The organism is Mycobacteroides saopaulense (genome assembly GCF_001456355.1).
Classification (GTDB): domain Bacteria; phylum Actinomycetota; class Actinomycetes; order Mycobacteriales; family Mycobacteriaceae; genus Mycobacterium; species Mycobacterium saopaulense.
The window spans coordinates 4,316,510-4,427,300 of the sequence record NZ_CP010271.1; the positions used below are offsets into that span (position 1 = coordinate 4,316,510).

At 64.0% G+C, this 110,791-nt stretch carries 117 protein-coding genes and 1 riboswitch (2 of these 118 cut by a window edge); of the genes, 45 read left to right on the forward strand and 72 right to left on the reverse strand.

The features are described from left to right. Positions 1-349 carry the 5' portion of a TIGR04338 family metallohydrolase gene (locus MYCSP_RS21455; RefSeq protein ID WP_083017499.1) on the reverse strand. It extends 158 nt beyond the left edge of the window, so the window shows 349 of its 507 coding nt (coding positions 1-349); the start codon lies at positions 347-349; its stop codon lies off the left edge, out of view. Continuing rightward, positions 346-1,098, reverse strand: a complete 753-nt coding sequence (locus tag MYCSP_RS21460; RefSeq protein WP_070912030.1) for a DUF2786 domain-containing protein — start codon at positions 1,096-1,098, stop codon at positions 346-348. The genes MYCSP_RS21455 and MYCSP_RS21460 overlap by 4 nt, the downstream gene beginning before the upstream one ends. Before the next feature lie 138 nt (positions 1,099-1,236). Between MYCSP_RS21460 and MYCSP_RS21465 the strand changes: the two genes are divergently transcribed. Beyond that, complete coding sequence (locus tag MYCSP_RS21465; protein ID WP_234809187.1) at positions 1,237-2,493, forward strand: oxygenase MpaB family protein; 1,257 nt, start codon at positions 1,237-1,239, stop codon at positions 2,491-2,493. Positions 2,494-2,586: 93 nt separating this feature from the next. Here MYCSP_RS21465 and MYCSP_RS21470 read toward each other — a convergent pair whose 3' ends face one another. Continuing rightward, positions 2,587-3,405, reverse strand: coding sequence for an alpha/beta hydrolase (locus MYCSP_RS21470; RefSeq protein ID WP_070911778.1), 819 nt, complete (start codon positions 3,403-3,405; stop codon positions 2,587-2,589). Positions 3,406-3,515: 110 nt separating this feature from the next. Here MYCSP_RS21470 and MYCSP_RS21475 point away from each other — a divergent pair, with 110 nt between their 5' ends. After that, positions 3,516-5,201: a DUF3556 domain-containing protein gene (locus tag MYCSP_RS21475; RefSeq protein ID WP_088415069.1), complete on the forward strand. Its 1,686-nt coding sequence runs from the start codon at positions 3,516-3,518 to the stop codon at positions 5,199-5,201. Positions 5,202-5,234: 33 nt separating this feature from the next. Then, complete coding sequence (locus MYCSP_RS21480; RefSeq protein WP_083017504.1) at positions 5,235-6,200, forward strand: sigma-70 family RNA polymerase sigma factor; 966 nt, start codon at positions 5,235-5,237, stop codon at positions 6,198-6,200. Here MYCSP_RS21480 and MYCSP_RS21485 read toward each other — a convergent pair. From MYCSP_RS21485 to MYCSP_RS21505, 5 genes are all read right to left on the reverse strand, one after another. After that, complete coding sequence (locus tag MYCSP_RS21485; protein ID WP_083017506.1) at positions 6,197-7,681, reverse strand: M1 family metallopeptidase; 1,485 nt, start codon at positions 7,679-7,681, stop codon at positions 6,197-6,199. The two genes, MYCSP_RS21480 and MYCSP_RS21485, sit on opposite strands and share 4 nt — an antisense overlap. 74 nt (positions 7,682-7,755) lie before the next feature. Further along, positions 7,756-8,157: a VOC family protein gene (locus MYCSP_RS21490; RefSeq protein ID WP_083017611.1), complete on the reverse strand. Its 402-nt coding sequence runs from the start codon at positions 8,155-8,157 to the stop codon at positions 7,756-7,758. 70 nt (positions 8,158-8,227) lie between these two features. Continuing rightward, on the reverse strand, positions 8,228-8,914 hold the full coding sequence (locus MYCSP_RS21495; RefSeq protein ID WP_157886206.1) for a DUF3137 domain-containing protein: 687 nt from the start codon (positions 8,912-8,914) through the stop codon (positions 8,228-8,230). 65 nt (positions 8,915-8,979) lie between these two features. Next, positions 8,980-9,591: a LemA family protein gene (locus MYCSP_RS21500; protein WP_083017510.1), complete on the reverse strand. Its 612-nt coding sequence runs from the start codon at positions 9,589-9,591 to the stop codon at positions 8,980-8,982. A 9-nt stretch (positions 9,592-9,600) separates the two neighbouring features. Next, the gene (locus MYCSP_RS21505; protein WP_407661717.1) at positions 9,601-10,266 is read right to left on the reverse strand and encodes a hypothetical protein; all 666 of its coding nucleotides are present in this window, start codon (positions 10,264-10,266) and stop codon (positions 9,601-9,603) included. Between the two features lie 73 nt (positions 10,267-10,339). On the opposite strand from MYCSP_RS21505, the gene MYCSP_RS21510 reads away from it, so the two are divergent. From MYCSP_RS21510 to MYCSP_RS21525, 4 genes are all read left to right on the forward strand, one after another. Beyond that, a complete protein-coding gene (locus MYCSP_RS21510) occupies positions 10,340-11,947 on the forward strand; it encodes a long-chain-fatty-acid--CoA ligase (RefSeq protein WP_268873097.1) in 1,608 nt (535 codons plus the stop codon). 173 nt (positions 11,948-12,120) lie between these two features. Next, positions 12,121-13,245, forward strand: a complete 1,125-nt coding sequence (locus MYCSP_RS21515) for an NDMA-dependent alcohol dehydrogenase (protein ID WP_083017516.1) — start codon at positions 12,121-12,123, stop codon at positions 13,243-13,245. 74 nt (positions 13,246-13,319) lie between these two features. Continuing rightward, positions 13,320-14,066 (forward strand): pirin family protein, encoded by a 747-nt coding sequence (locus tag MYCSP_RS21520; protein WP_070911770.1) that lies wholly within the window; start codon positions 13,320-13,322, stop codon positions 14,064-14,066. A gap of 123 nt (positions 14,067-14,189) precedes the next feature. Continuing rightward, positions 14,190-15,296: a phosphodiester glycosidase family protein gene (locus tag MYCSP_RS21525; RefSeq protein ID WP_088415073.1), complete on the forward strand. Its 1,107-nt coding sequence runs from the start codon at positions 14,190-14,192 to the stop codon at positions 15,294-15,296. Between the two features lie 4 nt (positions 15,297-15,300). Here the strand turns inward: MYCSP_RS21525 and MYCSP_RS21530 are convergent, their stop codons facing one another. The 8 genes from MYCSP_RS21530 to MYCSP_RS21565 all read right to left on the reverse strand — a co-directional run bounded on the left by MYCSP_RS21530 (position 15,301) and on the right by MYCSP_RS21565 (position 25,162). After that, entirely contained in the window at positions 15,301-16,554 is a 1,254-nt protein-coding gene (locus tag MYCSP_RS21530) for an MlaD family protein (RefSeq protein ID WP_070911768.1), read from the reverse strand. Beyond that, the gene (locus MYCSP_RS21535; protein ID WP_070911767.1) at positions 16,551-17,759 is read right to left on the reverse strand and encodes an MlaD family protein; all 1,209 of its coding nucleotides are present in this window, start codon (positions 17,757-17,759) and stop codon (positions 16,551-16,553) included. Before MYCSP_RS21535 ends, MYCSP_RS21530 begins: the two co-directional genes overlap by 4 nt. Then, positions 17,756-18,877: an MCE family protein gene (locus MYCSP_RS21540; RefSeq protein ID WP_083017520.1), complete on the reverse strand. Its 1,122-nt coding sequence runs from the start codon at positions 18,875-18,877 to the stop codon at positions 17,756-17,758. The genes MYCSP_RS21535 and MYCSP_RS21540 overlap by 4 nt, the downstream gene beginning before the upstream one ends. Then, positions 18,874-19,932, reverse strand: a complete 1,059-nt coding sequence (locus MYCSP_RS21545) for an MlaD family protein (protein ID WP_070911765.1) — start codon at positions 19,930-19,932, stop codon at positions 18,874-18,876. The genes MYCSP_RS21540 and MYCSP_RS21545 overlap by 4 nt, the downstream gene beginning before the upstream one ends. Continuing rightward, positions 19,925-20,980: an MCE family protein gene (locus MYCSP_RS21550; protein WP_070911764.1), complete on the reverse strand. Its 1,056-nt coding sequence runs from the start codon at positions 20,978-20,980 to the stop codon at positions 19,925-19,927. The genes MYCSP_RS21545 and MYCSP_RS21550 overlap by 8 nt, the downstream gene beginning before the upstream one ends. After that, positions 20,977-22,512: an MlaD family protein gene (locus tag MYCSP_RS21555; RefSeq protein WP_083017612.1), complete on the reverse strand. Its 1,536-nt coding sequence runs from the start codon at positions 22,510-22,512 to the stop codon at positions 20,977-20,979. The genes MYCSP_RS21550 and MYCSP_RS21555 overlap by 4 nt, the downstream gene beginning before the upstream one ends. Positions 22,513-22,751: 239 nt before the next feature. Further along, complete coding sequence (fadD5, locus tag MYCSP_RS21560; protein WP_083017524.1) at positions 22,752-24,344, reverse strand: fatty-acid--CoA ligase FadD5; 1,593 nt, start codon at positions 24,342-24,344, stop codon at positions 22,752-22,754. Positions 24,345-24,355: 11 nt separating this feature from the next. Next, a complete protein-coding gene (locus MYCSP_RS21565; RefSeq protein ID WP_088415075.1) occupies positions 24,356-25,162 on the reverse strand; it encodes an enoyl-CoA hydratase in 807 nt (268 codons plus the stop codon). 104 nt (positions 25,163-25,266) lie between these two features. Here MYCSP_RS21565 and MYCSP_RS21570 point away from each other — a divergent pair, with 104 nt between their 5' ends. Further along, complete coding sequence (locus tag MYCSP_RS21570) at positions 25,267-25,944, forward strand: GntR family transcriptional regulator (RefSeq protein ID WP_070911761.1); 678 nt, start codon at positions 25,267-25,269, stop codon at positions 25,942-25,944. Here MYCSP_RS21570 and MYCSP_RS21575 read toward each other — a convergent pair. Genes MYCSP_RS21575 through MYCSP_RS21585 form a run of 3 tightly spaced genes read right to left on the reverse strand, consistent with a single transcriptional unit; the run spans position 25,912 to position 28,037 of the window. Further along, positions 25,912-26,415, reverse strand: coding sequence for an SRPBCC family protein (locus MYCSP_RS21575; protein WP_070911760.1), 504 nt, complete (start codon positions 26,413-26,415; stop codon positions 25,912-25,914). The two genes, MYCSP_RS21570 and MYCSP_RS21575, sit on opposite strands and share 33 nt — an antisense overlap. Before the next feature lie 4 nt (positions 26,416-26,419). Continuing rightward, positions 26,420-27,337, reverse strand: a complete 918-nt coding sequence (locus MYCSP_RS21580; protein ID WP_088415077.1) for an alpha/beta fold hydrolase — start codon at positions 27,335-27,337, stop codon at positions 26,420-26,422. A 13-nt stretch (positions 27,338-27,350) separates the two neighbouring features. Next, a complete protein-coding gene (locus MYCSP_RS21585; protein ID WP_088415079.1) occupies positions 27,351-28,037 on the reverse strand; it encodes a TetR/AcrR family transcriptional regulator in 687 nt (228 codons plus the stop codon). Between the two features lie 151 nt (positions 28,038-28,188). Between MYCSP_RS21585 and MYCSP_RS21590 the strand changes: the two genes are divergently transcribed. Continuing rightward, positions 28,189-29,355 carry a low temperature requirement protein A gene (locus tag MYCSP_RS21590; protein ID WP_083017530.1) on the forward strand — a complete coding sequence of 389 codons (1,167 nt, stop codon included), beginning with the start codon at positions 28,189-28,191 and terminating at the stop codon, positions 29,353-29,355. Here the strand turns inward: MYCSP_RS21590 and MYCSP_RS21595 are convergent. From MYCSP_RS21595 to MYCSP_RS21660, 14 genes are all read right to left on the reverse strand, one after another. Continuing rightward, on the reverse strand, positions 29,352-29,735 hold the full coding sequence (locus tag MYCSP_RS21595) for a hypothetical protein (protein ID WP_083017532.1): 384 nt from the start codon (positions 29,733-29,735) through the stop codon (positions 29,352-29,354). The genes MYCSP_RS21590 and MYCSP_RS21595 overlap by 4 nt on opposite strands. 86 nt (positions 29,736-29,821) lie before the next feature. Continuing rightward, a complete protein-coding gene (locus tag MYCSP_RS21600; RefSeq protein WP_070911756.1) occupies positions 29,822-31,267 on the reverse strand; it encodes an NAD(P)(+) transhydrogenase (Re/Si-specific) subunit beta in 1,446 nt (481 codons plus the stop codon). Beyond that, a complete protein-coding gene (locus MYCSP_RS21605) occupies positions 31,264-31,581 on the reverse strand; it encodes an NAD(P) transhydrogenase subunit alpha (RefSeq protein WP_030097415.1) in 318 nt (105 codons plus the stop codon). The genes MYCSP_RS21600 and MYCSP_RS21605 overlap by 4 nt, the downstream gene beginning before the upstream one ends. A gap of 2 nt (positions 31,582-31,583) precedes the next feature. Further along, positions 31,584-32,681: a Re/Si-specific NAD(P)(+) transhydrogenase subunit alpha gene (locus tag MYCSP_RS21610; RefSeq protein ID WP_070911755.1), complete on the reverse strand. Its 1,098-nt coding sequence runs from the start codon at positions 32,679-32,681 to the stop codon at positions 31,584-31,586. A 99-nt stretch (positions 32,682-32,780) separates the two neighbouring features. Beyond that, entirely contained in the window at positions 32,781-33,806 is a 1,026-nt protein-coding gene (locus tag MYCSP_RS21615) for a glutathione S-transferase family protein (RefSeq protein WP_088415081.1), read from the reverse strand. Positions 33,807-33,847: 41 nt separating this feature from the next. Further along, complete coding sequence (locus MYCSP_RS21620) at positions 33,848-34,534, reverse strand: hypothetical protein (RefSeq protein ID WP_083017535.1); 687 nt, start codon at positions 34,532-34,534, stop codon at positions 33,848-33,850. Next, complete coding sequence (locus MYCSP_RS21625; RefSeq protein WP_088415083.1) at positions 34,531-36,105, reverse strand: hypothetical protein; 1,575 nt, start codon at positions 36,103-36,105, stop codon at positions 34,531-34,533. Before MYCSP_RS21625 ends, MYCSP_RS21620 begins: the two co-directional genes overlap by 4 nt. An 11-nt stretch (positions 36,106-36,116) precedes the next feature. Next, on the reverse strand, positions 36,117-36,413 hold the full coding sequence (locus MYCSP_RS21630) for a hypothetical protein (protein ID WP_083017539.1): 297 nt from the start codon (positions 36,411-36,413) through the stop codon (positions 36,117-36,119). A 78-nt stretch (positions 36,414-36,491) separates the two neighbouring features. Beyond that, the gene (locus MYCSP_RS21635) at positions 36,492-37,418 is read right to left on the reverse strand and encodes a class I SAM-dependent methyltransferase (RefSeq protein WP_088415085.1); all 927 of its coding nucleotides are present in this window, start codon (positions 37,416-37,418) and stop codon (positions 36,492-36,494) included. A gap of 12 nt (positions 37,419-37,430) precedes the next feature. Then, positions 37,431-38,357 (reverse strand): class I SAM-dependent methyltransferase, encoded by a 927-nt coding sequence (locus MYCSP_RS21640; protein WP_088415087.1) that lies wholly within the window; start codon positions 38,355-38,357, stop codon positions 37,431-37,433. A gap of 9 nt (positions 38,358-38,366) precedes the next feature. Continuing rightward, the gene (locus tag MYCSP_RS21645; RefSeq protein WP_088415089.1) at positions 38,367-39,266 is read right to left on the reverse strand and encodes an SAM-dependent methyltransferase; all 900 of its coding nucleotides are present in this window, start codon (positions 39,264-39,266) and stop codon (positions 38,367-38,369) included. 2 nt (positions 39,267-39,268) lie between these two features. Next, a complete protein-coding gene (locus MYCSP_RS21650) occupies positions 39,269-40,201 on the reverse strand; it encodes a class I SAM-dependent methyltransferase (protein ID WP_088415091.1) in 933 nt (310 codons plus the stop codon). 147 nt (positions 40,202-40,348) lie between these two features. Further along, positions 40,349-41,107: a crotonase/enoyl-CoA hydratase family protein gene (locus tag MYCSP_RS21655; RefSeq protein WP_083017550.1), complete on the reverse strand. Its 759-nt coding sequence runs from the start codon at positions 41,105-41,107 to the stop codon at positions 40,349-40,351. A 45-nt stretch (positions 41,108-41,152) separates the two neighbouring features. Beyond that, the gene (locus MYCSP_RS21660; RefSeq protein WP_083017552.1) at positions 41,153-42,244 is read right to left on the reverse strand and encodes a phosphotransferase family protein; all 1,092 of its coding nucleotides are present in this window, start codon (positions 42,242-42,244) and stop codon (positions 41,153-41,155) included. Between the two features lie 103 nt (positions 42,245-42,347). On the opposite strand from MYCSP_RS21660, the gene MYCSP_RS21665 reads away from it, so the two are divergent. Beyond that, positions 42,348-43,628: a nucleoside permease gene (locus MYCSP_RS21665; RefSeq protein ID WP_083017554.1), complete on the forward strand. Its 1,281-nt coding sequence runs from the start codon at positions 42,348-42,350 to the stop codon at positions 43,626-43,628. Beyond that, the gene (locus MYCSP_RS21670; protein WP_088415093.1) at positions 43,625-44,464 is read left to right on the forward strand and encodes a tyrosine-protein phosphatase; all 840 of its coding nucleotides are present in this window, start codon (positions 43,625-43,627) and stop codon (positions 44,462-44,464) included. The genes MYCSP_RS21665 and MYCSP_RS21670 overlap by 4 nt, the downstream gene beginning before the upstream one ends. A 15-nt stretch (positions 44,465-44,479) precedes the next feature. Here MYCSP_RS21670 and MYCSP_RS21675 read toward each other — a convergent pair whose 3' ends face one another. The 16 genes from MYCSP_RS21675 to MYCSP_RS21750 form a co-directional block, all read right to left on the reverse strand. After that, a complete protein-coding gene (locus MYCSP_RS21675; RefSeq protein WP_083017558.1) occupies positions 44,480-44,959 on the reverse strand; it encodes a DUF456 domain-containing protein in 480 nt (159 codons plus the stop codon). Positions 44,960-44,970: 11 nt separating this feature from the next. Next, entirely contained in the window at positions 44,971-45,696 is a 726-nt protein-coding gene (locus MYCSP_RS21680) for a hypothetical protein (RefSeq protein ID WP_088415095.1), read from the reverse strand. Positions 45,697-45,741: 45 nt separating this feature from the next. Then, on the reverse strand, positions 45,742-47,100 hold the full coding sequence (locus MYCSP_RS21685) for an MlaD family protein (RefSeq protein WP_083017562.1): 1,359 nt from the start codon (positions 47,098-47,100) through the stop codon (positions 45,742-45,744). Continuing rightward, a complete protein-coding gene (locus MYCSP_RS21690; protein ID WP_083017564.1) occupies positions 47,097-48,284 on the reverse strand; it encodes an MlaD family protein in 1,188 nt (395 codons plus the stop codon). The genes MYCSP_RS21685 and MYCSP_RS21690 overlap by 4 nt, the downstream gene beginning before the upstream one ends. After that, the gene (locus tag MYCSP_RS21695) at positions 48,284-49,423 is read right to left on the reverse strand and encodes an MCE family protein (RefSeq protein WP_083017566.1); all 1,140 of its coding nucleotides are present in this window, start codon (positions 49,421-49,423) and stop codon (positions 48,284-48,286) included. Before MYCSP_RS21695 ends, MYCSP_RS21690 begins: the two co-directional genes overlap by 1 nt. Further along, a complete protein-coding gene (locus tag MYCSP_RS21700; protein WP_083017568.1) occupies positions 49,420-50,445 on the reverse strand; it encodes an MCE family protein in 1,026 nt (341 codons plus the stop codon). Before MYCSP_RS21700 ends, MYCSP_RS21695 begins: the two co-directional genes overlap by 4 nt. Next, positions 50,442-51,494 (reverse strand): MCE family protein, encoded by a 1,053-nt coding sequence (locus MYCSP_RS21705; RefSeq protein WP_070911737.1) that lies wholly within the window; start codon positions 51,492-51,494, stop codon positions 50,442-50,444. The genes MYCSP_RS21700 and MYCSP_RS21705 overlap by 4 nt, the downstream gene beginning before the upstream one ends. Further along, complete coding sequence (locus MYCSP_RS21710) at positions 51,491-53,014, reverse strand: MlaD family protein (RefSeq protein WP_083017570.1); 1,524 nt, start codon at positions 53,012-53,014, stop codon at positions 51,491-51,493. Before MYCSP_RS21710 ends, MYCSP_RS21705 begins: the two co-directional genes overlap by 4 nt. Position 53,015: 1 nt before the next feature. Next, positions 53,016-53,876 carry an MlaE family ABC transporter permease gene (locus MYCSP_RS21715; RefSeq protein WP_070911735.1) on the reverse strand — a complete coding sequence of 287 codons (861 nt, stop codon included), beginning with the start codon at positions 53,874-53,876 and terminating at the stop codon, positions 53,016-53,018. A 10-nt stretch (positions 53,877-53,886) separates the two neighbouring features. Then, a complete protein-coding gene (locus MYCSP_RS21720) occupies positions 53,887-54,753 on the reverse strand; it encodes an MlaE family ABC transporter permease (protein WP_070911734.1) in 867 nt (288 codons plus the stop codon). 363 nt (positions 54,754-55,116) lie between these two features. Then, positions 55,117-55,566: a MaoC family dehydratase gene (locus MYCSP_RS21725; RefSeq protein ID WP_070911733.1), complete on the reverse strand. Its 450-nt coding sequence runs from the start codon at positions 55,564-55,566 to the stop codon at positions 55,117-55,119. Then, a complete protein-coding gene (locus tag MYCSP_RS21730; protein ID WP_083017572.1) occupies positions 55,563-56,525 on the reverse strand; it encodes an NADPH:quinone oxidoreductase family protein in 963 nt (320 codons plus the stop codon). The genes MYCSP_RS21725 and MYCSP_RS21730 overlap by 4 nt, the downstream gene beginning before the upstream one ends. Then, complete coding sequence (locus MYCSP_RS21735) at positions 56,522-57,388, reverse strand: SDR family oxidoreductase (protein ID WP_083017574.1); 867 nt, start codon at positions 57,386-57,388, stop codon at positions 56,522-56,524. Before MYCSP_RS21735 ends, MYCSP_RS21730 begins: the two co-directional genes overlap by 4 nt. A gap of 63 nt (positions 57,389-57,451) precedes the next feature. Further along, the gene (locus tag MYCSP_RS21740; RefSeq protein ID WP_083017576.1) at positions 57,452-58,870 is read right to left on the reverse strand and encodes an aldehyde dehydrogenase family protein; all 1,419 of its coding nucleotides are present in this window, start codon (positions 58,868-58,870) and stop codon (positions 57,452-57,454) included. A 156-nt stretch (positions 58,871-59,026) separates the two neighbouring features. Continuing rightward, positions 59,027-59,977: an SAM-dependent methyltransferase gene (locus tag MYCSP_RS21745; protein WP_088415099.1), complete on the reverse strand. Its 951-nt coding sequence runs from the start codon at positions 59,975-59,977 to the stop codon at positions 59,027-59,029. Continuing rightward, positions 59,974-60,891 (reverse strand): class I SAM-dependent methyltransferase, encoded by a 918-nt coding sequence (locus tag MYCSP_RS21750; RefSeq protein WP_083017580.1) that lies wholly within the window; start codon positions 60,889-60,891, stop codon positions 59,974-59,976. The genes MYCSP_RS21745 and MYCSP_RS21750 overlap by 4 nt, the downstream gene beginning before the upstream one ends. Before the next feature lie 371 nt (positions 60,892-61,262). Here MYCSP_RS21750 and MYCSP_RS21755 point away from each other — a divergent pair, with 371 nt between their 5' ends. After that, positions 61,263-62,522: a KasA/KasB family beta-ketoacyl-ACP synthase gene (locus MYCSP_RS21755; RefSeq protein WP_070911727.1), complete on the forward strand. Its 1,260-nt coding sequence runs from the start codon at positions 61,263-61,265 to the stop codon at positions 62,520-62,522. 91 nt (positions 62,523-62,613) lie between these two features. Here MYCSP_RS21755 and MYCSP_RS21760 read toward each other — a convergent pair whose 3' ends face one another. Further along, complete coding sequence (locus MYCSP_RS21760) at positions 62,614-63,795, reverse strand: acyl-CoA dehydrogenase family protein (RefSeq protein ID WP_088415101.1); 1,182 nt, start codon at positions 63,793-63,795, stop codon at positions 62,614-62,616. 136 nt (positions 63,796-63,931) lie between these two features. Here MYCSP_RS21760 and MYCSP_RS21765 point away from each other — a divergent pair, with 136 nt between their 5' ends. Genes MYCSP_RS21765 through MYCSP_RS21780 form a run of 4 tightly spaced genes read left to right on the forward strand, consistent with a single transcriptional unit; the run spans position 63,932 to position 66,923 of the window. Further along, positions 63,932-64,309: a DUF427 domain-containing protein gene (locus MYCSP_RS21765; protein ID WP_088415103.1), complete on the forward strand. Its 378-nt coding sequence runs from the start codon at positions 63,932-63,934 to the stop codon at positions 64,307-64,309. A gap of 46 nt (positions 64,310-64,355) precedes the next feature. After that, positions 64,356-65,000 carry a class I SAM-dependent methyltransferase gene (locus tag MYCSP_RS21770; RefSeq protein ID WP_088415105.1) on the forward strand — a complete coding sequence of 215 codons (645 nt, stop codon included), beginning with the start codon at positions 64,356-64,358 and terminating at the stop codon, positions 64,998-65,000. 7 nt (positions 65,001-65,007) lie between these two features. Then, on the forward strand, positions 65,008-65,724 hold the full coding sequence (locus tag MYCSP_RS21775) for an alpha/beta fold hydrolase (RefSeq protein WP_162266394.1): 717 nt from the start codon (positions 65,008-65,010) through the stop codon (positions 65,722-65,724). An 11-nt stretch (positions 65,725-65,735) separates the two neighbouring features. Further along, positions 65,736-66,923: an MFS transporter gene (locus MYCSP_RS21780; protein ID WP_088415109.1), complete on the forward strand. Its 1,188-nt coding sequence runs from the start codon at positions 65,736-65,738 to the stop codon at positions 66,921-66,923. On the opposite strand, the gene MYCSP_RS21785 is transcribed toward MYCSP_RS21780, so the two are convergent. After that, entirely contained in the window at positions 66,914-68,335 is a 1,422-nt protein-coding gene (locus MYCSP_RS21785) for a short-chain fatty acyl-CoA regulator family protein (protein ID WP_088415111.1), read from the reverse strand. The genes MYCSP_RS21780 and MYCSP_RS21785 overlap by 10 nt on opposite strands. 118 nt (positions 68,336-68,453) lie before the next feature. On the opposite strand from MYCSP_RS21785, the gene prpD reads away from it, so the two are divergent. Genes prpD through MYCSP_RS21800 form a run of 3 tightly spaced genes read left to right on the forward strand, consistent with a single transcriptional unit; the run spans position 68,454 to position 72,018 of the window. Further along, positions 68,454-69,980, forward strand: coding sequence for a 2-methylcitrate dehydratase PrpD (prpD, locus tag MYCSP_RS21790; RefSeq protein WP_088415703.1), 1,527 nt, complete (start codon positions 68,454-68,456; stop codon positions 69,978-69,980). Beyond that, positions 69,977-70,894 (forward strand): methylisocitrate lyase, encoded by a 918-nt coding sequence (gene prpB / locus MYCSP_RS21795; protein ID WP_088415113.1) that lies wholly within the window; start codon positions 69,977-69,979, stop codon positions 70,892-70,894. The genes prpD and prpB overlap by 4 nt, the downstream gene beginning before the upstream one ends. Continuing rightward, a complete protein-coding gene (locus tag MYCSP_RS21800) occupies positions 70,891-72,018 on the forward strand; it encodes a bifunctional 2-methylcitrate synthase/citrate synthase (RefSeq protein ID WP_070911719.1) in 1,128 nt (375 codons plus the stop codon). Before prpB ends, MYCSP_RS21800 begins: the two co-directional genes overlap by 4 nt. Before the next feature lie 66 nt (positions 72,019-72,084). On the opposite strand, the gene MYCSP_RS21805 is transcribed toward MYCSP_RS21800, so the two are convergent. From MYCSP_RS21805 to metE, 3 genes are all read right to left on the reverse strand, one after another. Further along, complete coding sequence (locus MYCSP_RS21805) at positions 72,085-72,615, reverse strand: GNAT family N-acetyltransferase (RefSeq protein ID WP_083017595.1); 531 nt, start codon at positions 72,613-72,615, stop codon at positions 72,085-72,087. A gap of 62 nt (positions 72,616-72,677) precedes the next feature. Next, positions 72,678-73,577 carry a mycobacterial-type methylenetetrahydrofolate reductase gene (locus MYCSP_RS21810; protein WP_162266278.1) on the reverse strand — a complete coding sequence of 300 codons (900 nt, stop codon included), beginning with the start codon at positions 73,575-73,577 and terminating at the stop codon, positions 72,678-72,680. Positions 73,578-73,687: 110 nt separating this feature from the next. Beyond that, positions 73,688-75,958 (reverse strand): 5-methyltetrahydropteroyltriglutamate--homocysteine S-methyltransferase, encoded by a 2,271-nt coding sequence (gene metE, locus MYCSP_RS21815; RefSeq protein ID WP_083017599.1) that lies wholly within the window; start codon positions 75,956-75,958, stop codon positions 73,688-73,690. 135 nt (positions 75,959-76,093) lie between these two features. Further along, a riboswitch (cobalamin riboswitch) is annotated at positions 76,094-76,320 on the reverse strand. A 96-nt stretch (positions 76,321-76,416) separates the two neighbouring features. Here metE and MYCSP_RS21820 point away from each other — a divergent pair. Both MYCSP_RS21820 and MYCSP_RS21825 read left to right on the forward strand, forming a co-directional pair. Next, positions 76,417-76,836 carry a PaaI family thioesterase gene (locus tag MYCSP_RS21820; protein ID WP_083017601.1) on the forward strand — a complete coding sequence of 140 codons (420 nt, stop codon included), beginning with the start codon at positions 76,417-76,419 and terminating at the stop codon, positions 76,834-76,836. Continuing rightward, positions 76,826-77,416: a TetR/AcrR family transcriptional regulator gene (locus MYCSP_RS21825; RefSeq protein WP_083017603.1), complete on the forward strand. Its 591-nt coding sequence runs from the start codon at positions 76,826-76,828 to the stop codon at positions 77,414-77,416. Before MYCSP_RS21820 ends, MYCSP_RS21825 begins: the two co-directional genes overlap by 11 nt. On the opposite strand, the gene fadD8 is transcribed toward MYCSP_RS21825, so the two are convergent. Continuing rightward, positions 77,413-79,002, reverse strand: coding sequence for a fatty-acid--CoA ligase FadD8 (gene fadD8 / locus MYCSP_RS21830; protein WP_083017605.1), 1,590 nt, complete (start codon positions 79,000-79,002; stop codon positions 77,413-77,415). The genes MYCSP_RS21825 and fadD8 overlap by 4 nt on opposite strands. Before the next feature lie 151 nt (positions 79,003-79,153). Between fadD8 and MYCSP_RS23440 the strand changes: the two genes are divergently transcribed. Then, on the forward strand, positions 79,154-79,486 hold the full coding sequence (locus tag MYCSP_RS23440) for a hypothetical protein (RefSeq protein ID WP_220096199.1): 333 nt from the start codon (positions 79,154-79,156) through the stop codon (positions 79,484-79,486). On the opposite strand, the gene MYCSP_RS21840 is transcribed toward MYCSP_RS23440, so the two are convergent. Next, complete coding sequence (locus tag MYCSP_RS21840; protein ID WP_088415117.1) at positions 79,483-80,610, reverse strand: LLM class flavin-dependent oxidoreductase; 1,128 nt, start codon at positions 80,608-80,610, stop codon at positions 79,483-79,485. The two genes, MYCSP_RS23440 and MYCSP_RS21840, sit on opposite strands and share 4 nt — an antisense overlap. A 51-nt stretch (positions 80,611-80,661) precedes the next feature. Between MYCSP_RS21840 and MYCSP_RS21845 the strand changes: the two genes are divergently transcribed. Together MYCSP_RS21845 and MYCSP_RS21850 are read left to right on the forward strand one after the other, a co-directional pair. Continuing rightward, positions 80,662-81,327 carry a VOC family protein gene (locus tag MYCSP_RS21845; protein WP_083019491.1) on the forward strand — a complete coding sequence of 222 codons (666 nt, stop codon included), beginning with the start codon at positions 80,662-80,664 and terminating at the stop codon, positions 81,325-81,327. Positions 81,328-81,336: 9 nt separating this feature from the next. Further along, the gene (locus MYCSP_RS21850; RefSeq protein ID WP_083019493.1) at positions 81,337-82,221 is read left to right on the forward strand and encodes an AIM24 family protein; all 885 of its coding nucleotides are present in this window, start codon (positions 81,337-81,339) and stop codon (positions 82,219-82,221) included. 7 nt (positions 82,222-82,228) lie between these two features. Here the strand turns inward: MYCSP_RS21850 and MYCSP_RS21855 are convergent, their stop codons facing one another. Further along, the gene (locus MYCSP_RS21855; RefSeq protein WP_083019495.1) at positions 82,229-83,086 is read right to left on the reverse strand and encodes a helix-turn-helix domain-containing protein; all 858 of its coding nucleotides are present in this window, start codon (positions 83,084-83,086) and stop codon (positions 82,229-82,231) included. Between the two features lie 92 nt (positions 83,087-83,178). Here MYCSP_RS21855 and MYCSP_RS21860 point away from each other — a divergent pair, with 92 nt between their 5' ends. Together MYCSP_RS21860 and MYCSP_RS21865 are read left to right on the forward strand one after the other, a co-directional pair. After that, on the forward strand, positions 83,179-83,970 hold the full coding sequence (locus MYCSP_RS21860; protein WP_083019497.1) for an SDR family oxidoreductase: 792 nt from the start codon (positions 83,179-83,181) through the stop codon (positions 83,968-83,970). Between the two features lie 12 nt (positions 83,971-83,982). Then, positions 83,983-85,056, forward strand: coding sequence for an NAD(P)H-dependent amine dehydrogenase family protein (locus MYCSP_RS21865; RefSeq protein ID WP_088415119.1), 1,074 nt, complete (start codon positions 83,983-83,985; stop codon positions 85,054-85,056). 91 nt (positions 85,057-85,147) lie between these two features. On the opposite strand, the gene MYCSP_RS21870 is transcribed toward MYCSP_RS21865, so the two are convergent. Then, positions 85,148-85,729 carry a TetR/AcrR family transcriptional regulator gene (locus tag MYCSP_RS21870; protein ID WP_083019501.1) on the reverse strand — a complete coding sequence of 194 codons (582 nt, stop codon included), beginning with the start codon at positions 85,727-85,729 and terminating at the stop codon, positions 85,148-85,150. 123 nt (positions 85,730-85,852) lie between these two features. Here MYCSP_RS21870 and MYCSP_RS21875 point away from each other — a divergent pair, with 123 nt between their 5' ends. The 6 genes from MYCSP_RS21875 to MYCSP_RS21900 all read left to right on the forward strand — a co-directional run bounded on the left by MYCSP_RS21875 (position 85,853) and on the right by MYCSP_RS21900 (position 90,239). Continuing rightward, entirely contained in the window at positions 85,853-87,106 is a 1,254-nt protein-coding gene (locus MYCSP_RS21875) for an NADH:flavin oxidoreductase/NADH oxidase family protein (RefSeq protein WP_083019503.1), read from the forward strand. Continuing rightward, on the forward strand, positions 87,103-87,519 hold the full coding sequence (locus MYCSP_RS21880; RefSeq protein ID WP_070911704.1) for a nitroreductase family deazaflavin-dependent oxidoreductase: 417 nt from the start codon (positions 87,103-87,105) through the stop codon (positions 87,517-87,519). Before MYCSP_RS21875 ends, MYCSP_RS21880 begins: the two co-directional genes overlap by 4 nt. A gap of 18 nt (positions 87,520-87,537) precedes the next feature. Then, positions 87,538-87,966 (forward strand): tautomerase family protein, encoded by a 429-nt coding sequence (locus MYCSP_RS21885; RefSeq protein ID WP_088415123.1) that lies wholly within the window; start codon positions 87,538-87,540, stop codon positions 87,964-87,966. A 61-nt stretch (positions 87,967-88,027) separates the two neighbouring features. Further along, entirely contained in the window at positions 88,028-88,957 is a 930-nt protein-coding gene (locus MYCSP_RS21890; protein ID WP_088415705.1) for an oxygenase MpaB family protein, read from the forward strand. Then, positions 88,954-89,538, forward strand: coding sequence for a TetR/AcrR family transcriptional regulator (locus MYCSP_RS21895; RefSeq protein WP_070911702.1), 585 nt, complete (start codon positions 88,954-88,956; stop codon positions 89,536-89,538). The genes MYCSP_RS21890 and MYCSP_RS21895 overlap by 4 nt, the downstream gene beginning before the upstream one ends. 80 nt (positions 89,539-89,618) lie before the next feature. Beyond that, positions 89,619-90,239, forward strand: coding sequence for a TetR/AcrR family transcriptional regulator (locus MYCSP_RS21900; RefSeq protein WP_083019508.1), 621 nt, complete (start codon positions 89,619-89,621; stop codon positions 90,237-90,239). On the opposite strand, the gene MYCSP_RS21905 is transcribed toward MYCSP_RS21900, so the two are convergent. Further along, positions 90,229-90,783, reverse strand: coding sequence for an SRPBCC family protein (locus tag MYCSP_RS21905; RefSeq protein ID WP_083019510.1), 555 nt, complete (start codon positions 90,781-90,783; stop codon positions 90,229-90,231). The two genes, MYCSP_RS21900 and MYCSP_RS21905, sit on opposite strands and share 11 nt — an antisense overlap. Before the next feature lie 237 nt (positions 90,784-91,020). On the opposite strand from MYCSP_RS21905, the gene MYCSP_RS21910 reads away from it, so the two are divergent. Next, positions 91,021-91,323: a YiaA/YiaB family inner membrane protein gene (locus MYCSP_RS21910; RefSeq protein WP_088415127.1), complete on the forward strand. Its 303-nt coding sequence runs from the start codon at positions 91,021-91,023 to the stop codon at positions 91,321-91,323. Here MYCSP_RS21910 and MYCSP_RS21915 read toward each other — a convergent pair. Together MYCSP_RS21915 and MYCSP_RS21920 are read right to left on the reverse strand one after the other, a co-directional pair. Further along, complete coding sequence (locus tag MYCSP_RS21915; RefSeq protein ID WP_083019512.1) at positions 91,320-92,222, reverse strand: hydroxymethylglutaryl-CoA lyase; 903 nt, start codon at positions 92,220-92,222, stop codon at positions 91,320-91,322. The two genes, MYCSP_RS21910 and MYCSP_RS21915, sit on opposite strands and share 4 nt — an antisense overlap. After that, positions 92,219-93,418 carry a CaiB/BaiF CoA transferase family protein gene (locus MYCSP_RS21920; RefSeq protein WP_070912023.1) on the reverse strand — a complete coding sequence of 400 codons (1,200 nt, stop codon included), beginning with the start codon at positions 93,416-93,418 and terminating at the stop codon, positions 92,219-92,221. The genes MYCSP_RS21915 and MYCSP_RS21920 overlap by 4 nt, the downstream gene beginning before the upstream one ends. Before the next feature lie 123 nt (positions 93,419-93,541). Here MYCSP_RS21920 and MYCSP_RS21925 point away from each other — a divergent pair, with 123 nt between their 5' ends. From MYCSP_RS21925 to MYCSP_RS21945, 5 genes are all read left to right on the forward strand, one after another. Then, positions 93,542-94,096, forward strand: a complete 555-nt coding sequence (locus MYCSP_RS21925; protein WP_162266395.1) for an RNA polymerase sigma factor — start codon at positions 93,542-93,544, stop codon at positions 94,094-94,096. Continuing rightward, a complete protein-coding gene (locus MYCSP_RS21930) occupies positions 94,093-94,782 on the forward strand; it encodes a Rieske (2Fe-2S) protein (RefSeq protein WP_088415131.1) in 690 nt (229 codons plus the stop codon). The genes MYCSP_RS21925 and MYCSP_RS21930 overlap by 4 nt, the downstream gene beginning before the upstream one ends. A gap of 217 nt (positions 94,783-94,999) precedes the next feature. Beyond that, positions 95,000-95,314 carry a cupredoxin domain-containing protein gene (locus MYCSP_RS23665; protein WP_083019586.1) on the forward strand — a complete coding sequence of 105 codons (315 nt, stop codon included), beginning with the start codon at positions 95,000-95,002 and terminating at the stop codon, positions 95,312-95,314. Continuing rightward, positions 95,311-96,243: a metallophosphoesterase family protein gene (locus tag MYCSP_RS21940; RefSeq protein WP_088415133.1), complete on the forward strand. Its 933-nt coding sequence runs from the start codon at positions 95,311-95,313 to the stop codon at positions 96,241-96,243. The genes MYCSP_RS23665 and MYCSP_RS21940 overlap by 4 nt, the downstream gene beginning before the upstream one ends. Next, positions 96,240-96,653 (forward strand): hypothetical protein, encoded by a 414-nt coding sequence (locus MYCSP_RS21945; RefSeq protein WP_088415135.1) that lies wholly within the window; start codon positions 96,240-96,242, stop codon positions 96,651-96,653. The genes MYCSP_RS21940 and MYCSP_RS21945 overlap by 4 nt, the downstream gene beginning before the upstream one ends. On the opposite strand, the gene MYCSP_RS21950 is transcribed toward MYCSP_RS21945, so the two are convergent. Then, positions 96,654-97,427, reverse strand: coding sequence for an SDR family oxidoreductase (locus MYCSP_RS21950; protein ID WP_088415137.1), 774 nt, complete (start codon positions 97,425-97,427; stop codon positions 96,654-96,656). Positions 97,428-97,577: 150 nt separating this feature from the next. Here MYCSP_RS21950 and MYCSP_RS21955 point away from each other — a divergent pair, with 150 nt between their 5' ends. Both MYCSP_RS21955 and MYCSP_RS21960 read left to right on the forward strand, forming a co-directional pair. Beyond that, positions 97,578-98,582, forward strand: a complete 1,005-nt coding sequence (locus MYCSP_RS21955; RefSeq protein WP_083019538.1) for a LysR family transcriptional regulator — start codon at positions 97,578-97,580, stop codon at positions 98,580-98,582. Further along, positions 98,572-99,204, forward strand: coding sequence for a phosphoribosyltransferase (locus MYCSP_RS21960; RefSeq protein WP_083019540.1), 633 nt, complete (start codon positions 98,572-98,574; stop codon positions 99,202-99,204). The genes MYCSP_RS21955 and MYCSP_RS21960 overlap by 11 nt, the downstream gene beginning before the upstream one ends. A gap of 26 nt (positions 99,205-99,230) precedes the next feature. On the opposite strand, the gene MYCSP_RS21965 is transcribed toward MYCSP_RS21960, so the two are convergent. Beyond that, positions 99,231-100,268: an endonuclease/exonuclease/phosphatase family protein gene (locus MYCSP_RS21965; RefSeq protein WP_070911694.1), complete on the reverse strand. Its 1,038-nt coding sequence runs from the start codon at positions 100,266-100,268 to the stop codon at positions 99,231-99,233. Between the two features lie 167 nt (positions 100,269-100,435). Between MYCSP_RS21965 and MYCSP_RS21970 the strand changes: the two genes are divergently transcribed. Next, on the forward strand, positions 100,436-101,095 hold the full coding sequence (locus MYCSP_RS21970; protein ID WP_088415141.1) for a DedA family protein: 660 nt from the start codon (positions 100,436-100,438) through the stop codon (positions 101,093-101,095). Here MYCSP_RS21970 and MYCSP_RS21975 read toward each other — a convergent pair. Next, positions 101,092-101,712: a CGNR zinc finger domain-containing protein gene (locus tag MYCSP_RS21975; RefSeq protein ID WP_070911692.1), complete on the reverse strand. Its 621-nt coding sequence runs from the start codon at positions 101,710-101,712 to the stop codon at positions 101,092-101,094. The genes MYCSP_RS21970 and MYCSP_RS21975 overlap by 4 nt on opposite strands. A 135-nt stretch (positions 101,713-101,847) precedes the next feature. Between MYCSP_RS21975 and MYCSP_RS21980 the strand changes: the two genes are divergently transcribed. Both MYCSP_RS21980 and MYCSP_RS21985 read left to right on the forward strand, forming a co-directional pair. Further along, positions 101,848-102,150: a hypothetical protein gene (locus MYCSP_RS21980; protein ID WP_070911691.1), complete on the forward strand. Its 303-nt coding sequence runs from the start codon at positions 101,848-101,850 to the stop codon at positions 102,148-102,150. A gap of 219 nt (positions 102,151-102,369) precedes the next feature. Further along, positions 102,370-102,654 (forward strand): hypothetical protein, encoded by a 285-nt coding sequence (locus MYCSP_RS21985; RefSeq protein WP_088415143.1) that lies wholly within the window; start codon positions 102,370-102,372, stop codon positions 102,652-102,654. A 64-nt stretch (positions 102,655-102,718) separates the two neighbouring features. Here MYCSP_RS21985 and MYCSP_RS21990 read toward each other — a convergent pair whose 3' ends face one another. Continuing rightward, a complete protein-coding gene (locus tag MYCSP_RS21990; RefSeq protein ID WP_083019588.1) occupies positions 102,719-103,507 on the reverse strand; it encodes an SDR family NAD(P)-dependent oxidoreductase in 789 nt (262 codons plus the stop codon). Between the two features lie 64 nt (positions 103,508-103,571). Between MYCSP_RS21990 and MYCSP_RS21995 the strand changes: the two genes are divergently transcribed. Further along, entirely contained in the window at positions 103,572-104,042 is a 471-nt protein-coding gene (locus MYCSP_RS21995) for a GNAT family N-acetyltransferase (protein ID WP_083019548.1), read from the forward strand. A gap of 27 nt (positions 104,043-104,069) precedes the next feature. Here MYCSP_RS21995 and MYCSP_RS22000 read toward each other — a convergent pair whose 3' ends face one another. Further along, positions 104,070-104,783 carry a DUF1326 domain-containing protein gene (locus MYCSP_RS22000; RefSeq protein WP_083019590.1) on the reverse strand — a complete coding sequence of 238 codons (714 nt, stop codon included), beginning with the start codon at positions 104,781-104,783 and terminating at the stop codon, positions 104,070-104,072. A 144-nt stretch (positions 104,784-104,927) separates the two neighbouring features. Here MYCSP_RS22000 and MYCSP_RS22005 point away from each other — a divergent pair, with 144 nt between their 5' ends. After that, on the forward strand, positions 104,928-105,821 hold the full coding sequence (locus tag MYCSP_RS22005; protein ID WP_083019550.1) for an amidohydrolase family protein: 894 nt from the start codon (positions 104,928-104,930) through the stop codon (positions 105,819-105,821). Here the strand turns inward: MYCSP_RS22005 and MYCSP_RS22010 are convergent. The 6 genes in view from MYCSP_RS22010 to MYCSP_RS22035 are tightly spaced (at most 23 nt apart) and all read right to left on the reverse strand, a layout consistent with a single transcriptional unit that may run on beyond the window. Beyond that, positions 105,818-107,452, reverse strand: a complete 1,635-nt coding sequence (locus tag MYCSP_RS22010; protein ID WP_162266397.1) for an AMP-binding protein — start codon at positions 107,450-107,452, stop codon at positions 105,818-105,820. The genes MYCSP_RS22005 and MYCSP_RS22010 overlap by 4 nt on opposite strands. A 23-nt stretch (positions 107,453-107,475) precedes the next feature. Continuing rightward, positions 107,476-107,781 (reverse strand): acyl carrier protein, encoded by a 306-nt coding sequence (locus MYCSP_RS22015; protein ID WP_088415147.1) that lies wholly within the window; start codon positions 107,779-107,781, stop codon positions 107,476-107,478. Then, entirely contained in the window at positions 107,778-108,473 is a 696-nt protein-coding gene (locus tag MYCSP_RS22020; RefSeq protein ID WP_088415149.1) for an ABC transporter ATP-binding protein, read from the reverse strand. The genes MYCSP_RS22015 and MYCSP_RS22020 overlap by 4 nt, the downstream gene beginning before the upstream one ends. After that, entirely contained in the window at positions 108,470-109,576 is a 1,107-nt protein-coding gene (locus MYCSP_RS22025; RefSeq protein ID WP_083019557.1) for an ABC transporter permease, read from the reverse strand. The genes MYCSP_RS22020 and MYCSP_RS22025 overlap by 4 nt, the downstream gene beginning before the upstream one ends. Continuing rightward, entirely contained in the window at positions 109,573-110,763 is a 1,191-nt protein-coding gene (locus tag MYCSP_RS22030) for a cysteine desulfurase family protein (RefSeq protein WP_083019559.1), read from the reverse strand. The genes MYCSP_RS22025 and MYCSP_RS22030 overlap by 4 nt, the downstream gene beginning before the upstream one ends. Further along, on the reverse strand, positions 110,738-110,791 hold the 3' portion of the coding sequence (locus MYCSP_RS22035; protein WP_088415151.1) for an iron-sulfur cluster assembly scaffold protein. The gene runs 348 nt beyond the window's last position; only the last 54 of its 402 coding nucleotides appear in the window; its start codon lies beyond the right edge, outside the window; it ends in the stop codon at positions 110,738-110,740. Before MYCSP_RS22035 ends, MYCSP_RS22030 begins: the two co-directional genes overlap by 26 nt.

The following is a 110,791-nucleotide window of genomic DNA, read 5'->3' on the forward strand; positions in this document are numbered from 1 at the left end:
CCAGTTCGCGCATGGCCCAGGCACTCCCGTTACGGTCATCGGGAACGGCGATGGTGGCCCGGTCTCCGTCGCACTCGTAATGCGCCGCCGTCGCGCCGCGCCGGGCACGCACCGTGACGGGTCCGGCCGGCCATCTGTTGTCGACGAGGGCCAGCACCTCGTCGACATAGCGCTGCACCGATTCGACCGAAGCGAAGCGGGCCTCAGGAGGGAGCGTCAGCCTGGCGCCGAAGAAGTCGATATCGCGTTGGCTGTGACTGGCGGCCCGTTCGAAGATGGTCCGCACAAACTCCTCGGCCGCGTACACCTTGGCGCGCTGAGCATCACGGGGGCGCGGCTGATCGCTCAGTTTCTATCCAATGCTGTTCGCGCGCCCGCTAGTTCAGGACTGGCGCCGAGCCTGGCCCGCCGGCCCGCGCGATCACCCGCACGCCGGGCATGCGAGGAGTAACCCGCCTGCGCGCTCACCGCGCGCCATCGCCCGCGCGCTGTCGAGGTGCCCTTGTAGAAGTCGCGTAGCTCGATTTCCTTGTCACGTAGCACCAGTTCGGTTCCCGTGCCGCGCTTCTCGGTCTTGACGGCCTCGGCACGTGCCTCTTGACGGGCATCGGTCAGCCGCTGCCCCACCCGCGTGCCGAACGCCAGCTGGAAGTTGAGGCGGGCCGTGATGGTCGGAGTGGGACGGTGCGCCCCGGAGCTGATGTAGGCGTCCGACGCCCTGACCATCTGGACCACCAGGCTGGCGTAGAGCGCGTGGACCGCGTCGATATCCTCCGCGAAACCGTAGGCGTACACATAGGTCGAGTTGGAGGCGACGTCGCAGGTGACGTCGTTGGCGCCGGCGATCAAGGCGAACAAGTTGACGTAGGTCCGCAGCCCCCGCGTACCCGCCTCGCCGATGGTGATCGTGCGCTGGGTGGGCCGCGCCTGGGCATCTCGTTTAGCCGAGTGTGCCCGAGCCACCGCGAGGTCGATGGAGGTAGCGGTGGCCAACCGCTGCGCCGCCGCCATGAAAGCCTCTGCTTCGTGGGCGTTGTCGGTGCCCTCAGCCTGACGGAGCAGGGCGGCGATCCGCGAGAGCTGCTTGTCCTCTGTCACGAAGGCCAGATTAGGCGAGGACTGGGACATGCCGCCGGGCCAAGCCTCGCCTACGCTTCTGACAACACTAGTTGTCAATTAGGTCACGCTGTGTTTCGATAGCCCGGTATGAGACATGCGCAGAACGGTGGAGGCCGCGTGACCGTGCTAGAGAATGCTGCGCTACCTGCGGCGTACGCCGAGAATCTGGAAAACCCGGCACCGGTGCACACCGGCGTGCGAAACGCCCTGCGCCGCTGGGTCGGCTTCGATCTGAGCCCCTCCGACGAGGTGATCCGGCAGTACGGGGCCGGCCTGTGGATAACCGATCCGGTCGCCGAGAAATTCGTCGAAGAGGTCTACTACGGCGACATCGGCCCGGAGCGCGGCCGGGAACTACTCGATCGCGCCCTCAGCGAGGGAATCGACACCGTCGACGCCCCGGAATCGATGCGGGCATTGTTCGCCGAGTTCGACACGCTGCCGCCCTGGGCCGACCCTCAACTCATCGAGTCCGGAGCTGCCGTGTGGAGACGATGGGGCTACGACATGGGCTCCATCGCCAACGCGGGCACCATGGACACCTATACCGAAGGCTGGCTGGCAACCCCGCTCTCACTCGCGGGTGGTTACGCGGGCCAAGGCGCGATGCACCGCCACCTCGAGACCAGCCGGTGGTGGCTCGAGTGCGCGCGGCCCGGCGCCGCCCTGGACCGGTATTCGGTGGCCCGGCAGATCACCATGAAGATCCGCGTCATGCACGTCTCGGTACGCCGCGGGGTCCGCAAACACCCGGAGTGGCGCCGCGAGCAATGGGGCGAGCCCATCAGCCAGTCGGAGATGCTGTTGACACTCATCGCCGGCAGCGTGGCGCCCGGACTCGGACTGTGGGCGGTCGGATATCTCACCACCCGATCGGAAATGGTTGCGGCCCTGCATTTTTGCCGATACCTGGGCTACCTGCTCGGGGTGCGGTGCGATGACATCTACCCCGAGACGGTCGCCGACGCGGTGCGGATCCTGTACCACTTCGACGCCACCCGCGCCTATGACGGCGGGAAGGCCTCACGTGAGCTCGTGGAGTCGTTCGTCCCGTCGTTTACACCTAATCCCGGCTCGTCACCCGCCAATCGGCTCCGGGGACTGTTCCATCTGCAACTACAGGCAGGTTTCACGCGACTGTTCATGCTGCCGTGGAACCGCAAGCTCTACCGGATTCCCAACGGCTGGCTCGGCACCGCGGCGCTCGTCGCCCGGGCGCCGTTCGTGGCCGCGATAGAACTTGCTCGCCATGCCGTTCCGGCGGTGGACCGCCGTTGGCAGCGGGGCAAGATGCGGCGCTGGGAACACTGGATCGACTGGCAATCCGGTGCGCACACCCACGAATTCCGCGACCTCTCGGCCATGCGCCGCTAGCAGGCTCGCCCCTCGCCTCGCCGACACGCCGTCTTCCGGCGAACACGTGCGATACGAATCCACCGCCACGCGGCGTGTCGGCGTCAGGAAGCGTCAGAGGCGAGCGTCGATCCAGCCCACAACCTCGTCGAGCACGAGTTCCTTCTCGAACTCGTTGAAGATCTCGTGGTAGAGGCCTTCCCAGATCTTCAGCGTGGCATCGGGCGCCGATTCGGACAGCCACACGCTTCCTTCGGGGGCCGTCAGGCGATCGTCGCTGCCGTGCATCGTCAGCACCGGACGGTTCAGCCCGGCCGCCCGCTGCCGCATCGTCTTGCCCACACCCAGCAGCGCCCGGCCGATGCCCGCAGGCACCCGGCCGTGATGCACCAGCGGGTCGGCGTTGTACGCGGCGATGATCGCCGGATCATGCGAGATCGCGTTGACATCGAGCTTCTGTACCGGCAGCCCGGGCGCCAGCCGCCCCACCACCGGAGCCACCAACGTCAGCACGTACGGCAGCCCCACCTGCGCGGCGATCGCCGGGCCGGACAGCACCATCAGGTCGTAGCGATCCTGGTGGTCCACACCGTAGGCGAACACGATCCCGCCGCCCATGCTGTGGCCCAGCACAATGCGCTTCAGGTCGGGATGCTCGCGCGCCGCGATGTCCACCAGCGTGCCGAAGTCATCGGTGTACTCCGAGATGTCCCGCAGGTAGACGCGCTTGCCTCCCGACCGTCCGTGGCCGCGGTGATCCAGGGCGTACACCAGGTATCCGGCGTCATTGAATCGCTGGGCCACATGGTCGTACCGGCGGGCGTGTTCACCGAATCCGTGCGAGAGCACCACCACCGCGCGTGGTGTGCCCTGCGGCGTCCAGGTGTCGTAGACGATCCGCACGTTGTCGGCGCCGTCGAAGGCGCGTTGCACCCGGCTCGATGCTCTGCGCTGACGCTCATCGCTAGATCCACTCACCCCGGAAACTCTACGGAACCGCCGAACCGGCCATCATCAACTAGAACACGTTCTAGTGTGTGCGCATGGGATTCCTCAAGCCCACGCTGCCCGTCGTCGATATCGCCGAATGGAGCAAGGGCACCCGCGCCGAGAAGATCCGACCGATGGCACGCCATTGGGCAGAGGTGGGCTTCGGGACCCCGGTGGCCTTGCACCTGTTCTATGTGCTGAAAATCGGTCTCTACATCCTGGGCGGCTGGTTGTTCGCCATGGTGACGACCGAAGGAATCGACCGATGGGCTGATTTTTCCCTGCCCATCGTCTTCCAGAAGGTGGTGCTCTACACCATGCTGTTCGAGGTCGTCGGCCTCGGCTGCGGATTCGGCCCGCTCAACAACCGGTTCTTCCCGCCGTTGGGCTCGATCTTGTACTGGTTGCGGCCCAAGACGATTCGGCTACCACCGTGGCCCCGCATCCCACTCACCAAAGGCTCCGCGCGCACCCCCGTCGATATCGCGCTCTACGCGGCGTTCCTGGGCATGCTCCTGTTCGCCCTGTTGTCCAGGCCCGCCGCCACCGGGCTGCTGCCCACCTGGCAGATCGCGACGATCCTCGGCCTGCTGGCCATCGCCGGCCTACGTGACAAGGTGATCTTCCTGGCGGCCCGTGGCGAGGTCTACGGCGCCCTGACGGTGACCTTCCTGTTCACCGGGGCCGACATGATCGTGGCCGCCAAGCTCATCTTCATGGTCATCTGGATCGGAGCGGCGACGTCAAAGCTCAACCGCCACTTCCCTTTTGTCATCTCGACGATGATGTCCAACAATCCCCTCATCCGTGCCAGGCGACTCAAGCGCGCGTTCTTCGAGAACTTCCCGGACGATCTGCGGCCCGGACGTCTGTCCCGTCTCGTCGCGCACGTGAGCACCGCCGTCGAGATGCTGGTGCCCATCGCGCTGTTCTTCAGCCACGGCGGCTGGGTCACCACCGTCGCGGCCATCGTCATGGTGTGCTTCCACCTGGGCATCCTCACCGCAATCCCGATGGGCGTGCCGCTGGAATGGAACGTCTTCATGATCTTCGGGGTGCTGTCGCTGTTCGTCGCGCACGCGCATGTCGGACCGGGCGATATCGAGCACCCGGTTCCCGTGCTGCTGTTGTTCGCCCTCAGCGCGGGTGTCGTGGCGACCGGAAACCTGGTGCCACGCAAGATCTCCTTCCTGCCCGGCATGCGCTACTACGCGGGCAACTGGGACACCACGCTGTGGTGCATCAAACCGTCGGCCAACGAGAAGATCGACAAGGGCATCGTCGCCATCGCGAGCATGCCGCAGGCACAGATGGAGCGCTACTACGGCAGTAAAGACGCAGCGCAGGTCTATATGTACATCGGCTACGCCTTCCGGGCCATGAACACCCACGGGCGCGCCATGTTCACCCTCGCGCACCGGGCCATGGCCGGCCAGGACGAGAGTGCGTACGTCATCACCGACGGTGAACGCATCTGCAGCACCGCCATCGGCTGGAACTTCGGTGACGGGCACATGCACAGTGAGCAGTTGATCGCCGCGATGCAGGAACGCTGCCGGTTCGAACCGGGCGAGGTGCGCATCGTGCTGCTGGACGCCCAACCCATCCATCGGCAGACCCAGCAGTACCGGCTTGTCGACGCCGCCACCGGCGAGTTCGAAACCGGCTACGTGCGCGTGGCCGATATGGTCAACCGCCAGCCCTGGGATGACGAGCTGCCCGTGCACGTCAACCGCTGACATATGTCACCGGTCAGGACTATTCTCGCGGCCGTGACGGCACAAGCCATCGATGACGAATTTCTCATTCACACCGAACAATATCGGCGTGAGATTCTGGCTCACTGCTATCGGATGACGGGGTCCATCCACGATGCCGAGGACCTGGTGCAGGAGACCTACCTGCGCGGATGGAAGGCGTACGAGCGCTTCGAGGGCAAGTCGTCGGTACGCACCTGGCTGTACCGGATCGCCACCAACACCTGCCTGACGGCGCTAGAGGGCAAGCAGCGACGGCCGCTACCGACCGGCCTCGGAGCCCCCAGCTCCGACCCCCTCGACGAGTTGGATGAGCGGACCGAGATCCCCTGGCTGGAACCGCTACCCGACGACGCCACCGACCCCGCCAGCATCGTGGGCGCACGCGAGTCGGTGCGCTTGGCGTTCATCGCGGCGTTGCAACATCTACCCGCCAAGCAGCGTGCCGTGTTGGTGCTGCGTGAGGTGCTGCAGTGGAAGGCGCAGGAGGTTGCCGAGGCGATCGGCTCCACCACCGCCGCGGTGAACAGCCTGTTGCAGCGGGCGCGTGCGCAGCTGCAGGAGGTGTCGCCGCAAGAGGAAACGCTGCTGGAGCCCGAGGACCCGATGCTGCGCGAGCAATTGCGCCAGTACATCAGCGCATTCGAACGCTACGACGTCGACGCCATCGCGAAAATGTTTACCACCGAGGCAATTTGGGAGATGCCGCCGTTCATCGGGTGGTACCAGGGCGGGCCGAACATCGCCGCGCTCATCAAGGAACAATGCCCCGCCGAGCATGCCGGCGATATGCGCCTGCTGGAGACATCCGCCAACGGGCAGCCCGCCATCGGCCTCTACATGCGCGAGGGCGACGGGGTGCACCGCCCGTTCCAGATGCACGTGCTGGATGTCACCGCCACGGGCGTGGCACACGTGGTGTGTTTCTTCGACATCTCACTGTTCGAGAAGTTCGGTCTTCCTTCAGAATTGGCCGATTAGCGCTGAGCGAGGCTCCCCGGGAACAGGTACTGGTCTGCGGGCCGGGTCACGCTGTGGAACCAGGCGGTGAAGAAACCGGACAGATCCTTACCGGTGACCCTCTGCACGTACGCCTCGAACTGCGGCCAGGTCGCGTTACCCCATTTGTGTGCGGCGGGCCATGATCGCAGGATTTCCAGGAACGCCTTGTCCCCGATGGTACGGCGCAGCGCGTGCAGCGCCAGCGGCCCCTTGCCGTACACGCCCAGCGGGTTGAACACCTCGTCCGCATCGCATTCCGCTCCGCCCGGGCACATGTCGTAGAGCAGGTTCCCCCACACCTTGTCTTCGTCCCAGATCTTCTCCACGGTGTCGCGGTAGCGCTGATCGATCGACTTGCCCTCCTTCTCTTCCGCCCACATCCACGGCAGATAGGAAGCAAAGCACTCGTTGAGGCAGATATCGCGCCACTGTTCGACGGAGACCAGATCGCCGTACCACTCGTGGGTGTTCTCGTGCACGACCGTCGAGAGACGGCCCGGCTCCTCGGTATCGCGGCTGAACGTGTAGTACGGGCGCGTCTGTGTTTCCAGGGCGCTGAACGCGATGTCCTCGCGGATCGGGTCGGCGAAGATGCCGCCCGCGGCGACATGGGGGTACTTGCCCAGCTTGGATTCCAGGAACGCGAGTATCTCCGGCAGGCGCGCCTCGGAATCACCCGATCCGGAGTCGGGCGCAAACGCGCTCAGCACCGGAGTACCGCTGGGTAGCGTCGAGCGGAACACCGAGAAGTGGTCCACTGCAAACGGAACCAGGTACATGGCAACGGGATTCGGCTCGTTCCAGATGGTGGTGGTCCAGCCACCCGACTCGGTGGACTTGCCTTCACGACCGCCGCCCACGGCGGTCCACGAGGACGGCACCGTCGCGGTGAGCTTGAACGGCGCCTTGTTCACCGGGGTGTTGTTCGACGGGTACCAGTTCTCTGCCCCGTCGGGCTCCCCGCCCTTGGCATAGCCACCGCTGGTGCTGCGAACCCAGCCGGGCAGTGCACCCAGACCGCGATCCTGCGCCTCCTGTTGTTCGTTGAACGCATAGGTGACGGTCGTGGTGAAGGACGTCCCGCTGCGAATGCCCTTCTCCGGGGTGACGGTCATTTCGTGCTCACCGCTGAACGCGGCGGCGGCCGGTCGGCCGTCCACCGACGCCGTCACGGTCCCCAGATCCGAGAAGTCCAGATTGAAGCTCGATAGATTCTGCGTGGCAGCGGCGCGGATCACCATCGTGCCGTTCACGTCGGTGGTCTCCGGGTCCAGGCGCAGCGTCAGGTCATATTGAGTGACGCGGTAGCCGCCGTTGCCGTCCTGCGGGAAGTAACTGTCGATGCCGTTGGGCGATCCGGGCGTGAACGTGTCGGTCGCGTATGCCGGAGCAGCGGCCACGCCACCGCCGACTACGAGCACGGCAACGGCAGCGGGGATCCCGAAAATCCTGTGTGTCATGTGAACCTTACGTAGAGCGAGTCGGTCTGACTCCACACAGAGACTCTACGTAAGGCATCACCGATAGTGCGTAGCTACTGCAGGTGTGCCGGATCCATCCAGCTGACCTCCCACACGTGGCCGTCCAGGTCACGGAATGACCGCCCGTACATGAAGCCGAGTTCCTGGGCGGGCATCCAATCCACCCCGCCCGCAGCCAGCGCGGCATCGGTCAGCTCGTCGACACCTTCGCGACTGTCCGCCGAAACACACAGCAGCACTTCGCGATTCTTCGACGTGTCGGTGATGTCGTCGGCGATAAAGCCGCGGAATCTGTCCTCCTCCAGCATCATCACCCAAGCTTGATCGTTGATCGCCATACAGATGGTGTTCTCGTCGCAGAACTGGTCGTTGAACGAGAAGCCCAGATGATCGAAGAACTTGCGGCTTGCCGCGGCATTGGCGATGGGAAGGTTGACGAACAGCATGCGGGACATCAGGTCTCCTCGGGACGGGACGGCGGTATTTCCACCGTTCATCTGTATCGACAATCCCGCGTCGGAAAACTCATCGGTGTCCCCACACGAAGGCAGGCACGGCGGCCAAAGTGTCCGACAGGAATCGGAGCCGATCCGCGATCAGATCCGGTCCCAGATCCTCGAACTGCCACGTCCATAGCCACGCTCCGTCGAACCGTAGCGGCAGTTCGGCATACCGCGGATCCCTCAGCATGCGCTCCATGTTCTGGGGGTTCAGCACGTCGTAGGCCAATCGAACATCCTGTGCCACAACCCGAAAACGACGGTTGAAGTCTTCCGATTCGAAGGTGATATCGCTGAGGGCTCTGGTCAGCATGTTCTCGGGGCAGATCTGTAACCATGGCAGCGGTGCGGGCATCGCAAGAGCCACCACCGCCGTCCTCTTGACCTCGTTCTCCCCCTCCGCGGCGAACCGTTCGGCCTTGGAATACGCCTCGAACGCAATGAAGGGCTCGCCCTCGTGCTGGCCGCGCACCACGTTGCAGGCACCGGGGAACGGTACGGCAATGACGGTGTTCGTATACCCGACCTGGCGCAGCACACTGTCGTCGTCGGGGACGAAGAGCCAACCCTGGCCTGCCGCATGCGCGGCCAGAGGAGAACTGGCCAAGTTCTTCCTGCGCAAGAGCCTGTGAACGAGCAGGCCCAGCCCCAACAGCGGCCATACGACGGCGAATGCGGCACCGGCGTAGGCGCCAATGTCTCCCCAGCTCATCGCTGCTCCCATGAGTACTCCGCAACGCCACGGAGAACGTCGAGCAGGCCCAGCAGCGTGCTCATCTACTGATGCGGCGGCGGGTTCAGACGATCGAAGGCTCCGCGGATGTTCGGCACCTGACGCGCCGCCGGGTCGTCCAACTCGAAGTATTCGGCATCGGTGAATCCGAACCACTTCGCGACGATGTTCGACGGCACCGTCTGCACCTTGGTGTTGAGGGCGCGTACGTTCCCGTTGTAGAAGCGACGGCCGGCCGCGATGCGGTCTTCGGTATTGGCGAGCTCACCCTGCAGCGCCACGAAGTTCTGAATCGACCGCAGCTGTGGGTAGCTCTCGGCGATGGCGAAGAACCGCCCCAACGCTCCGGAAAGCTGCTGCTCGGCCTGAGCTTGCGCCGCGACGCCGCGATGCGTGGCGGCCGCGTCGCGAGCAAGGTTGCGCGCGGCGGTCACCTGCTGCAACGTGTCCCGTTCGAACTGCGCTGCCGCACTGGCTGTTTCGATCAGATTGGGAATGAGGTCATGACGGCGCTGCAGTTCGACGTCGATCTGCTTCCACGCCTCCTGGACCAGATTGCGGATTCTGACGAACCCGTTGTACGTGGTCAGGAGCCAGAGTCCGATTATCAACGCGAAGAACACCGCGACGATGATCACGATCAGAAGTGGGGTCATTTCCTTCTCCTAGTGTTGTTCCCACGCATACGCCGGGATCGGTTCGACGGTATCGATCAGGTATTGCACCTCACTGGCGATCCGCTGCTCGTCGAGCTTGCCGCGACGCCAGGTCAGCAGTCTCCCGTTCTCGAATCGCAAGGGCTGCGAATACCTTTGGTCGGCCAACATCCGTTCCATGGTCCGCGGGTTGAGCACGTCGTAGGCAAACCGCTCCGGATGCGCCTTGACGTTGAACCGCTTGTTGAACTCGTCGGATTCGAACTCCAGGTCCGTAAACCCCACGGCACGAGCAAGTCCCGCGAGCACACCCTCGGGCTTGATCTCCAGCCGATACGGCGACGGCGGCGTGACGATGCAGGTCACCATGTAGTAATAGGTCTCGGTGGTTCGATCGTCACCTGAACCGGTGGTCACCTTGTAGAAGTACTCAAAGGACACGAACTCGTGCCCGTCGATGGTTCCGTTGAAAGCGTCCCGGGTGGTGCGACTATGCCCCTGTCCGAAGGGCTCGTCATGGGACAACGCCAGCAGGCTCTGATCATCGGCGGTGTACGTCCAACCGTGCGCCTGGGCCCAAGCGGTCAAGGTGGCGATTCTCTTCTTGCGCATCCGGGATGAGAGAAACCACACCCCCGCAAAGACCAGCACGAAGAGAGCAATACCCGCCACCATCAGCAGACTCTCAGACACAATTCCCCCCTTGCCACCCGTTGCCCCTGGGTACATCGTACCGGGACACTGGAGATTGCCTGTTAGCTCGACGAAATCCGCACCCCGACAGTTCCGAAAACGGCAGGATCGACGTATGCAATTCACCCAGTGGCTGCACCGTGCCCTACAGCAGGACCCGAACCGTCCCATCACGATCCATCAAGGGCGCGAACACAGTGTCGAGCAATTCGCCGACCGCGTGGCCCGGTTGGCCGCCGCGCTGCGCGCCCTCGGGGTTCAGCCGGGCGACCGGGTGGGCATGCTGTCCCTGAACTCCGATCGCTACGTCGAATATCTGACTGCGGTCCCCTGGTTGGGTGCCGTGTTGAACGCGGTGAACATTCGCTGGAGCCTTGCCGAGATCGGCTACTCCTTGCGCGAGTCCGGCACTCGCGTGCTGCTCGTCGACGACACGTTCAAGGCCGCTCCCGCACCCCTGCGTGCGGCGTGCGCATGCCTGGACACCGTCATCTACTGCGGTGACGGCCTGACACCCGAGGACATGATCGGGTACGAGGACTTGCTCGCCGCACACGAGCCGGCGCAGGACACCCGAACCGGCGGCGACAGTCTGCTCGGTGTCTTCTACACCGGCGGCACCACCGGAAATCCCAAGGGTGTCATGCTGTCCCACAACAACGTGCTGGCCTCCGCGATGGGGTCGCTGTCCACCGGGAACTTTCTGACGCGCGGTGGCCGACTGCTGCACTCGGCACCCATGTTCCACATGGCCGACTTCACGTCGGTGCTTGCGGGCAATCTGTCGAACGTCACGCACGTGATCCTGCCGTCGTTCACACCACAAGGAGTGCTGGACGCCATCGTCGAACACGATGTGCAAGACATGTTGTTGGTGCCCACCATGATTCAAATGCTGGTCGATCATCCGAGCGCTGCCCAGCTGGATCTCAGCGGGATTCGCGGCATCACCTACGGCGCGTCGGTCATCTCCGAGGCAGTATTGCAGCGCGCCAAGCGTGTGTTCCCCAATGCCCGATTCACCCAGGCCTACGGCATGACCGAGGTGTCTCCCGTGGCGACGCTGCTGCTTCCCGACGATCACGACGACCCGGCGCTGCTGCGTTCGGCGGGGCGGGCGGCCCCACATTGTGAGGTCCTGATCGTCGACCCGGAGGACAACGAGGTGCCACGGGGCGAGATCGGCGAGGTGATCGTCAAGGGCGACAACGTCATGCTCGGCTATTGGGAGCTGGCCGGCGAGTCGGCCGCCGCCGTCAGGAACGGGTGGATGCACACCGGCGATGCCGGGCGGATGGATGCTCGCGGATACGTCTACATCGTTGATCGCATCAAGGACATGGTGGTAACCGGCGGCGAGAACGTCTACTCCGCCGAGGTGGAGAACGCACTGGCCAAACACCCTGCGGTGGCGGCCTGCGCGGTGATCGGAGTCCCCGACGAGCGGTGGGGTGAACGCGTGCACGCCGTCATCGTCAAGCAGGCGCAATCCGAGTGCTGCGACGACGACCTGAAGGAGCACTGCCGCGAGCACATCGCCAACTACAAGGTGCCGCGCAGTTTCGAGTTCGTCGACGAACTCCCGCTGTCCGGCGCGGGAAAGATCCTCAAGCGCGTGCTGCGTGAGAAGTACTGGGAGACTCGAGACGCCGGGGTGTCCTAGCCGGGGAGGTGCCCATCGACAAGACCTTATAACTGTGCATAGATCGTCGTCAGAGGCACTGTTGGCCTCCTGACCACGCACTTTTAGAACGCGTTTCACTTTTTGCTTCGAGCCGCTATCCTCGTGCACGAGAGTGATCTGTTTCACGTGTATCTGGAAGGACTAGCCAGTCAATGAAGACAAAAGGCGCGCTGATTCGCGAGCTCAACAAGCCGATCGTCGTCGAAGAGATCACCTTCGGTGATCCGGCCGAGGGTGAAGTCCAGGTTCAGCTGCACGCCGCGGGCATGTGCCACTCCGACTACCACGTGCTGACCGGCGCCACCCCGATGGAGCTGCCGGTGCTGCCCGGTCACGAGGGTGCGGGCGTCGTCACCAAGGTCGGCAAGGGCGTCACCTCCGTCCAGGAGGGTGACCACGTCATCTTCGCGTTCATCCCCGCCTGCGGTAAGTGCCCGCCGTGTATGCGCGGCTACCGGTCGCTGTGCGACCGTGGCGCAATCCTACTGGGCGGCAAGGCCATTTCCGATGGCACCAACCGCATCCACGCGGGAGACACACCCGTCTCCGCGATGAACCTGCTCGGCACCTTCTCCCCCTACGCGGTGGTCCACGAGGACTCCGTCGTCAAGATCGACGACGACGTGCCCTTTGAGTCCGCCGCGCTGCTCGGCTGCGCCGTGCCCACCGGGTTCGGCTCGTCCACCAACATCGCCGAGGTCAAGCCCGGCGAGGACGTGATCATCGTCGGTATCGGCGGTATCGGCATGAGCGCTCTGCAAGGTGCGGTGGTCTCCGGCGCCCGGCGCGTCATCGCGATCGACCCCGTGCCGTGGAAGCGCGAGCAGGCCCTCAAGTTCGGCGCCACTCACGCGTTCCCGACGATGGCCGAGGCCCTCCTGCCCATCATGGACCTGACCTGGGGCATCATGGCGCAGAAGACCATCATCACCGTCGGCGAGATGCGCGGTGAGATGATCGAAGAGGCCATGTTGCTGACCGCCAAGACCGGAACCTGCGTGGTGACCGGCATGGGCGCCATGGTCGACGTGGATGTCAAGTTCAACCTGTTCCTCTTCACGATGTTGCAGAAGACCTTGAAGGGCAACATCTTCGGCGGAGGTACCACCCACACCGAGACCCCTCGCCTGGTCGGCCTGTACAAGCAAGGCCTGCTCAAGATCGACGAGATGATCACCACCACCTACAGCCTGGAACAGATCAACGACGGCTATCAGGACATGCTCGACGGCAAGAACATCCGCGGCGTCATCAAGTACACCGAAGCCGACTGGTAAGCCGAACCTTTCGCCGAAAGTAACGCCACGCAGACGATTCCCCGGGATTCACTGCGTGGCGTTACTGTCGATACATGGCTATCGACATCCGGCGCGCGAGTGATCGGCTCGCGACCAAGATCTCGTGGCTGGATTCCCGGCACTCGTTTTCTTTCGGCGAGCACTACGACCCCCACAACACCCATCACGGACTGCTGTTGGTCAACAACGACGACATCGTGCTGCCGGGAGCCGGATTCGAGACGCATCCGCACCGCGATATGGAGATCGTCACCTGGGTGCTCCAGGGTTCCCTGGTGCACCAGGACTCCGAGGGCAATGCCGGGGTGATCTATCCCGGTCTGGCGCAACGGATGTCGGCTGGCACCGGCATCCTGCACTCGGAGAAGAACGACTCATGGCGGCTTTCCGGCGAGCGGCACTCAGATCCGGTGCGCTTCATCCAGATGTGGGTGACCCCCGATGATTCGGGGATCGATCCCGGCTATCAGCAGCTGGAGATCGACAACGAGCTGCTCCACGGCGGGCTGGTGACCGTGGCATCCGGAATGTCGCGGCACCGGGATCAGACGGCGATCACCATCGCCCAGAAAAACGCAGCGCTGCATGCCGCACGCATCGCCGCCGGGGACGGCGTCGAACTTCCCGCGGCACTATTCGTGCATCTCTTCGTCGCCCGTGGGGCCGTGACCGTCGAGGCGCTCGGAGAGCTCTCCGAGGGAGATGCCGTGCGGCTCACCGATACCGGTGCGCTCCGGGTCACCGCGACGACCGACGCGGAGATCCTCGTGTGGGAAATGCACACGCGACTAGGCGGATAGCGCCGGCCGCCCATAATTCGCGACGCTGCCGATGTGCGATCGATCCCCACTTGTTACCAAAGTTGACTGAGTTGCTGCTGTGATTATCGTTGACTATTCAAGATCGTCACAGGAGGGACCGCCGTGGGCATTTCACGCTTTTCCCGACTTCGGCGTCCGGCTTCCGGACGTCGCCTGGTTACCACCGCCTTCGGTCTGATGCTGGTAGCGGCACTGCCCATCCCTGCGACTCCCGCCCGAGCCGAGGCCGCCCGAGACGCGGTGCTGTCCGCCATCGCCAACACCAAGGGCACCTTCCTGGTCTACAACTTCGGGGGTGGCAACCCGGCTCCATTCCGCAACGCCGAAGGCAACGAGTACACGCTGGACAACGGCGGCCACCTCATGGTCATCAAGAGCGCATCGTCACGGCTACGCGCAAATCTCTTGGTGGACACCCATTCCGGCTATCAGTCCCGGTGCGAGCGCGATCCGCGCGCGCGTACTGCCGAGGGGCTGTGGCAGGCCTCCGAGACCTACAAACCAATGGCCGCCTGGGTGACCATGGGCAAGCCCACCTTCATCATCAACGCCAACTTCTTCGACGTACGCGGTCAAAAGGGTGGCAACTGGAAGAGCACCGGATGTACCTCGCCGTTGGGTGCCTACGTCGACACCGCCAACGGCAGCGCCAACTACAACAAGCAGGTCACCGGCACCCGGGTCTACGCCGGAAAGCAGGCACTCTCCGGCGGGGACGAAGTCTGGACGGCGTTGGCCACCATGGTCTTCAGCCAAGGGGCGGCACCGGAGGTCATCGCGTCGGTGGGCCCTCAGGACTACGGGTACGCCACCGCGCCACTAGAAGGGTTGATGGACAAGGGAGTTCAGTTTGTGGCGGTGAGCGGACTAAAGCTCTTGCTGCCGGGATTTACCGAACAGCTCAACGACCCCGGCCCGGCCGCCGCCCGCACCGCCCTCGGCTACAAGTCCTCCACCGACGAACTGATGGTCTTCCAGGGCGGCAGCTACACACCCGACAATCTCCAGGACCTCTACCGCGGGCTGGGCGTCGACAAGGCCATCGCCCTCGACGGCGGCGGCTCCTCGGCCATCGTGCTGCGCCGTGACGCCGGCGGCATGTGGGCCGGATACGGTTCCCCCAAAGGCAATTGCGACTCCGCCTACACCTTGTGCGATGCCGCGGGCGGGGTGGGTCGCGCACTGCCCAGCTGGCTGGGCTTCAGTTAGGCGACTACTTCGGCGGATCGATCGGAAGCGTGGGCCCACCATAAGGCGTGGGAATCGTGAAGCGTCCCTTCGGAGTTGGATCGGCAACCTTGCCGAGATCCGCCCCCATGGGCGGGCTGGCAGTGTCGTCGTCGGCCGGCCGAGGGGCATTCTTGGCACCGCGTACCAGCACCGCGGGATCGTCATCGCGGCAATAGCCCGCGTACAGGAATGGCTCCGGGTAATCGGCGGCCGACACCGCGGTCCGCGGATACCCGTAGTCACAGGTATAGCGGGGGTAGATGTCGGCAACAGCCCACACACCATGGTCGTAGAAGGTGTTGCCCACCGCCTCGATCACCGATCCCCGGTAGGAGGGAAACAGGGCGTTGAGCGCCGGCACACGGACGTAAGACAACTGCGCCACCGTGGTGAGGTTCCCCAGGAGTTGCGCCATATTGTCCGAGTTGTCGGCGATCACCGCATCGGTAGTGGCCAGCGGTCCGGGGACCCTGTCGATCAACGTGCGGAAACCGCCGTCCATCCGTGCCACGCCGTTCAGAGACCGGTTCAGTCCCTGCGTGGTGGTGACAAGGCCCTTGTTCATATCCGCGAACGAAGACAACGTGACGCGACTGTTCTTGAGAACACTCACCGTCTCCGGGAGCACGGAGTCCAACGTCGACAGCAGGAACACGCCTCCGTCGATGATGTCGGTCATCTTGCGTGGCGCCTCACGCGAGAGATGAAGCTCCTTCTTGATGATCTCCAGCTTCTTCGTATCCGCCTGCGCGAGTGCACCATCGGCATCGGCGAGCAATCGCGACAGTGATACCGGCACCGTGGCCTGGCCGCGCGCGATCACGCTGCCGTTGCCCAAGTACGGGCCGGCGGTCGTCACGGGCGCGAAGTCGACATACTGCTCACCCGCCGGAGACAGGCCGGACACTCGCACCGGAGTCCCCACCGGAATCTTCACCCCGGATTCGATATGAATCTGAGCGACCGGCCCACGAGGTGACGGCGTGACCGAGTCGACACGGCCGATCCGCATGCCGCGCAAGGCCACATCCTGGTCGGGGATCAACCCGCCGGACTCGGGCAGCTCGATCGATACCTCGTAGGTGGACGCAAAGGCCCTGGCGCGCAGCGCCCCTACCAGCAGATAGGCGCACGCCACCAGCAAAGTGGCCAAGAGAGCCAGCCCGGACAGCCAGAAACGGTTGCGATGCCCCATCTTCACGGCATCCACGACCGTGTTCGCCACTGTGTTGATCATCGCGGCGGCTCCTGAGGTACGGGCACGGCACCCGGCACCGGCTCGATGACTCCCGGCTCGGTCGGGCTGGGGCGCATCGGAATTGCCGGGGCATCGGGTCCCTTGCCCACGACGCGCTCCTGCAGGCGCCACAGCGTGTACTTGAACGAACCCACGAGTTTGGCCCAGTCATAACGCTTCGGCCCATGGAGCCCCGGATCGCCCTTGTACCCGATGTCGGGAATGGAGCCGAGCGCGATCTTGTCGATCGACACCCGAGCGGCGAATGCCGATCCGGCCATGATCTTCACGATCGGAGGCATCAATCGATTCAGTGCGGCAAGGCTGGTGTCGGGGCTGACAGCGATGTCGTTGAACGAGGCCGACAAGGTGTTGAAGTCGGCGATCACGCTGCGGCCACTGGTGTCGGTGCCGCCGATCGACGGGAACTTGGAGAGCTGCTTGGTCACCGCGCCCACCTGGTCGGCCAGGTCCGCGATATGCGACGCATTGGCCGAGAGCGTGTCGGTGGCGGGCGCAGCCGCGACCAGCAGCTCCGAAAGCGTGTCGTGGCGCGTGTTCATCTCGGCCGCAAGCTGGGCCGTATCACGCAACGCCGAATCCAGCTGGCTGGAACGGGCATTGATCGTGCCCAGCAGTCGATTCGACTTGCCGATCAGATCGCCGAACGCCTGACCGTTGGTTCCCGTCGCGCGTCCCAGCCCATTGACGGTGCCCGTGAGATTGCGTACCGCACCACCGTTGACGATGATCGCCGCCGAGCTCAGCACGGCCTCCACGGTCGCGGCGGCCGTGGTCGCATCCAGGCCGATGGTGTCCCCGTCCCGCAGCAGCGGTGCGTTGGGGTCGGCCGGTCTCGGCGGTTTCAGCGAGACGAAGACGTCACCCAGCGGGGTCGCGGTACGCAGCTCCACCGTCGTGCCCTTGGGGATCTCGACATCCGAACGGATCCGCATCGTGACCACGGCGGTGTAGTTGGCGGTGCTCATGGAGTCGACCTCGCCGACATCGGCGCCGCCCAGTTTCACCTTGGCACGCGATGGCAGGTTCAAGATGTTGGTGAACAAGGCCGTCAAGCCGTACGAACCACCGGACATGCCCGGCGCCGGAAGCGGCAGGCTGGCAAGACCATTGGTGCTGCATCCGCTCGTCAGCAGCACGGCAACGACCACCGACGGCCCCGCGAGTCTTTGCCATCGATTCATTTCTGCCCCATCGCCGCGAGACCGTCGAGTACGTAGGTCAACCCGAAGTCGGGTCCGTAGTCCTGCAGAGTTCCTGTGCTGCATCCCAATTGGCGCAGGCCCATGAGGTTGCAGATTTCCTTGGCGGCCTGGGTGTCGAACAACAACCGGTCCGCCGGCACATGGGCACGTACCACGTTGTTGACCGGATCGACGATGTTGTAGACGTTGTCCGCCATCAACGGAAGCAGGTCGAACCCCTCGGACAGCTCCCTGCGGTTGTCGTATATCGCCTGCGCGATCTGGTTGGAGTTGCCCACCGAGTCCTTGATGGCGTCGCGGTTCTGTTCCAGAAGTGAACCAGCTTGCAGCAGAATGTTGTTGAGCTGCTTGCCGGTACTACCCGATCCCAGCTGCTCCTGATCGAGCACCTGAGACAGCTGGCGCACCGTGGAGGAGAACTCGCGGATGTTCTGGTCGTTGCGTGCCGAAGCCTCGAACAGGGAGCTCAGCCGGGTGATGATCTTGGTCAACTGGTCGCGGGTCAGGGCGCCGCCGTCGGCACTCAGCCGAAGCGCCTTGGACAACTCGTCCAGGGACGACCGCATCAACTCGCCGTTCCCGGACAGCGCGTCGGTGCTGTTGTTGATGACATCTGCCAGCGGGCCGGCGCCCTTCCCGTCGCCCTTCATGGCCTTCGAGAGCCTGTCGATCATGGCCAGCACCCGGTCGAACTCCACGGGCGTCTTGGTGCGATCCAGCCCGATGATGTCACCGCTCTTGAGCGTCGGCCCACCCCGGTAAACAGGCGTCAGTTCGATATGGCGGTCGGTGAGGATCGACGTGGACACCGTGACGGCCTTGGCATCGGCCGGCACCTTGACCTTGGAGTCGATCGTGAACTCCACCTCCATGTAGGTGCCGCGCGAGGTGATCTTGGTGACCTTGCCGATGGGCATACCCAACACCGACACCTTGTTGTCCGGGTACAGCCCGGAGACCGACTCGAATTGAGCCGTGATGGTGAGCCTGTTGCTCCGCTCACGCAAATAGGTCCACCCCACCGCAGCGACCACTATCGCGGCCACCACCGCCAGTGCCCCCGCGATCCATATCGCTCGTTTGGTCATCGCGTTCATTGGCAGTCCTTGAAGTACGGGATCATGTTGAACTGCTTGGCTCTTCCACTGATCGCACACATCCACGAATCCACAGCGAGACCGCCGGGAGCACTCAGCTCGAGTGCATTGCCGTAGCCCGTGAGGTTGGTGAAGTTTCGCGCGGCGACCGCCGTCACCTGCAGCAGGCTCCGGAACAAGTCGTCGTGACCGCCGATCAAATTGCTGAAGGTCTTCACGTCGGCGATGAGCGCGTCGACCGCACGTCGGTCCTTGACCACGATCTTGTTCAGGACGTTCACCAGCTCGGTCACGGCACGCATCATCGAGTGGAAGCTCGCCTGCCGAGAAACGAATTCGCCGAGCAGGTCACGCCCCTGGACGATCAACTTGCCGATATCCCCCTGCTGGCGTTGCAGGGTGCCCGCCACCAACTCCGTGCTGGACAGCAGCGTGCCGAGTTGATCGCGGCGATGCGATATCACCGACGACAGTGTCTGAATGTTCTCCATCGCCTGCGGCAGCACTGCGGGCAAGCCCTCCAGCTGCTTGCCCAATATCGCCGTCGACTCCGCGATCTTGTCGGCGTCGACTTGTTCGAAGGTCGAGGTGGCGTCCTGCAGCGTGGCCTGCAGGTCGTACGGAACATCGGTGTGGGCCAGGTCTATTCGGCGGTTGGGCAGAGTGCCGTCGCCACCGTTACGCAACTCCACGTACTGATTGCCCAGAATCGTGGTGATCTTGATCGATGCCTTGGCGTCCTTGCGCAGTTTGATGTCGTCGCGAACCCGCATACCGACTTCGATACGGTCGCCCGCCAGCTCGACGCTCGTGACTTCCCCCACCGACACGCCCGCGTAAGACACGTTGGCCCCCGGCTGTAGCGACGCGGCCTGTAAGAACTCGCCGGTGTAATGGCTGTACCCGATGCCGATCGCCTTCACCAGCAGCATCGCGCCCACCAGGGCTCCGATGACCGCCAGCGCTATCGCACCCAGCCATATCTTGTTGTACGTCTCGACGGGACGACGCGAGATGCTCCGCCATAACGATTGCCACACGGTAGGTTCAGCCATCTGCCAGGTTCCTGCATTTCGGGGTGTATTGAGCCTTGTTGCCAGGTGTGGCGGCATTGACGATGATCGGAACGACGTCGTTGAGACCCGGGAAAAACCCGGTTATGTTGAGATCGCAGACGTATCCGTTGATGAAGGCGCCCTCTTGGGTGGTACGTGCGACGCCCTTCAACAGCAGCGGCAGATTGGCTCCGGCGAAGGCTAGCTGCGGCTCGACGGTGTTCAGGTGACTGACGAATCCCGGTTCCCGGTGCAGTATCTCGTTGAGCTGCGGATACACCGTGTCCGAGATCTTCGACAGCCGGCGCACGGCGAATCCCGTCGACCCTACCGAATCGACCAGTGCGGCGCGCCGATTGTCCAGAATGGCCACCATCTCCCGGGTGTGCGTCAACACGCTGTCCAGATTCTTGTTCTGCCCGGCAAGAGTTTTCGTCAGCCCGTTGAGGTTCGTGATCACATCGTCGAGAACTTTGTCGCGGCCCGCGAAGGTCTCGGTCAGTTGTGAGGTCTGATCCACCAACCCGACGATCGAGCCGGTATCCCCTTGCAATGACTTGACGACTCCGTCGGTGAGATTGTCGACCTCGGTGGGGTCCAGCACGCTGAAAAGCGGCTCGAATCCGTGCAGCAGCATTCCGATGTCGAAGGACGGCTCGGTCTGCTCCACCGGAATCACGCTTCCCGGCTTGAGCCGATCCGTGCTGCCCGTCTTGCCCATCGACAGCCCCAGATAGCGCTGACCAACGATGTTCTGGTAGGTGATCGTCGCAATCGTGTTGCCGTACAACGGTTGCTCGGTCTGCACCCGAAAGTCCACCTTGGCTAGGTCACCATCGATCGCAACCGATTCGACACGCCCGACGCGCACGCCGGCGATGCGGACATCGTCCCCGTCACGCAGCCCGGTGACATCGGTGAACATCGCGGCGTAGGCATTGGTGGACCCGGCCACCTCACGGCGCAATGTGGCATAGACCAGCCAGGTCATGGCCAAGGCGATCACCATGAAGACCGACAACCCGATCAACGGACCACGAAACTTCATCGCGCACCCCCTGCCGAGGCCTGCTGAGCTACAACGGGTTTGGTGCCCCTGGCGACGGGACCGAGCAGAAGCTGCGTGGATGAGTTCGCCTGGCCACCGGTGATCATGCCCAGCTGCTCACGTTCGACCTTGCTGCCCACGGGACCAACGGCCCCACCGAACGAGGCCGGCGCCGTGGCCGCTGGGGCGGGGGCGCCCGGACTTCCGGGGGGTGGTTCGGTGTCACCGGGGTCGACCGTGCCCGGAATCCGCGGAGACGGGTTGGGCTGCCACCACGGCAACGGAGGATTGGGGTCCTGCAGATTCGGGTGCGGGTTGTACAAAGGCGGCCCGGTGACGATCAGATTCCCATCCGGCCCGACCTCTGTTCCCGGTGGCGGCGCCAGATCGGGCGGTGGCTTGTAGTTCTGCGGAAGCAACGTTTCGGGAAGGTCGGGCCGTACCACCAACTCGGGGGCGGTGAAGCAGCTCGGGCCCTTCAACTCTCCGTACTGCGGGCAATCGGCGCGGGTGTACATCGTCGACGGCGTGAAGGAGAGAACTCCTCGGATGTTGACGACGTCCTTCTCCGGATCCCACACCTCGTTGAAGAACTTGTCGGAGAACACCTTGAGCCGGCTCGCGATCGGCAAGAAGTGCACCGAATTCTGGGCGAGCACGCCCACGACGGGCGTGAGCTTGGTCGTGATGTCGATCATCCGGTCCGTCTGATTGTCCAACGATTGCCGAACGGTTCCCGTGGTGTGCAGCCCCGCGTTGAGCAGAGTCTGCAATTGCTCACGCTTTTCAGCCAGGGTCTGCATGGGCTTGATGGCCTGATGCAGCGCATCGACAAGCTCGGGTGCCGTCGTTTGCAATCCCTTGGTCGCGTCCAGGAGCGCGGAGAGGGTCGAGGGACCCGTATCGGTGGCCACGATGTCATTGAGCTGATCGATGATTCGAGTCAACTGCCCGGCCGCATTCAGGAGGGTGGCACGGCGACCCTCGGTCGCCGCCGCGATGACGGCGAAGATACCCACCGAATCGTCATCGCGACCGCGCCCGTTGGCCAGCAAGATGTCGCGCAGCTTGCTGATGGTGGTCTGGAACAGCACCGTCGGCAGCTCGGTTTCTTCGGGGATCACGGTTCCGTCGGTGATCGCGGCGCCCGGACCATGATCGACCAGCTCCACCGAGGAGACGGCGAACACGTTACTGGGAACCACCCTGGCGGTGACCGATCGCGGAATCGTATGCGCCAGATTGGGCTTCAGATCGATATGAACGACATTCGGCTTGCCGCGCTGCGAAGGGGTCAGATCGTTCACCGAGCCAACCAGCACGCCCTGGTATTTGACGTCGGACTTGGCGGGCAGGCCGTCGCCGACGTTGGTGAGTTCGGCGGCCACGCGCACGTAGTTGTTGAACCGGCCGGTTGACTTGATGATCAAGGCGGTGCCGACCAGGGCGGCCACCACGGCGATGGCTACGCCACACAGGAGTAGTTGTCGGTCCGAGGGGCCCCGGCCGTCGGTCTCAAAGGAGTTCGGCACGCAAACCTCCTCCGATATCACCTGGACGTGTGTCGGTGCAGCGCCGCAGCATGATCCGAAGCACCACCTGAGTCCCTTTCATCAGCAAACGCAGCCCACCAGCTCAGTGGCTTTGGTCACGTGGCCCCTCCGTTGTGACGCCAATTACTGGAATGTACAGTGCGTGCAGTTCTATGTACTGCGCTTCACCAAATTTTTCTGAATCCAGATTCATATTTGCTGCGGCTCCCCCCACGGCATTACGCCTCGGTGCCGTATCGCTGCCGCAGCTCGGTCTTGAGCACCTTCCCCGACGGATTGCGCGGCAGCGCATCCACGACCACGAGGTCCTTGGGATGCTTGTACCGCGCCAGTCGTTCGGTGAGGAAGACGTCGAGTTCGCCGATGGTCAATCCCTCGCCGTGGATAGCCGCCACCGCGACCGGCACCTCCCCCCACTTCTCGTGGGGCCTGCCGATCACCGCAACCTCGGTGATCAACTCGTGCTCAGCAAGCACGTTCTCCACCTCCGCGCAGTAGATGTTCTCTCCACCGGAGATGATCATGTCTTTCTTACGGTCCACTACCCACACGAAACCATCTGCGTCCTGGCGCACCAGGTCCCCCGAGTGAAACCAGCCACCCTCGAAGGCCTCTGCGGTAGCCGCCGGGTTGTTCCAATAGCCCTGCATCAAGGTGGGCGCCCGGTACACGATCTCTCCCACCTCGCCGACCGGTACATCATTCATGTTGTCGTCGACAACCCGCGCCGAAACCGTGGGAATCACCCGTCCGACAGAGCCCATCTTTCGGATTGCGTCCTCCCCCATGAGCATGCAGGTCACCGGCGACATCTCGGTCTGCCCGAACGCGGCCAGGATCCGGGCATCGGGGAACGTCTCGGACATCGTCCTCAGCAACACATCGCTGGCCGGAGCGGCGCCCCAGGACAGGGTTTTGAGCTTCACTTTGCGCGGGTTTGCTCGTTGTGCAGCGCAGACCGCCTGCCACTGCGCCGGAACCAGGAAGATCCCGGTGACTCCCTCGGCCTCCAGCACATCCAGCAGAGCACCGGGATCGAAAGCCCCGAGCGGATGGATGACCGTAGGCAGTCCCAGCAGCAACCCCGTGATCATGTTGCCCACACCCGCGATGTGGAACATGGGCACACCGATGAATCCCACATCCGTATTCAGGTCGACGGTGGTGCTCAGCAGATAGGTCATCGCCTGGCCCGAAAGGTTGAGGTGGGTCAGCACCGCGCCTTTGGGTCGGCCGGTCGTTCCGGAGGTGTACATGATGAGCGCCGGGGTATCGCCGGGTAGATCCACCTCGGGGTGTGCTTCGCCTTCCTCGGCGACGACCTCCTCGTATCCGAGCGCACCGTCCTCCGACTCCGAACCGGCGACGATGACCGTCTCCAAGGCCGCCACCTGCTGACGCACCGCGGCGGCCACCGGCGCCAGCACCGTCTCCGTGATCGCCACCTTGGCCCCGCTGTCCTGGACCAGGAACGCGATCTCGGGCGGGGTCATGCGGAAGTTCACCGGGATCGCGATGGCACCGAGTTCGTTGATGGCAAGCCATGATTCGACATACTCCGGGCGGTTGAGCATGAGAATCAGTACGCGGTCCCCGGATCCGACGCCGCGCCGGGCGAGCGCGTCGGCCAGGGATTGCACACGCTGACTCAGTTCACCCCAGGAGATGCTGCGGCCCAGATAGCGGATGGCGGTGGCATTGGGTTGCATGAGTGCGTGCCGCGCCAGCTGGTTACACCAGTTCTGCCGCCGCGCGCGGTACGGCTGGTCGAGTCCGGCGGACTGGGTGATTGCGTCGATCATGTCGGTCACAAGCTCTCCTACTAACTGAAGTTGGGGCGTCGGCCCTCAAGGAACGCGGCGAAGCCTTCCTGGGCATCGGGCGAGGTCAACAGCTCGATTTGCCCCTCCCGCTCACGGGCGATGGCCTCGTCGAACAGCTTGAGCGACACCGAGTTCATGGCTTGCTTGGTCAGCTGCATTGCACGCCTCGAGCCGCGAGCCAGCCTGCGCGCCGACTTATCGACGCGCCCGCGTAACTGGTCTCCGGGCAACACCTCGTTGATCAGCCCGGCCGCGAAAGCGTCTGCGGCGTTGAGAGGTTGGGCCAACAGCGCCATGGCGTTGGCCTTCACGCGGCCGATCGAGGCCGATACCAGCGCACTCGATCCGCCATCGGGCATCAGCCCGATGTTCGCGAAGGCCAGCAGGAAGAAGGCCTTGTCCGCCGCGTAGATCAGGTCGCACGCCAACCCCACCGAGGCGCCGATGCCGGCGGCCGCGCCTGTGACCTCCGCGATGGTGGGTACCGGGCAATTCAGCACCGCGCGCACCAGGCGCTCGGCGTTATCCATCGTCAGTTCGGCCGCCTGCTGCGGGGTCAGCTCGCCGGAGCCCGCCGCCAGCTCGGCCACATCGGCACCCGCTGTGAAGGCATTGCCCGCCGCGCCACCGCTGATGACGACGACACGCACTTCCTCACGCCCGGCGACAGACTCCAGCGCTTCGATCAGGCCCGCCGTGGCCGGCCCGTTGAGCGCATTCATCCGATCGGGCCTGGTGAACGTGATTCGCATGATGCCGTCGTCGACGGATACATCGGGTGCGCCGACAGGTTCATCGGAACTCAAATCACTGCCTCCTGGATTGTCGCTTCGTCGCGTCCGCACAAATATATTTGATATGACTTTAGATGCAAGGGCGTCACCACAAATGGAAATGGCAGGCAGATCGGATGAAATCTCCCCGGGTGCAGACCCGCGAAATCCGTAGGCCGCAGCTGTCCGAGGAAGTTGCCGGCCGGCTCCGGGCCGCGATCATGACCGGTGAGCTGCGCCCCGGCGAATACATCCGGATGGATGAGACGGCCGCCCAGCTGGGTGTGAGTGTCACCCCCGTCCGGGAGGCACTGCTGACGCTGCGCGGAGAAGGCCTGGTTGAGGCCGTCCCTCACCGCGGATACATGGCCGCCGCGTTGAGCCGGGCCGATATCGAAGACATCTTCGCGCTGCAGGCTCACCTCGCCGTGGAGCTGGCCAAGTCCGCGGCCCGACGCATAACCCCGGAACAGATCGATACCCTGGCAGATCTCAACGACACCCTGCGCAATGCCGGTTCACCCGAATTGATCTCGGTCGCGGAGTTCGAGTTCCACCGATTTCTCAATCATGTGGCCGATCGCCCCAAGCTGGCCTGGTTCTTGCTGCAGGCCACCCGGTACACACCACACATGATGTTCGCCTCGGCCGACGCGTGGGCGCGGCACGCGGTGGACGCGCACGACAAGCTCATCGCAGCACTGCGCGCGGGCGACCTGGCCGAGGTAGTTGCCCAAACCGAGGTTCAGTTCGTCGACGGCGCACGCCGCCTGATCGAATACCTAGACGGCGCCGGGATGTGGTCCGGGGGGTAACACCGGCTCGACCGGCGCGGACGGCTGCAGCTGACCGGAGGCGATGGCTTCGGCACGACCCTTCAGACCCTCGGCCAAATGTTCGAGGACCTGATTGGCGAGCTTCTTGACCATCGGCTTCGGGATCGGCAGCTTGGTCTCGACATCCATATCAACAGTGAGCAGGCATGTCGGCCCCATCGGGACGATCGAAAACGTCTGTTCCTGCTTCTCGAAGATGTCACTCTCCAGCAGGCGCGTCGCCACCTGGGCGGCGTTGAGATACGCGATCTCGGCGACGTTGGTCGTCGACATGCCCGTCATCTCCACCTTCAGCCGCACGATGTGGGGGCGTCCATCCGGAAGACGGTTCAGGATCTCGACGCTGGTGATCTCCTTGTTCCACTCGGGGTAGGCCTCGTAGTTGGTAACGATGGAGACGATCACCTGCGGCGGCGCGGCCACCTCGACGGTCTGACTGACGACTGGCATTGCCTCACTCTACCTTTGCAGTTGGCGAACCCAGGAACTCACGCACGAGTTCGTACACCACATCCGGGCACTCCAGGTGCACGAAATGTCCACCGCCATCGATGATTTCAACGCTGCGGTCGGGTAAATCGGGGCGCGCAGACTGTACCAACCGCTGGGTCATGCACCCATCGTCGCGGCCATGCAGATAGAGCAGTGGGGTGCGTGCTCCGTCCAGCAGGGATCGCTGGGTCTTCCAGTACTTGCGTGACGGGAACAGAGCTCGCCGAATGTTTGCGCGGTAGTAGCCGATCACCGCCCGACGGTTCCCCTTCTGGAGCATCGCCTCACTGGTGTACAGCACGTCCGCGTGCGCCTCGTATCCCGGCGACCATCTCCGCCAGTACAGACGCAATAGCCAGGGCAGCAGCAATTCGGGCAGCACCGGAACCTGGTGGAACAACGTGTACCAACTCATCAGCAGCTGCCGTCCGGCCACACCGGGCCATCCGGCCGGCCCGATCGACGAGAGGTTCGAGCCGAGGACTTCGAACGGCGGGACGGCCATCGTGACCATCCGGGCGAACGGCGACCGGCTGCTGCGAGCGAGAGCGTTACCCACCAGCGCGCCCCAGTCATGGCCGATGTAGATCGCCCGTTCGTCGCCACCCAGCACCGCATGGATGTCCAGGATGTCCTGCATCAGGGCGCCCAGGCCGTATTCGGCGTCGGCGGGTATTTCACTGGGTGCGTAGCCGCGGGTGAACGGCGCCACCACACGCCATCCGTCTGCGGCCAACCTCGGCCCCAGCAGACGCCAGGTGTGGGCGGAATCAGGGAAGCCGTGCCCGCAGATCACCAGCGGTCCGTCCGGCGGGCCCCAGGACAACGCCTGCAATCTGACGTTGGGCAGATCCAAGGTCAGGAGGGAGTCAGCGGCCACTACCGGTCCGCCGCTACGGGGTGCCGTCAACGGACGCCGCCGATGCGACGCCCAACGGATCGTTTATTCGCGTGGCTTCGTCCCGGATCAGCCCGCGCAGCAGCGTGGTACTGAACTCCACGGCGATCTCCTGCGCGCTGCGACGCCCACTCGGGTTGAGCCAACGATAGGAGCCCAGCACCATTCCGATGTAGCCGAGCGCCATCACGTGCGAGTCGCATTCGACGAACTCTGAGCTGGCGATGCCGCGCTCGATGATGTTCTGAACCCGCTCCTGCACCATGTCTTCGCGCTTGCGGATCTCGGCGACCTGCTCAGGTGAGAGCCATTCCGAGAGGAACGGATTCTCCTGGAAGTACACCGCTCCCTGCTCGCGGTTCGAGAAGATAAGCGCGAGCATGCGGCTCGTGCATTGATACAGCGACTCACGCGCGGACCATCGTGGATCGTCCTGCAGACAGGCCAGGGTCTCCTCGGCCGCCTTGAAGTAGATCTCGTACAGGATCAGCGCCTTGGACGCGAAGTAGTGATAGACCGTCGCCTTGTTCAAGCCGGCGACATCGGCGATATCGTCCATTCGGGTGCCGTGGTAGCCCCGAGCGGCGAACAACTTGGACGCCACGGCCACCAGTTCATCGCGGCGGCCCGCACGGCGCTGCGATGAGCTGCCTGCCTTTGAGGCGTCGGGGACCGGTTGCATGGTGCCTCACTATATGCGCAGGGTTTCCACGCGCGGACGAAATCCCGATCAACTGGTTGGATTAGTACGCCCACATGTTCGCCGGCTCTGGCGCCCTCGGCACGTTAAGCTGCCCACGTCCGCCGCCCTTTCGACACCGGTAGGTAACCACATGATCAGTGGCCTGCGTGCCATGGTGGCCCGCGATCCCGCGCAACCGCACCGCGCGGCCACCCCGCTCGAACTCCTCTTCGACCTAGTCTTCGTGGTCGCCGTCTCTCGCGCGTCCGGCGCTTTGCATCACTTCTGGGCCGAGGGACATTTCGTCGAGGGACTCACCGGATACGCGATGGGTTTCTTCGCGATCTGGTGGGCCTGGATGAACTTCACCTGGTTCGCGAGCGCCTTCGACACCGACGACTGGCTGTACCGGTTGATGACCTTCGTGCAGATGGCCGGCGCGCTCACCATCGCCGCAGGCGTCGAGCGCGCGATGACTGGGGCCGACTTCGGCGTCGTCATCGCCGGATACGTGTTGATGCGCCTCGCGGCGGGCAGCCAATGGCTGCGCGCGGCGATCAGCGATCCCACCATGCGCGCCACCTGTCTGCGCTACGTCGCGGGCATCGCCATAGTCCAGTCGGCCTGGGTGTGGTGGGGACTCTTCGCACCCGAGCATCTACGTTTCGGGCTTTTCATCGCGATCGCGCTGGCCGACGTGTCCGTCCCGCTGTTCGCCGAGCGCACCGCACCGACGACATGGCATCCCGTACACATCGCGGAGCGCTATGGCCTGTTCACACTGATCGTGCTGGGCGAGTCCATCCTGGCCTCGGCGAATTCGATCATCGGTGGCGCCGAGGAGGCAGACCACGCCGGCACCATGATCAGCATCGCGGTATCCGCCCTCGTCATCGTCGCCGCGGTGTGGTGGATCTACTTCGACGAAGAGCAGGAGTGCAAGGACTCCTCGCTACGCGCGAGCGTGCTGTGGGGCTACAGCCATTACTTCATCTTCGCCTCTGTCGCCGCGATCTCGGCCGGGTTCGAGGTAGCGGTCGATGAGGGGCTCGGCAAGAGCCATCTGAGCCCCACCACCGCGGCGCTCACCATCACCGTCCCGTTCGCCATCTATGTCGTGCTGGCGTGGCTGGTGCTGCTGCTGCAGCGCCGCGACACCATACTGAACGTCGGGCTACCGACGATTGCCGTTGCCTCCGTGGCGATCTCATCGCTACCACATGCGCTCTACTGGCTCGCCGGGTTGGCGGCATTGGCGGCAGCGCTGGTGACCTGGCGACGCGTCGAGGACACCGAGCATGCACCCGCCGCCCCTTAACGGACAGGGCACACCCGATCCAGGGCCGCCATGGTGTTGACCGCGGCGGCCACGTCTTCACCAGGCGGCGCCAACACCCCGTCCACCGAGGTCTGAGCGGCCATCGCGTCCGCGTAGTGCTCCGCGGCCCCCGCGGCCTCCAGTGCGCGGTCTCGCACCGTCAGGTCTGAGGTCTCCCCCGCCGCCGTCCGAAGCAAGACGGCTATCGCCCGGTTCCGTGCGACAGCGGTCTGGCGAACCGCCACCCCGTTCTCGTGCGAGAGCTGCCGAATCTGCGTCCGCGCGCGATCGACAGAGGCGCAGTCGTGAGAGTCCGCCGCGGCCGGCGCCGGGCTCAGCAGGACGCACAGCCCGGCCAGTACGGTCAGTGGCCCACGCATAACCCCTTCATACGCCGAGTGGGAACCTAACGAGGATTTCCGGCCGGATTCCACGCGAGGTCCCACTCGGTCGCACAGAGTTTGCGCTACAGCGCCTTCAGCTCTTCGATGACCGCGGACACCGACTTCTTGGCATCCCCGAACAGCATCGAGGTCTGCGGTTGGAAGAACAGCGGGTTCTCGATGCCGGCGTAGCCCGAGCTCATCGAACGCTTGAGCACGATGACCGAGCGCGACTCATCGACATTCAGGATCGGCATGCCGTGAATCGGGCTGGACGGGTCGTTGCGTGCCGCCGGGTTGGTGACGTCGTTGGCGCCGATCACGATGGTGACATCGGTCCGGTTGAACTCGCCGTTGATGTCGTCCATTTCCTTCATGGCGTCGTACTCGACATCGGCCTCGGCCAGCAGGACGTTCATGTGGCCGGGCATCCGACCCGCAACCGGGTGAATGGCGTACTTGACCTCGACACCCTTGCTCTCCAACAGATCCGCCATCTCCTTGACGGTGTGCTGAGCCTGCGCGACGGCCAGACCGTAGCCGGGCACCACGATCACTTGGTTGGCGTAGGCCATCTGGATCGCGGCGTCGGAAGCCGACGTGGCCTTGACCGTGCCCTGCTCGGCCGAACCGCCCGCGGCGGCGGTGTCACCGCCACCGAACGAACCGAACACGATGGCCGGGATCGACCGGTTCATCGCGACGGCCATCAGATTGGTCAGGATCGAACCGGAGGCGCCGACGATCATGCCGGCGACAATCATGGCGGTGTTGTTCAACGCCAGACCAGCTGCGGCAGCGGACAAACCGGTCATCGCGTTGAGTAGTGAGATGACCACCGGCATGTCGGCGCCGCCGATCGGGAAGACCACGAACAGACCCATCACACCGGCGAACACCAGCACCGCGACGATCCACCACTCCGGCAGGCCGGGGTGCAGCCCGATGTAGACGGCGGTACCGACGGCGGCCAGCAGCAGCAGGATGTTGGAGGCCTGGAAGAGCTTGGCGGAGGCCACCAGCCGCTTCTCGACGTTCTTCGGGATGGACTCCTGCAGTTTGGCGAAGGCCACCAGCGAGCCCCAGAACGACACCGAACCGATGATCGCGGCGAACAGCGATCCCACCACCAGAGCGACGGTCGGCGACTGGTCCGGCTTGAACTCCGAGAAACCCTTGGTCTCAATGAATTCCGACCAAGCGATAAGCGCGACGGTGCCACCACCGACACCGTTGAACAACGCTACCAGCTGCGGCATGGCGGTCATCTTGGTCTTCAGCGCGGGCGGGATGCCCAGCACGACACCAATTCCCAGACCGGCACCGATCAGGATCCAGTCCAGCGTGGTGGCGGTCTCGCTGACTTTGATCAAGGTGGCGAGGACGGCGATACCCATACCGACGGCGGCAATCCAGTTGCCGCGCACCGCGGTCTTGGGTCCGGTCAGCCCGGACAGGCCGTAGATGAAGAGGGCGAACGCGGCGATGTAGAGAACATCGACGACGTAGTTGAGGCTTTCGCTGCTCACTTGGCCGCCTCCTTCTGCTCAGGCTTCTTCGACTTGAACATGCCCAGCATGCGATCGGTGACCAAGAAGCCACCGATCACGTTCAGGGTTCCGAAGATCAGCGCGACGAACGCGATGATCCGTGTGCCCCAGCTGGCGTCGGCGGGCAGGTTGCCCAGCACGATCAGTGCACCCAGCACCACGATGCCGTGAATGGCGTTGGTGCCAGACATCAGTGGCGTGTGCAAGGTGTTGGGCACCTTGGAGATGACGGCGAATCCGACGAACCCGGCAAGCACCAGGATCGCGATGTTGGCCAGTAGCTGTCCGTACATGTCTAGGAGACCTCCCGGGTGACGCAGGAGCCCGCGACGATTTCGTCATCGAAGTCCGGCGCCAGGGCACCGTCCTTGATGAGGAGCTCGAGAACGGACGTGATGTTCTTGGCGTACAGCTCGCTGGCGTGCTCCGGCATGGTGGCCGGCAGGTTGAGAGGCGAGGCGATGGTGACACCGTGCTTGACGACGGTCTGGCCGGGCTCGGTCAGCTCGCAGTTGCCACCGGTCTCGCCCGCGAGGTCGACGACCACGGAGCCGGGCTTCATGCCCTCCACCGCCGCGGCGGTCACCAGGCGCGGCGCCGGGCGTCCGGGAACGAGCGCCGTGGTGATGACGACATCGAATCCCTTGATGGCCTCTTCGAGCGCCTGCTGCTGCTTCTGGCGCTCCTCGTCGGTGAGCTCGCGGGCGTACCCTCCGCCGCCTGCGGCGGTGACGGTACTGCTGCCCAGATCGAGCCACTGGGCACCCACCGAGCGGACCTGATCGGCCACCTCGGGGCGCACGTCGTAGCCGGTGGTGCGCGCGCCGAGGCGCTTGGCGGTGGCTAGGGCCTGTAGGCCGGCCACGCCGACGCCGAGGACCAGCACCAGCGCGGGCTTGACGGTCCCGGCGGCTGTGGTGAGCATCGGGAAGAAGCGGGTCGATTCGGACGCCGCTACGAGCACGGACTTGTACCCGGCGACGTTGGCCTGAGACGACAGCGCATCCATGACCTGTGCGCGGGATATACGCGGAATGGCTTCCACTGCAAAGGCTTGCACACCGGCGCTCTTCAGTGCGCCGATGCTGTTGTCGGCATTGCGTGGCGCCAGGAAGCCGATGAGGGTCTGCCCCGAGCGCAGGCGGGCGACCTCAGCATCCGAGGGCGGCGCCACCTTCACCACGATGTCGGCGGACCATGCGTCGCCCACGGTGGCACCGGCTTCGGTGTACAGCGCGTCAGGCAGCAGAGCACGCTCTCCGGCGCCGCTTTCTATGACGACGTTCACACCCTTGCCAATCAGGCCGGCGATCGCCTTCGGTACCAGCGCGACGCGGCGCTCGTCCTCACCCGACTCTCGGACAACTCCGATAGTGACTGGTTGATCGGTCATCTACTCGCCCTTCACCCTGTGGTGCAGCATGCCGACGGATACTAAGGAAAGGCATGCTTGTTAACAAGTCTTCCGTTTTTGTAAATACTGCAAAGGTCGTTAACCAGGGCAATGACCCTGATCTGGCACGCGTTCCGACTCTCTTGGCGGACCCGGCGGCGTGCCCTCACCGAACGGATTCCCGCCCAATTGCTCGCGGCCGTGCGGGGTGCGCCAGCCACTCAGATCCGGCCCCTTCGGAACCACCCTTGTGGGGTTGATATCAGTGTGCACCACGTAGTAGTGCTCCTTGATCTGTCCGAAATCGACGGTGTCGCCGAAGCCCGGCGTCTGGAACAGATCGCGCGCATACGCCCACAGCACCGGCATCTCGGTCAGCTTCTGGCGATTGCATTTGAAGTGACCGTGGTACACCGGATCGAACCGGACCAGTGTGGTGAACAACCGCACATCAGCCTCGGTGATCGTGTCGCCTACCAGATAACGTTGCCCGGCAAGCCTTTCCGACAGCCAATCCAATGCGGTGAACAGCCGGTCGTAGGCGGCGTCGTACGCGTCCTGTCCACCGGCGAATCCGCAGCGATACACGCCGTTGTTCACCTCGGTGTAGACGCGACGGCTCACCTCGTCGATTTCCGGGCGCAGCTCCACGGGATACAGCTGGGGCGCACCGGGCCGGTGGTATTCGACCCATTCCGTGGAGAAGTCCAGGGTCATCTGCGCATAGTCATTGGTGACGACCTCACCGGTGGACTCCTCCACCACCGCCGGCACGGTGATGCCGCGCGGGTAGTCCGGGTATCGCTTGAGGTAGGCATCGCGGAGGAAGTGGATGCCCAGGACGGGGTCCAGGCCACCCGGGTCCAGATCGAAGGTCCAGCTGCGCTTGTCATGCGTGGGGCCGCAAAGCCCCAGGGATAAAACGTCTTCCAGTCCGAGGAGGCGCCGGACGATGAGCGTCCGGTTCGCCCACGGACAGGCACGCGCCGCGACCAGACGGTACCTGCCGGGTTCCACCGGGTAACCGTCACGACCGTCCGCGGTGATCCGGGTGTCGATGTAATTGGTGTCCCGCTTGAACTCACCGGGCTCGACGTACTTGGTGTTCTCCGGGTTCTGGCTCACACACTCCAGTCTGGCACCGCCTGCGATTGAGGCAACGGCCTTCAGCGGGCCGATCCGTCAGGTTCACCCTTCTCATTCAGCGGCTGGCTACGAGACAGGCCCTCAACCACCCCGTTGGGGAACCCCGGAACATTCTTCTGACCAGAGGCTCCTGCCTGCCGATCCGTCAGGCAGGAGCTCTCCAGGGGCACGCTGGGCAAATCTGGCCAGCCCCTATCCGAGTGATAGGCAGGATAGGCACTGATCCGGGTAAGCAGCTTGAGCGGTCCGCCGTCGTCCTGCGAGTCGGAGACGTATGCCACCAGTTTGGCGTAGGCAGCGTGGTCGAGGTCTTTCGGCGATTTTTCCAAGTTGGCCTCTGCCACAAGACTTTCGCTGTCACCGCTGGGGCTCCAGGTGAATGGCCCCGGCTTGGCAGGTCCACACCGCACATATGTGGGGGTCCATCCGTTCTGCGTGGCTTTCACTATCTCAGCGAGCACCGACGCCTCCGGCGTACTACTGATAGCCTTGGCGCTCTCGCGCGTAATCTTTTCTCGTTCAACGATATTGGTCCCACGGAAACCGCCATGCTTGATTTCGGCAGGCGCCAGCCACGGATCAGCGGCAAGGCTTGCGGAACGCTCAGAGTCGACGCCATTGGCATCGAACTTGCCACGATCACTTGGGCACGAAGCAGCGGTGACGAACACCAGCGCCATCAACGAAGCGGACTTCAGATACTTCATTTGGGAGTCACCGAACCCCAGACACTCCAGCCGGTCGAACCACCGAGGGAGAAGTTTCCGCTCTCGAACTGGGATCTCGGAATCGTCATCATCTGGCCCGAGCTCGGTTCATAGATTCGCATGTTCTCACCCTCCATACCGGTGACCAGGACGACATGGCTCGGATAGGCACCAGTCCCGATGAACAAAGGCACCGATTGACCCGACTGGACTGCCGACGCAACGGATCCGTAGTCACTCGCCCCCGAGAAAGGCGGATGCAGACTCCAGTCGTAGCTAGTCCCCGGCACTCCCGGGCCCCCTGGGGTCCCCATTTCCTCCGCAGCTCCCCACGGCGGAGTACCAAGCCATTCCGGCCAATTGGTCCCGATGCTGGGCCCGACCGCGTTGTTGGTCAGATCGTGCATCTCCTTGGCTGCGGAATGGAACCTCCCCTCGGGAGTCGGCCCTTCCGGCGAGACGACATACGCATCCGTGTGGGGGTTGTAGCCGGTGATGATCTGCATGGCGTACATCGGATCGTTGATCATCTTCGCTACTACCAGCGATGACGACCCACAGGTCGTACCGTCCGGTTGAGCAAGGACACCCGGATTTTTTTGCACGAATACCGTCGGGTCCAGCTCGGCGAGGTCCCCATCACTCATCTGGTCGATCTTCGTCGCGAAACGCTGCAGTGACTCGACGTCGCCTCCCCGCGCCAGAGCCGAGATGATCCAGTTGCGCCGGGCGTCGTCCTTGGCGTTGTCGAGCATCGCCTGCGCCTTGGCACGATCCTCCGGACTCATCGCCGCCAGGTTTGCATCGGCACGTTCTTGTACACCCGGCCGCAAACCGGTCCCGTCCTTGTGACCGTCTGGATCGTTCTTGACGTCCGACCAATTGTTCACCGAGCCGATCGCGCCCGCGGCCACCGAGGTGTGGTCGGGCAACGTGATGCCCTCCACGGCCTTCCCAAGTTCACCCTTGGCGGTGTTCACCGCCTTGTCGGCATCTCCATACGCGCCCGCAAGTTCTTCCACGCCGTGTATGACGTCGCCCACCAGCTTGCGCACATACGGAATCGCATCAAGTGGGTTCTTCGGGATATTGCCCCAGTCGACGTCGTCCTTGAGTGCGGCAAACGCGTTGTGCCACCGATCCCGCGCCTTCTCCATCGCTCCGCCGAAGGTGTCGAGTGAGCCCGCGACGCCCGTGGCGGCCGGACCGATCGTGGTGGACCGCGTCTTGAAATTCGCGATGCTGGTGCGCGCCTTGTCCCCGGTTGTCTCGCCGTACGGATCTCCCGGGGTCCGTCCCCACACGGTGTCCGGGATCGTGTTATGTGCTTGCTGAACGTCGTTGGCGTGCCATTCCCCCATCGCCGGCGCCATTTCCCGCCAACGCGCGGCCACCTCCCGCACGGTCGCGGGGTCCGGCGGAGGGGGCTCGGTGGCCACGGCGATCACTTTCCGGACCGCCCCAACGACCTTCCTGGCGATCGGCCACACCGTGCTTATGCTGATTTCACCGACCTGGCGCAGGTCGGCAATCACCTGCTCAAGCTGTTTTTGTGTGTCGCCCAGGGTCATCGCGCACCGGCCTAGTTGAGCACCGGGAACTTGATTCCGGCGTCACTTAGGTTGCCTGCGTTGCGTTGATCCATCTCGACCAGTGCCTTGGTGCACGTGCGGATGTTCTGCGAGATCTGCTTCTGCACAGCCTCAACCGTGCCCAGCGCACCCGATACCCGGTTGCGTGCAGCGTTCATCGCATCGGTCAAGTCACCGAGGTCCTTGCCTTCGGTGGCGCGCAGCTTACCCTTGGCGAACTCGACGTGTGTATTGGTCGCATCCAGCTGCGACGCGCATTTTTCTGTCGCTACCGGATCGATCCTCATGCGTTCCCCCTCTGAACATGCCCCTTGCGCATGTTAGCCCGGAACGCAGGACCCAGCCAGCCCCTGGGGATAAGCGGACTAGCTGGGTAAAACGGCGGTGAGGTAGTTCCCCTGCTTCACCAGTTCGACGACTTCGTCCGGCAGCTCCGGGATCTGCACCCCGTAGGCCGCGGCCAGTTCCAGAGCATGCGCGCCCCGGACGGTCCACCCACGCGCGGCAAACCAGTCCTGCACGTCGGCTCGGTCTTCGTCGTAGAACAGCGAGCTGATGTCCACCTTCGACATGGGATGGCTGTCGTCGGCGTACTTCTTTTGGACCTCACCCCATTTGGAGATGTCCGGCCGACCGCGAGTCGCCTCGACGGCGATCTGGCTGCCCGATGCCGACAAGGCGACAACCCTCTCGAACAACAGATCTTGAGCGGCGGACGGCAAGTAGACGATCAGCCCCTCCGCCGACCACGCCGTCGGAGCCTCCGGGTCGAAGCCGGCCGCAAGCAATGCGGCCGGCCAATCGTCACGAAGATCCACGGCGACCTCACGGCGGTCACTGGTGGGTGTGGCGCGTTGTTCCTCAAGCACGCGATCCTTGAATTCCAAGACTTTCGGTTGATCCAGCTCGAAGACCTTGGTGCCCTCCGGCCACGGCAGTCGATGCGCACGAACGTCCAGCCCGGCCGCGAGGATCACCGCCTGCTTGCAGCCGGAATTCGTGGCACTCACGAAGAACTCGTCGAAGAATTTACTGCGCAAGCCGATCTGCCGAAATGCCGTCGTGGGGCTCAGGGCCGCCGTCTCAGGATTGTCCAGCAGTCCTATCAAATGCGGTTCGCCGGCGGCACGTACGAAATGTTCCGCGTAGCTGTCCCGCACCAGGGGATCGGTCTGCGCGTTCTCCACCGCGCGTGCCGCGGCCACTCCCAGCGCCGTGAATCCAACGCTCGACACGATGTCCCAGGAATCTCCCTCGCTGCGCGACCAATCCTTGTCTGCGATGTCGGTCATTGATGTGTCCTTTCAGGCCGGCAGGGTGCAGGTCAGGTAGTGCATGGCGCCGGCCAGCTCTCTGATGTCATCGGGGACGTCCGGATATTGCACGCCGTACCGGTCGGCCAGCTCGAACATGTCCAGCCCCTGCGTGTTCCATCCGCGTGCGGAGAACCATTCCACCGGTGGCGTCTTGTCCTCGTCGTAGAACAGTTCGGTGATGTCGATCTTGCCAAAGGTGTCCTTCTCGGACCGATACTTCTGTTCCACCTTGGCGAATTGACTCATGCCCAGCGTGCCTGTCGGCCCTTCGATGGCCGCCCGGCTGCCGGGAGCCGATAGTTCGACGACGCGCTCGAACAGCAAATCTTGTGCCGCGGCAGGAAGATACGGCAGTAATCCTTCCGCCGACCATGCGGTGGGCTGGCTCGGATCGAAACCGGCAGCCGTGAGCACAGCCGGCCAATCATCGCGTAGATCGACCGCCACGGCCCGACGATCACTGGTCGGCTCGGCTCCCTGCTCCGCGTACACACGGTCCTTGAAGGCCAGCACCTCCGGCTGATCCAGCTCATAGACCGTGACACCCGCCGGCCACGGGAGCCGGTGTGCCCGCGCGTCCAGTCCCGCTGCCAGGATCACCACCTGCCGAATACCAGAAGCGGCGGCATCCTTGAAGAACTCGTCGAAGAACCTGCTACGCATACCCATGCCGCGCAGGTATTCGAATGGAGATGCCTGCGGGGCATCGCGTTTGGTGATCGTCTCGATCAAATGTGGCTCGCCCGCCGCAAGGACGAAGTGCTTGGCGTACGGATCCGCGATCAACGCGTCGGGGCGCTCGCTTTCCACGGCCCGCTGTGCGCTGACACCCAATGCCGTGTACCCCACACTGGACACGATGTCCCAGGAGTCACCGTCGCTACGGGTCCATTTTCCTTCGTCGGTACTCGTCATCTCGGCCTCTCAGCGGTCTCGAACTGCGGTGAAAAACTTCTCGCCCATGAGCTTTTCGAATGCCTGGGGTAAATCGTGGAACGGGCGCCCGTAGGACACCGCGGCATCCATCAGGTTGACCTGTGTAACCGTCCAGCCGCGCTCCCCCAGCCAGCTCTTGGTGTCCACCCTAGGGTCGTCGAACCACAGATCGCGCAGATTCGGTTGTGCCTCACCGTCACTGGTGCGCTCCATAACAGTCTTCATGGAGGCCGCAAAGCCGTCCAGCTCGCCAGGTTCGGGGCCCAGCTCGGCGGCCACCCAGCTTCCGGGGGCCGACAACTCGTTCAGCCTTTCAAAGAGCGCATCCTGCGCCCCGCCCGGCAGATAGGGCAGCAGCCCCTCGAGAATCCATCCCGTCGGCGCGTTGGCGTCAAAACCCGCCGCACGCAGGGCACTCGGCCAGTCATCACGTAGGTCGATGGCGACCGTCACGCGCTGGGCGCTGGGCTGCGCTCCAGACCTTCGTAAAACCTCGTCCTTGAACTGCAGGACCTTTGGTTGATCCAGCTCGAAGACGGACGTCACGGCGGGCCACGGCAATCGGTATGCGCGCGAATCCAATCCCGCGGCCAGAATCACCTGCTGCCGCACTCCGGCACCCGCCGCGTCGGCGAAGAAGTTGTCGAAGAAGCGCGTCCGGACACCGACCCACTGCGCATTGAATGCCACGGAGCTCGTCATGTCTCCTGTGGCCACCGCAGCGGCCAGCTTCGGAGACCCTGCGGCGGCAACGAACGCGGCCGCGTGATCGTCATGCGCCAGTGGCGGATCCAACTTCGCGTCGAGCGCACGCGCGGCGGCGACCCCGAGCGCCGTGTAGCCGACGCTGGTGACGATGTCCCAGGTATCTCCGTCGGTGCGCACCACGTCTACGCGCCCAACACCGCAGTGAAGTACCTGCTCTGCCCGATCGCATCGGTCAATTCATGCTGGCCGGCCAGCGGCGCCCGGTCGTAGCGCTCCAACAGTTCGCCGGCGGTGCTCACATCGACGGTCCATCCATGACCGGTCAGCCATTTCGCCGGGTCCTCACGCTCGTCACCGAACCACAGGCTCGACGGCGGCGCGTCCTCCTCCACGATGCTCTTGAAGATGCGCCGCAACACACCCTCCTCGTTCTCCATCGCACTCGACATCCGATCCGCCTGATTCCCAGGAGAGCCGAAATCCTCTACGGCAACTCGGCTTCCGGGCACGGATAGAGCGGCGATGCGCTGGAACAACAGGTCCTGGGCGGCACCGGGCAAGAAGGGAAGCAGCCCCTCGGCCAGCCACGCCGTCGGCTGTGCGGGATCGAATCCCGCGGCCTTGAGCGCTACCGGCCAATCGTCGCGAAGATCTACGTGCAGATCATGAACGGTGGCCGTGGCCTGCACGCTGTGCTTGTCGAGCACCTGCTTCTTGAACTCAAGCACCTTCGGTAGGTCCAGCTCGTACACCGTGGTGCCCGCCGCCCACGACAGTCGGTACCCGCGCACATCCAGGCCGGAAGCCAGGATCACCGCCTGCCGGATCCCGGCGTTCCCGGCCGCCAGGAAGAACTCGTCGAAATACTTCGTCCTCGCACCGAGATAGCTCGAGAACAGCTGCACATCGGGCTCCGCCGCGACGGTCGGATCGTCCAGCAGCTCGGAGAAGATCGGTGCCTCGACTGCCGTCGCCGCGACGAAATGCTGTGCGTAGTCGTCCCGCGCGAGCGGATCGGGCTTGCGCGCCTCTACGGCACGCATCGCGGACACAATGAGCGCGGTGGCACCCACGCTCGTGACGATGTCCCAGGTGTCACCTTCGGTTCTGGCCACAGAGGTCTCCCATCAAACGCGCATGTCAGGCGTGCGTACATATAAATATGCAGGTCAGAGGGTTTTACCAATGACAAGTTTGCACAACTAACTACAGTACGCCGATTGGCTGAGAGCGCCACCGGTCCTTTTTCGGGACTCCCGCAGCTACTTGCCCTTCCATACAGGGGCACGCTTCTCGGCGAATGCCTTCGCGCCCTCCTTGGCGTCCTCGGACACGAAGATCGGCATCAGGATCTCGCCCTGCTTGGCAAATGCCTCCTCGGGTGCCCAGCTCGCCGACTCGATGATGATGCGCTTGGTGGCCGCGACAGCCAGCGGACCGTTCGCGGTGATCTTGGTGGCCAGCTCCAGCGCGGTGTCCAGGGCCTGCCCGTCGTCGACGAGCCGGTTGATGAACCCGTACTTGGCGGCGTCCTCGGCGGTGAAGGAGTCGCCGGTGAGCGCAAGCTCCATGGCGACCTGATAGGGGATGCGATTCGGCAGACGCAGCAGGCCACCGGCCCCGGCCACCAGGCCGCGCTTGACCTCGGGGATACCGAACTTGGCGCTGCGGCCGGCCACCACCAGGTCGCAGGACAGCACCAGCTCGGTGCCACCGGCCAGGGCGAAGCCCTCCACTGCCGCGATGATCGGCTTGCGTGGCGGTACGTTGGTGAAGCCGAGACCGCGCTCGGACAGTACCGCCTCGCCACTCACGAAGGCCTTGAGATCCATTCCGGCGCAGAAGTTCCCACCCGCACCGGTGATGATGGCGACGGACAGGTCATCGGAGCTGTCCAGCTGATCCGCGGCCGCGGCAAGCCCCTGGCTGACGGCCCTGTTGACCGCGTTACGCGCGTCCGGTCGGTTGATGGTGATCAGTAGGACACGGTCACGCTGTTCGATCAGGACTTCGTCGGCCATGGCATTCCTCCGGTAGTGAGCGAGTCGGTGAATTTGTACTTGATGCTAACCAGCAGTCGGAATCAGGCTGCGAGCCACCGAAAGCAGCCTGGGCACTCCCTCTTCCAGCTCAGCGAAGAACGGGTCGTCGGTGGTTCCGGCCAGATGCCGTTGGTAGGACACCTCCAGCAGCGTGGCGAGCTTCCATCCACCCAGCACCTGATAGTAGATCAAATCCTCTGGTGTCCAATAGCTTTGGTCTCCAGTACGCGCTGCTCGGTAGGCCTCGGCGATCTCGGCGTGGGAGGGGCAGCCTTCCTGCGCCGTCACCGAACCCGTGAGCTCCGTCATGGCGATCGGGCCACCCGGCTCAGGGGTCATGTACAGCAGGTACCCCAGATCCGCCAGCGGGTCACCGACTGTCGCCATCTCCCAGTCCAGCACCGCGGTGATCCGCGCCGTCGCCGGATCGACGAGCACGTTGTCCAGCTTGTAGTCGCCGTGCACCACAGCCGACGGCCGATCTCCCGGATAGTTCTCGGTGAGCCATGTGGTGATGGCTGTGTGGTCCTCCAGATCGCGGCCGGTAGGCAGCTCTTTGATCGATTCCCATTGCCCACCCCATGTCTTCAATTGCCGTGCTAGGTAACCGGATTCACGGCCCAGTTTGGCCTCGACCAACCGCATGGAATCGGCGTTGTGGATCTCCGCCAGCGCAACGGCCAGGTCGAGCACCAGCTCGTGGCGCGCCGGGCCGACGAACCATTCCGGCGAGACGTCCCTGATCACCTCGCCTTCCTGACGCTCCATCAGATAAAACGGAGCGCCGAAGATGTCGGCATCGGTGCTGGCCAGGGTCACACGCGGCACGCGTACCGGCGCCGCGCTGAGCGCATCGAGCACTCGGTACTCGCGCATCACATCGTGGGCCCCGGCCTGTAGCCGCCCGAACGGCGGGCGTCGCATGATCCACTGCGTACCAGAGCTTCCCGTGACCACATAGGTCAGATTCGAATGCCCGGCCGAGAGCCTACGGATGCTGACCTCCTCCCCCAGCTCGCGGTTGAGGTACTCCAAAAGGCTCGCGGGAATGGCATCGGCATCCAGCGATTCCTCGCCGGCGGGACCATCAGAGTCAGCGGACACATCTTTGTGCATGGGTCATGTTTACCTGACTCACCAAAGCCCGAGACAGCCACTATCGCGTTCCTTAACCGTTCGCGCTGCCAACTGGGCCGATGTCCCCCAGTATGAGAACCCAATGAACCTCTCTGCCCGCCTCGTCGTCATGAACTTCCTGCAGTTTTTCGTGTGGGGAGCATGGCTGCTGACGCTCGGTGCCTACTGGTTCAACAACAAGCACTGGTCAGGGGCACACTTCGGCGCCACCTTCTCCACGATGGGTATCGCCGCGATCCTCACGCCTCCGATCATGGGCGTGATCGCCGACAAATGGATCAACGCCGAAAAGCTCTACGGCATCGTGCATCTAGGCGGGGCAGCCGCACTTTTCAGCCTTCCCCTGGTGACCAGCCCCACCGTGTTCTTCTGGGTTCTGCTCCTGAACATGCTGTGTTACATGCCGTCGCTGTCGCTGGCCATCACGGTCGCCTTCAACGCCCTCAAAAGCGCCGGCAAGGACACCGTCACCAGCTTCCCTCCCATCCGGGTGTGGGGCACCGTGGGATTCATCGCCGCACTACATACGGTGAGCCTGCTGGGGCTGGAAACCTCGACGGGCCAGTTCTACGTCGCCGGGACGGCGGCGCTGCTCCTCGGCCTCTACGCCTTCACCCTGCCGCCCTGCCGTCCAAAATTGGGCTCGCCGACGCTGGATCGCGCACACACCGCGGTCGCCGACAGATTCGGCCTCACCGCCTTCACGCTCTTTCGTGAGCGCAAGATGGCGGTCTTCTTCATCTTCGCCATGCTGCTTGGCGGAGCCCTTCAACTCACCAACGCCTACGGCGACACGTTCCTGCATGATTTCGCCAACGTCGAGGAGTACAAGAACCTCTTCGCCGTCGAGCATCCGGCCATCATCATGTCCATCTCGCAAATCTCCGAGACTTTGTTCATCCTGGCCATCCCATTCTTCTTGCTCCGCTTCGGAATCAAGACGGTCATGCTCATGAGCATGGTGGCGTGGACCTTGCGTTTCGGACTGTTCGCCTACGGCAATCCCGGGGACGGGCTCTGGATGATCGTACTGTCCTGCATCGTCTACGGCATGGCCTTCGATTTCTTCAACGTCTCAGGCCAGCTGTTCGTCGAGGACCAATGCGACCCCGCGATCCGGGCGAGTGCGCAGGGCCTGTTCATGCTCATGACCAACGGCGTAGGTGCCATGTTGGGCAGCCTCGTCAGCGGGGCTGTCATCGAGTACTTCTTCACCTACCCCGATGGCAGCAAGGATTGGCACGGCATCTGGCTCAGCTTCGCAGGGTACGCATTCGCCGTCACCGTCGCGTTCTTCGTGCTGTTTCGCCACAAACCGGGCGAAGGCGCCGACGAAAAGTCGACCGCTACCGTGGGGGTGTGACGATCTCCAGCGCCGCGACGACGGCGTCCTCCGAAAACAACCCAGACAACCCCGTAGAGGGCATCTGGAACTTCCGGGACGTGGGCGGCGCGGATTCCCCCGTCACCATCCGGCCCGGAGTGCTGTTCCGATCCTCCGAGCTCAGCGGCCTGACCCCGGCAGGCGCCCAGACGCTACGAGCCTTCGGCGTCACCGACCTGTACGACTTGCGCAGCCCCACCGAGATCGCACGCACCGGATCGGACAGGGTGGACAGCGGAATCCGGGTACACGAAGTCCCGTTCGCCACCCCCGCGGCCGGCGAGGAGCGCGCCCCCCACGAGATCGCCTACCGGCAGATGATGATCGAAAGCATGACCGCGGGCCGCAGCCCGGACCCGGCGTCGCAGGTGAACTTCATGCTGGCCGAGTATCGCCGGTTCGTCGAACTCCCCGGCACACTGGTCGCCCTCAAGGCGGTAGCCAGTCAACTCGCCAGCGGTGCAACGGCTTTGGTTCACTGTGCGGCGGGCAAAGACCGAACCGGGCTCCTCGTCGGGTTAGTGCTGCACGCGGTGGGCGTCGACTACACCGACATCGCCGCCGACTACCTGCGCAGCAACGCGGCGATCGGTGCCATGCGGGCGCACATCTCGGCGCAGATGGAAGCCGCCGAACCCGAGCTGGCGCAGACCATGGCGGCCATGCTCTCCGATGAGGTGCTCGGTGTCCGCGAGGAATACCTCGATACCGGATTCAGCCAAGTCGCAAGTGTTTTCGGCACACCGGAGGCGATGCTGGTCGCGGCCGGGGTCGACGCGACAGGCCTCACGACGCTACGCGCCGCGCTTACCTAAACTCTCGCCGCCTGCTCAGACCAGCACAGCGCCGAGCCAGATTCCCGCCGAGACCATCGCACCCACCATCTCGATGCCGATCGACGTGGCCACCGCCTTCACCGCGGTGACGGTCGCTCCCCATGCCTGTTTCTGGCTGCTGCGACGAATGAACTCGGCGAGGTAGATACCGAGCACAAAGCCGATCACCAAGCCCACCACCGGAATTACGAAAAAGCCGACAATCGCCGCGATCCCGCCCACCACCAGACTGAGCGTGGGCACCCCGGCCTCGCGCATGCGCTGCGCGGGCCACACGTACTTGACCACCGTGGTCGCGGCGGCCAGCGCGACCACAATGCCGAGGACCACCCAACCCTTCGTGGTGGATTCGACAAGCGCCCAGACGCCGATGGACAGTACGACCAGTCCCGTGCCGGGAACCATCGGCACCACGATGCCGACCATTCCGATGGCGATTCCCAGGCCGACGAGCAGCAGCCCACCGATAGTCATCGGATGAGGTTCTAGGTCAGCTCGACATCACTGGCAAGCCAGCGGCCATCGACCTTCTCCATCGTTATCTGAACGCGGCTGCGATCCATGCGCGCATCCGGAATCGCCACATTGGAGACCGCCTGATCGATGAACAGCAGCACCTCGACCTTGTCGGCGGTCGCCGACTTCACCGCGGAATCCACCACGACGCCGGTGGCCTTGGCCTTGTTCTCGATCATGACCTGGCGCAGCGTGGTGCTGGACTCGGAGTACTTCTTCTTGAAGTCACCGGTCGACCTGTCCAAGGTATTGCTGGAGCTCTCGTCAAGCTTGGTGCTGTCCACGTTGATCATGACGTTGGCGAATTCCTGTGCCGCGGCCAGTGCCTCACGCGAGGACCGCTCCTCCGTACGCTGCTCTTCGTAGAGCCGACCGATGACGGCCGTTCCGGCGGCGATCGCGATCACCACCACCGCAGCAGCGGTCAAAGCCCAATGGCGCCCCTGCATGCGCTTCGGGCTCTTCTCCTCTTCATCGGGCTCGAGGCTGATGTCTTCGTCGGCATCAGCAGAATCCTCCGGCTCCGCAGACTCCGCGGACTCCTTGGCAGCCGACTCCGCATCGACATCGGTGACTTCTTCGGCGGCGGCCGCTTCGGTTGGCGCGTCGGCCGTCGATTCGGCCTTCTCCGCGTCCGAAGTCACCGCGGACTCATCCGCCTTCTCGGCGTCCTTGCCGGCAGCGTCATCTGCCATGGTTGTTGCTCCTTGCGCGTCTTGCTGATGCCTATCCGAACGCGCCTAGCGTCCGGTAGGTGGAGTATTGCCGAAACCGGGCGGCGGTGCAGGCGCCTCGGGAGGCAAGGGTGCGTCGCCTGGAATCGGGAGAGGCCACTGCGGTCCACCATACGGCGTGGGAACGCTCCACTTGCCGCGCGGCGTCGGATCGGACACCTTGGCCAGGTCCGCGTTGGGCGGCGGGCCCGCGGTGTCGTCGTCGGCGGGACGCGGCGCGTTGCGCGCACCACGAACCAGCATCGCCGGATCGGGGTTGGCGCAGTAGGTGGAGTACAACGCCGGTTCGTAGAAGCTGGCGTCCGAGACCGGCTTGCGGGGCGTGGCGTAATCGCACGTGGGTCGCGGATACAGCAGGTCGGCAAGTGCCCAGACGGCGCCGTCGTGGAAGATCGACGCCGCGCTTTCCAGCATCGACCCACGCACCTCAGGCCCGGGGAACAACGCGTTGAGGGCCGGGACACGCACGTAGTTCAGCTGCGCGACCGTCGCGAGATTGCCCAGCAGTTGCACCATGGTGTCGGAGTTGTCGGTGAAAAGGTTGTCCACACCGTGAAGGGTCTGTGGAGCCCGCTCCAGCAGAGTCCGGAAACCGCCGTCCATCTTCTTCAGACCGGCGAAGGTGCTGCCCAATTGCTGACCGGTGGCGTCCAGACCCGAGTTGAGGTCCACCAACGTGGAGAACGTCACCTTGCTGGACTTGAGCAGCGTCACCGTTTCCGGCAGTACGCCATCCAGGGTGGTGATCAGGAAGGTGCCGCCGTCGAAGATGTCGGCGAGCTTCTCCGGCCCCTGCGCACTGACCCCCAACTCCTTGCGCAGAGTGCTCAGCTTCTCGGTATCCAGCTGCGCCAGTAGACCATCGGAATCCGCCAGCACCTGCGCGAGCGTTATCGGGGTGGTCGCCTTGCCCAGCGCGACGATGCTGTTGTTCCCCAGAAAGGGGCCGTTGTTCGTCGTCGGCCGGAAATCGAGATACTGCTCGCCGGCCGGTGACAGGCCGGAAACCCTGACCTCGCTGTCGACCGGAAGCTTCACCGAACCCTCGATGGCCGCGGTCGCGACGACGCCGCCCTTCTCCAGTTTGACCGATTGCACCCGGCCGATCGGCACCCCGCGCAGGGTGACTTCCTGGTTCGGCAGCAACCCACCGGATTCGTGCAGCTGCACCTTCACCTGGTAATCGGACTCGATCGGGTTCACCTTCAATGTCCCGAACATCACGTAGCCGACGCAGACGACGAGGATCGCCACCAAGCCGACAACCGACAGCCATTTCCAGCTGCGCTTGAACACGTCACCTATCGACAGCAGACCGCGCGATATCGATTCCAGCACGCCACCGGACTGCACGGGGGCGGTCATCGGCCGGGTCCTGGCTCAGGGGCGGGAGCAGGCGCGGGTTGTGGTTCCGGCTGCGGTGCCGGGGCGGGCGGATTCGGTCCCTGACCCACAACGCGCTCCTGCAACCGGTACAGCGAGTATTTGAAGCTACCGACGAGATAACCCCAGTCAGCCTGCTTGGGACCGTGGAAAGTCGGGTCGCCCTTGTACCCGGCATCGGGCCAGTTACCGAGCGCCAGCTTGGCCATGTTGACGTCGACAGCCAGTGCACTGCCGGCATTGGCCTTGATCAATATCGGAAGCAGACGGTTCAGCGCGACCAGGCTCGTGTCCGGGCTCACCGTGACGTCGTTGAATCCCTTGGCGACCGTGTTGAAGTCGGCGATCATGCTGCGGGTGTCGGTGCCCTGAATCGACGGGAACTTCGCCAGCTGATCCGAGATATGTCCGGCCGTGTTCGCGAGGTCGGTGACCTGATGCGGATCGATCGCCTTCAACGCGGGTGCACCGGACTCCAGCAGATCGTTGATCGTCTTCTCCCGTGCCGAGAGCGTGGAGGCCAACTGCGAGGTCTTGTCCAGCGAGTTTTGGATCTGCGCGGACCGGCCGTTGAGCGTACCCATCAACTGGTCAGACTGCTTGACGATGTCACCGAACACGATGCCGTTACTGCCGTTACCGCCGGAGGACTTTCCTAGCCCGTTCACCACATGTGTCAGGTTCCGGATCACCCCACCGTTGACGAGCACGGCCGCGGAAGCGAGCACTCCCTCGACCGTCGCGGCCGACGAGGTGTTGTCCAGGTCCAGCGTGCCGCCGTCTTTGAGCAGCTGACCGCTCGGCGTGGCCGGCGGGGTGACCGCCACGAAGACATCGCCCAGCGGAGTCGCCGTGCGCAATTGTGCAGTGGTCCCGACAGGCAATCGCACACCCTCGCGGATGCGCAGCTGGACCACCGCCACATAGTCGACGGCATCCATCGACTCGACCTCGCCGACGTCGGCGCCACCGAGGCGCACCTTCGCCTTGGCGGGCAGATTGAGCGCGTTGGCGAATCGCGCGGTCAATTTGTAGGACTGCGAGCCCATGTTAGGAGCCGGCAGCGGCAAACTGTCGAGTCCTGGTGGCGTGCAAGCAGATACGGCCAGTGCGCCGACTGTGGCCAGCGCGGCCAACCTGAGCTTGGAAATCTTCACCTCGCGCATCACTGCCCCATCCTGGCCATGCCGTCGAGCATGTAGGTCAGCCCGAAGTCGGGACCATAATCGGCCATCGTCCCGGTGCTGCATCCGAGCTGCCGCAGACCCATCATGTTGCAGATTTCCTTGGTGAACTGGCTCTCGAAGAGCAGCTTGTCCAACATCGGATGCAAGCGCAGCGACCCGTTGACCGGATCGATCGATCGATCGACGTTGTCCAGTAGTAGCGGCAGCAGATCCAGAGTCTCCTTGAGCTCACGCTGGTTATCGCTCAACGACTGCAGGGTGACATTGCTGTTCCCCAGGAGACCCTTGATGACATCGCGGTTTTTCTCGATGAGCTCCGCGGTGCTCTTCAAGACCTCGTTGGCCTTGCGACCCGTGTTCCCTGTGCCGAACCGTTCGGCGGCCAACACGTCGGCAGTGCCGTGTACAGCCGAGCCGAACTGCCGAATTGCCTTGTCATTCTCATTCATTGCGTTCACCAAGGAGCTCACGCTCTTGATGATCGTGGTCAACTGATCCTTGGTCTCGGCGCCATCGGTGGTCATCTTCAACGCCTTGGACAGTTCGTCCAGCGCCGTCTTGACCTGCTCACCGTTACCGGCTGCTGCCTGAGCCCCGATATTGACCAGATCGGCGGCCGGACCGCCGCCCTTCCCGTCGCCCTTCATCGCTGAGGCGAGCTTGTCGACGGTGGCCAGCACGCGGTCGAATCCGACCGGGGTGCGGGTGCGATCCAGCGGAATAAGGTCGCCGTCCTTGAGCACCGGACCCTCGGTGTACGGCGGGCTCAGTGCGACGTGCCGGTCGGTGAGTACCGAGCTGGTGAAGGCCGCGGCGATGACGTTCGCCGGTACCTTCACGTCCTTGTCGACGTTGAACTTGACCTCGACATAGGTGCCCTTGGCCTCGACCGATTCGATCGCTCCCACCGGCAGCCCGAGCACCTCGACCACGTTGCCGACGAAAAGGCCCGAACCCTCATCGAATTGGGCGGTGACGGTGATCTTGTCGTCAACCACGCCGGCCTTGCGCAGACCCAGATAGCCACCGACAAGCGCCAGCACGACGAGCACCGACACCGCGCCGATCATGAACACCCGGCGGGCCGTGGACCCCTGCTGTGTCACGTTGATGCTCATGCGCAGTCCTTGAAGTACTCGAGCAGGCCCCACTGCTGCGCGCGGCTACTGATGGCGCACATCCAGTTGTCCACGATCAGACCGTTGGTCAAGTTGATGCCCATGGAGTACCCCGAGCCGGTCGCGTTCGTAAAGTTACGCAGCGGAACGGGCAGGATCTGCAACAGATTTCGCATGTAGTCGTCGTGATCGCTGGCCATTGCCGTGACGTCCCGCAGCTGCTGCAACAGCTTCTCGAAGGCCGGCCGGTCCTTGACGACAACCTTGCTCAGCAGGTCGACGACCTTGGTGATCGATGCCATCAAACGCTGGAATGACGCCTTGCGGGACACGAACTCTCCCAACAGATCGCGCCCCTGAAAGACCAGGTGTCCCAGGTTCGCCTGCTGGCGGTGCAGCGTCGCGGTGACGGTGGACGCGCTCTTGAGCAGCTCACCGATCTGAGTCCGCCGGGTGGAGACAATCCCCGACAAGTCCTTCAGATTGCGCATCGCCTCGGGCAGCGCCTCGGGCAACCCGTCGAGTTGCTTGGCCAGGATGTCGATCGACTGGGCCAGCTTCGTCGCGTCGACCTGCTCGTAGGTGGCTGCGGTGTCGGCAAGCAGAGCCTGCAGGTCGTAGGGCACCTCGGTGTGCGACAAAGCGATTCGCTTGTTAGGAATGGCGCCGGCACCGCGTGGCCGCAGCTCGACGTAACGCGAACCGAGCAGTGTGGTGGTCTTGATCGCCGCCTGCGTCTCGGCACCCAGCTTCACTTCGTCACGCACCCGCATATCGACCAGCACCTTGGTGCCGTCGAGGACCACACTTTTCACCTCGCCGACGTCGACGCCCGCGACGCTGACGTAGTCGCCCTTCTTGAGCTGGGCGGCCTGTGCGAATTCGGCCTGATAGCGGGTGTATCCGAAACCGATCTGGCGGTACAGCAGCATCGATGCGATGATCGCGGCGACGACGCCCACGGCGATCATGCCGATCCAGAACTTGCTGCGGTCTTCTAGCTTACGTTCACGGGGGCTCATTCGATCCCTCGGCATTTCGGTGTGTACTTCGCGACACCACCGTGCGTGGCGTGCCGGACAATGGCGGGGACCAGGTCATTGAGACCCGGGAAGAACCCGTTGATGTTCAGCTGGCAGGCGTACGAGTTGCCATACGCGCCATCCTGAGTCGTGCGAGCAAGGCCCTTGAGCAGCAACGGCAGGTTGGAGCCCAGGAAGGCGAACTGATCCTTGTTGGCCAGGATGTGCGCGGCAGTGCCGGGCTCGCGGTAGACGAGCTCCTGCATCTGCGGATAGACGTTGTCGCCGATGGTCTGGATCCGGCTGACCACATGCGTCGCGGAACCGATCGACGAGACCAGGTTCTGACGCCGGTTGTCCAGTTCACCGACGACGTTCTGGCCCTGGATGACCAACTGGTCGAGGTTGTCGTTCTGCTTGGCGACGTTGTCCAGGACGGTGTTGAGGTTGTCGATCAGGCCACCCAGCGATTGATCGCGCCCGGCAAAGGACTTCGTGATCTCGGTGGTCTGCGCCACGACGTGGGCCAGCGCGCCCTTGTCACCGGCGAATGCGTCGATGAGCCCGTTGGACAGGTTGTCGACCTGCTTGGGGTCCAGGAGGGTGAACAGCGGCTCGAATCCATTGAGCAGCGCACCGACGTCGAAGGAGGGTTCGGTCCGCTCCACCGGAATGACACTGCCTTCGGGTAGCCGCTCCGGGCTGCCATCGATACCGCGGGACAGCGAGATGTAGCGCTGACCGATGATGTTCTGGTAAGTCACCGCGACAATCGTGTTGCCGTACAGGTTCTGGTTGCTCTTGACGCGGAACTTGAGCTTGGCGAGTGAACCGTCCAGCTCGATGGAGTCGACGCGTCCCACCCGCACACCTGCGATGCGCACATCGTCACCCACCCGCACGCCGGTGACATCGGTGAAAATCGCGGTGTAGTTCTTGGTCGACCCGGTGGTGTCGCGGCGCAGGGTCCCGTACACCAGCGTTGTCACGCCGATCGCGAACACGACGAACAGCGACAGCCCGATCGCCGCGGCCCGGAAGTTCTTCATCGTCCGCCTCCCTGGGCCGAGTTGGGCTGTGCCGAATCGGGTTGGCCGGCCTCGGCATCCGAGGTGTCGCGGCTCACCGAGATCGTCGTTCCACGCGCCACCGGCCCGAGGAGTAGCTGCTGGGAAGTGCTCGCGCCTCCGCCCAGCGCCTTGCCGAGCTGCTCACGCTCGACCGCGCTGCCCACCGGTCCGACATTTCCACCGAACGAGGCAGGCGCCACCCCGGCGGGTGCCGGGTTGGGCGGCGGACCGAACGGCGGCAGCACCGGGTTCGCCGCTCTGTCGACTTCCTGCGGGTTGGGCCCCGTGCCGTGCAGCATGATGTCGGCCGCGGTCGGCGGGAAGATGGTTCCCGGTGGCGGCGCGATATCTGGCGGCGGCTTGTAACTGCCGGGCTGCAGCACCTCGGGGATGTCGATCCACTGGCGCGTCTCCGGCGCCGTGGTGCAACTCGGTCCGGCCAGCTCGCCATATCGCGGGCAGTCGTCGCGGACGTAGGTCCAGGCCGGGCTGAACGACAGGATGAGGTTCAGGCCGATGACCTGTCGCCCCGGGTCCCAGCCGTTGGCGAACGCGGCGTCCGACAGCGCCCGCACACGCGTTGCGATCGGTACGAACTTGTCCGCGTTCTGCGCGAGGACACCCACGACCGGAGTCAGGTGGGTGCCGATGCCAATCATCTGGTCGATGTGATTGTCGATGGCCGTCGCGGTGGTCCCGGTGGTGTGCAGGCCGGCGGAAAGCAGCCCCCGCACATCATTTTGTTTCTGGGCTACGGTGCGCAGCGGCACCAGGGCGTTCTCCAGGTTGTCCAGCAGTCGAGGGGAGGTGGTGCTCAGTGCGTCTGACACCTTCTCCAGCGCCGCGATCGTCGAGGGATCGTTCGGGCTGGCTGTGACCATGGCGTTGAACTCGGTGAGGATCGCCTGCAACCGAGCACCGGAGGTCAGCAGCTTGTTACCGCGGCCCTGGGTGGCCTCGCCGAACACACCGATCAGACCGATCGGCGGGTCGCCCCGTTGCCGTTCGGTAGCGGCAAGCACCTGGCGCAGCTTGTTGGTGGTCGTCTGGAACAGCACCGTCGGCAGCTTGGTGTCCTCGGTGATCACCGCGCCGTTACGGATTCCGGCCCCGTCCCCGTTGTCGACCAGCTGCACCGACGACACCGCGAACACGTTGCTCGGCACCACGCGCGCGGTGACGGTGCTCGGAATGCCGCCGGCGTGCTCGGACTTCAGGTCGATGTGCACAATGTTCGGCTTGCCGTCCTCGGCAGGTGTCACCGACGTGACGGCCCCGACCAGCATGCCGCGGAACTTCACGTCGGCACGTTCGGGCAATCCGTCGCCGACGTTCATGAGCTGAGCGTCGACCTTGACGGTGTCCTCCAAGTAGCCCTTGGACTTGGCGAGCAACAGCCCGGTCACCAAGCCCAGGATCGCCAGCACCGCGATGCCGGCGACCAGCAGGGCACGGTCGGACCAACCGCGACCGCTCGCTGAGAATGATCCACCGCTCATGTCAACCACCGAACCTTGCGCCGGCATCGACTCCCCACAACGCCATGGTGAGAAGCATGTTCACGATGATCACCACGGTGATGGCCGCACGCATCGCGTGACCGGCGGCCACACCTACACCCTCGGGTCCACCCGAGGCGTTGAAACCGAAATAGCACTGGATGGTCGACGCGATCCACACGAAGACGACGGCCTTGATCACCGAATAGACGACGTCGGTGCCACTCAACATCATCGTGAAGTAGTGGTTGTAGGCACCGCCAATCGAACCGCCGCTGGAAATCCCGACCAGCAGTCGGCACGTGATGTAGCTGATGACCAGGCACAGCAGGTACAGCGGAACCACGGCGACGGTCGAGGCCAGCAAGCGGGTGGTGACCAGGTACGGGATGGGCCGGATCGCCAACGCGTCCAGGGCGTCGATTTCCTCGTTGATGCGCTGCGCGCCCAGTTGCGCGGTGAAGCGGCAGCCTGCCTGCATCGCGAACGCGAGGGCGGCCATCACCGGCGCCAGCTCGCGGGTGGAAACCAGGGAGGAAATGAATCCGGTGGCCGGGCCCAGGCCGATGATGTTCAGCAGGTTGTAGGCCTCGATACCGATCAGGGCACCGATAGTGGCACCCAGCACCGCGGCCACACCAACGGTCCCACCGCCGGTGACCAACGAGCCGTTACCCCAGGTGACGTCGGCCAGTAGCCGGAAGAACTCCTTGGAGTAGTAGCGCAGAGCGTTCGGGATGGACGCGATGGCCTCCACGAAGAACGCCAGCATGTGGCCGAGCCGCCGAATCGACTGGGCGATCCGGTGCCCGGCGTCGATGATCGGCTGAACGCCCTTGGGGCGGTATGTAGAGATGGTCATGCCGGGGCCCCTATATCCCGTGCCTGGGGAAGACCATGACATACACCTGGCTGACCAGCACGTTGATCAGCATGAGCACCAAGATGGACTCGACGACCGCGGCGTTCACCGAGTTGGCGACACCGGCCGGGCCACCCTTGGTGGTCAGTCCCTTGTCACACGCGACGATCGCGACGATGAGGCCGTACAGGATCGCCTTGAGCAGCGCCAGGATCAGATCGTCGACACGGGTGAACGAGGCGAAGGTCGCGACGAAGCTTCCCGGCGCCCCGTGCTGGAAGTAGACGTTGAACAGGTAGCTCGCCAAGAATCCGACGAAACACGTGGTACCGGTGAGGCCGACACCGACCAGGACGGCCGCGGCGACGCGCGGGACGACGAGCCGTCGAATCACCGACACACCCATCACCTCCATGGCGTCGATCTCTTCGCGCATGGTTCGAGAGCCCAGGTCCGCGGTGATGGCCGAGCCCACTGCGGATGCCATCAGCACGGCCGCGACCAGGGAGGCGCCCTGGCGCACGATCGCGACACCGCTGGCGGCGCCCGCCAGGGAGGACGCGCCGACCTGGCCCGCCAATAGAGCGAACTGGATGGACAGGGTGACACCGATGGGGATGGCCACCAGCAGCGTCGGCACCACGGCGCTGCCGGCCATGAATGCGCCCTGGTGGATGAATTCCTTCCACGGGAACGCGCGATGAATCAGATCCGAGAACATGTACTGCATCGCCCGTACGCCCAGAACGATCTGGCTGCCTGCGGTTTCCACCGCCTGCACTGGATGCTTGCGCACGTACTCTTTGAGGGCGCCCGAGACCGCGTCGCGGGAGGGTGTGGCAGGCCGAGCCGGACTCGCCCCTTCGAATGTGGTCATCGTGCCCTCACGTTCGAACGCACCGAATACCCAGGGGCAACACGTCCGCGTGCTGGCTGACCCACGTGATGCCCTCTCGTCCAAACCTCTCGGGCACATCATCTTCGCTGGTCACAGAGAAAGCGGGGCCCGAACTGAGCAGTAACATAACACCTGACTGACGTGATCTACACATCGTCGTAGATCACGGTGAGATTTACGCCACCCTGCAATATGTGGTGTCCAATTGGTTGACAAATCGCTGGTCACGATTCCATTGGGCGAGAATGGGTATCAGGGCCCCAAGCCTGTCGCCGGTCACCCTTGTCACGTCGGGGCCGAAATACCCTGTGCCATCGTTCCCTGACACGGCACCACAAATCATTACGCGATGTAGCGCGAAATCGACTCCGCCACACAGGCTGGCTTGTCGGCACCTTCGATCTCGACGGTAGTCACGATGGTCACATCCACGGCGCCGGGCTTCTGCTCGACATTGGTCACCTCGGCCCGCGCCCGCAGCCTTGAGCCCACCCGAACCGGATTGATGAAGCGAACCTTGTTGTAGCCGTAATTGATTCCCATCGCGATGTTGTCGACGCGAACCAGCTCGAACTGAAAGTGCGGCAGCAAGGACAGGGTGAGCAGCCCGTGCGCGATGGTGCCCCCGAACGGGCCATCGGCGGCGCGCTCGGGGTCGACGTGAATCCACTGGTGATCACCGGTGGCATCGGCGAACGTGTTGACGCGCTCCTGATCGATCAGGAGCCAATCGGTGGTGCCCAGATCACCGGTGGTGACCTCGTCAATTCCGTTGAACACCTTGCCCGTCACGGAACCAACACCATCTTTCCGTAGACCTTTCCGTCGGCGAAGTCCTGCAGTGCCTGACGGCCTTCGGACAGCGGTATACGTGCGCTCACCGGTGGGCGCATCCCCTCGGCCACCAGCTTTTCCAGACCCGCCTGCGTCTCGTACAGGTAGTCCGGATGGGTCCGCAGGAATTCACCCCAGGCCACGCCGACCAGCGAGGCGTTGCGCAGAAGCAGGCGATTGACCTTGATCGTCGGTATCCCTCCGGCCGCGAATCCGACGACCAATAGCCGCCCTTCGGAAGCAAGCGTGCGCACCGCATCGTCGAATGCCGGGCCGCCGATCGGGTCGACCACCATGTCGACACCGTGGCCGCCGGTCGCATCGCGCACCTGTTTGGCCCAGCCCTCTTCCAGCGGCAGGACGACATCGGCACCGACACTCTTGACGAATTCCGTTGCCGCAGTTCGGTTGACCACCGCAATCACCTTGGCACCCATGCCCTTGGCAATCTGGATTGCTGCGGTGCCGATACCGCCCGCAGCACCAAGCACCAGCACCGTCTCCCCCGCACGCAACTGCCCTCGGCGGGCATAGGCGAAGTACATGGTGTGGTAGTTCGCGATGAGCGCGACGGCCTCGGCATCGTCGAGTTGGGGTGGCGTCGGCAAGATGTTGGACGGCGCCACCGCCACACGTTCGGCGTATCCGCCAATGAAATTGAAGGCCATCACCCGATCACCGGGGTTGATTCCGGATCCCTGCGGAGCCGAACGCACCACCCCGGCGGTCTCGATTCCCGGGACGAAGGGCGGCTCCATTTTCAGCTGGTATTCACCCTTGGTCATCAGATAGTCAGGAAAACAGACTCCCGCGGCCTTGACGTCGACGACCACGACATTGTCACCGCGCGGCTCCTCGACATCGGTGTAGACCAGCCCTTCCGGTCCCGAAAGTGACTGTGCCTGTATCGCTTTCATGCGAGTGAGGGCGGGCCGGCCTTGACGGCGTTCGACAGATCGGCGATCTGCGACCACTTCTCGGCAACCTCTTCCACGGTGGGAGGCGCGTCAAAGTCCGCGCCTGCGTTCTCGAACAGCGCGACACGTTGCACCTTGCCGCCGCCGACGACGAAAACCGAACCGTTGTCGGTGCTTTCCTCCGTGCACAGATATCCGACGACGGGCGCGACGAAGGACGGCGGCAGCTTGTCCAACACCGCCTCGGGAGCGATGTCGGCGGTCATCCGGGTGGCTGCAATCGGTGCGATCGCGTTGGAGTGGATGTTGTACTTGGCACCCTCCAACGCAAGGGTGTTGATGAGCCCGACGAGTCCGAGTTTGGCCGCGCTGTAATTGGCTTGCCCGAAGTTGCCGAACAGACCGCTGGTCGACGTGGCGACCACGATGCGGCCGTAGCCCTGTTCACGGAAATGCGGCCAAGCGGCGCGAGTGATGTTGTATCCGCCGTACAGGTGAACCTGTTGCACCGCATGCCAACTGTCGTAGGTCATCTTGTGGAATGTGCCGTCGCGCAGGATGCCTGCGTTACTCACCACGCCGTGAATCGCACCGAACTCGTCGAGGGCCGTCTTGACGATGTTGGCCGCGCCCTCTTCGGTTGCGACGCTGTCATAGTTGGCGACAGCCCGGCCACCGGCCGCCTTGATCTCGTCGACCACGCCATCGGCCATGGCCGACCCGGCGCCGGATCCGTCTCGGGCACCGCCCAAATCGTTGACGACGACCGAGGCGCCCTCACTGGCGAGGGTGAGCGCGTACTCGCGGCCCAGTCCCCCACCTGCTCCGGTCACGACAATTACCCGGTCTTGCACTCCCGGCATGCAGAACTCCTATTCACTTGACACTTCATTGGGTTGGGTGAAGCAGAAGGACGAAACCTTAAGTTACATAAGCTTTTTCATCAGCTTCAGATTCTTCTCCAGGTACGGCGGATACGGCAGCTTGAGGTCCATCTTGGTGCTCTTGTACAGCGTCGACTTGAGGTGGCTGAACTCATCGAAGCCGGCCTTGCCGTGGTAGGCACCCATGCCGCTGGCACCGACCCCGCCGAAGGGCAGATTGGGGATCACCGCGTGGTACAGCAGGTGGTTGATGACGGTGCCGCCCGCCGGTACCTCGTCGATGAAACGATTACCGATCCGCTTGGACTCGGTGAATGCGTAGGCCGCCAACGGCTTGGGACGCGAGTTGATGAAGCCGATGGCGTCATCGAGAGAATCTGCGGTCAGCACCGGCAGGATCGGACCGAAGATCTCGTTCTGCATGAGCGGCTCGTCTGCGCTCGGATCAACCACGATCGTCGGCTCGATGGTGAGCGCTGACGCGTCGGAGCCGCCGCCGGTGGCCACCTCGCCCTCGGTAGCGGCCAGGTAACCCACCAACCGATCGAACTGGCGTTGGTTGACCACCCGCAGTCCCTTGGATTCCTTGTCGGCCTGGAACTCTGCCCACGCGGCCGTGATCTTCTCGACCAGCTCATCGCGCACTGCCGAGTCGACAAGAACGTAGTCGGGGGCCAGACACACCTGGCCCGAGTTCAGGCCCTTCATGTATCCGATACGGCGAGCAGCCACTTCGATGTTGGCGTCGGCGGCCACATAGACCGGCGACTTGCCACCCAGCTCCAGCGCGACCGGTGTCAGATGCGGCGCAGCTCCTTCCAGGATGCGCTTGCCGATCTCGGTGCCGCCCGTGAACAGTGCCTTGTCGAAACCTTGGGCCAGCAGTTCCTGCGTGACCGAGCCGTCGCCTTCGACGACGGCCACCGCATGCGGATCGAGGTATTGAGGAATGAGCTTGGCCATCAGGGCCGACGAAGCCGGCGCGATCTCCGAGGGTTTGATGGCGACCGTGTTGCCGGCCGCCAGGGCGCCGACCACAGGGCCCAGCGTGAGGTACAGCGGGAAGTTCCACGCCCCGATGACCAACACCGTGCCGTACGGCTCGGCCACCGACCATGCCTTGGCGGGTTGCTGGGCCAGCGGCAGGCCACGCACCCGCTTGCGTCGCATCCACCGGCGAAGGTTCTTGCGGGCATAAACGACCTCGACGACCGAACCGACCACATCGGCGATCCAGGCCTCAGCCGAGGACCGCCCCAAGTCCTCGTGCAACGCGGTGGCGATTGCGGCCTCGTTCTCGGAGAAGAGCCGCTCCAGGCCGACAAGCTGTGCCTTACGCCAGTGGTACTCGCGAGTGCGGCCCGTCGCGAATGTCTCTCGCAGACCCCGGACGATGTCCGGGATGCGTGAGGGCTCGGACGCAGCGTGCTGGTCGGCGGGCGTAGAGATCTCGGTGGTCATATCCGTTCCTCTCGATGGCAGGCTCATCAATGAGCGCATCTCCGCAGTTCACACACGTACACACGGACTCGCGATGGCAGCTAAGTGAGCTGTATCACCGATGGTAACCAACCAGTTGGGACCTGAGAACCCCGCACCCCTGAGGGTTACGTTCCGTCAACCCTTGAGCTCGGCCTCGATCAGGGTGTTCCCTCGCACGTCCTGCTCCATGTAGGCCGGTCGACCCGCCCCTGCCATCTCCACCTCGGCGGGTATCGCCCGCACCGTCCATCCACGACCGGCGAGCCATTGAGGGACATCGGTGCGGTCCTCGTCGTGATACATCAGCGATCCGACATCGAGGGACTCGCCGTCCAACCCGGCCAGCTTGCGGGCTCGGTCGAAGTGTTGACGCATCTTGCCTCGGAACTCTTGCCGCTTGTCGTTGTCCGGTCCCACAGCCTCGACGGCGATCCTGCTGCCCGGCGCGCTCTGGTCCACGATCAGCTCGAAGAGCCGGTCCTGCGCCTCGGTCGGCAGATACATGAGCAGGCCTTCTGCCAGCCACGCCGTGGGCGATGCCACGTCGAATCCCTCGTCCTGCAGGGCTCTGGGCCAGTCCTGTCGCAAGTCGACGGGCACTTCACGCCGAAGGCACGCGGAACGCACCTCATGCTCGTCCAGTGTCTGGCGCTTGTACTGCAGCACCAGCGGCTGATCTATCTCGTACACGGTGGTGCCGACCGGCCAGTCCAGGCGATAGGCGCGAGAATCCAGGCCCGCGGCCAGGATCACCACCTGGGTGATGCCCGCACGCGAGGCCCGCTCGAAGAACGCGTCGAAGAACCGGGTGCGGACCGCCTGGTAATCCACCGCGTACTGCATGATGCGGTCGGCCTCGGGATCGAGTTCGGCGAGCTGCTGGCGCAATCCGTCGCTCGCGATCACCGACCAGGCGCCTGATCCCGCCCGCTCGACGAGAAGCTGCGCGAAAGGGTCATTGATCAGCGGTGTCCGGCTGCGGGTTTCGGCCGCCCGGGCGGCGGCCACCATCACCGCGGTGGCACCCACGCTGTTGGCGATGTCCCAGCTGTCGTCATCGGACCGTGTCGTCGTCGTGCCGGTCACCGAAGCTCCCCCTGGATCAACTGGCCGCGGAACGTGCCCTGCTGGACGTCCTCGGCAACCGGCCTGCCCAACCGCGCCATCTCGTCGTGCGCATCGGTCTTGGTCACCGACCATCCGTGCGCTTCAAGCCATTCCGCAGGATCGGCCCGGTCCTCGTCCTCGTAGATGAGGTTCTCGATCGTGACCTCGATATCGACGGCAGTCTTGAAGGCCGCGCGCACCTGTTCCCGGCGAGCCGTTTCTTCCTCGCTCTCGTCCAGGACCAACTTCCCGTCGTATCCCTCCACGGCGATGCGACTGCCCGGCGCACTCAATGCACCGACGTTCAGGAAGAGGCTGTCCTGGGCGTCGGCGGGCAGGTAGGGCAGCAGGCCCTCGGCAAGCCATGCGGTGGGTTGGGCGGAATCGAACCCAGCCGCACGCAGCGCAGCAGGCCAGTCCTCGCGCAGGTCGATGGCCACGCCGCGTCGCTGTGCCGTCGATTGATGCGCCGCGAGAGCGGAGGCTTTGAACTCCAGCACCTGGGGCTGGTCGATCTCGTACACGGTGGTGCCGACCGGCCATTCGAGCCGATACGCGCGGGAGTCCAGGCCGGAGGCCAGAATGACGATCTGCCGAATTCCCGCCGTGGCCGCGGACAGGAAGTAGGCGTCGAAGAAGTGCGTGCGGGTGGCCTGGTAGTCGACCATCCGGCCGTAGATCCGGCCCGCCTCCGGGTCCGGCCAGTCGACGTCGCCGGAGGCCAGCCGCTCCCAGCCGGTCGATTTTCCGGTCGCGTCGACGAGTATCTGCGCGAATGGATCACGGATGAGCGCGTCGGCACGCAGCGTCTCGGTGGCGCGTGCGGCTGCTACGCCGAGCGCAGTGGCCCCCACGCTGGAGGTGATGTCCCAGGTGTCCCCGTCGACGCGCATCCGGCTTCCTCTCACGGCAAACTAGACCCAATAGTGAGCAATGCTACAGATCTTCGGCCGTGGCGGGCATTGTGCAACAGGTCACATTCGCCCTGGTGAAGCCCCGGTAACTGCACCCTTCATTCATTTGCCCGTCATCTTTGTTACCCACCACACACGGGCATCGACGATCAGGACACACTTAGTCGATTTGTGCAGTTCCTCCACAAATTTCGCATAAGGTTCATGGACGAATCCGCCCGGCTACCTACCCTGACGGAGTTCGCTAGCAGACAACTCACTAAAATTCGGGCTAGCAGATAGCTCAGAGAAGAGTTCGAAAGGGGATAGAACGTGCTTGCCACGTACATGTCCATGGGGGGATGTCGACAGTGACCAAACCATCTACCGCAAATGGCGGCTTTCCGAACATCGTCGTGACCGGCATGGCCATGACGACGTCGATCGCGCCCGACGTCGAGGGCACCTGGAAAGGGCTCCTCAACGGTGAGAGCGGCATTCGTGTACTCGACGACGATTTCGTCGCCCAGTACGACCTACCGGTGAAGATCGGCGGACACCTCAAGGTCCGCGACTTCGACAAGGACATGACGAAGATCGAGCTTCGTCGCCTGTCCTACGTTCAGCGCCTGGCCGCGATCCTGGGCCGTCAGGTCTGGGAGGACGCAGGTGCTCCCGAAGACATCGATCTGGAGCGGCTGACGGTTTCGGTCGGCACCGGCTTGGGCGGCGGCGAGAAGTTGGTCGAGGCCTACGACGAGATGCGCGCCCGGGGCACAAAAGCCGTTTCTCCCCTTACTGTTCAGATGTTCATGCCCAACGGTCCTGCCGCCGTCATCGGCCTGGAGCGCAAGGCACGTGGTGGTGTCATCACCCCGGTTTCGGCGTGTGCCTCCGGTAATGAGGGCATAGCGCATGCCTGGCGTCAGATCGCTTATGGCGATGCCGATATCGCCATCTGCGGTGGTATCGAGGCTGCCATCGAGGCCGCGCCAATCGCCGCGTTCGCCAACATGCGCATCGTGATGTCCACCGACAACGACAACCCCGCAGGGGCGTCGCGGCCGTTCGACAAGAACCGCACCGGCTTCGTGTTCGGCGAGGGCGGCGCACTCATGGTCATCGAGACCGAGGAGCACGCCAAGGCGCGCGGCGCGCGGATCTACGCCCGGCTTCTCGGCGCGGGCATCACCTCGGACGGCTTCCACGTGGTGGCACCGCATCCCGACGGCATCGGCGCGGCCAAGGCCATGAACCGGGCTCTGGAGACCGCCGGGCTCGATGCCAAGGACATCGACCACGTCAACGCGCACGCCACCGCCACCAGCGTCGGTGACGTCGCGGAGGGCAGGGCCATTCACAAGTCCGGTCTGCAGCACGCCGCGGTCTACGCCCCCAAGGGCGCCCTCGGCCACTCCGTGGGCGCGGTCGGTGCCGTCGAGGCCATCATCACGGTGAAGTCGTTGCAGGAGGGCATCATTCCGCCCACCCTCAACTACGAGACACCCGATCCAGAGATCGATCTCGACATCGTCAGCAAGGAACCCCGCAAGGGCGACTACAAGTATGCGATCAACAACTCGTTCGGTTTCGGCGGCCACAACGTGGCCATCGCTCTCGGCAAGTACTGATCCACTGCCCTGTCCCGACACGCCGTCTGGCGGCGGATTCGTATCGCACGATTCCGCCGCTAGGCGGCGTGTCGGCATTCGGCCCTGCTGATTACCGGAACGCCGCGATCCCCGTGAGTGCCTGACCGATCACCAACGTGTGCATCTCGCTGGTGCCTTCGTAGGTCAACACCGATTCCAGGTTGTTGGCATGCCGCATCACCGGGTACTCACCTGAAATACCGTTGGCGCCAAGGATTGTCCTGGCGGTTCTCGCGATCTCGATCGCCTCGCGCACGTTGTTGAGCTTGCCCAGGCTGACCTGAGGCGTGGCGAGCGCGTCCGCGTCCTTACGGCGTCCGAGATGCAATGCCAGCAGCACGCCCTTGCCGTACTCCAGCGCCATGTTGGCCAGTTTCTCCTGGGTCAGCTGGAAGCCTGCGATCGGCCGATCGAACTGTTCACGGGTCTGGGCGTAATCGAGTGCGGTACGCAGACATTCACGCGCGGCACCCATCGAACCGAAGATGATGCCGAAGCGCGCCTCGTTCAAGCACGACAGCGGGGCCTTGAGCCCGATCGCCAACGGCAACCGGTTCTTCTCCGGCACTCGCACATCACTGAGGTTGAGTTCCGCGGTCACGGACGCACGCAGGGACATCTTGGAGCGGATGGTCTGGGCGTTGAATCCCGCCGAATCCGTCGACACCAGGAAGCCACGAACACCGTCATCGGTCTGCGCCCAGATCACCGCGACATCGGCGATCGACCCGTTGGTGATCCACATCTTGGTGCCGTTGATGATCCAGTCGTTGCCATCGCGTCGGGCATGGGTGCGCATGCCACCGGGGTTGGATCCGAAATCGGGTTCGGTCAGGCCGAAACACCCCAGCTCCTCCCCGGTCGCCATCCGCGGTAGCCACTTCTGCTTCTGCGCGTCACTGCCGTACGCGTAGATGGCGTACATCGCCAGCGAGCCCTGCACGCTGACCAGCGAGCGGATTCCCGAGTCGCCCGCCTCCAGCTCCATACATGCCAGTCCGTATGCGAGAGAGGATGTTCCGGAGCAGCCATAACCCTGCAGGTGCATGCCGAGTACACCTACCTTGCCCAGCTCCAGCGCGAGCTTGCGCACCGGCAGGTCACCGTGCTCGTACCACCGTTGAACATTCGGCACCACACGCGCCTGAACCAGCGCACGCACGCTGTTACGGATCGCGCGCTCCTCATCACTGAGCAGTGCGTCGATACCGAACAGTTCGTCGGGGTCGGTTCGGTGAGCGTCGGCAGCCATGTGGCCGACCCTAGCGCCCCTGAGCCGTGTGTCGGCTAGGAACTGAAGCGGTACAGCCGCTCAAGGCCACGGAGACAGGAAAGCCTAGCCATAGTCCCCTCGGTGGCGGATACACAAAAGGCCTACCCTCGGAATCATGTCCACCCCCGACAGGCCGCACCTGGTTCCCGGCCCGGACCATCCGATCGACATCGAACCCGCCGACATCCACGTTGTGGTCACGTCCGGCGACATCACCATCGCCGACACCACCGACGCACTGCGATTGCAGGAGGCCAGCTACCCGCCCGTGTTCTACGTGCCGCCTGCGGCGGTGAACTGGGAGGCACTGCATCGCAGCGATACCCGCACCTACTGTCCCTACAAGGGCGAGGCCTCGTACTACTCCGTGTGTACACCCGAAGGGACGGTCGAGGATGCCGTCTGGACATACGAAGATCCGTATCCCGCGGTCGCCCAAATCATCGGCCATCTGGCGTTCTACCCGGACCGGGTTCACGTGAGCGCACACTGACCCAGCCCGCATAGCGGGGCCGTGATTGCTCGCGTACGTTGTGGCCATGACGACGGTTCAACGGCGAGCTTTCAACGACCAGGTGACGCGGTTCTGGGGCCGCGCCGCCAAGGCATACGACTGGGCACCACTACAACAGTGGGTGTATCGCCCCGCCCAGGACGAGATGATCGCCCAGCTGCGTCTACACGAGTCTCAGCGGGTCGTGGATATCGCCTGCGGCACAGGAATTCTGGCAACGCGCATACAACAGGAGCTCGAACCCGAGCAGGTGCACGGGGTCGACATGTCCCAGGGGATGCTCGCCCAGGCCAAGGCCCGCTCATCCCTCGTCGACTGGGAGTTCGCGCCGGCGGAGAAGCTGCCGTTCGCCGATGGCGCGCTGGATGCCGTGGTGTCGACCTCGGCGTTCCACTTCTTCGACCAGCCCGCAGCGCTCGCCGAGTTCCATCGTGTCCTGGCACCTGGAGGGTTCACCGCAATCACGACGTTCACGCCGGACCGCGCCTCGGCCCCGATCCTGCGCCGGTTCTTCGGTGACCGGGTACCCGCGCACGCGCCGTCGAAGACCGAGATGCGGGAGATGTTCGAAGCCGCCGGCTTCGAGGTCGCCGTGCAACGCCCCGTCCGCCACCCCTTCACTCTCCCCTTCGTGGAGTTCGACCGTCTCACGGTGGGCATCAAACGATGACAAGTGGCTGCTACTGCGTGGCTTGAGCCGCGAGCAGCGCCACTGGGAAAAATTCCCGCAGACCTTCGCCGAATCTCTTGGTGTTCAAGTGGAATGCCTTGACGCCCCCGGATTCGGCACCGAATTCGAGCGCACCTCGCCGGCCTCCATCTCGGCGATCACGGACGACATACGGTCACGGCTCGACCGGCGTGACGAGAATTGGTCGCTGCTGTCCATATCTCTGGGTGGCATGATCGGACTCGATTGGTGCGCAAGATATCCGGACGATTTCGAGCGCGCCGTCATCATCAATTCCAGCACCGCCTCCACTCCCGTGTGGCAACGGTTCCAGCCGTCGTCCGTTCCCAACCTGATCCTCGGACGGTTCCGAGCCGACGCACCCCGTGAGCGCGCGATCCTGGCGCAGACCGCCAACAACCCCGACCTCGATCTCGAAGCGCTCTCCCGGCGCTGGGCGGACTATCTGCAGACACAACGCCCCTCAAGCACCAGCATCGTTCGGCAGATGGCCGCGGCCATCACGTTCAGAATGCCGCGACACATCGACACACCACTGCTGGTGCTCACCTCCAAGCACGATCGGCTCGTGAGTTCTTCGGCGTCCCGCGCGATCGCCGACAGGTTCGGAGTTCCCATCGCGGTGCATCCCACCGCCGGGCACGACCTTCCCCTGGACGACGGCGCATGGATCGCCGAACAGGTAAAGCAGTGGATCGGCTAGATTCGTCTCCTGTGCCACAACGTCTTACGGCCTGGCGATTTGTCACGACCTTCGGCGTGATCAGCATGCTCGCCGACATCGTCTACGAGGGTGCCCGCTCGATCACGGGGCCACTGCTGGCCTCGCTCGGCGCCACCGCCCTGGTCGTCGGGGTGGTCACCGGAATCGGCGAGGCCGCGGCCCTCGCGCTGCGTCTGGTATCGGGCCCCCTGACCGATCGAACCCGCACGTTCTGGGCATGGACCATCGCCGGCTACGCACTGACCGTGGTCACCGTTCCCTTTCTGGGGATGGCCAGCGTGCTGTGGGTGGCCGTCGCCCTGGTGATCACCGAACGCGTGGGTAAGGCGGTACGCAGTCCTGCCAAGGACACCCTGCTATCCCACGCCACGTCAGTCACCGGGCGCGGCAAGGGCTTCGCCGTGCATAAGGCCATGGATCAGCTCGGTGCCATCACCGGCCCGTTGGTGGTTGCCGGGATGCTCGCGTTCACCCATGGGAACTACCGACCTACGTTCGCCGTACTGGCAGTCCCCAGTGCTGCCACGCTTGTCCTGCTGTTCTGGCTACGTCGACGAGTGCCGCATCCCGAGCGGTACGAGGTCACGGAAGAAGCCACCGATATGCCAACGACACGCCAGAAACTCGAACTACCGGTGAAGTTTTGGCTCTACGCGGGATTCTCCGGGCTCACCGTGTCGGGGTTCGCCACCTTCGGCGTGCTGTCATTCCACATGGTCAACCGGGGCGTGCTCGCCCCGGCCGCGGTGCCGTTGGTGTACGCCGTAGCGATGGCCGCCGCTGCCGTGTCAGCTCTTCTCTCGGGTTGGGCATATGACCGGATAGGCCCGAAAACCCTTGCCGTTCTGCCCATTGTCGGGGCGGTGGTACCGATGCTGGCATTCACGGACTCGCTCACCGGTGTCGTGCTCGGAGCGCTGTTGTGGGGCACCGCGGTGGGCATTCAGGATTCCACCCTGCGTGCGGTGGTCGCAGACCTCGTGCCGTCGGGGCGCCGCGCCACCGCTTACGGGGCGTACGCGGCGGTACTGGGCACGGCCACCGCGATAGGTGGCGCGCTGACCGGGTACCTGTATGGCGTGTCGATTCCCATGCTGGTCGCGGTGGTCGGTGTGATCCAGTTGGTCGCGTTGATCGCCGCCGCGCCGACGGTGCTGCGGTACACCGATCAGGTGTAGGGCAGCCGGCTGCTGGCATCCTCATCGACGTGAACGCTGCGCCCGATATAGGGAAATGCACGCTGGGCACATGATTCGCGCACGCACACCTTGCAGCCGGGGCCGATAGGCACCGCGGTCGACGGATCGTCGATCGCGATTCCCGTCGAATACACCAACCGATGGGCGTGGGCGATGTCGCATCCCAAGCCGATCGCGAACGACTTCGGTGTGCTGAGAAACCCGCCGGTCGCGGTCGACGTCGTCCTGGCGATCCAGAAGTACAGGCGACCATCCGGCATTTCGGCGACCTGCGTCACGAATTGACCGGGTTGCGAGAAGGCGTTGTGAATCACCCACAGCGGGCAGTTTCCACCCACCCGCGAGAAGTGAAATGCCGTGGCCGACTGCCTCTTCGAGATGTTTCCGGCTCGATCCGTGCGGACGAGGATGAACGGCACACCTCGGCTCGACGGTCGTTGCAACGTCGACAAGCGATGACATACCGTCTCGAACCCCACCTCGTAACGACGGGCCAGAATGTCCATGTCGTAGCGCACCGCCTCGGCATCGCGGTGGAACTGTTGATACGGCAACAGAAACGCGCCCGCAAAGTAGTTGGCCAACCCGATACGCGCGACGCCGACAGCTTCCGGGCTGAGTTGCTCGGCACCGGAAAGGATCGCCGCCATGGTCTCCGTCTGCGTCAACAGCGCCAGTTGGGTGGCCATCTGGAAGGCACGCTGTCCGGGCGTGAGCCAATGCGCGATGCGCAATACCCCGGTCTCGTGATCGAAGCGACGCTTCGACGAATCCGACAGTGCCCCAACCTTGTCCACAGTAACCGTGATGCCGTGGTCCTGTTTCAACACGGCGGCCAACTGGACGTCGAGCCCACCGATGTGCAGTCCATAGCGCTCGAAGAGATCCTCGGCCGCGGTGTCGAGCTCACCCAGGTAATTCTTGTGATCGTAGAAGAAGTCTCGAACCTCTTCGAATGGCATGGGGCGCAGCGGTTCTCGTATCGATTCGCCGATAGTCGCCGCATTCTCGGTGGCGCGATAGCTCTCCAACTCCGCAGTGGTGTCCCGGAGTCTGCGATGCATACCGACCAGCGTCTGCCCGACCGACGGCATCCGGGCGACCAGCTCCTCGAGCTGCAGATCGCTGATCTCCCCCACCGCCGCCTCGGTGAAGATCTCGCCGAGGTCCGCCACCAGCCGGGCGTCGGAGTCCGGCGAGAAGTAATGCGGTGAGAGATCGAACCGTTCGGTGAGCCGCAGCAGGACCGCAACCGTCACCGGCCGCGCGTCGTTCTCCAGCTGGTTCACGTAACTGGTCGACAGGTCCAGAACACGTGCGAGCGCCGCTTGCGTCAGGCCGCGCTCCTCGCGCAACCTCCGCAACCGCGCACCGGCGAACGGTCTGGACATGACGTGAGGATAACCCCCACAGTGTTCGCAATGTTTGCAAGATGTGCGAAGTAAGGATACAGAAATACACATTTACATGGTCTTTTGATCTATCGAGCACGTGCGTAATGTGCGGATCATGCACGTTCACTCCGTACGCACCCGCCGTAGCGCCGACGAGTTCCCCCGCGATCAACACCTCGCCTGGAAGATCGCCGAGGTTGCTGCCGACCCCGTCACCGTTCCTGCCGACACCGCGGCGATGGTCATCAACCGGATCATCGACAACGCCGCCGTCAGCGCCGCCTCGGTCATCCGGCGTCCCGTCACCGTCGCACGCCGTCAGGCGCAGGCGCACGCGGCATCCTCCGGCGGGCTTACCGGTGGGCCGGGCGCCAACGTCTTCGGTGTCAGCGGCGGTTACTCAGCCGAGTGGGCCGCCTGGGCCAACGGCGTCGCGGTACGCGAGCTGGACTTCCACGACACGTTCCTGGCCGCCGACTACTCGCACCCCGGCGACAACATCCCGCCGCTGGTCGCGGTGGCCCAACAGCTCGGCATCGGCGGCAACGACCTGATCCGCGGCCTGGCCACCGCCTACGAAACCCAGATCAACCTCACCCGTGGAATCTGCCTGCACGAGCACAAGATTGACCACGTTGCTCACCTCGGCCCCTCGGTGGCCGCCGGTCTGGGCACCATGCTGAAGCTGGACACCGAAACCATCTACCAGGCCATCGGCCAGGCGCTGCACCTCACGACGGCGACCCGCCAGTCCCGCAAGGGGCTGATCTCCAGCTGGAAGGCCTATGCGCCCGCGTGGGCCGGCAAGGTCGCCATCGAGGCAGTCGACCGTGCGATGCGGGGCGAGGGTGCGCCGTCGCCGATCTGGGAGGGCGAAGACGGCGTGATCGCCTGGCTGCTCGGCGGACCCGAGAAGCTCTACGAAGTGCCGCTGCCCGGCCCCGGCGAGGAAAAGCGCGCCATCCTGGACAGCTACACCAAGGAACACTCTGCCGAATACCAGAGCCAGGCGCCCATTGACCTGGCCCGCAGGATGCGCGAGCGCATCGGCGATCTCGACCAGATCGCCACCATCGTTCTGCACACCAGCCACCACACGCACGTGGTCATCGGTACCGGCTCGAACGATCCGCAAAAGTTCGATCCGGATGCCTCACGCGAAACGCTGGATCACTCGGTGATGTACATCTTCGCCGTCGCACTGGAGGACGGCATCTGGCATCACGAGCGGTCCTACGCACCCGAGCGCGCGCACCGCTCCGAGACCATCGAGCTCTGGAACAAGATCAGCACCGTCGAGGATCCGGAGTGGACCCGGCGTTATCACTCGACGAAGCCCGAGGAAAAGGCCTTCGGCTGTAAGGCGGTGGTGACCCTCAAGAACGGCGAGGTGATCACCGACGAACTCGCGATCGCCGACGCACACCCGCTCGGGGCACGGCCGTTCGCGCGCGAGAACTACATCGACAAGTTCACAGTGCTCTCCGACGGCGTCATCGACCAGCGTGAGCAGGATCGATTCCTCTCCGTGGCACAGGGACTGGCCGACCTGAAGGCCGGATCGCTCGGTGCGCTCAACCCGCTCGTGGATGCCGTTGTCCTGGACAAGGCGCCGACGACCCCGGAGGGGATCTTCAAATGAGTTCACTTCTTGCCTCTGCCACCGACGCGGCCACAAAACGCGCCGCGTTCCGTCAGGGCTTGTCGTCCGGTGAGCTGTTGCGCCTCCCCGGCGCCTTCTCGCCTTTGGTGGCCAAGCTGATTCAAGAAATCGGCTTCGAGGGTGTCTACGTATCCGGTGCGGTGCTGTCCGCGGATCTGGCGCTGCCCGATATCGGGCTGACCACCCTCACCGAGGTATCCGCCCGGGGCCGGCAGATCGCGTCGGTCACCGACCTACCCACCCTGATCGACGCCGACACCGGCTTTGGCGAGCCGATGAGTGCCGCCCGCACGGTAACCGTTCTCGAAGATGCCGGCCTGTCCGGATGCCACTTCGAGGATCAGGTCAATCCGAAGCGATGCGGGCATCTCGACGGTAAGGCCGTCGTGGAGCCCGCCGAGATGGTCCGACGGTTGCGCGCGGCGGTTTCGGCTCGGCGCGACCCCGATTTCGTGATCTGCGCCCGCACCGATGCGGCGGGCATCGAGGGGTTGCCCGCGGCCATAGACCGCGCCAAGGCCTATGCCGACGCGGGCGCAGATCTGATTTTCACCGAGGCACTCAGCAATATCGGCGAGTTCGAGAAGTTCCGTGCCGCAGTGGATGTCCCGCTACTCGCCAATATGACGGAGTTCGGCAAGTCGGACCTGGTGACTGCCGAACAACTGCGCGAGGTCGGGTACAACGTGGTCATCTATCCCGTGACCACCCTGCGGCTGGCGATGTTCGCCGTCGAGCAGGGCCTGCGTGAAATCGATTCGGCCGGAACACAGTCTGGTCTGCTGAATCAGATGCAGCACCGCAGCCGCCTCTACGAGCTGCTGCGCTACTCCGAATACAACCAGTTCGACACCGAGATCTTCAACTTCAGTCTCACCGGAGGTCCCCAATGAGCGCAGCGACTATTCCTCAAGCAATCCACAAAGGACTTGCCGGCGTCGTGGTGGACACCACCGCTATTTCGAAGGTCGTGCCGGAAACGAATTCGCTGACCTACCGTGGATATCCGGTCCAGGATCTGGCCGCCCGCTGCAGCTTTGAGCAGGTCGCCTATCTGCTGTGGCACGGCGAGTTGCCCAACGACGGCGAGCTGGCGCTGTTCTCGCAGCGGGAACGGGCCCAGCGTCGCTTGGACCGCTCGCTGATGTCCCTACTGGCCAAGTTGCCCGAAACCTGCCATCCCATGGACGTGGTGCGCACCGCCATCAGCTACCTGGGTGCCGAGGATCCGTCCGAGGACGACAGCACACCAGATGCCAACTACGCCAAGTCACTCCGCATGTTCGCGGTGCTGCCGACCATCGTCGCTGCCGACATGCGCCGTCGTCGTGGGCTGGACCCGATTCAGCCGCACAGCCACCTGGGCTACTCGGCGAACTTCCTGCGGATGTGCTTCGGCGAAGTGCCGGATCCCGTCATCGTGAAGGCATTCGAGCAGTCCATGATCCTCTACGCCGAGCACAGCTTCAACGCCTCCACCTTCGCCGCCCGCGTGGTGACCTCGACCCAGTCCGACATCTACAGCGCGGTTACCGCGGCGATCGGTGCACTCAAGGGCTCCCTGCACGGCGGTGCCAACGAAGCCGTCATGCACGACATGATCGAGATCGGCGATGCCGCCAAGGCAGCGGAATGGCTGCAGGGCAAGCGGTCCCGTAAAGAGAAGGTCATGGGATTCGGCCACCGCGTGTACAAGAACGGCGACTCCCGAGTGCCTACCATGCGTGCCGCCCTTGAGGAAGTCGCGCAGGCTCGCGATGGCAGCCAGTGGCTGGAGATTTACAAGGTTCTCGAATCCGAGATGAACGCGGCAACAGGCATCAAGCCCAACCTGGACTTCCCCACCGGACCGGCCTACTACCTCATGGGATTCGATATCCCGTGCTTCACACCGATTTTCGTGATGAGCCGGATCACCGGCTGGACCGCACACATCATGGAGCAGGCGGCCGCGAACGCACTGATCCGGCCGCTGAGTGAATACTCCGGGAAGCCCCAGCGGACGCTGGCATCCTAGCCCGGACCCGCGAGTGTGCGGTTTGTGTCGATAGATCAGCAGTTTTCGACACAAACCGCACACTCATCACTCGGGACGTGAAAGTAGCCCGCCCACCCACCAGTCCCTGGGCTCGCCCGCCTGGTAGGCCCGTCGTCGAAGCAGCCCCTCCAGCTCGAACCCGACGGCCTCGGCCACGGCGCGCGAGCCGTCGTTGCCGACGACGGCCCACCATTCGATCCGGTGGATGTCTAGCTCGTCAAATCCCCACTGGCACAAGCGGCGAGCAGCCTCGACCGTGAGGCCCTTACGGCGATGTGCCGGGGCAGCCCAGTAACCGAGATCCACCACACCGCGCTCCATGCGCTTGAGTACACAGGTCCCGGCGAGTTCACCCGATGTGGCCAGGTAGAAGCCCAGTCCGTACTGCACGTCCTGTGCCCATCCATCCGCCGACGCCGTGACAAACCGTCGAGCGTCCTCGGCCGTGTACGGCGAAGGCAACGGAACGAATTGCGCGATCAACGGGTCGTTGCACGCCTCGGCCAGAGCTCCTTCATCGGCCGCTGTCACGCACCGCAACACCAGCCGCTCCGTCTGCAACTCAACGGGTTCCATGCGACGAGTCTTAAGCGACACTGTCGCACAGTCAACGGAAATTCCCGGCGACCGCGCCGTTCTCAGGAAGTCCGGCGTGGTGGCGACCAGTACGCGAGCATCTCCGCGAAGGTCTCGAAGGCGGGCCGCGCCAAACCGTACGGCGCCTCGAAATGAATGCTCAACGCGAAGCCCAGGTCCGCGACCCCGTCGATGACGCGTTTGTAGAGGTCGACGAGCTGTGGCCGCCGCGCATCGGGTTCGCAGGCAGACAGCGACTTGACGAAGGCCTGTTCGCGCGCAACGGCCTCGTTTCCGGGGTCCTGGATCAACCAATCGATCAGTCCGACCTTCGACTCCAACTTGGGCACGAAACCGAACGAAAGCAGCACCTCGGGCCGGTAATCGCTGGTGTACGCGAAGTCCCGCAGGAAACCCACCACAGCATCGGAGTACAGCAGCTGGGTCATGGCGAAGGTGGCGCCCTTGTCGCACTTGAACGAAAAGCGGCCCTGCTCCCCGCCGCGAGTGGGAATCAGGATCACACCCCGGTTCTCGACGATGTCATCGAACTTCGACAACGCGTCGGTCGGCGGGATACCGGCGCCGTCACCGTCACTCATGGTGCGCGGCACACCCACGAAAATCACGCCGTCCATTCCGGCACCGGTGAGATCGGTCAGCCGGCCCCGCAGCGATGTCTCATCCGAGAACGAGGTGACCTGCGTGCACAGTCCCCGCATCGTGGGCAGCTCCGATCGGATGATCGACCAATAGTCGACGACATCCAGCTTGGGCTTCATCTCCAGCGGCCGGTCGCCGTCCTCGGCGATCATCGAGGGGATCATGACGTGCTCGATACGGCCCTCGATCCCGAACTCGGCCGAGAACCGCAACAGCTTTTGCAGCTCTTCCGATGCTCGCTCGTGGCCGCCATCGACGTTGGGAGGCACCAACTCCAACGCAACGGTATTCATCGACACCAGGTACCTCCGATTTGGCAAAGAACTGGATAGCTAATGGTTTATACACCAATCAATTTCGTTGACGGGCAGTCCCCCACATACTGAGACTGCCCGTCAACAATCCTGACCTATGCGCCCGCACGAACTTCGGTCGCGGCGGCAACCAGGTTGGCCAGCGAGGCGGTCACCTCGTCAACCTTCCGGGTCTTCAGGCCGCAGTCGGGGTTCACCCAGAGACGCTGCGCCGGAACCGCCTGCAGTGCCTCCCGCAGCGAGCTTGCCATCTCCGCTGCCGACGGCACCCGTGGCGAGTGGATGTCGTACACCCCCGGACCGACGCTGTTGGAGAAGCCGATCGCGTTGAGGTCATCGAGCACCTCCATATGCGAGCGGGCCGCCTCGATGGACGTGACATCGGCATCCAGATCGGCAATCGCACCGATCACTTCGCCGAACTCCGAATAGCACAGGTGTGTGTGGATCTGCGTCGCATCGGACACCCCCGACGTGGAGAGCCGGAACGCACCGACCGCCCAGTCCAAGTACGCAGGCTTGTCGACCGAACGCAGTGGCAGCAGCTCGCGCAGCGCGGGCTCGTCCACCTGGATGATCGCGATGCCGGCGTTCTGCAGATCCACCGTCTCGTCCCGGATCGCCAGCGCGATCTGGTTGGCGGTGTCTGCCAATGGTTGATCGTCACGCACGAATGACCACGCCAGAATGGTCACCGGGCCGGTCAGCATGCCCTTGACGTACTTGGGGGTCAGCGACTGCGCATAGGTGGCCCACTCGACGGTCATCGAGTTCTGCCGTGCCACATCGCCGTACAGGATCGGCGGACGCACGCACCGGCTGCCGTAGGACTGCACCCAACCGTTCTGGGTAGCGAAGAATCCGTCGAGTTGTTCGGCGAAGTACTGCACCATGTCATTGCGCTCGGGCTCACCGTGCACCAGCACGTCCAATCCCAACTTCTCCTGCAGCGCAATGACATCGGCCACCTCGGCACGCATCCGGCGCACGTATTCGGCATCGTCGATCTCACCCTTGGTCAGCGCCTGACGAGCCTTACGGATCTCGACGGTCTGCGGGAACGACCCGATGGTCGTGGTCGGCAATTTCGGCAGCTTCAGCCGCTCATCCTGGCTACGCCGGCGATCGGCGGCATCACCGCGTGAAACACCAGAGGCCAGAATGGAATCCAATCGGGCCCGAATCTGGCCGTTGTTCAGACGTGGGTCGGTCTTACGAGATTCGACGGCGGCGTTCGACGCCGCGAACTCGGCTGCGACGGCGTCACGGCCCTCACTCAGCGCCCGTGCCAGCACCACGACTTCCTTGACCTTTTCGTCGGCAAAGGCCAGCCAGCTGCGCAGCTGATCGTCGAGTTCGGTCTCCGGTTCCAGCGAGTAGGGCACATGCAGCGTCGAGCAGGAGGTGGACACTGCCACCGAACCCGCACTACCCAGCAGGGTCCCGAGGGTGCCCAGTGCCGACTCGAGGTTGGTACGCCAGATGTTTCGCCCATCCACAACACCTGCCACCACGGTCTTTCCGGACAGCTCAGGCACCGAGGCCACGTTCGAGGCAGACCCGTAGACCAGGTCCACCGCGATCGCCTCGATCGGAGTGCGCGCCAGCGCGGGCAGGGCCGCACCCAGATCACCGAAATAGGTAGCCACCAAGATCTGGGGACGATCGGCAACCGTGCCCAAACGGCCGTACACGCGCTCGGCCAGCTCCGGGCCATTCGGCAGGATGTCGGTGACCAGCACGGGCTCGTCGATCTGAACCCATCCGACGCCTGCCTCCGCCAGCTGCACCAGCAGCTGCTCGTATAGTGATACCACTTCGTCGAGTCGCTCGACGGGTGCGCCGGCACCATCCACCGACTTGCTCAACGCAAGAAAGGTGATAGGTCCGACGACCACCGGTCGTGCCGGAACATCTAGTGCCTGAGCCTCTTTCAGCTCACCGAACAGCTTCGCCGGGTTGAGCGTGAACTGTGTGTCCGGCCCGATCTCCGGCACCAGATAGTGGTAGTTGGTGTCGAACCATTTGGTCATTTCCAGCGGTGTGGCGTCGTCATTGCCGCGCGCGGCAGCAAAGTAGCGATCGAGGTCATCTGCAATGCCCGCGACGCGGGGCGGCAACGCCCCCAAAAGCACCGCGGTGTCCAACACCTGGTCGTAGTAGGAAAACGTGTTCACGGGAACGGAATCCAGCCCAGCTGCGGCCAACGCGGTCCAGTTGTCGCGCCGAAGCCCGGCGGCGACCTTCTCCAGTTCCTCACGGCTGGTGCGCCCGGCCCAGTAGCTTTCGGTAGCCCGTTTGAGCTCACGACGCGGGCCGATGCGCGCCGAACCGAGCGTGGTTGCCTTCAATGGTTGAGTGGTCATGCTGTCCTCTGTCTACGGCGTGGTGGCCACCGCCCAGGACAAGCAAGCCGAGCCCGAATAGCCAGCACACGCTGTGCTGGCTATAACCGATTCGGCCATACGCCCATTCCGCGAGGCGATGATCCGCCGGATGCGGCGCATCCGACACAACTGGCAGGTCTTCGGACTTGCAGGCATTACCCGGGCTCAGGTTTTCCTACGGGCCGTCGCTTCCCAGGCTTCCTCGGCGATTGACCGAGTGCATACCCCAGTGCATAAGACGGCGATCGTTCCTGCATACCGCTGCGGGACAGTCCCGGATTCTCACCGGGTTCCCTCTCGCGACGATCCCCGTAGGGTCCGCCACTCGATGCTGGTAACGGCCTCGGACGAACCTGGGTCACCACCAGCAGACCAGCTGCGCCTTACATCATATGCACGCTCGCCCATCCAGTTATTAGCGACTATTCTCTAATAATATGATCACCCTTGAACAGGCACAACAGGTTCTCGATGCGCAACCATTCAGCCGCCTGCTGGGAGCGTCGATCACGCGGGTCGACCCGTCCGGAATCCAGATCGCCCTCGACATCCGCGACGAACTCCGTCAGCAGAGCGGACTCGTCCACGGCGGGGTTCTGAGCTATCTCGCCGACAACGCCATCACCTACGCCTGCGGCCTGGGGTTGGGCGCGGACATCGTGACGAGCGGATACACCATCGAGTACGTGGCTCCGGCCCGCGACGGCTCCCGGCTGCTCGCCGACGCCTGCCTGGTCAGTGCCGGGCGCACCAAGGCCCTCGGACGCTGCGAGATCTCCATCGAGGATCACGGCGGAAACACCAAGCTGGTCGCGGTCGCGCAGGGCACGAGCATGGTGCGGCGCCATGGGGCGTAAACCGCAGTACAGCCCCGACGACATCCTGGACGCGGCGCTGAGCCTGGTGGCCTTGCGCGGACCTTCGGCCGCCACCGCCACCGCGATCGGGCGAGCCCTCGGCGCCCCCTCGGGCTCGATCTATCACCGATTCGCGAGCCGCGACGAGCTGATGGCCCGGCTTTGGCTGCGTTCCATCGCGCGCTATCAGGACGGCATACTCGCGGCACTGGCTCTGCCCGATTCCGACGACGCCCTCGCCGCGGCGATCGACCATGCCTTTGATTGGACAGCAACGAACCGCAACGAAGCGTTGCTGCTACTGCAGTACGAGAAAGCCGATTTGGTCGCACACTGGCCCGACACCCTTGCCACTGAGCTCACCTCACTGAATTCGCGGGTGCGAAAGGCGCTGCGCGAGTTCGCGAAAAGACGGTACGGAACGACGGCACCCGAATCCCTCGACAAGGTCATGTTCGCGTTGATCGACATGCCCTACGCAGCCGTGCGCCGCCATCTGCCCGACAAGGGCGAGCCCGCGCCGTGGCTGCGTCGGTTCATCCACACCAGCGCCCGCGGCCTGCTGGCGGCAAAGGGCTAGACCGTGGCGTACTTCTGCCGCAGGGCCTTTTTGTCCGGCTTGCCCAGTGCGGTCAACGGCAGTGACTCGGCGATGATCACGTGCTTGGGTGACTGCACCGAGCCCTTGCGCTCCTTCACCGCGGCCTGGATCTCAGAGGTCATCAACGACACGGCGGCCTCATCGGATGCCGCCTCGGCACGCAGCACCACGATCGCCGTCACCGCCTCGCCCCATTTCTCGTCCGGCACGCCGATGACTCCGACCTGGGCCACCGAAGGATGCTCGGCGACAACATCTTCCACCTCACGCGGGAACACGTTGAAACCACCGGTGACGATCATGTCCTTGGTGCGATCCACGATGAACCAAAAACCGTCTTCATCCTCGCGGGCAATATCGCCTGTGCGCAGCCAGCCGTTCTTGAACGTATCGGCGGTCTGCTCAGGCAGTTCCCAATAGCCGCCCGCCACCAGCGGCCCCGCCACGCAGATCTCGCCGGGCTCGCCCTGCTTCACCGGCTGGTCGTTTTCGTCGAGCAGCGCAGTGCGCAGGAACGCTGAGGGCCGACCGCAGCTGGAGAGCCGCTTCGCGTCGTGATCGCCCTTGGCCAGGTAGCTGATCACCATGGGCGCCTCGGACTGGCCGAAGTACTGCGCGAAGATCGGCCCGAAACGCTCGATGGCCTCCGCCAAACGCACCGGGTTGATGGCCGAGGCGCCGTAGTAGACGGTCTGCAGCGAGGATAGGTCGCGAGTGTGCGAATCCGGATGGTCCATCAACGCATAGATCATCGAGGGCACCAGCATGGTCGCGGTGATCTTGTGCTCCTCGATCGCGGCCAGCACCGCGCCCGCGTCGAACTTGGGCAGTACCACCATCGACCCGCCCTTCATCAGGGTCGGCATGAAAAACGCGGCACCGGCATGCGAAAGCGGGGTACACATCAGGAATTTGGGGCGCTCCGGCCACTCCCACTCGGCCAGCTGAATCTGCGTCATGGTGAGAATGGACTGCGACGTTCCGATGACGCCCTTGGGTTTACCCGTCGTCCCACCCGTGTAGGTCAAACCGTTGATGTGGTCCGGCGACAGGTTGATCGGCACCAGCGGCCGGGCATCGAAGCGTGCGGCCGCGGCGACGAGGTCGTGGCCCACCTTTGCCAACTCCGTCGGCACCGGGCCGAGCGTCAGTACGCGAGTCAACGTCGGCACCTTCTCCACCAAGGCCGCGGCGCGCTCCACGAATTGCGGGGTGGGGTCGATGACGAGCGTGGTGATCTTGGCATCGGCCAGTACGTACGCATGGTCGTCCAGTGAACCGAGCGGGTGCAGCGCGGTACGTCGGGTCCCCAGCAGCTGACCGGCGCCGATCACCAGCAGCACCTCCGGGCGGTTGAGTGCCAGCATCCCCTGCCCATCGGTGGGGTCGGGCACCAGCGCGGTGAAGGCCTGGATGTACTTGCTGATCTCATCGGCCATTTGCGCGCCGGTCAAGGTCACGTCGCCGAGCACCAACGCGGGGGCACTCGCGTTCCGCTTGAGGGCGGAAACCAGCAGGTGCCCGGAGTTGATGGACCCGTGCAACGGGTCAAATGGATCAGGCATCGCGCTCCTTGGGTGAATAGTCGCCGATCAGGCACTTCGCTCGACGTTAGAACATGTTCTAGTTTTGGGCAAGGAGGGGCGGCCCGGCCGCCGTCCAGCGGCCTCAACCGATCTCATGAGAAACACAAAACAGGCTTGCTAGCCTCGGTACATGCTCAAGTCAACGGCTACCAGCGCACTGTGCACCGCGTTGATGATGTTTGCCACCGCTTTCGCGAGTGCCGACCCGGCAGACCCCGACCCCTTCAACCCCGCTGATTGCATCGGCAATGCCAACGCCGTCTGCAATGTCGGCCCCTATGGCCCGAACAGCATGTCGAATCCGGCCAACCCCGCCAGCCCGATGAACCCGAACAACCCGGCCAACCCGGCCAGCCCCATGAACCCGAACAACCCCGCGAACCCGGCCAGCCCCATGAACCCGAACAACCCCGCGAACCCGGCCAGCCCCATGAACCCGATGAATCAACCGGGCCACATCTAGACAGGTTGTTTCTCCGCCGTGGCCCCTCCGGGCGCGGTGAATCCCTTGGCCCGCTGCGTATCCTGCGGACCCCACAGGGTGGACTTGACCTCCGCCCGCACCAGCGGAACAACCTCTTCGGCGAAACGTCGCAGGGTGTCTTGCTGCTCCGCGAAATCGGCCTCGGGGCTCAACGAGATCGATTGAAAGTCATGCCCGAACGCGTCATGCCACTCGATGATCTTTTCCGCCACACGTTCGGGCGAACCGGCAAGCACCGGCCCGCGATCTGCCGCGTCCTCAATGGACTCGAACGACGGAAACTTGCCGACGGCCTTCGGATGGTCCTTGAGCTTGGCCATCTGCGCCAGACGGGCCTCGTAGATGGGGCGGTACTGCGCGATCGCCTGTTCGGTCGTGTCCGCCAGGTACAGCCCACCCGAGCCGGCCCCCACATAAAGCCGTGCCGGGTCGTGTCCGTTCTGTGCGTACAGCTCGCGATACCGGTCGATGAGGACCTGGTAATTCTCCTTCGGCTGCAACGCATTTGCGGTAACGATCGGGTCACCCCACTTGGCTGCGAGTTCGACCGCGAAGGTCGAGGTCGCCGACCCGTGCCAGATCCGGAACGGGCCGTCGAAGGGACGGGGCAGCGTGGTCGCATCGGTAAGCGGATGCCGGTGCCTACCGGTCCACTCGACGTGCTCCTCGCGCAACAGTCGGCGTAGCAGCTCGTAGTTCTCCTGCAGGTATTCGTACTGCTTGGCGATGTCGAGTCCCATCAGCGGGTACTGACGATCCTCATTGCCCTTCCCGATGACGATCTCAAGCCGGCCCCTGCTCAGCTGGTCGATGGTGGCGAAATCCTCCGCCGCACGCACCGGGTCCAGCAGGGACAACACCGTCACACCGGTGGACAGCAGGATGCGATCGGTCGCCGCGGCCACCGCCCCCAAGAGCACCGTCGGCGCCGAGGACAGCACATCTCCCGCGTGCCGTTCCCCCACCGCGAAGGAGTCAAAACCCAGACTCTCCGCCAGCACCGCGGTCTCGACCACGCGGTTCAGCCGGTCCGCGGCCGGCGCCAGCGCCCCCGTTGCGGGGTTTGGCAGGTGGAAGACAATGTCGAGAAGCTGGAAACGCATACCGCCAGTATGCCTAAACGGACCCCGGTCCGGCAGGGAGGAAATGCTCTGATGATCACCGAACTGGACTCGGTGCTTCTGGACATCCCGAATCTCGCTGACGCAAAGGACGCCTACTCGCGACTGTTCGGGACGTCGACCCCACATCCACAGCTGCAGCTCGGGCTCCCCGAATGGGCCCCGTACCCCGGGATGCTCTTTCGTGTCGAAAACCAAGCGTCCGCGGCCAAGATCGTCGATCGCCGTGGTCTGACGCTTACAGCTCACGCAGACCTCGCGGCCGGACAGGCGGACGGCCTCACCCTGGGGCTGACCGAACGAACAGCGGCACCGAGTCAGTCAGGGGGCGACAGCGGTCACATCGATCATCTGGTGCTGTTCTCCCCCAATCGCGACAGGATCATCGCGACGTTGTGCGGACGGCTCGGCTTCGACCTGCGCTTGGACCGCGTGCAGTCCTGGGGCGTGCACCAATTGTTCTTCCGGTGCGCGGGCCTGGTGGTCGAGGTCGTGCTGCGCGACGAGGACCCCGCCGGTCCGGACTCGCTATGGGGAATCGCTTGGCGGACAGAGAACATCGACGCCACTCACGCCCGCCTGCAGCAGGCTGGTGTCGCGCTCAGCGATATCCGCAATGGCCACAAACCGGGAACGAGGGTCGCGACCGTCAAAGATCCGGCGCTGGCAGTGCCCACAATCCTGATCGAACAACGCTAGCTTGGAGTCATGACGACTCCGAATCCCGGCAGCTGGCAACCAGACCCCGACGGACGCTTCGAATTCCGTTGGCACGACGGACACCGCTGGACGGACCAAGTCGCGCACCAGGGCACGGTCAGCACGGCCCCGCTGGGAGGTGCGGCGGCGGCCGAGCCGCAGCGCACGCCACAGGTCTCAGCGGCACAGCCGGCAGCGCAGGCTCAGCCCGTGGGCGACCAATTCTCCGGTATCAGTGGAGATTTGGTGGACGGTCGGTTCAGCGAGAATGAAGCCAAACCGATCTCCAACCAGAACGCGAAGCTGTTGCGCGTTCGCCTCGGGGAACCGTTCCTGGCACGCCAAGGATCGATGGTGGCGTACCAGGGCAACGTCGACTTCGCCTTCGAGGGCGGCGGGGCAGCCAAGTTCCTGAAGAAGGCGCTGACCGGTGAGGGCCTGCCGCTCATGCGCTGTTCGGGCCAGGGCGACGTTTTCCTGGCCGAGCGCGCCTTCGACGTGCACCTGCTGAATCTGAACAACGCGGGCCTGTCCATCAGTGGCAAGAATGTGCTGGCCTTTTCCTCGGGCCTGAACTGGAACATCGAGCGGGTCAAGGGCGCCAGCATGGTGACGGGCGGCCTGTTCAACACCACATTGCGCGGAACCGGTTGGGTGGCGCTGACCACCGACGGACCTCCGGTGGTGCTCAATGCGGCCGAGGCGCCGACATTCGCCGATACCAACGCGGTGGTGGCCTGGTCGGCCAACCTTCAGACTCAGCTCAAGACGAGCTTCAAGGCCGGCGCCCTCATCGGCCGGGGTTCGGGCGAGGCCCTTCAGGTTTCGTTCCAGGGCCAGGGCTTCGTCATCGTGCAACCGTCCGAGGGCATCCCTGTCGTCACGGCCGGCTAGCTCGCCGTCATTCCGTCAGCAGCCCGGAAAGCTCTCCAGCGCCCCGCGTGACCGTCGCGATCAGCGCTTCCCGCTCTGCACGGGTCGCTCGGGGCAGCAACGGGCCCAGCTGAAGTTCGTAGTTCGCGTCGGCACCCTCGAATATCGGTGCCGCCAGATAGCTGATGGGCAGCACGTCATCGGAAGTTAGTTCGTCACGCGAATAGGGACGTGAAGTCAGACGGGACAGCTGCCGCAGCAGCCGCTCGCGCAACGACGCCTCCATCACCTCCGAACCCACGGAACCGAGCAGGTCCGACAGCAGGTCGACCATTCCGGTGTCGTCGTGGTCTGGACGGTAGATCACGTATCCGCAGTCGAAAACCTGCTGCACGAGTCGTTGGCCCGAACGCGCGCTCAATCCTCGTGCGGTATCGAGCCACTGCGAGCGCTCCTCGTCCGGACGCCACGGCATGACTGCCGACCCCGCGGGAAACGCCAGCGGGATGGTCTGGCCTACTGCGAAGCCGGCAACGGCCCTGCGGCCGGCCTGCGCCTTGGCGACGATGGTCAACGTCTTCGGGCTGATACGGCTGACCGTCGCTCCCGCTTGCGCCTCATCGGCGATTCGGGCCAGCGCCTCCTGAACTTCCCGGGGCATGGTGGCCTCGACCGCGCGGGGCAATGCCGAACCGATCCGATACCGAAGCTCGTCGTCACGGGTCACCCAACCCGCGGTCTCCAGCTCGCTCACCACCGCGGTCGCCGTGGCGCGAGAAATGCCGGTGGTCGCGGCGATCTCACTGACGGATTTGGGTTGTGTTGTGGCAGCGAGCATTTCGACGATCTGCACGACACGAGCCGTCGGTGGTGAACTGGCCGGCATGGGCACTCCCCTCTTGCGTGATGCACAGCCCAGGTCTAGAGTGCATCGACTATTCGCCCCAAGATAGTCGAATATTCGACACGGAGGAAGACGTGATCCTGGACCGATTCAGACTCGACGGCAATGTCGCCGTCGTCACGGGCGCCGGCCGCGGACTTGGTGCGGCGATCGCGGAGGCCTTCGCCCAGGCGGGCGCCGACGTGTTGATCGCCTCGCGTACCGAGTCGCAACTGCAAGAAATCGCCGAGAAGGTGCAGGCCGTGGGACGCCAGGCCGAGATCGTCGTGGCCGACCTGTCCGACACGGAAGCATCGGCCTCCCTGGCGCAAAAGGCGGTTGACCGTTTCGGACGACTCGACATCGTCGTCAACAACGTGGGCGGCACGATGCCGAAGCCCTTCTTGGACACCACCAACGAGGACCTGGCCGAGGCATTCTCCTTCAATGTCCTCAACGGGCACGCACTGCTGCGCACGGCCGTGCCACACCTACTCAAGTCCGACAACGCGTCGGTCATCAACATCACCTCAACCATGGGACGGCTGCCGGGACGTGCCTTCCTGGGCTACTGCACCGCAAAGGGCGCGCTGGCCCACTACACACGCACGGCCGCAATGGATCTGAGCCCACGTATCCGCGTCAACGGCATCGCGCCCGGCTCCATCCTCACCTCAGCACTCGAAGTGGTCGCGGGCAATGACGAGGTGCGCGGAACTCTGGAGAAGAACACGCCTCTGCACCGGCTGGGAGATCCGACAGATATCGCAGCGGCCGCCGTCTATCTGGCATCACCGGCAGGCAGCTTTCTGACCGGCAAGGTGCTCGAGGTCGACGGCGGACTCATCGCGCCCAATCTCGACATCCCGCTACCCGACCTCGCCTAGAAGGGACCTGAGTTGACAAAGACACGTGTAGCCGTTTGGGGCACAGGCAATGTCGGGCAGCATGCGCTCGCCGGAGTGATCACCGATCCGAACATGGAGCTCGTCGGGACATGGGTCTCGGGAGCCGACAAACAAGGAAGAGACGCCGGAGAGCTGGCCGGGCTCGACGTCACCACCGGGGTCACCGCGACCACCGATGCCGCCGCGATCCTGGCGCTCAAGCCCGACTGCGTGGTGTACACGGCCATGACCGACAACCGGCTGATGGAGGCGATCGAGGACCTGCGCTCGATCCTGGCCGCCGGCATCAACGTCGCCGCCAGCGCACCGGTGTTCCTGCAGTACCCCTGGGGTGTGCTGCCAGAGAACATGCTGGAACCCATTGAAACGGCAGCGCAAGAGGGAAATTCATCGATATTTATCGGCGGCATCGATCCCGGGTTCGCCAACGACCTGCTACCGCTGGCGCTCATGGGCACCTGCCAACGGATCGACCAGGTGCGCTGCATTGAAATCGTCGACTACGCCACCTACGACAGCGCCACAGTCATGTTCGATGTCATGGGTTTCGGTAAGCCGATGGACGAAACACCCATCCTGCTGCAACCGGGAGTTCTCTCCCTGGCCTGGGGCTCGGTGGTACGCCAGCTTGCCGCGGGCCTCGGGGTCGAGTTGGACGAAGTCACCGAGACGTACGAAAAGCTCCCCGCGCCCGAGGACTTCGAGATCTCGTCGGGGCACATCCCTGCCGGGACCATGGCCGCGTTGCACTTCGAGGTGCGCGGCATCAAGGACGGCAAGGTGGTGACAGTCCTGGAACACTTCACCCGCCTGCGCGAGGATCTGGCCCCGGACTGGCCGCAACCGGCACACGCGGACGGCACCTATCGAGTCGAAATCACCGGCGAGCCCAGCTACATCCTGGACCTCGGCTCATTCAGCGCGCGGGGCGATCACAACTACGCCAACCTGATCGCGACGGCAATGCGCGTGGTCAACGCGGTCCCGGCCGTCGTGGCGGCCGATTCCGGCATCCGCACCACCCTGGATCTACCGCTGATCACCGGCAAGGGTCGCGCGGGCTAGAGCCATGGCTTAATCACCTCGCCGAGATGACATCGACGCCGGGGAATTCCGCAATTCACCCGCATAGATGTCATTTCGGCGGGAGTGCGGGTCAGGCCTGCGGCGTGGTGCCCGCCGGAACGTACAGCCGAACGAGCTCCGCGAGCCGATGGCCGACATCGTCGAGGGTGTCGGTCGACTGGGCGGCGATCGACATGATGACGGCGCCCTCGATGGCGGCGATCATGGTCCTGGCCAGTGAGCGCGCGTTGTCGGCATCCACCCCGTAGCGCGCCAGCCGGTCGGTGAGAATCGCCTGCCAGCTCTGGAACGCGTCCGCGGCTACCGCGGCGGCCTCGGGCGCCTCGGTCCGGCCCAGCACCGCCGCCACGATGGGACATCCCGCTTCCATCTCTGTCTCGGCGAGTTGAGCCTTCCAGAGCTCGATGAACAGCTGGATGCCGCGAGCGGGATCGATGTCGTCACCGGCGGCCTTGATGATGGACGTGAGTTCGTTCCCCGCGAGCCGAGTTGCCTCGGCGACGAGTTCCTGCTTTCCGCCCGGGAAGTTCAGGTAGATGGTGCGACGTGAGACGCCGCTGTCTTCCAACAGTGCGTTGAGTCCGGTTCCGGCCACACCCCTGCGCCTCACCAGGCCCGTCACGCTGGCGATCAAGGTGTCCCGTGCCGACATTGCGTACTGCCCTCCAAAACGTGTCAGGTGTTAACTATACCGCTCAGTCTACCTACACGTCCCCGACGTGGGGCGATAACTGGAACATTGCAGTACACCAATCGGTGTACTACCGTCGCTTGCGTGGCAGACCTACACGATCCCCTTCCCCTGGCCTCTGGCCAGGTTCTCCGCAATCGATTCATGAAGTCAGCCCTGAGCGAGGGTCTCGGGGATCTCTCCCAGGGCCCCGACCACCGGCTCGTGGAGTTATATCGCCGCTGGGGCACCGGCGGGTTCGGCCTCGTCGTGACCGGCAACGTGATGGTGGACCGCAGTCATCTGGGCGAACCGGGGAACGTCGTCATCGAGGACGACCGGCATCTCGACGGCCTGTCCCGCTGGGCGAAGGCAACCAAGGACGGTGGCGGCCTGATCTGGATGCAGGTCAACCACCCGGGCAGACAAGCCAACCCGCTGGCCACAGCATCCCAGCCGGTGGCACCGTCCGCGATCAAGATGAACGTCCCCGGGTGGCAGGCCCCGCGCGAACTCACCGATGACGAGATCGAGAACATCATCGACCGGTACGCCACTACGGCCTCGGTCGCCGACGCCGCCGGATTCGACGGCGTACAAATCCACGGCGCGCACGGCTACCTGGTGGCGCAGTTCCTATCTCCGCGCACCAATCAACGCACCGATCGCTGGGGAGGTGACCCCGAACGCCGCATGCGCTTCGTGCTTGAAATCGTCCGCCGCACGCGCGCCGCGGTGAGCCCCGGGTTCTCGGTCGCCATCAAGCTCAACTCCGCGGACTTCCAGCGGGGCGGCTTCACCGAGGAAGAATCGCGGGCGGTCATCGCGGCGCTGGCTTCCGAAGAAGTGGACCTCATCGAAATCAGCGGTGGTACCTACGAATCTCCGGCGATGGAGGGCCGGCCGTTGGTGACGTCGGCATCCACCCAGGCCCGCGAGGCCTATTTCCTGGAATACGCGCGCACCGCCCGCGAGGCGGCCGGTGATGTCCCCATCGCTGTCACGGGTGGATTCCGCACGGAAGCGGCGATGTCGGAGGCCATCCGGTCGGGTGATTGCGATGTCGTGGGCCTCGGCCGCCCGACCACCGTCAATCCGGAAGCCGCCGACAACCTGCTCACGGCGCGACAGGACACACTGACAGTCCCGGACGCCTCCTTGCCCATGCCCGGATGGCTCGCACGAACCGGCAGGGCGAAGTCGTTCCTCAGCGCGCTGGAACTGCAGTGGCACAACACCCAACTGCACCGCCTGGGCGCGGGCACCGAACCGGATCCCACCATCGGGCCGTGGATCACGGCGCTTCGTCTCCTCAAAAACAACGGTGTAGACGCATTTCGCAGAAGGAGAAGTTCATGACAGACAAGACACTGCGCAAGTTCCGCAGGGAACGTGCCATGGGGCGCTATCTGCTCAATCCGGCGGTTGCGGCCTTGACGAAGCTGGGCGTGCGCACCGCCCTTGCCTCCGAGCTCGAGACCACCGGGCGCAAAACCGGACAGCTGCGAATCGTGCCGGTCTCGGCACAATTCGATTCGACCGGCGCCTGGGTGATCTGCCAGCACGGCACCCGCTCCGGCTGGGGCAGCAACATTGCCGCCAATCCCAATGTCCGCATACGGCAGGGAAATCGGTGGCGCGTGGGCACCGCAGAGTTCCGGCCCGATGACGATGTCGTCGCGCGGGGTCGCGGTTTCGGGGCAATCGGCGCCCGCGTCGTGAAGGCTCTGGAAACCACTCCCGTCTCGGTGCGCATCGACTTCATCGACTAAGGACAAGGACTACGCGATATGCCTCTCTATCAGTGCACAACGCGCGCGGGAAGGGTCACCGACGAGGTGCGGCAGGCCGTCGCCCAGGAATTCACGCGTATTCACTGCGAAATCACCGGCGCTCCGGCGGTATTCGTGCACGTCGTCTTCAACGAATACCAGCCGGGCCACCACTATCTGGCGGGAAAGCCAGAAAGCGACACCGCCTTCATCGCGGGCACTATCCGTTCAGGGCGTTCCCTAGAACAACGTCAACGACTGCTCCGCGAGCTCTCGTCGGCCTGGCGCGAGCTGACGGGCCAGTCGGAGGAGGAACTCGTCCTGGGCATTTCCGAACAGGAGGCCTCCGCAGTCATGGAAGCCGGGCTCATTTTCCCCGAGGCGGGTGCCGAAACCGCCTGGTTTGAGCAGAACCGAGAGAAGCTGGGCTTCCTCCTCAACCAGTAGAGCCAAACCCGATATTTGGCACACTTGCGCATTTTTGTGCCATTGAGTTAGCGTGGTGCTCATGGTTGATCAGAGCGCCATCACACTTGACGAAGGGCTCCGGGAAGCAATTCCCATGCCCGTCGATGACGACATCACGCCGGAGACCCCGCGCCTGGGCGCGGACTCCCTGGTCTGGAAGTTCTACGGCGATGTCCGCGGCGTGCTCGGATTTCAGCGTCTGGCCGGCACCGAGAACTGCATCGAGCAACTGGGTAAGGCTGTCGAGGATCACTCGGTGATCTTCACCGACACCATTGGCCGTGCCCGCCGCTCCGGCCCGCCCATCATGAAGACCATCTACTCAGCGGACCCCCAGAAGTGGGGTCGGATGGTGCGCGACTTCCACAAGCCGATCAGCGGAACCATCAGCGACGGCTCGCGTTACCACGCGCTCAATCCCGAGCTTTTCTATTGGGCCCATGCGACATTCGTCGACCAGGTGCTGTACATCACCGACACCTTCATCCGCAGGCTGTCCTACGAGGAGAAGGCGCGGATCTTCGAAGAGAGCAAGGTCTGGTACAGCCTTTATGGGGTCAGCGCCCGCAATCAGCCCCAGACGTACGACGAGTTCGTCACCTACATGGAGGGCATGTTCGACCGGTTCGTACCCACCAAGACGATCCTCTACGCGACGGGGTACATCCGTCAGGGGCTGCCCGGGCCCCGACAGATTCCCAAGCCGGTATGGCGGGTGCTGTCGGCACCATTGAACGCCTTCATCCGGACGGTCGTGGTCGGAACGCTTCCGCCACAGATGAAAGAGGTCTGCCGACTAGAGTGGAACGACAAGAAGGAGCGCAACTTTCAGCGTTTCGCCACGTTCATGCGGGCAATGAATCCGGTGTTCAACAGGCTTCCGGTGAGCTGGCTGTACTTGCCGTGGGCCGCCGAGGGCTGGAAGCGCGAAGGAGTGGACCCCCGGCCGCTGCATAACCGGGCAGCATGACCACACTCATGGGGGTGACAACCAGCGCGCCCCCCACCGATGCGGTACTCGATGCCGCACGTACCGAGTTCGAGCGGCACGGGATGCGCCGGGCCAACATGGATGCCATCGCCCGGCGGGCCGGGGTGAGTCGGCGCACCCTCTACCGCCGTTTCCCCACCAAGGAAGCGCTGTTCGAACACCTCATCGAGGCCGAGAGCCTGGTCATCTTCGGTCAACTCGCTGTCGCCGCCAACGGCCAAGACGCGCAGGGCGCCATTGTCGAGTGCTTCACCCTGGCCATGCGGCTCATCACCGAAAGCCGGCTGGCGGGCACCATCATCGAGAACGAGCCCGAACTGGTCATCGGCCTCAACACCCCCTCGGGCGAAAAGGCCATCGTGCGTGCCAGCGCGCTGGTGGCGTCCAGCCTGCGCCACAGCGGTGTCACCATGCCCGACGACGCCGTGCTAGCGGTGTCGGAAATCCTTGTGCGTCTGGTCGGTTCACTGCTCACCAACCGCGCCGGCGTCCTCGATATCACCGACACCACGGCGGTAAGGCGCTACGCGCAGACATACTTGGCACGCCTGGTCTGGTGAACTCAGGTCCGTCCAGCAGTGCAGAAACTGACCATGGGTCGGGGTTTGACTAAACTGCCTGCATGGCTACCCGGCGGCAGATGTATGCAGAACAGACACGTTCCGACCTCCTGGACTCCGCACGCCGGCATTTCACCACCACCGGCTACAACAGCGTGACCGTCGACGACATCGTCAGCAGCATCGAGGTCAGCAAGGGCACGTTCTACTACCACTTCTCCGACAAGCAGGCGATGTTCACCGCCCTGCTCACCGAATGCCTGACCGAGACCGCCGATACCGTCACCACCGGCATCCGGCTGCTGGACAAGCCCGGCGCGAACGGTCCACAGGTCGCCGCCACCTCCGCCTGGGTCTATCTGTCCCGATCACTCAACGACAGGACATACCGGGAACTCATGCGCCAGGCACCGATGGTCCTCGGCGAGGAAACCTACCGCCATATCGACGAGACCATCGTGCTGCCGCCGCTGGTCAAGCTCATGGAAACCCTCGCCGCCCGTGGCGAGCTGAAAGGCGGCGTACACACCCACATGGCCGCACGGATGCTGATGACCATGTTCGTCACGGCCAACAGCATCATCGCCGAATCCGACAGTCCAGCAACGACAATGACTGAAGTCGCCGATACGATCGCCACCATGTTCAGTGGGATCGTTCTCGGCGACGTACCGCTCTCGCGTGCGGCCGCTAACGGATAGCCAGGAACAGCAGCGTTCGCAAGAACGGCCGTACCGCGAATGCCGTCCAGCGCAACGGGAACCACCCGATCCACTTGGGGGTGATCCCCACAGTCCAGCGCACCAGCACCTTGTTCCCCTCGGCGCCCAGCTCCCAGCGTTCACCAAAAGCGTTGAGCACAAGCGGAACCGAGACACCTGTCCCGATCGCGACCAGCTTGCGACCCTCCTCGCTGTGGACCACCTTCTCAGTGAACGCGAACAGCGGCGTACGAGTGACTATCCGGTCGCCCGACCGCACCGGACCGGAAACCAGGGGAATCGTCTCCAGATAGCCACCCTCCGAGACCTGCGTCCATACTCGCTCGACAGGCCCGGGCACGCTGATTTCCGCGGTGACCGCGAACGACGCCGTCTTGTCGAAGAAGTCGGTATCCGGCATGGTCACCCCGAATCGGCGCGGCCCGCTGTCACCCGAGGCGAGGGCGAAAAGCACGACCGCCCCCAGCAAGCCTCCGATGGCCAGCACTCCCACGATGATCCCGATCAGCACCGGTGTGGACATACTCCTCCTTGAGTAAGAAATGCCGCTAACTGACTTGAAAGTCAGTTAGCAAGCTAGACCACCTAGCAGGGCCTACAGAAGGGAAATCACCCAAGTTAGTGATGGAGGCCAGCCTGGAGCACCTCTTTCCTGTGCGCCAACCCCGTATCGATACCGGCGATCGACGCGCAAACTTGCCCCGGCAAATCGGGTAGCTCTACTCATGTCACGGCGAGCTGTGGCTGCCATCGTGGTCGCATGAACACATCGGAGCCCACCATCCGCGCCTCCTCCGCGTACTACGTCCAATCCGCCGTCGCCTTCGCCGTCGCCTTCGCTGTCGCCTTCGCGTCAACCCTGGGCGGTATCGCCTATCTACCCATCTCGCCGTGGCCCCGCGCGTTTCTGGCGGTGTGCACGCTGTTCTTGGTCACCAGCTGCTTCGGACTGGCCAAGGTGGTGCGTGACGCCCACGAGTCACAACAGGTGCGCAACCGGATCGACGAGGCACGCATCGAGCAGATGTACGTCGAACACAACCCGCTGAAATCGGCGGTCTAGTTCAGCAGGCGATCGCCCGCGCGGAGCAGCGCGCTGGGGACCTCGTGCCCGACAACCGATTGCACCACCCGCGCGGCGTCGATCGCGGCTTCTAGATCGACGTCGACACCGATATCGCTGTCCCGCAACATATACACCAGATCCTCGGTGGCGATGTTGCCCGTCGCCCCCGGGGCGAACGGACAGCCTCCGAGTCCACCGATCGAGGAGTCGAGCCGACTCACCCCGGATTGCACGGCGGCGTACGCGCTGGCCAAACCGGATCCACGGGTGTTGTGGAAATGCGCACCCAGTGGCGCACCCTCCACAATCGGGCGAACCGCCGCAACAAGATTCGTGACGCGGCGTGGGGTCGTGGTGCCGATCGTGTCGGCCAAAGCGTAGCGATCCACACCCCAGTTCCGGGCCCTGCGCACGATGTCGAGCACTCGACGTTCGGCAGTGGGACCGTCGAACGGGCAGTCCCACGAGCAGGCCACGATCACCTCTACGGTGGCATCGGCGTCGTGTGCCAGCGCCACGATCTCCTCGATGCGGGCGGTCGCTTCGGCACTACTGCTGCCGACGTTCGCGCGGCTGTGCCCGTCGGCGGCCGACACCACGTATTCAAGTGAGGTGAAGCCGGCCGCGAGAGCGCGCTTGGCGCCGTTGGGGCTGGCGACCAGCGCCGAGAACTCGATATCCGGATAGTTCTGCAGGTGAGCCGCGAGCTCGGCAGCATCGGCCAGCGCCGGCATCTTGGACGGCGACACAAACGCGGTGGCCTCGATCTCCCGCACACCTGTCTTCGCGATCGCATCGAGCAGCTTCAGCTTGTCTGCCAACGGGATCGGCGCCTCGAGCTGAAGTCCGTCGCGCAGCAGCACCTCGCGGATGGTGACATGTTCGGGCAGGCTCATAGCGTCCCCTCGGCCCGTAGCCTCTCGACGTCTTGGGCACTCTTACCCAGCAGCCCGACGTAGACGTCGTCGTTGTGCTGTCCCGGACGCGCGGGCCCGGCAGTGCGGACGCCGCCGGGCGATTCGGACAGCACTGGGACCACACCCGGCCCCAGCACCGAGCGGCCCAGCCGCTCGTCGAAATGCTCGACGAGCATCTCTCTGGCCTTGAGCTGCGGGTCCTGCACCACGTCGGCGACGGTGTTGATGGGACCGGCGATCACCCCGGCAGCGCTGAGCACGTCGATGATGTCGGCGGGTAGGCGCTGTGACGCCCACTCGGCGATGATCGCGTCCAACTCGTCCTGATTGCGGCCCCGGGCAACGTGATTGACGAATCGCTCATCGGAACTCAGCTCCGGCTGATCCATCGCTTCGCACAGCCTGCGGAAGACGGTGTCCTGGTTGGCGGCGATCACCACCCAGCTGCCATCGGCGCTCTGATAGATGTTGGACGGCGCGATGCCCTCCAACCGGGTACCCGACGGCCCCCGTACCACCTGACCCACGTCGTAATCGGGAATGGTGGATTCCTGTACCGCCAAACAACTCTCGGTCAATGCCGCATCGACCACCTGTCCTCGGCCAGTGACCGTCCGTCGGTACAACGCGGCCAGCGCACCCTGGGCCGCGAACATCCCGGCCAGGGTGTCGCCGATCGAGAGCGCCATCCGCGGGGGCGGCCCGCCGGGAAAGCCGTTGAGATGCCGCAGACCACTGGCGGCCTCGGCTACCGACGCGTATCCCGCCTTATGTGCGTCCGGACCGGTCTGCCCGTAACCCGACACCCGGACCAGGATGATGCCCCTATTGCGCTCGGCTAGGACCCCGTAGCCCAGACCCCACTTCTCCAGCGTGCCTGGCCGGAAGTTCTCGACGATCACGTCCGACTTCTCCACCAGCTCCAGGAACAGGGCGCGACCGCCCTCTGTCCGCAGGTCCAGGGTGATGGCCTTCTTATTGCGTGCATGCACCGTCCAGAACACGTGGTGCCCGTCGACCTCGGCTTGCCCCCACGTACGCAGCGGATCCGGTGCGCCGGGCGGTTCGATCTTGAGCACCTCTGCACCCATATCCCCAAGCAAGCGACCCGCGAAAGGCCCTGCGATCAAGGTGCCCAGTTCCAGCACCCGGATCCCGTCAAGAGCACCCGTCATCCCAGTGACGCTACCCCGAACCAAAGAGCCACCGGCATCGTGTAACCACCGGCACTACTTCTTCAGGGGCAGACATCCACCTGCCCTCGCCAGGAAGCTTTGGTGACGGGACAACCGACGGTGATGACGCAGCGTGATCCGACCGCCCGGCGCGGCCTGCGAGCCGTTCCGACCGGTGACGATCACTACGCGGACTGGCAATCCGTGTACGAAGATAACGCCGTCTGGGTGTACCGCACCATCTACTCACGCGTCGGCAACAAACCGGACGCCGAAGATCTGACCGCCGAGGTGTTCCTGGCCGCATTACGCCCACTGCGGCTGTCCGCGGCCAAGGCCGAGGTGCGGGCCTACTTGCGAACCACCGCACGCACGGTGCTCGCGGCACACTGGCGCGAGACCCTGGGACGCGAGATCACCTCGATCCCCGACATGCAGGACGTCGCCGACCGGCGCCCCGAAGCGCAGCCGTCTGTAAGCACCGCGCCGCTACACGCGCGGGCTCTTTTGGACGCACTGCCGGACAACTACCGCCGAATTCTGGAACTGCGATTCCTGCAAGGCTGTTCGATCAAGGAATCCGCCACCACGATGGGCGTGACCGTCGCCAATGCCAAAGTGCTGCAACACCGGGCATTACGTCTGGCCGCCCAGATCAACGAACAGGACGTGCCATGAATCCGCGTGGGCTGCGCCGCTACATCGACGACCTGCTCCGCGGGCGCCGGCCCAGGCCATTCCGTCCCGACGAGTTCGAGGCGGCGCAGATCCGGACCGCGATCGAGCTGCGTGCGCACCAACCCGGCGACGATGCCCCGAGTCAAGAGTTCCTCGACGATCTACGGGGCCGCCTCGCCGCGCAGATGGGCGAGACTCCGCCATCTTCCGAACCGAAGCGGTGGTCGGTGCCCAACCGGCGCACCGTCTTGGTCGGCACCTCTGCCGCCGCGGCCGCCGCGGCGGTTGCCGTCACCACGGACCGGCTGATCACGCCGAGCCTCGACCGCCCACCAGCGCCGGGCGAGATAGTTCCCAACACGGGAAGTTGGCAACGCGTCGCGGCCAGTAGCACCGTGCCCGAGGGTGGGGTGCACCCCTTCGACCTCGGATTCGTCAGCGGGTTCGTACGCCGGGTGGGCGGTCAGGTCGAGGCGGTATCGGGCATTTGCACCCACCAGGGATGCAAGCTCTGGTTCGACGGAGCGCATGATCGGCTGCAATGCCCTTGCCACACCACGTCGTTTACCACCGACGGGCGGGTGATCACGCACCAACTACCCATCGCGCCACGGCCGCTGCCCACGTTCGAGGTACGCGAAACCGCAGGCCATATCGAGGTGTTCGCGCCAGACCGCCCCGCCTGACCGCTGTAACCCCCGCCCCTATCTCTATGCGGTGATCCGCGACGCGCCGCGGACTCCGTCCATGGAAGGGGCACCGATGCAGTTACCTCCCTTACGCTGTGCCGCGCTCGCCGCGGCGCTCACGATCCCCCTGGCCGCATGTTCCGGCGGTGTCAGTACCACCTCCGATGCGCCACTGTCGATTACCGTCGCCTCCGATGCCAACGGCACTCCCGGAATGTCGGGCCACAGCATGCCCGGCAGCATGGTGCCGCACGGTAGTACCCCGGGTTCGCCCGCACCCACCGGGCCCGCCGTCATCATCGAGAACTTCGCCTTCAATCCACCGACGCTGACCGTACCGGCAGGCACCACCGTCACCTGGACCAACAGGGACGAAGAGCCCCACAACGTGGTGGCCGAGGACGGCACATTCCGCTCGCCCGGAATGGATGCACAGGGCACGTTCTCGTATCAGTTCGCCAAACCGGGTACGTATCAATACGTCTGCGGGATTCACCCGTTCATGAAGGCAACGGTGGTGGTGCAATGACCGGCGAACAAGACCCATCGTCCATGTCTCGACGTCAACTGATCCGGCACACCGCCTGGTTCGGCGCCGCTGTCGCCTTGACTGTCGCCGGGGGCGAGGTGATCTCGCATGTCGCAGGCTCGGCAACAGCGAGCAATGGTGTCAGACCGACGCTACGGTTCGCGCAAATCAGCGACAGCCACATCGGCTTCAGCGGCGCCGCCAATCCCGATGTCATCGACTCATTCGGCCGTGCGATCGATCAGATCAACAACCTGGGCTACACCCCGGATTTCGTGATTCACACCGGTGATCTCACGCATCTTGCCACCGACGAACAGTTTGATCAGGTCAAGCAAATGATGTCGGGGCTCAGCACACCCCATGTGTTTACCGTTCCCGGAGAGCATGATTCGGTTGACGACGCGGGGCAGAGGTATCGCGGCGTATTCGGCGGCGGCACACGCGGTGACGGGTGGTACAGCTTCGACATCGCCGGTGTCCACGTCCTCGGATTGGTGAATACGCTTAACCTCAAAAAACTCGGACATCTGGGCACCGACCAACTCGAGTTCATCCGCAGGGACCTCGAACCGCTGCCGGCCGACACTCCGATCATCGTGTTCAGCCATATCCCCCTGTTCGCAATGTATCCCGAATGGGGTTGGGGAACCGATGATTCCGCGCAAGCTCTGAGCTATATGAAGAGATTCGCCTCGGTGACATGCCTTAACGGACACGTGCACCAGCTGTTCACGAAGACCGAAGGAAACATTACGTTCTACAGTGGTACGACGACGGCATACCCGCTACCCAGGCCGGGTGAAGGCCCCGCCCCAAAGCCGGTGACCCTGCCTGCAGGCAGGCTGCACGACATCCTCGGTATTCGCGAGGTGAGCTACATGAAAGGCGCTCAGCCTCTTGCCATCAAGGAGGACAAACTCACATGAGTGTCGGATATCGCCTCGCACTCGCCGTGGCGTTGGTCGCGAGCGGTTACGCCCATGCATACCTGTATACGCATGGTTATCAACAGATTCCGAGGATCGGCCCGGCATTCCTGACACAGTCCGGCGCCTTCTTCGCCATGGCCGCGCTGATTGTGGTGGGCGCGCCGGACTGGATGATCGCGATGGCCGGTCTGGGCTCGGCGTCGGCACTGGTGGCGTTCGGGTTGTCCCGCACTGTGGGACTATTGGGCTTCTCCGAACGGGGGTGGGATCCGGCGCCGTACGCGGCGATCAGCGTACTGACAGAACTGGCCGCCGTCGCCTTGGCGAGCGTCCTACTCGGCAAGTACGTACGGCGGCCAGTTCCCGCGATCCCGACGTCCCGGACGGGGTCACCCTCGCAGCAGTGACTACTTGGTGGTGTAGCCACCGTTGATCAGGATCGTCTGTCCAGTGATCCACCAACCGTCACTGACCAGGAACCGAACGAACGGGGCGATGTCCTCGATATCCGTGAGTCCGGTCTTGGAGAACGGCGAGAGCGCAGCGGCGGTCTTGTGGTACGCCACGGCGTCTTCGCCCTCGGCCGGGTAGAAGAAGGGGGTATCCATAGGACCCGGACCAATCGCCGTCACCGAGATGCCACGCTCGCCAAACTCTTTCGACGCGGCACGGGTGAAGTGTTCCACCGGCGCCTTCGTCCCGGCGTACGCGGCGTAGAACGGGGTGTACGCACCCAGTAGCGAGGTCACCAGGGTGAGAATCTTGCCGTTGTCGTTGACGTGCTTACCCGCCTCCTTGAGGAAGAGGAAGGCGGACTTCGAGTTCACCGCGCTGGCCGAGTCGTACTCCTCCTCGGTGATTTCGGTGAACGGCTTCTTGATGACCTTGCCGACCGTGTTGATGGCGATATCCGGACGCCCCACTGCCACGATGGTGTCCGCGAACAGTTTGCTTACCGCATCCCCGGTGGTCAGATCGCCCTGAAACGCCACCGCCTTCGCACCGGTCGCCTGGATCGCGGCCACAGTTTCCTCGGCGGCGTCCTTGCTCGACGGGCTGTTGTAGTGGATGGCCACCGCCCCGGCACCGTTGGCCGCGAGATCCCGGGCGATGAGGCCACCTAAATTCTTGCCACCACCTGTGATGAGAACTGTCTTACCATTTAACGAATGATCTGTCACTCGATTATCTCCCTTGATTCGTAGGTGGACCCGATGTGGCGGGTGGGCCGCCATGACCACCCATAACTCCATACAAAATCGTAGGTTCAGGTAGCACAAGGGAAAACCACATTATTCTTGTATAAGCACAAGTAGGGGTTGTCATTGCAGATGAGCGGGACCGACGAAGGTAGTTCGCTGGCCGACTTGCTGGATTCGCGGCGACTGTTTCAGTTCGTCGTGGCTGCGGAGGCCCCCACGCTGGCCGCGGCAGCAGCGGAGCTATTCATCACCCAACAGGCGCTGTCGTCGGCCATACGCCAACTGGAACGCGACCTCGGTGTCGCGCTGTTCTCGCGCGCACAACGCAGCCTGCAACTGACCGATGCCGGTCATGAGCTGTATACCGGCGCCAAGCCGCTTCTCGCCGGTATACGCGTGCTGGCCAACACGACACGCAACCTTTCAAATCCACAGCGGGCCTTTGTTATCGGACATTCTCCGGCGATCTCCGGCGAGGAGGTCTACCGAATCATCGAACCGGCAGTCGTCGCAGATCCCACGGTGTCGATCACCATCCGGCAGGTGTTTCCGGGCGCCATGCGCGACGGTCTGCTCGACGGCTCACTTGACCTCGCGCTCCGGCGCGGAGTGGATATGCCCACCGATCTGGCCACCGACACCCTGCTCTACCAGCCGTTGCGCATCGCAGTCGTGAAATCCCACAACCTCGCCGCCCACGCTCGCATCGACATCGGCGAGCTCGCGGAGCACCCGATCGTGGTGTGGGCTCCGCCCCGTCATTCCTTCTACACCGACCTACTGGTTTCACATTGCCGCCGAAGCGGTTTCGAGCCCCGACTGCTGGTCAATCCGGTACAGGGCACCCCGCCGTACACGGCGGTGCTCGCGCACCCAGACCACTGCGCCTTTGTCACCGACGATCCGGGGGACGTGTACCAAGGCAAGGTGCGGGTGATCGAGATCGCCAATCCGCCACTGGTTCCCGTTCAAGCCGTGTGGCTTCCGCATTCGGTGTCGACCATCCGCACCACACTGTTCGACGCCGTCCAACGATCAGCTGTTGTCAGCACACCCTCTCAGTTGGAAGATGGAGATATCCGGACAACCAGCCCGAGACGCTCCCATGTCGCACCCGCATCGGATGTTCAGTGATCGCCAGGACGCCGGCCGCGCACTGGCGAGCATTCTTGTGCCCTACCGGATGCAGAACGTGGTGGTACTCGCCCTGCCGCGAGGCGGCATTCCGGTAGGACGAGAGATCGCGTCCGCACTGAACGCCCCGCTGAAGGCACTGGTCGTGCGCAAGCTCGGAGTTCCCGGACACGAGGAGTACGCGATGGGAGCCATCGCGACCGGGGGCGAGATCGTCGTCGACGAGGACATCGTGCGCGCGATGGGAGTCAGCTCGGAACAGCTCCACGACGTGGCCGCCCGAGAGGGTCGTGAACTGGCCCGTCGCGAACAGATGTACATGACAGAGCGCGGCGCCGAAATCGCGGGCAAGACGGTGATTCTGGTCGACGACGGGATAGCCACCGGGGCCACGATGCGCGTGGCGCTGTTGACGATCAGAAGAGCATCGCCCACCCGTGTGGTGGCGGCCGTCCCCGTGGCACCGCGGTCCGCGTTCCGTCGATTCGCCTCCCTGGTAGACGATTTCGTCGTCGCGTCGTGTCCGTCCAGATTCCAGGCAGTCGGCGACGCCTATCAGGACTTTCACCAGGTTTCCGACAACGAGGTACGCGCGCTGTTGTCGGCGCCGGTGAACAAATAGCCCGGATAACTCCGACGGCTGGCGTGTTACTTCGCCGGGTCGTGCTTGAAGTTCACCCGGACGATGCCGTGGTCACCGGTGCCGGTTTCGCGGTGGTTCTCAAAATTCAGATGGTCGTTGTTGATCAGCAGCCCGTTGAAGAGCCACACCCGTTTGCGGCTGTGATCGTAGAACTGCTCGCTGACCAGCACGTGATCGAGAGACTCTCGTAGATCTTCGTGTACATGGGTGTAGTAGACATCGCGTGTATCCCGGTACTCCTGCAGTGTCTGGGCCGAATAGAGCCCAAAATCACTGCCGCCCCGCGAATCTCCGACCAGATAGTGCGGCTGGCTGGTCAGGATGTTCGCGGTGTTGCTCTCCTTACCATCGTTCAGGTCACCGAGAACGACGACCGGAGTCTCGGTATCACGCATAACCCCGTTGAGCAGAACTCGCACCGCCACGGCCTCCGCCGTGCGCCGGATCGTCGAGATCCCATCACCCAGCGCCTGCTGATGTGGCCGATACGTCGCCGAGGACTTCTTGTACCAGGCTTCCTTGCTGACCTGCGTGGGAAGCTTTGATTTGAGGTGCACCACAAAAACTTCCGTAGCGGGCTCGTCGTCGCGCAGCTGGACCTGGAAGTTCAAGACCGGCCGGGAAAAGCTCTTGATCGAAACGTCGATGACCGGCGCCTGGGGGTCGGCTGGATCATCTCTGGACTCGAGACGAACGGCCTTCGGGAAGTCGGTGATCCATTTTGGCTTCCCAGTCACGAGGCCCTTGCGCACCAGCGCCGCACAAGTGATGGACGTGCCTACAGCTGGGGTGGCCAGTACGTCGTACTCATCGGCCAGGCCCTGCGGATCCACGGCCAGGACCGCCTCCAGAGCACTTTTGCTCCAGACCTCCTGCAGCCCGACGACGTCCGCGTCTATCGTCCGTAATTGCCATGCCGCCCATTCGGTCTTGCGCTTGAACTCATCGGGAGTCCACGGCTTGGTGGTGGCGTACAGGGGCGTATCGGCGTCCTGCAGGTTGTACATGTTGAACGTCGCGACACTGAATGTAGTGCGAACCATACTGGTCAAGGTATGCCCGCGAGCGCTCACATGAAGCGAACGCGTCGAGATTGTTCACCCTGTTGCCGCATCCCCGTCACGCGGCAATACCCGTCGCCCGTGAGCGCGCCAGGTGAGGTTCTCGCGTTGTTTCCTGTCCAGCAATGTTCCGTGGCTAGCTTCCAGCCATGGACATGGGTCTGGCGCCCTCGGACGTCATGGATCCGATGTACTGGCTCGGCGAGGGCGGACTGTTCGGCGGCGCCGTCCTAGCCGGGGTCATGATCATCGTCTTCATCGAAACCGGCCTGCTGTTTCCATTCCTGCCCGGCGACACCCTCTTGTTCTCTGCCGGACTGATTGCCGCTCAGCCGAATTCTCCCGTCTCGATCCAGGTATTGGCGCCCTGCGCCGCGGTGGCGGCCCTCCTGGGAAGTCAATGCGGCTACTTCATCGGACGTCGGCTGGGGCCGGCCCTGTTCAAGAAGGAGGACGCGCGGTTCTTCAAACAGCGGTACCTGACCGCCTCCCGCGAGTTCTTCGACAAGCACGGCCCCAAGACACTTCTCGTCGCCCAATTCATCGGCGTGGTGCGCACCTTCACGCCCGTCATCGCCGGCATGTCTGGCATGCGCTATCCGATATTCCTGCTGTACAACGCCATTGGCAGCACCGCGTGGGGCGTGGGCCTGACGATGGTCGGCTACTTTCTGGGCAATATCGCATTCGTCGGCGAGCACCTGGACATCATCATCCTGATCATCGCCATCTTGTCGACACTGCCCGCCGCCGCGACGGCGGCCAAGGTGTACCTGGACAAGCGGCGTACGGTCGCCGACAACGGCTAAGAGTCCGACACGGTTTGGCGGTCGTAATGCCGCTTCACACGTGCGCGATTGCCGCATTTCGGCGTGCACCATTCCCGCCGAGGGTGCTCCTTGACGAAGTACAGCACGCAGTGCGAAGCCAAGCAGGCCCGCAACTGATGTCGGTGCGGACCACCGAAGAAGTCGACCGCCTGACGCGCGATCAACCCAACGGTCAGTCGTGCCTGCGACCCGCGCGCCGTCACCGTCCTGGTCGGTTCCTCGCTGACCGGCCAGACCAACTCCGCCCTGATACGAGCCAGCGTATTGATCGTGGCGACCGCCTGGGTGTGCGTCGTACCTGACGTCGGGGGGCGTGGGTCGTCGGTGGTCTCAGCAGCCAGGCATCGCAGCGCGTCGCGCAGGGCCCGCAGATCGTCGGCCACCGCTCGCGCGTCGTGCAGCGAGAAGGCGATCGTGTGCGCACCAGATTCGGCCAGGATGCGCTCCGCCATCGCATTCAGCCACGCCAGCACCGACTCATCGGTGTCCAGGGCGTCCCGGACCTCTCCACGACCGCCCCGGACGGTGTTCATCAGTTCCACGGGAAGTGGTTCCCCCAGAATCGCGGCGATAGTTCCTGACGTGCCCGTCTCCATCTCCCGACTGTATCTCCCCTAATGGATACCGGCACCTGTAACCATGTGGCCTACCTAACAGCGCAGAGGAAATACTATCTAATGGTTAGAGGTTGCCTAAGACATTAGAACCTCACCACGGTGGAAGGAATCGCCATGAACACTCAGATCAGCTCGATCGCCCGGTCGACACTCTCATTCCTGGTCGCACTGGCAGCCCTTGCAGCCATGGCGGTGGCATCCCTGACGTTCACCGCGCAAGCCTCCGCGGCCGCCGGGAGTGGATCTTCCGCCGCAGAGACCGTCGACAGGCTCCAAGCGCAGGGCTACACCGTCCAGCTGAACGGCATCGCCGACGCACCGCTGTCACAGTGCGTGGTGACCGGCATCGAGGGGCTGCGCGGAGCCACCTCCTTCTCGACGGTCTATGTCGACATCTCGTGCCCCACCCACAACTGAGCACCGAACAGACGAACGCGGACCCGCCCCGGTCATATGGCCGAGGGGTCCGCGTTCGTCGTATTCGATTGTCTTGCTTAGTCGAACAAGGCACTTGCCGTGATTATTCCGCTCCAGCCTGACTGACTTATCACAGGCAATCGAGGATGGCAACAGCTAGCGACCACGTTGTTAGAAGCATCGCAAACAGATCTTCAAAAGCATTGGAGCGCAGACAAAATGACCGCCATCACCGCCACCTCGCAGGCACTCTCCACTAACGTTCGCCGCGCTGTCGCCGCGGTCGGCATCGGTCTCGCGATCCTGGTGCCCAGCTACGCCGCCATCGAACTGACTACTGCTCCGACGTCCGCGCTCGTCGCGGGCGCGGGTAACAACGGCAATGGCGGCGGCAACCGGGACCACGCTCGGCTGGGCACCGGCCAGTACTCGATGAACAACTCCGGCCCGCAGATGCGCTACATCCCGCCGGCCAGCGGCCAGTACATCGGCGGTATCAACTGAATCTCCGAAATACGAAGTGCCGCTTCCAGATTTCTGGAAGCGGCACTTTTCTAAGGTGATCCGATTAGGGCAGGATCGAATCCACGTATCCACCATCGGCTCGCACCGCAGCGCCGGTCGTCGCGGAGGCCAGCGGCGAGCTGAGGTAGACGACCAGGTTGGCGATCTCCACCGGCTCGATCAAGCGCTGCACCAGCGACTGAGGCCGATGCTTCTTCATGAACTCGCGCTGTGCCTCATCCCAGGGCAGCGATTTGTCGACAAGCTGATAGACGAAGTCCTCCACACCCGCGGTGTGGGTGGGTCCGGCGATGACCGAGTTGACGGTGACTCCCGAGCCTGCGGCGTCTTTCGCGAACCCCCGCGTCACGCCCAACAGCGCGGTCTTGGACACGCCGTAGTGGATCATCTCCTGCGGGATGACAATGGCCGAGTCACTGGCGATCTGGATGACGCGCCCCCATCCGGCGTCGATCATTCCCGGCAAGTACGTGCGCACAAGGCGCACCGCAGACAGGACGTTCACCTCGAAATAGTTTCTCCACTGCTCATCGGTGATCTCCCGCGCAGGCGTGGCACCGAAGATGCCCAGATTGTTGACCAGGATGTCCACCTCGGGAAGCTGCTCACGAAGCAGCTCCACGCCCTCGGCGGTCGACACGTCGGCGGCGACACCGACAACGCTGCCGTTCTGCAGCCCCACTTCGGCCACGGCCGCATCGACGCGTTGCTGCGATCGACCGTTGACCACGGCGCGCGCGCCACTGGCGGCGAGCTGCCTGGCAATCTCCAGGCCAATGCCCTGCGTGGAACCCGTTACTAGCGCTGTCTTACCGGTCAGGTCGATGTTCACGTATTCATTGAAGTCGTACCGCACCCGAGTTCATTCCCAAACAGCCTGATTGGAGGATGAACAGATGCCTCCTGCCGTAATCGCCCTCGGCAACCCTGTTGACGTCGCCCAATTGCGCTGGCAATGGGCGCAAGAGGATGCTCCTGAGAATCCACCGTCCCAGCGACCCTCGCCCGAGTTCGTGTCCCAAGTTGCGTCGTGGATGCGCTCGCGCACGGTCTGGACCGCACATCATCGAGAGCAGGCTGTCGGGATGGTGTGCCTGACAGAGCACGAAAGAATGCCGAGTCCCCATCCACGAGCGGCCGCAAGCTGGGGCTACCTCGGCCACTTGTACGTTCGTCCTACCGCTCGCGGCGACGGCATCGGAGCAGCTCTCATCCAGGCCCTGTTGGGAGAGGCCGCGCGTCGGCACTATGCCAAAGTCCTTCTGTCGCCATCAGAACTCTCGATACCTCTGTATCAACGCTCCGGGTTCACGAACGCCCACACCACGATGGTATGGACACCGCGCACACGGCCGCACGCAAGGTAACTCCCCGCGCGCGGCCGTGAACACGACCTAGTTCGAGCAGCAGCATCCGCCTTGCTGAGCCGGCGCCAATTCCTCGGCAACCTCTGGCACGGTGCCGTCGGGGCGCCAATCGAACGGGAAGTGCTTGCTCGAAGCGCCGCGGTGCTCGTGCGACCACTCGAACCCAACGGAATGGTCCTTCTTCACCACTCCCCACGTAGCGATCTGCCCGGGTCCGACTTCTGCGCCCGGCGCGTTCGCGGTGGTGACCCTGCGAGTGGGATCCGCGGTGGGCCCGGTCAAGGCCTCCACATGCAGATCCACCTTGCCGGGAATCTCCGCGCTCCAACTCGCCAGATCGTCGGCCTTGTCGAAGTTGATCGGAACGTACTCGATACCCCGCAGCTCCTCGATGAGACTTGCGAATTCGGCAGGCCAGCCACCTTCCTTGCCGGTGAAGATGCGCTCGAGAGCGACGCGCTGGCGAGCGTCGGCGTCCTCATCGATGTAGAACATCAGCTTCATGGTCGCGTCCGGATCACCGATCCACATGTTGCCCTGGAATTCGCCTTGGGCCACCACGCCCAGACCACTCAAATCAACATCGCCCCAATGCCCCTCGCTGACATGCCACACCAAGGTGAACAGGCAATCACCGTGGGTGGGTTCCTGCGCGAAGCTGCACGGGCACGGCAGCTTGCAACTGCACACATCGAACCAATCGCCCTTCAGGTTCCAGTCGTAGGTCTCTGTCGCTGACATAGTGTCCATTTCCTTTCTATACCCCATAGGGGTATCTGACCAGATTGAACCTAGCAGCGAGCAGCCCACGCCGGCAAGTACCCCTAGGGGGTATTTTTCCGAGTCGCGGTTACGCCGGGTAGATCGATTGATATAGATAGGCGTATGTCCAATTCGGCCTTCGATCCTGCGCCCGTCAGACAGATCTGGCAGCAGCTGGGAATCCCAGGGATCGTGGACGTTCACACTCATTTCATGCCCAAGTCCGTCATGGACAAGGTGTGGGCGTACTTCGACTCCGCCGGGCCACTGGTAGGACGGCCCTGGCCTATCACCTACCGCGCCGAGGAGTCCCAACGAGTTGCGACGCTGCGCGAGTTCGGGTTGTTGTGCTTCACGTCGTTGATCTATCCGCACAAACCTCAGATGGCGGCCTGGCTGAACCAGTGGGCTGCCCAGTTCGCGGCACAAACACCGGACTGCATCCACACGGCCACCTTCTTTCCCGAGCCTGAGGCCTTCGACTACACACGCGCAGCGCTCGATGCCGGCGTTCGCGTGTTCAAGGTCCACATCCAGGTCGGTGCCTTCTCTCCTACCGATCCCCTACTCAAGCCGGTGTGGGGTCTGATCGAAGACGCCGGAGTTCCGGTGGTGATTCACTGCGGTTCGGGCCCCGCTGCGGGTGAATTCACCGGACCTGATCGCGTCAAGGCACTGCTCAAGCAGTTCCCCAGGCTGCGCCTGATCGTCGCGCACATGGGCATGCCCGAGTACACCGATTTCCTGGACCTCGCTGAGGAATACGACGACGTGCGGCTCGACACCACCATGGCCTTCACCGATTTCTCCGAAGAGAAGGCGCCCTTTCCGCAGGCCGACTATCCGAGGCTTCAGCACCTCGGCCACAAGATCCTCTTCGGTAGCGATTTCCCCAATATTCCCTACGGATACACCGAAGCGATCACCGCGCTGCAGTCGCTGCCCGGAGTCGACGACGATTGGATGCGGGCAGTTCTCTATCGCAACGGCGCAGGGCTGTTCGGCATCGGCGGCTAGACCAACGAGCCATTTCGATACGCCTCACGCACCCTGAGCCGCTGGCGTTTTCCGCTGGTGGTACGCGGAATGGTTCGGGCCGGCACCAGCACGACCTCGTCAAGGGAGAACCCGAAGGCGGCGCGCACGCCACCGGCGATGCGCACACGAAGCTCGTCGTACTCGTCGGACGACGCGCGGGTTCCCACGACGGCGATCACCGATTCACGGGCACGTTGTTCGTCACGCATGGAGAAGACGACAGACACACCTCCGGCCCCGGACAAGCCATCGATCTCACGCTCGACGTCGTAGGGCGGAAAGTTTCGTCCGCGCACGATGAGCATTTCCTTGTGACGGCCCACCACGAACAATTCACCACCGGCGAGAAAGCCACGATCCCCGGTGTCGTGCCATCCGTCCTCGGGTGCGGCCACCCCTCCATCGGGGTTCAGATAGCCAAGCATGACCGACGGACCGAGCACCTGGATGTCGCCCACGGCCCCGTCGGGTGACAGCTCGCCATCGGGAGTGACGATGCGCAGCCGCAAGCCGTCAACCACCTGTCCACAGGACACGACAGGCAGGCCGTCATCCGGACTGTCGCCGACCCGGACCCTGCCGAAGGACGATGCATCCGCGGAACAGGGCTGCAATGCCACGGTTGTCGCAAGCACGGTCTCAGCCATGCCGTAGCAGGGCACCAGCACATCGGTTCGCATCCCCAGCGGGACAAGGCGCTCGGTGACGTCGCGCATCACCGAATACGGAATGGGCTCGGCGCCGACGTAGGCATGGCGCAGCGCAGACAGGTCCACATCGGTGGGGGTGCCGCTGCGCGCGATCGCCTCAAATACTGCCCGGTACGCGAAGGGCGGGCCCGCGGTGTGCGTAGAACCGTGATGTGACATATGCCGGACCCACGACACCGGATCCCGCAGAAATCCCATGGGGGTCATGACCCCCACCCGCAGACCGTAGAGGAGCGCGGCCAGCACCTGAATGAAACCCATATCGTGGTAGAACGGCAACCAACTGAACACCCGATCTCGACCACGCAATGCCCTTGTGCCGTACGCGATTGCGCTCGTATTGTGGACCACATTGCCATGCGTCAACAGCACCGCTCTGGGAGCCGATGTCGATCCAGACGTCAGCTGGATGTGGTGGACGTCATCGGGCTTGGATCTCGAACATCGCTGCCAGTCAATCGGATCCGCATCGATCAGCTCGCCGTACATCGACACGTTCGGATGCGTGATCGCGACGGCAATCCGCGGTGGCGCGATGACCATGGCGGGGCTGACAACTCCCAGCGCCGCATTGAGATGCGCCACACCCGACGATTCCGGTCGCTGCGGGGTCTGCGGTGGGGCGAGCGCGCACGGCACCGCCCCCAGCAACAACACCGCCAGCAGAGTGGTCAGATATTCTTCGTCGTTCGCGGCGATCATCGCCACGCGATCTCCGTGCCGCAGTCCGCGTGCCGCCAGTGCCGCTGCCCGAATCCGGCTGGTAAGAACCAGATCTGCTGCCGACAGCGTATGCAGGTGACTACGCGAATCGTAGAAGTCGACCTGCTCCAGTTCCGAACGCAGCAAAGCGGCGTAGTCGATCGCTCCGGACGCCATGGCCGGAGCGTTCGCACCCACGTGCTGGCGAATCGCTAAATCACTCATGCCTGTTCGCGGCGTTTCGCCTTGTCGCGCAGACGCTGACGGATGAAGGTGCCGATATCGCCTACCACCGTGAACGCGAACGCCTCCTCTTCCGGGATGAACACGGTGAACCTGTCCTCCAGCTCATTCATCAACGCCATCAGCACCACGGAGTCGACCGGCAGGGCAAGTAGCGCAGTGCCGGCATCGACCGCACCCACATCGACCTGCGCCAGATCTTCCGGCGGAAGCAATCTGCCCAACGCCTCCCGGAGCGCTCCGATGATTTCCGCATCCTCAGGCAGCACAGCGGTTTCCGTCATTGACTCTCCTTCTCCAGCAGCACCCCGTCCTCAAGGTGCAACACACGATCCGCAATACCGGTAAGCCGCAGATCGTGGGTCACGATCACGACTGCCGCTCCCTGGGTTCGCGCTGCGTCCGCGAGCTGCTCGGCCACCTTCTTACCGGTGGCCGAATCGAGGTTGGCGGTCGGCTCGTCGGCCAGGACCAGACCCGGGCGTGCCACCAGCGCACGCGCGGCCGCCACACGTTGCTTCTCTCCTCCCGAGAGCGCCGGCGGGCGGTGATCGGTCCGATGCGACAACCCGAGTTCACCCAGCAGTTCGCGAGCACGAGACATGGCGGTATTCTTCTTGACCCCGGCATAGCGCAACGGCAGTGCCACGTTCTCGGTGCTCGTCAGCGCGTTGAGCAGGTTGTACTCCTGGAAGAGAAATCCCAAGCGTTCCAGACGGATCCGTGCGCGCTCTCGCTCATCCAGTTCACTGACATCCTGACCGTCAATCCGTACAGACCCCGACCGCGGGGTCAGCAACAGCCCCATGACTAGCAGCGCTGTGGTCTTGCCACCTCCCGAGGGGCCCACAACCAGCACCACCTCATGGGCTTTGACCGTGAGGTCCAACCCTCGCAGCGCGTGCACCGACGCGTCGCCGGTGCCGTACTGGTGCTCCACATTCTCAAGTTGCAAAACAGGATTCATCGAACTCATCTCCGGAACGCTTGCGCAGGATCGATCCGGGTAACCCGCCGCACCGGGATCAGCGACCCGATGATCGCCATGACACCGGTGGCGGCGGCCATTGCGGCGAGCATGGTGGGAGTGACCTCCACCATGACGTCGCCCATTCGGTCCTTCACCAGAAACTGCACCCCATAGGTGATGCCCGCCCCCCATAGGTACCCGAGCCCGGCGATCAGCGCCGCCTGGGCAATCACGGTGCGACACAACTGCCCCGGGCGCACACCCAATGCACGTAGCACCCCGAAATCACCCATCTGCTCGGTGGTCACCGCTAGGACTGTCAAGCCCACCAGAGCCACTCCGACCAACGCGGCGATCCCGATCATCGTCTTCAGCGGTCGTCCGATCATCGAGATGACGATGGCCCGGCTGTTCTCGGCGAAAGCGGCAGAGGTGAGCGCATCCATTCCGGGTGCGCCCTTGCGCACTGCGTCCGCGACCTGATCGCCGGTGAATCCCTCGGCGGGCTGAACCAGAAAGTAGGACACCCGATTTCCCGCACGCAACAAATGTGCCGCGTCGGGAAGGGAGACGAACGCGTAGAAATTGCCGACAGCGGCGGTCTGGTTGGACAACCCCACCACCGTGAAGTCACCATCCACGAGTTGCACGGTGTCGCCGACATGAATTTTGTTCTTCTTGGCCAGCACCCTGTCCAAGACAACCTCACCGGACCCGATCACGTTGCGGCCCTCCGATAACGACCACGGACCGCCCACCCCGGTGGCGGTGTCGTACCCGACCACGAAGTACGCGGTGTGACTACCGTCGTGCACGAAGTCCGAAGGCAAGCCGAGAATTGGATCTGCGGACCGCACGCCCGGGATCTTCAGTATCCGATCCTTGCCGTCGCCGGGCAGCCACGACACCGCGCGGAACATTTGGGATACGCCGGGCTGAACCACCCACACCGCGCCCTTGGAATGATCGATGTAGGTGGTCACCTGGTTCGTGGTACCGACGAAGATGCCGGACATCACCAGTACCAGGATCACCGCGACAGCGACACCGATCACCGAGAGCACAAATCGGGCACGCTCGGCCACAAGGTTTTTGACGGCAACGATCATCGGACCATCCCGCCTGCCATGGCGCGCAGCCTTCGCACCGCTCGGACCGTAACCGCGACGACCCTGTCGACATCCTCCGGTGAAATGCCGGGGCCCAGGGAAAAGCGCACCGTTCCCCGTGCCTGGTCTTCCGTCAGCCGCATCGCCTGCAGCACATGGGAAGCGGCGTCCTCGCCCGCGTGACAGGCCGACCCGGTGGACACATAAATGCCGTGCATATCGAGATCGTCGGCGAGGGTATCGGCGCGAATGCCGTCGAAGCGCACGCTGAGGGTCTCCTCCAGTACCGGCTCGGTCACGTTGAGATGCACTCCGCCCGCCGCCCGCAAGCCGTCGATCAGCTGCTCGCGACGATCCCGCACATCCAGGCGGTAGCCCATCTCCAGCGTGCGCAAGTACACGTCGGCCGCCGCGGCCATGCCGAGCGCCCCGGGCACGTTCTCGGTACCCGCACGCAGCCGATTCTCCTGTGGCCCTCCACGCATCACCGGTGACAGCCGATGTCCGCGCCGGACAAGTAGTGCGCCCATTCCCCGTGGACCGCCGAACTTGTGGCCCGACACCGAGATCATGGTGGCGTCGATGACTGCCAGGTCGAGCTTGCCCGCGGTGTGCACGGCATCGGTATGGAACGCGGCACCCGATCGCGCGGCGATACCGGCAATCTCCTGGACGGGTTGGATGGCACCAGTCTCGTTGTTGGCGTGCATCACCGAGACCAACACGGTGTCGAGCCGCACCGCGCGGGCCACGGCCGCGGCATCGATATGCCCCGTGTGTCCGGGATCCACCCAACTGACCTCGACCCCCAGTTCCTGCAAGGCGTGTGCGTTGGCCAGGACGGCAGGATGCTCGATGGACGATGTCACCAGATGCCCCTGAAACCCAACGGCGGCAAAGGTTCCCCACAGCGCCAGGGTGTTCGCCTCGCTGCCGCCGGAGGTCAGTACGACCTCCTCGGCATCGGCCCCGAACATCTGCGCGATGGTGCGGCGGGCCTTGGCAAGGGCATCCGCAGCATCGCGCCCCGCGCCGTGGCGACTCGATGGATTACCCACCAACCGATGCCCGATCAACACGGCCTCGGCGGCCAGGGGATGCAGCGGCGCGGTGGCAGCGTAGTCCAGGTAAATCTCGGCAGGAGCGACCTGCGCGGGCGGATCAAGAACCGGGGAGGGTGCTGACATCTTCGTAAATTCCGTTGCGGTAGTTGTT

What these genes read in the sequence shown, in the direction of transcription:
- MYCSP_RS22020 (WP_088415149.1), bottom strand. Translation starts at nt 108,473, where the DNA reads ATGAGTTCGATGAATCCTGTTTTGCAACTTGAGAATGTGGAGCACCAG.
- MYCSP_RS21505 (WP_407661717.1), bottom strand. Translation starts at nt 10,266, where the DNA reads ATGGTGGCGGGTATTGCTCTCTTCGTGCTGGTCTTTGCGGGGGTGTGG.
- MYCSP_RS21900 (WP_083019508.1), top strand. Translation starts at nt 89,619, where the DNA reads ATGTATGCAGAACAGACACGTTCCGACCTCCTGGACTCCGCACGCCGG.
- MYCSP_RS22005 (WP_083019550.1), top strand. Translation starts at nt 104,928, where the DNA reads ATGTCCAATTCGGCCTTCGATCCTGCGCCCGTCAGACAGATCTGGCAG.
- MYCSP_RS21905 (WP_083019510.1), bottom strand. Translation starts at nt 90,783, where the DNA reads ATGTCCACACCGGTGCTGATCGGGATCATCGTGGGAGTGCTGGCCATC.
- MYCSP_RS21955 (WP_083019538.1), top strand. Translation starts at nt 97,578, where the DNA reads ATGAGCGGGACCGACGAAGGTAGTTCGCTGGCCGACTTGCTGGATTCG.
- MYCSP_RS21920 (WP_070912023.1), bottom strand. Translation starts at nt 93,418, where the DNA reads ATGACGGGTGCTCTTGACGGGATCCGGGTGCTGGAACTGGGCACCTTG.
- MYCSP_RS21850 (WP_083019493.1), top strand. Translation starts at nt 81,337, where the DNA reads ATGACGACTCCGAATCCCGGCAGCTGGCAACCAGACCCCGACGGACGC.
- MYCSP_RS21765 (WP_088415103.1), top strand. Translation starts at nt 63,932, where the DNA reads ATGTCCACCCCCGACAGGCCGCACCTGGTTCCCGGCCCGGACCATCCG.
- MYCSP_RS21870 (WP_083019501.1), bottom strand. Translation starts at nt 85,729, where the DNA reads ATGTCGGCACGGGACACCTTGATCGCCAGCGTGACGGGCCTGGTGAGG.
- MYCSP_RS21485 (WP_083017506.1), bottom strand. Translation starts at nt 7,681, where the DNA reads ATGACACACAGGATTTTCGGGATCCCCGCTGCCGTTGCCGTGCTCGTA.
- MYCSP_RS21595 (WP_083017532.1), bottom strand. Translation starts at nt 29,735, where the DNA reads ATGCGTGGGCCACTGACCGTACTGGCCGGGCTGTGCGTCCTGCTGAGC.
- MYCSP_RS21700 (WP_083017568.1), bottom strand. Translation starts at nt 50,445, where the DNA reads ATGAGCCCCCGTGAACGTAAGCTAGAAGACCGCAGCAAGTTCTGGATC.
- MYCSP_RS21665 (WP_083017554.1), top strand. Translation starts at nt 42,348, where the DNA reads ATGAACCTCTCTGCCCGCCTCGTCGTCATGAACTTCCTGCAGTTTTTC.
- MYCSP_RS21590 (WP_083017530.1), top strand. Translation starts at nt 28,189, where the DNA reads ATGATCAGTGGCCTGCGTGCCATGGTGGCCCGCGATCCCGCGCAACCG.
- MYCSP_RS22030 (WP_083019559.1), bottom strand. Translation starts at nt 110,763, where the DNA reads ATGTCAGCACCCTCCCCGGTTCTTGATCCGCCCGCGCAGGTCGCTCCT.
- MYCSP_RS21740 (WP_083017576.1), bottom strand. Translation starts at nt 58,870, where the DNA reads ATGACCACCGAGATCTCTACGCCCGCCGACCAGCACGCTGCGTCCGAG.
- MYCSP_RS21495 (WP_157886206.1), bottom strand. Translation starts at nt 8,914, where the DNA reads ATGAGCTGGGGAGACATTGGCGCCTACGCCGGTGCCGCATTCGCCGTC.
- MYCSP_RS21785 (WP_088415111.1), bottom strand. Translation starts at nt 68,335, where the DNA reads ATGTCCAGACCGTTCGCCGGTGCGCGGTTGCGGAGGTTGCGCGAGGAG.
- MYCSP_RS21635 (WP_088415085.1), bottom strand. Translation starts at nt 37,418, where the DNA reads ATGACCGACATCGCAGACAAGGATTGGTCGCGCAGCGAGGGAGATTCC.
- MYCSP_RS21820 (WP_083017601.1), top strand. Translation starts at nt 76,417, where the DNA reads ATGATCACCCTTGAACAGGCACAACAGGTTCTCGATGCGCAACCATTC.
- MYCSP_RS21720 (WP_070911734.1), bottom strand. Translation starts at nt 54,753, where the DNA reads ATGACCACATTCGAAGGGGCGAGTCCGGCTCGGCCTGCCACACCCTCC.
- MYCSP_RS21855 (WP_083019495.1), bottom strand. Translation starts at nt 83,086, where the DNA reads ATGCCGGCCAGTTCACCACCGACGGCTCGTGTCGTGCAGATCGTCGAA.
- MYCSP_RS21585 (WP_088415079.1), bottom strand. Translation starts at nt 28,037, where the DNA reads ATGCAACCGGTCCCCGACGCCTCAAAGGCAGGCAGCTCATCGCAGCGC.
- MYCSP_RS21805 (WP_083017595.1), bottom strand. Translation starts at nt 72,615, where the DNA reads ATGGAACCCGTTGAGTTGCAGACGGAGCGGCTGGTGTTGCGGTGCGTG.
- MYCSP_RS21945 (WP_088415135.1), top strand. Translation starts at nt 96,240, where the DNA reads ATGAGTGTCGGATATCGCCTCGCACTCGCCGTGGCGTTGGTCGCGAGC.
- MYCSP_RS21840 (WP_088415117.1), bottom strand. Translation starts at nt 80,610, where the DNA reads ATGCGTTTCCAGCTTCTCGACATTGTCTTCCACCTGCCAAACCCCGCA.
- MYCSP_RS21880 (WP_070911704.1), top strand. Translation starts at nt 87,103, where the DNA reads ATGACAGACAAGACACTGCGCAAGTTCCGCAGGGAACGTGCCATGGGG.
- MYCSP_RS21890 (WP_088415705.1), top strand. Translation starts at nt 88,028, where the DNA reads ATGGTTGATCAGAGCGCCATCACACTTGACGAAGGGCTCCGGGAAGCA.
- MYCSP_RS21975 (WP_070911692.1), bottom strand. Translation starts at nt 101,712, where the DNA reads ATGGAGACGGGCACGTCAGGAACTATCGCCGCGATTCTGGGGGAACCA.
- MYCSP_RS21925 (WP_162266395.1), top strand. Translation starts at nt 93,542, where the DNA reads ATGACGCAGCGTGATCCGACCGCCCGGCGCGGCCTGCGAGCCGTTCCG.
- MYCSP_RS21605 (WP_030097415.1), bottom strand. Translation starts at nt 31,581, where the DNA reads ATGTACGGACAGCTACTGGCCAACATCGCGATCCTGGTGCTTGCCGGG.
- MYCSP_RS21520 (WP_070911770.1), top strand. Translation starts at nt 13,320, where the DNA reads ATGGCTATCGACATCCGGCGCGCGAGTGATCGGCTCGCGACCAAGATC.
- prpD (WP_088415703.1), top strand. Translation starts at nt 68,454, where the DNA reads ATGCACGTTCACTCCGTACGCACCCGCCGTAGCGCCGACGAGTTCCCC.
- MYCSP_RS21640 (WP_088415087.1), bottom strand. Translation starts at nt 38,357, where the DNA reads ATGACGAGTACCGACGAAGGAAAATGGACCCGTAGCGACGGTGACTCC.
- MYCSP_RS21570 (WP_070911761.1), top strand. Translation starts at nt 25,267, where the DNA reads ATGAAATCTCCCCGGGTGCAGACCCGCGAAATCCGTAGGCCGCAGCTG.
- MYCSP_RS21540 (WP_083017520.1), bottom strand. Translation starts at nt 18,877, where the DNA reads ATGAACGCGATGACCAAACGAGCGATATGGATCGCGGGGGCACTGGCG.
- MYCSP_RS21530 (WP_070911768.1), bottom strand. Translation starts at nt 16,554, where the DNA reads ATGATCAACACAGTGGCGAACACGGTCGTGGATGCCGTGAAGATGGGG.
- MYCSP_RS21760 (WP_088415101.1), bottom strand. Translation starts at nt 63,795, where the DNA reads ATGGCTGCCGACGCTCACCGAACCGACCCCGACGAACTGTTCGGTATC.
- MYCSP_RS21980 (WP_070911691.1), top strand. Translation starts at nt 101,848, where the DNA reads ATGAACACTCAGATCAGCTCGATCGCCCGGTCGACACTCTCATTCCTG.
- MYCSP_RS21575 (WP_070911760.1), bottom strand. Translation starts at nt 26,415, where the DNA reads ATGCCAGTCGTCAGTCAGACCGTCGAGGTGGCCGCGCCGCCGCAGGTG.
- MYCSP_RS21610 (WP_070911755.1), bottom strand. Translation starts at nt 32,681, where the DNA reads ATGACCGATCAACCAGTCACTATCGGAGTTGTCCGAGAGTCGGGTGAG.
- fadD8 (WP_083017605.1), bottom strand. Translation starts at nt 79,002, where the DNA reads ATGCCTGATCCATTTGACCCGTTGCACGGGTCCATCAACTCCGGGCAC.
- MYCSP_RS21715 (WP_070911735.1), bottom strand. Translation starts at nt 53,876, where the DNA reads ATGACCATCTCTACATACCGCCCCAAGGGCGTTCAGCCGATCATCGAC.
- MYCSP_RS21550 (WP_070911764.1), bottom strand. Translation starts at nt 20,980, where the DNA reads ATGAAGTTTCGTGGTCCGTTGATCGGGTTGTCGGTCTTCATGGTGATC.
- MYCSP_RS21625 (WP_088415083.1), bottom strand. Translation starts at nt 36,105, where the DNA reads ATGACCCTGGGCGACACACAAAAACAGCTTGAGCAGGTGATTGCCGAC.
- MYCSP_RS22000 (WP_083019590.1), bottom strand. Translation starts at nt 104,783, where the DNA reads ATGTCAGCGACAGAGACCTACGACTGGAACCTGAAGGGCGATTGGTTC.
- MYCSP_RS21680 (WP_088415095.1), bottom strand. Translation starts at nt 45,696, where the DNA reads ATGGCAGATGACGCTGCCGGCAAGGACGCCGAGAAGGCGGATGAGTCC.
- MYCSP_RS21910 (WP_088415127.1), top strand. Translation starts at nt 91,021, where the DNA reads ATGAACACATCGGAGCCCACCATCCGCGCCTCCTCCGCGTACTACGTC.
- MYCSP_RS21475 (WP_088415069.1), top strand. Translation starts at nt 3,516, where the DNA reads ATGGGATTCCTCAAGCCCACGCTGCCCGTCGTCGATATCGCCGAATGG.
- MYCSP_RS23665 (WP_083019586.1), top strand. Translation starts at nt 95,000, where the DNA reads ATGTCGGGCCACAGCATGCCCGGCAGCATGGTGCCGCACGGTAGTACC.
- MYCSP_RS21675 (WP_083017558.1), bottom strand. Translation starts at nt 44,959, where the DNA reads ATGACTATCGGTGGGCTGCTGCTCGTCGGCCTGGGAATCGCCATCGGA.
- MYCSP_RS21630 (WP_083017539.1), bottom strand. Translation starts at nt 36,413, where the DNA reads ATGAGGATCGATCCGGTAGCGACAGAAAAATGCGCGTCGCAGCTGGAT.
- MYCSP_RS21885 (WP_088415123.1), top strand. Translation starts at nt 87,538, where the DNA reads ATGCCTCTCTATCAGTGCACAACGCGCGCGGGAAGGGTCACCGACGAG.
- MYCSP_RS21930 (WP_088415131.1), top strand. Translation starts at nt 94,093, where the DNA reads ATGAATCCGCGTGGGCTGCGCCGCTACATCGACGACCTGCTCCGCGGG.
- MYCSP_RS22015 (WP_088415147.1), bottom strand. Translation starts at nt 107,781, where the DNA reads ATGACGGAAACCGCTGTGCTGCCTGAGGATGCGGAAATCATCGGAGCG.
- MYCSP_RS21800 (WP_070911719.1), top strand. Translation starts at nt 70,891, where the DNA reads ATGAGCGCAGCGACTATTCCTCAAGCAATCCACAAAGGACTTGCCGGC.
- MYCSP_RS21695 (WP_083017566.1), bottom strand. Translation starts at nt 49,423, where the DNA reads ATGAGCATCAACGTGACACAGCAGGGGTCCACGGCCCGCCGGGTGTTC.
- MYCSP_RS21685 (WP_083017562.1), bottom strand. Translation starts at nt 47,100, where the DNA reads ATGACCGCCCCCGTGCAGTCCGGTGGCGTGCTGGAATCGATATCGCGC.
- MYCSP_RS21620 (WP_083017535.1), bottom strand. Translation starts at nt 34,534, where the DNA reads ATGAAGTATCTGAAGTCCGCTTCGTTGATGGCGCTGGTGTTCGTCACC.
- MYCSP_RS21770 (WP_088415105.1), top strand. Translation starts at nt 64,356, where the DNA reads ATGACGACGGTTCAACGGCGAGCTTTCAACGACCAGGTGACGCGGTTC.
- MYCSP_RS21545 (WP_070911765.1), bottom strand. Translation starts at nt 19,932, where the DNA reads ATGGCTGAACCTACCGTGTGGCAATCGTTATGGCGGAGCATCTCGCGT.
- MYCSP_RS21970 (WP_088415141.1), top strand. Translation starts at nt 100,436, where the DNA reads ATGGACATGGGTCTGGCGCCCTCGGACGTCATGGATCCGATGTACTGG.
- MYCSP_RS21705 (WP_070911737.1), bottom strand. Translation starts at nt 51,494, where the DNA reads ATGAAGAACTTCCGGGCCGCGGCGATCGGGCTGTCGCTGTTCGTCGTG.
- MYCSP_RS21535 (WP_070911767.1), bottom strand. Translation starts at nt 17,759, where the DNA reads ATGAATCGATGGCAAAGACTCGCGGGGCCGTCGGTGGTCGTTGCCGTG.
- metE (WP_083017599.1), bottom strand. Translation starts at nt 75,958, where the DNA reads ATGACCACTCAACCATTGAAGGCAACCACGCTCGGTTCGGCGCGCATC.
- MYCSP_RS21735 (WP_083017574.1), bottom strand. Translation starts at nt 57,388, where the DNA reads ATGCCGGGAGTGCAAGACCGGGTAATTGTCGTGACCGGAGCAGGTGGG.
- MYCSP_RS21655 (WP_083017550.1), bottom strand. Translation starts at nt 41,107, where the DNA reads ATGGCCGACGAAGTCCTGATCGAACAGCGTGACCGTGTCCTACTGATC.
- MYCSP_RS21515 (WP_083017516.1), top strand. Translation starts at nt 12,121, where the DNA reads ATGAAGACAAAAGGCGCGCTGATTCGCGAGCTCAACAAGCCGATCGTC.
- MYCSP_RS21690 (WP_083017564.1), bottom strand. Translation starts at nt 48,284, where the DNA reads ATGCGCGAGGTGAAGATTTCCAAGCTCAGGTTGGCCGCGCTGGCCACA.
- MYCSP_RS21965 (WP_070911694.1), bottom strand. Translation starts at nt 100,268, where the DNA reads ATGGTTCGCACTACATTCAGTGTCGCGACGTTCAACATGTACAACCTG.
- MYCSP_RS21960 (WP_083019540.1), top strand. Translation starts at nt 98,572, where the DNA reads ATGTTCAGTGATCGCCAGGACGCCGGCCGCGCACTGGCGAGCATTCTT.
- MYCSP_RS21995 (WP_083019548.1), top strand. Translation starts at nt 103,572, where the DNA reads ATGCCTCCTGCCGTAATCGCCCTCGGCAACCCTGTTGACGTCGCCCAA.
- MYCSP_RS21660 (WP_083017552.1), bottom strand. Translation starts at nt 42,244, where the DNA reads ATGCACAAAGATGTGTCCGCTGACTCTGATGGTCCCGCCGGCGAGGAA.
- MYCSP_RS21730 (WP_083017572.1), bottom strand. Translation starts at nt 56,525, where the DNA reads ATGAAAGCGATACAGGCACAGTCACTTTCGGGACCGGAAGGGCTGGTC.
- MYCSP_RS21710 (WP_083017570.1), bottom strand. Translation starts at nt 53,014, where the DNA reads ATGAGCGGTGGATCATTCTCAGCGAGCGGTCGCGGTTGGTCCGACCGT.
- prpB (WP_088415113.1), top strand. Translation starts at nt 69,977, where the DNA reads ATGAGTTCACTTCTTGCCTCTGCCACCGACGCGGCCACAAAACGCGCC.
- MYCSP_RS21490 (WP_083017611.1), bottom strand. Translation starts at nt 8,157, where the DNA reads ATGTCCCGCATGCTGTTCGTCAACCTTCCCATCGCCAATGCCGCGGCA.
- MYCSP_RS22025 (WP_083019557.1), bottom strand. Translation starts at nt 109,576, where the DNA reads ATGATCGTTGCCGTCAAAAACCTTGTGGCCGAGCGTGCCCGATTTGTG.
- MYCSP_RS21825 (WP_083017603.1), top strand. Translation starts at nt 76,826, where the DNA reads ATGGGGCGTAAACCGCAGTACAGCCCCGACGACATCCTGGACGCGGCG.
- MYCSP_RS21915 (WP_083019512.1), bottom strand. Translation starts at nt 92,222, where the DNA reads ATGAGCCTGCCCGAACATGTCACCATCCGCGAGGTGCTGCTGCGCGAC.
- MYCSP_RS21985 (WP_088415143.1), top strand. Translation starts at nt 102,370, where the DNA reads ATGACCGCCATCACCGCCACCTCGCAGGCACTCTCCACTAACGTTCGC.
- MYCSP_RS21500 (WP_083017510.1), bottom strand. Translation starts at nt 9,591, where the DNA reads ATGACCCCACTTCTGATCGTGATCATCGTCGCGGTGTTCTTCGCGTTG.
- MYCSP_RS23440 (WP_220096199.1), top strand. Translation starts at nt 79,154, where the DNA reads ATGCTCAAGTCAACGGCTACCAGCGCACTGTGCACCGCGTTGATGATG.
- MYCSP_RS21940 (WP_088415133.1), top strand. Translation starts at nt 95,311, where the DNA reads ATGACCGGCGAACAAGACCCATCGTCCATGTCTCGACGTCAACTGATC.
- MYCSP_RS21845 (WP_083019491.1), top strand. Translation starts at nt 80,662, where the DNA reads ATGATCACCGAACTGGACTCGGTGCTTCTGGACATCCCGAATCTCGCT.
- MYCSP_RS21750 (WP_083017580.1), bottom strand. Translation starts at nt 60,891, where the DNA reads ATGCGCGTCGACGGGGACACCTGGGACATCACCTCCAGCGTGGGGGCC.
- MYCSP_RS21895 (WP_070911702.1), top strand. Translation starts at nt 88,954, where the DNA reads ATGACCACACTCATGGGGGTGACAACCAGCGCGCCCCCCACCGATGCG.